The sequence below is a fragment of the Paraburkholderia heleia NBRC 101817 genome (assembly GCF_000739775.1).
Classification (GTDB): Bacteria; Pseudomonadota; Gammaproteobacteria; order Burkholderiales; family Burkholderiaceae; genus Paraburkholderia; species Paraburkholderia heleia.
In genome coordinates this window covers 114,988-230,330 of sequence record NZ_BBJH01000007.1, presented here as the reverse complement: position 1 = coordinate 230,330, position 115,343 = coordinate 114,988, and the positions used below count along the sequence as shown (strand labels likewise).

Below are 115,343 nucleotides of genomic sequence, written 5' to 3'. Positions count from 1 at the left end.
TTCGGGAAGATGTCGAGCGCGATATAGAGCTGCCCCGTGATCAGGTTGCCGGTACGCAGCTGGCCGCGCAGGCCGCGCGCGACGAGCCGCCTGAGCAGCTCCTGGCTTTGCGGCGTATGCGGCGCGGGCGCTTCACCGCGGATGCGGCGCGACAGGCGCAACGGGTAGAGATCGATCGTCACGGGCATCGTGAAGTTGTGCTGTTTCGGGTCGTACTCGATGCCGATGTCCGTCACCTGGCCGAGCGCGATGCCGCGGAAATCGACCGTCGCTCCCACCGAAAGGCCGCGCAACGACTGGTTGAAGTACATGACCACGCGTTGCGGCGCGCCGTCCGGCTCGCGCATTGCCTCGCTCTCGTCGGAGGCGAGGGAGAACGTGGCGCTGTCGGGCGCCTGCGGGCCCATCGACTGCCCGGGCGGCGCCTGGAACGCGAGGCCGCCCACCACGATCGTGGCGAGCGATTGCGTGTTGACCTTGATGCCGCTCGAATCGAGCTGCACGTTCACGCCGCTCGCATGCCACCAGCGCGTGTTGGTGCCCACGTACTGGTCGAAGGGCGCGCTCACGAACACCTGCACCGTCACGCCGGTGCCGTCCTTGTCGAGCGAATAGCCCGTGACCTGCCCTACCTGGATGCGCCGGTAGAAGATCGGCGTGCCGATGTCGAGCGAGCCTAGCGTCGAACTGTGCAGGGTATAGCGATGCCCCTTCTCGTCGATGGTCACGGCGGGCGGCGCTTCCAGTCCGACGAAGTCGCTTTGCGACTCCTGCGAGCGGCCGGCGTCCGCGCCGATATACGAGCCCGAGAGCAGCGTGGTGAGGCCCGAGACGCCGCTTGCGCCCACGCGCGGGCGCACGACCCAGAAGCGGCTGTCCTTCACGGCGAAGCGCTCGGCGTCCTTGGTGAGCTCGACCGTGACGATCACATGCGAAAGGTTGGGCGAGAGCTTGATCGCGCGCACCGAGCCAATGTCCACGTCCTTGTACTTGACCTTGGTCTTGCCGGGCTCGAGCCCTTCGGCGCTCACGAAGCTGATCGTGATGGTCGGGCCGCGCGTGGCGACCGACTTGACGACGAGCGCCACGCCGATCAGCGCCGCGACGATCGGCACGATCCAGACGAGCGAGGGCAGCCAGCGCCGCGGCTTGACGATCTCCGGTTCCGGCAGATTGGGCGGGGTCGGTCCTTTCGGACTATTCATGGGGTTGATCCTGAGAGCGTTGCGCGGGTTTGTGTTTGTCTTCGTCCACCGGATCCCAGATCAGGCGCGGATCGAACTGCATCGAGGCGATCATCGTCAGGATCACGACCGAGCCGAACGCGATCGCACCGGGGCCCGCCGTGATGACCGCAAGCGACTGGAAGCGTACCAGCGCCACGGTCAGCGTGACGACAAACACATCGAGCATCGACCAGCGCCCGATGAATTCGACGAGCCGGTAGAGCTTGGTGCGTTCCACGGGCCGCCACGTCGAGCCCCGCTGCGCGGTGAACGCGAGCAGCGCGAGCACCGACAGCTTGAGCATGGGCACGAGAATACTGGCGATGAAGACAATCACGGCGAGCGGCCAGTCGCCGGAGGTCCAGAAGTAGACCACGCCGCTCATGATGGTGTCGTCCTCGTTGCCGACGAGCGAGGCTGTATGCATCACAGGCAGCAGGTTCGCGGGGATGTAGAGGAGCGCCGCGGCGATGAGGAGCGCCCACGTGCGCATGATGCTGTCCGGGCTGCGCTCGTGCACGGGCGAGCCGCAGCGCGCGCAGCGCGCGTGGCCGTGCGTGCGCACGTGCGGCTGCACGTGCCCGCAGGCGTGGCAGGAGATGTAGCCGGCGTCGGCGGCGGTCTGGTATTTCATCGGGGCCCCTCGGGGAGCGGGCCGCCGCGCGGCGCCGCCGGGTCCTGCGCGCGTGTGCCGGGCTCGCGGATCTCGGGCCCGGAGACCGGATGGGCCGATGCCGGTGACGGCGAGGCGGGCGAGCTCGGTCCGGGCGGTCCGGCCGGGCCGGCGTCACCCGCGAGGCCGCCCGGTCCCGCGCCGCCCTCGCGCGCCGCACGTGCGGCGTCGCGCAGGCCGTCGGCGATGTCCCACAGCGTGCGCGCATCGAACGTGACGACCACGGTGAACATCAGCGTGAGCGCGCCAAAGGCGAAGAGCGCGGTTTCGGGAATCACGCGCGCGAGGCTCACCATTTTCACGATGGTGATGAGCACGCCCAGCATGAAGACTTCGAGCATGCCCCAGGGCCGCACGAACTGGATGGCGCGCAGCACGAGGTCGAAGCCCGGTGGAATGAAGCCGCGCCGCACCGGCAGCAGGACGTAGAGCAGCGCCACCATCTCCGTGAGCGGAAAGAGGGTGGTCGCGCAGAAGACGATCACCGCGATGATCTCCATGTCCTCGTGCCACAGCACCACGAGGGCGCCGAACAGGCTCGACGCCGTCGTGATACCGTTCGCATCGAGCTCGATGATCGGGAACGACTGGGCAATGATGAACGTGACGAGCGCCGCAACCGTGATGGCGCAGATGCGGTCGAGCTGGGACGCGGCGCTGCTGTAAAGCGTGGCGCCGCAGCGCGAGCAGCGCGCCGACTGGCGGCCGGGCAGCCGCGGTTTGCGGTAGAGCGCGTCACAATCGGGACACGCGATCAGTTTGTCCTGGGCCATGCGGGCAGGTGACGCAAAACGACGTGAACGAGGGACGCGCGGCGGCGGTACACAGGCCGGAAGGTGCCGACAGCGCCTCGCGCCATGTTACCAAACGCGCCCGCCGGCGTGCCGAAGCGAGCCGCGGGCCCCCGGCGAGGCGGCCGCAGGGGCTGCCGCGCGGTCAGCCGCGGGTTTGCTGCGGGTTTGCCGTTGCCGCGGGTTTGCAGGTCACGCAGCGCTCGTGGCCGGCGAACGGGCTGCGCAGTGTGCCACGTTTGCGCCGTCAGCGTGTGCGAGCGCGGCGGGACCCGGCCCTTATCTCCAGATGTTTGCTGTCACCCGATCTGGATTATCTTTCGGGCATGGAGCATGCATGGCGGCGCAAGATGGCCATGCCGTCCACGAAGCCAATGACTACGCAATCAAAGCGAGACGATCATGGAAGCCTTGTCGAGATGGATTCGTTCTTATCGGTGGCGCCCGGCGGTCGGGGCGGCGGCAGTGTGGACCGGCGCCGCCGCGGCGCTGCTCGCGGGCGGGGCTGCCCACGCGCAGCTCGACGCGGCGAAGAGCACGATCGTCGTCGTCTCGCGCCAGATGAACGTGCCGGTTCAGGGCAGCTTCACGAAGTTCGACGCGCAGATCGACTTCGATCCGGCGAGACCCGCGAGCGGTAGCGCGAAGATCACGGTCGACACGGCAAGCTATGATCTGGGAGACCAGACCTACAACGATTCCGTGCACGGGCGCGAATGGTTCGACGCGAAGACGTTCCCGCAGGCAACGTTCGTCTCGACCGCCATCGCGCCGACCGGAACGAACCAGTACAGCGTGAGCGGCAAGCTGACGATCAAGGGGCACACGCAGAACGTGGCCGTGCCCGTCGTGCTCACGCAGCAGGGCGGCACGCAGACCTTCGACGGCACGCTGCCGATTCACCGGCTCGCCTTCGAGATCGGCACCGGCGAGTGGAAGGACACCTCGATCGTCGCCGACGAAGTGCTGATCAAGTTTCATATCGTCTTCGCCCGCAAATAGATCGAACGACTCCGAGGAGGCGCTTTTGAACAAGCTCGTATGGATGGCCGCAGGCAGCGCCGTGTCGCTCGCCGCCCTGCTGACGCAGGCCGCGCACGCCGCCGATACTTACCAGCTCGATCCGAACCACACGTTTCCGAGCTTCGAGGCCGACCACTTCGGCGGTCTTTCCATCTGGCGCGGCAAGTTCACGAAGACCACGGGCACGGTCACGCTGGACCGCGCGGCGAGAACGGGCACCGTGGACGTGACGATCGATCCGGCGTCGATCCAGACCGGCAACCCGCAGCTCGACCAGCATCTGGTGGGCGACGACTTTCTCGATGTCGCGAAGTACCCCACGGCCACCTACAAGGGCACGCGCATCGTCTTCCATGGAGACACGCCCAGGGAGGTGATCGGCGACTTCACGCTGCACGGCGTGACGCGGCCGCTCAAGCTCGAGATCGAGTCGTTCAGGTGCATTCAGCACCCCGTGCTCAAACGCGAGGTGTGCGGCGTGGAGGCCGAGGCCGCATTCAACCGCGACGACTTCGGCATGGACTCGGGCAAGAAGTACGGCTTCAGGATGAAGACCACGCTGCATATCCAGGCCGAAGGCATCAAGCAGTAGGAAAGAGCGGCGGTGCGGCGATGGCCGTTGCGCAGGCACGAAAAAAAAGCCGGTTCGCGAGAACCGGCTTTTTTGCTGGTGCGCAGCTCAAACCTGCGCGCCCGCGTTCGGATCGTTCGGATCGTACTTTTCCTTCTTGTCCTTGATGAGGTCTTCGCGCTTGACGCCGAGCCACATCGCGAGCGCCGCCGCGACGAACACCGACGAGTAGATGCCGAAGAGAATACCCACCGTGAGCGCCAGCGCGAAGTAGTGCAGCGTCGGACCGCCGAAGAAGAACATCGAGAGCACCATCATCTGCGTACAGCCGTGGGTGATGATGGTTCGCGACATCGTGCTGGTGATGGCGTGGTTGATGACTTCGGTCACGCTCATCTTGCGCTCGCGCCGGAAGGTCTCGCGAATCCGGTCGAAGATAACGACCGATTCGTTCACCGAGTAGCCGAGCACCGCGAGCACGGCCGCGAGCACCGAGAGCGAGAACTCCCACTGGAAGAAGGCGAAGAAGCCCAGGATGATCACGACGTCGTGCAGGTTCGCGATCACGCCGGCCACGGCGTACTTCCATTCGAAGCGGAACGACAGGTAGATGACGATGCCCGCCACCACGCACGCGAGCGCAAGCAGGCCGTCTGTCGCGAGTTCCTTGCCCACCTGCGGGCCGACGAACTCCACGCGCTGCAACTGCACCTGCGGGTCGGCCGCCTTGAGCGTGGACATCACCTGGTCGCTCTGCTGCGCGGAGGAGAGGCCCTGCTTGAGCGGCAGGCGGATCAGCACGTCGCGCGAGGTGCCGAAGTTCTGCACCTGGGCGTCGCCGTAGCCGATCTTCGTGAGCGAGTCGCGCAGCGGCTCGAGCGGCACCGCCTGCGGATACTGCACTTCGATGACCGTGCCGCCCGTGAATTCGATCGACAGATGCAGGCCGCGGTGGACGAGGAAGAACACCGCCGCGATGAAGGTCAGAAGCGAGATCGCGTTGAAGACCAACGCGTGCTTCATGAACGGGATGTCTTTGCGGATGCGGAAAAATTCCATGGTCTTGACTCCGTATCAGCGGGACGAGCCGGTGTTGTTGCCGGAGCCGCCCGTGCCGCCCTGGGCATCGCGGCGGCGCACGACCGGCTTGGCGCGCGCGGCGCCTTTCGCGCCGGCCCTGGCCGGCTCACGCTTCGTGGCAGTTGCCGCGACGGCGCGGCCCGTGTCGGTGCCGGCATCGGCGCCGGCGAGCGCGGGCGTGCCTTCATCGGACGCCGGACGCCACACCTGACCCACCGCGAGCGACTTGAGCTTCTTCTTGCCGCCGTACCAGAGGTTCACGAGACCGCGCGAGAAGAACACGGCCGAGAACATCGACGTGAGAATGCCGATACAGTGCACGATCGCAAAGCCGCGCACCGGGCCCGAGCCGAACGCGAGCAGCGCGAGACCGGCGATGAGCGTGGTCACGTTCGAGTCGAGAATCGTCGCCCAGGCGTGTGCGTAGCCGTTCTGGATGGCGAGTTGCGGCGGCGCGCCGTTGCGCAGTTCTTCACGCACGCGCTCGTTGATCAGCACGTTCGCGTCGATCGCCATACCGAGCGCCAGCGCAATGGCCGCGATGCCCGGCAGCGTGAGCGTGGCCTGCAGCATGGAGAGCACGGCCACGAGCAGCAGCAGGTTCACCGAGAGGCCGATCATCGAGATCGCGCCGAACAGCATGTAGTACGCGATCATGAACACGGCGATGGCGGCGAAGCCGTAGATCACCGAATCGAAGCCCTTGCGGATGTTGTCCGCGCCAAGGCTCGGGCCAACCGTGCGTTCCTCGATGATGTCCATCGGCGCGGCGAGCGAGCCGGCGCGCAGCAGCAGCGCGAGGTCGGCGGCGGCCTGCGGCGTGGGCTGGCCCGTGATCTGGAAGCGGTCGCCCAGTTCCGACTGGATGGTCGCCACCGTCAGCACTTCGCCCTTGCCCTTTTCGAACAGCACCATCGCCATCGGCTTGCCGATGTTGTCGCGCGAGACGGCGCGCACCGCGCGGCCGCCCGCCGAGTCGAGGCGGATGTTGACCGACGGACGCTGATGCTCGTCGAAGCCTGCCGAGGCGTCGATGATGCGGTCGCCCGTGAAGATCACCTGCTTGCGCAGCAGCACCGGCGCGGCGTTGCCTTGCGTGAAGAGCTCGTCGCCCGGCGGCACCGGGGCATTCACGTCCGGATGCAGGCCCATCGGGTCGGCGAGGCGCGCTTCGAGCGTCGCCGTGCGGCCGATGATGTCCTTCGCCTTGGCGGTGTCCTGCACGCCCGGCAGTTCGACCACGATGCGGTCGTCGCCTTGCTGCTGGATCACGGGCTCGGCCACGCCGAGCTCGTTCACGCGGTTGTGCAGCGTCTGGATGTTCTGCTTGAGCGCGGCTTGCTGAACCGCCGTCTTCACGGCCGGCGTGAACGTGCCGACGAGTTGCACGCCGCCTTCGGGGTTGTTCTGCGACGCCCACTGCAGTTCGGTGATGCCGCCCGAGCCCGCGAGGAGCTTGCGCGCCTGCTCGGCGGTATCGGCGTCGGCGAAATTGACGACCACCGACTGGTTGACGCGGTTCACGCCGCCGTCGCGAATGTTCTTGTCGCGCAGGAGCGTGCGCACGTCCGAAGCGTCGGAGTCGAGCTTCTTGTTGAGCGCGCCGTTCATGTCGACCTGGAGCAGGAAGTGCACGCCGCCGCGCAGGTCGAGGCCGAGATACATCGGCAGCGCGTGCAGCGACGTGAGCCAGCGCGGCGAGGCGCTCTGCAGGTTCAGGGCGACGATGTACTGCGGGTCGTTCGGGTCGGCGTTCAGCGCTTTGTTGAGCGCGTCTTTCAGGCGCAGCTGCGTGTCCGTGTCGGCGACGCGCACGCGGATGTTCGCGTTCAACGACGAGTTGTCGAACGTCACGTCGGTCGCGCGGATATTATTCGCGGCGACCGCGGCCTCGACCTGGGCGAGCGTGCCCGAGTCGAGCTTGACGGTGGCTTTACCGCTCGACACCTGGACCGCGGGCGCTTCGCCGAAGAAATTGGGCAATGTGTACACGAAGCCGATGACGAGCGCCACCAGCATCACGACATATTTCCAGAGGGGATAACGGTTCATTGGCTGACCCAACGGGGAGGGGAATGGCCTTAAGCACTGCGCGCGCGTCCGGCGTTGCCTTCGGTGCGGACCTGCATTGACGTCTTCTGGTCAGTGGCTGCGAGGGCGGGGCCGGGCGCGCGAGGCCGTTCTTTCGGAGGCAACGGCCTCGGGGACTCCGTGAAGCTTTACAGCGACTTGATCGTGCCCTTCGGCAGGATGGTCGAGACCGACGACTTCTGCACGGTGATTTCCGTGCCGTCAGCGATTTCGACGCCCACGTAGGCTTCGCTGACCTTGGTCACCTTGCCGACGATGCCGCCGCTCGTAATCACTTCGTCGCCCTTGGCCATGGCCGCGAGCATGTTGCGATGTTCCTTCTGACGCTTCATCTGCGGACGGATCATGATGAAGTACAGCACGGCGAACATCAGAATGAGCGGCAGGAAGCTCATGAGGCTCGATTCGGCACCACCTGCTGCACTGCCTTGCGCGAAGGCATTGGAAATGAACGACACGTTGGTCTCTCCGTTTTTTACGATCAAAAAGCGAGCCGGTTATTCTACCACCGGCATTCATCGCGACGATGACGCAAAATAGGCTTTGCGATCAAGTGCTTATCCCGGATCCCGCCCCGCTGCGACATGCGTGCGCGTGAAAACCGGGGCGGCTCGGGCGGACCGCATGCCATGCCCGCGTCATTGTTGCGAAAGGCAATTGTAATGTTTTGCGGCCGGCACGTGACACGCCCTCGTGAGACGTCCTCTCAGTCCACGCCGCGTGCGCGCTGCGCGGCGAAGCGCTGGCGGAACGCCGCGAACGCCTTCGTCTCGATCGCCGCGCGCATCTCGCTCATCAGCTCCAGGTAGTAGTGCAGATTGTGGATCGTGTTGAGCTGCGCGCCGAGGATCTCGCCCACGCGGTGCAGGTGGTGCAGGTAGCCGCGCGTGAAGTTGCGGCAGGTGTAGCAGCCGCATTGCTCGTCGAGCGGGCGCAGCGAATTGCGGTGCACGGCGTTGCGGATCTTGATGTCGCCAAAGCGCGTGAAGATCCAGCCGTTGCGCGCATTGCGCGTGGGCATCACGCAGTCGAACATGTCGACGCCCGAGGCCACGCCCGCCACGAGGTCTTCCGGCGTGCCGACGCCCATCAGGTAGTGCGGCTTGTCGGCCGGCAGCTTCGGTGCGACGTGTTCCAGCACGCGCATCATGTCTTCCTTCGGTTCGCCCACCGAAAGACCGCCGATCGCGTAGCCGTGGAACGGCATCTGCGAGAGGCCGGCGAGCGATTCGTCGCGCAGGTCCTCGAACATGCCGCCTTGCACGATGCCGAAGAGCGCATTCGGATTGCCGAGACGGTTGAATTCGTCGATCGAGCGCTGCGCCCAGCGCATCGACATGCGCATCGAATCCGCGGCTTCCTTGTGCGTGGTGGGCACGCCGTTGGTCGCGTAGGGCGTGCACTCGTCGAACTGCATGACGATGTCCGAATTCAGCACCTTCTGGATCTGCATCGACACTTCGGGCGAGAGGAACAGCTTGTCGCCGTTCACGGGCGAGGCGAAACGCACGCCGTCTTCCGAGATCTTGCGCAGCTCGCCGAGCGAGAACACCTGGAAGCCGCCCGAATCGGTGAGGATCGGCCGGTTCCAGCCCATGAAGCGATGCAGGCCGCCGTGCGCCTCGATCGTCTCGAGGCCCGGGCGCAGCCAGAGGTGGAAGGTGTTGCCGAGGATGATCTGCGCCTTCATCTCTTCGAGCTCGCGCGGCTGCGTGGCCTTCACGGTGCCGTAGGTGCCCACGGGCATGAAGATCGGCGTTTCGACCACGCCGTGATTGAGCGTGACGCGGCCGCGGCGGGCGAGGCCGTCGGTGCCGAGCAGTTCGAATTTGAGGCCGTTTTGCGGGCGTTCGCCGAGATAGGCGCCGTGTTCGGCGCGTGCGTTGCTTTGCTGACCGTCGGTCATGCGGTTGACTCCTGTGCCACCGGAAAGTGCTTTGCATGGGACCGGAGCATGCGCTAAAGCGCCAACTCCGGATCGCAGGTCCGGCGCAGATGATGAAACGCCGCCGCGCGTTTTTCTGGGCGCGCGACGGCTTGGGAATTTTGCGTTCTACTTGTTCAGCGCGTCGTCGGCGCGTGTCAAAAGCATCGCATCGCCGTAACTGAAGAAGCGATAGCGTTCGGCAATCGCGTGACGATACGCGGCGCGTATCGTCTCGATGCCCGCGAACGCCGAAACGAGCATCAGGAGCGTGGACTTCGGCAGGTGGAAGTTCGTCACGAGCCGATCGACCACGCGCAACGGGTAGCCGGGCGTGATGAAGATATCGGTTTCGGCCTGCGTTGCCGCAAGCGCGCGGCCTGCGCGGTCGGCGTCGCGCGCAGCGGCTTCGAGCGCGCGCATCGAGGTCGTGCCCACCGCGATCACACGGCCGCCGCGCGCGCGCGCGGCCGCGATCTTGTCGACGAGCGATTGCGGCAGTTCGTACCACTCGCTATGCATCTTGTGCTCGGCGATGTTTTCCACGCGCACCGGCTGGAACGTGCCCGCGCCGACGTGCAGCGTGAGCGTGGCGCGCTCCACGCCCCGCGCGTCGAGCTGCGCGAGCAGGGCGTCGTCGAAGTGCAGGCCGGCCGTGGGCGCGGCCACCGCGCCCGGATTCTGCGCGAACACCGTCTGGTAGCGCGTTTCGTCGCTCGCATCGGCGTCGTGCGTGATATAGGGCGGCAGCGGCAGACGGCCGTGCTGCTCGATCAGCGTGAGGCAGTCGTCGGGAAAGTGCAGTGTGTAGAACGGATCGACGCGCTCGCCTACCGTCACGTCGAACGCATCGGCGAGGCGCAGCACCGTGCCGGGGCCCGGACTCTTGCTCGCGCGGATCTGCGCGAGCGCCGTGCGCGCGCCCGTCAGGCGCTCCACGAGCACCTCGATCTTGCCGCCGCTCGCCTTCTGGCCGAAGAAACGCGCCTTCAGCACCCTGGTATCGTTGAAGACGAGCAGGTCGCCCGGCGCGATGCGCGACGGCAGGTCGGAAAAGCGGCGGTCGGTCAGACGCGCGGGTTGTGTCGTGTTATCGACCTCGAGCAGACGGCTCGCGCTGCGCTCGGGCAGGGCGGTCTGCGCGATCAGTTCCTCGGGGAGGTCGAAATCGAAATCGGAAAGCTTGAACATGCGGCCTGAAGTAACGGAAATGCGCCGGAGGCCCGGCGCGCGGCGGCTCTGCGAAAGCCGAACCGTCGAGCGGTTGCGCCCCGGGAAGCGGCCGCAATGGCCGCCCGCGCGCGGCGAGCGGCTATGATTGCGGGACATGCGCGATGTGCCCGATGGCCAGGGCCGTTGCGCTGCGCCATGCCGGAAAGCCGATATTGTACTTGCGAAGCTGCCCATGCCCCCATCCGTTAGCCGATTGATGTCCGAACCCGACTCCGCGAGCGAGGCGCCCGACGACGCGCGCACGCCCGGGGACGGCGCGCGCGGGCGGCAAGCGGATGCGGCGCAAGGGGCCGCACCGCCCGCGCGCAAGCGCGCCGCCAGGAAGTCCGCGGACCCGGCCGCAGAGCAAGCCGTGGAAAAAGCCGCGGCCAAAGACAAGCCCAAGCTCACCAAGACCGCCGACCGCCTCGCCAAACTCGGTCTGCGCAGCGACATCGATCTCGTGTTGCATCTGCCGATGCGCTACGAGGACGAAACCACGCTCACGCCCATCGGCGAACTGCTGCCGGGCGGCATCGCGCAAACCGAAGGCGTGGTGTTCGACAACGAGATCGCCTACCGCCCGCGCCGCCAGCTCGTCGTGAAGCTGCGGGATCACAACGGCGACGAGCTTCATTTGCGCTTCCTGAACTTCTACGGCTCGCAGGTCACGCAGATGGCGATCGGCAAGCGTTTGCGCGTGCGCGGCGACGTGCGCGGCGGCTTCTTCGGCATGGAGATGGTGCATCCGGCGGTGAAGGTCGTGGAAGGCGACGCGCCCCTGCCGCAGGCGCTCACGCCGGTGTATCCGTCCACGGCGGGCGTGAGCCAGGCGTATCTGCGCAAGGCGATCGACAACGCGCTTTCGCGTGCGCATCTGCCCGAACTGCTGCCGGACGCGGTGGCGCGCGAGTTCATGGAGCCGCTGAATCTGCCGCCCTTGATGGACGCCGTGAAGACGCTGCACCACCCGAGCGTGAATGCCGACGAGCATGAGCTGATCGACGGCACGCATCCCGCGTGGACGCGCATCAAGTTCGAGGAACTGCTCGCGCAGCAACTATCGCTCAAGCGCGCGCACGAAGAGCGCCGCACGCGCGCCGCGCCCGCGATGGCTCGCCACGTCGCGGGGCGCAAGCGCGACGGGACGCTGCTGGCGCGTCTGCGCGGCGCGCTGCCATTCACGCTCACCGGCGCGCAGGAGCGCGTGGTGGCGGAAATCGCGCACGATCTCGAACAGCCGCACCCGATGCAACGCCTGCTGCAAGGCGACGTGGGCAGCGGCAAGACCGTGGTCGCGGCGCTCGCGGCGGCGCAGGCCATCGACGCGGGCTACCAGGCCGTGCTCATGGCGCCCACCGAAATCCTCGCGGAACAACACGCGCGCAAGCTGCGCGGCTGGCTCGAGCCGCTCGGCGTGCAGGTGGCGTGGCTCGCGGGCAGCCTCAAGGCGAAGGAAAAGCGCGCGGCGCTCGAAGCCGCGGCGCTCGGCACCGCGCAGCTCGTGATCGGCACGCACGCGATCATTCAGGAGGCCGTGGAATTCGCGCGGCTTGGCCTCGTGATCGTCGACGAGCAGCATCGCTTCGGCGTCGAGCAGCGGCTCGCGCTGCGCGCCAAGGCGCAGAACGCGAAGGCGCCTGGCGAGACGCGTCGCGAGTTCCAGCCGCATCAGCTGATGATGTCGGCCACGCCGATCCCGCGCACGCTCGCCATGACCTACTACGCGGACCTCGACGTCTCCACCATCGACGAGCTGCCGCCCGGCCGCACGCCGATCCTCACGAAGCTCATTTCCGACGCGCGCCGCGAGGAAGTGATCGCGCGCGTACGCGCGGCGGCGCTCACGGGCCGACAGGTGTACTGGGTCTGTCCGCTGATCGAGGAAAGCGAGACGTTGCAGCTGCAAACGGCCGTCGAGACTTACGAAACACTCGTGGCCGCGCTGCCGGAACTCACCGTGGGCCTCGTGCACGGCCGCCTCGCTTCCGCCGACAAGGCCGCCGTCATGGATGCGTTTTCACGCAACGAAGTGCAGCTGCTCGTGGCGACGACCGTCATCGAAGTGGGCGTGGACGTGCCCAACGCCTCGCTGATGGTGATCGAGCATGCCGAGCGCTTCGGCCTCGCGCAACTGCATCAGTTGCGCGGGCGCGTGGGGCGCGGCAGCGCCGCTTCGGTGTGCGTGCTGCTCTATACCGGGCCGCTGTCGCTCACCGGCCGCGCACGCCTGCAAACCATGCGTGAGACCACCGACGGCTTCGAGATCGCGCGCAAGGACCTCGAAATCCGCGGCCCCGGCGAATTCCTCGGCGCGCGTCAATCTGGCGCGGCGATGCTGCGCTTCGCGAACCTCGAGAACGACGCGTGGCTCATCGAGCCCGCGCGGGGAGCCGCCGATCGCCTGCTACACGAGTTTCCGCTCGTCGTCACGCAGCATTTGAACCGCTGGCTCGGCGCCCGCGAGCAGTACCTCAAAGCGTAAATACGCCATTGCGCGGAACCTGCGCGCGCCGGCGCCGTCTGACCCTTTTGCGATGATCACGCCCCGCATAGGGTGTTGATTATTGGCGAATCACCGCCATAGGTGTATAACTACAAACTATTGATTCACCTTTCTTGATTGGTCCCCGAATGACGCTCACTGAACTGAAATACATTGTCGCGGTAGCTCGAGAGCGCCACTTCGGACGGGCCGCGGAAGCCTGCTTCGTGAGCCAGCCGACCCTTTCGGTCGCCATCAAGAAGCTCGAAGACGAACTGAACGTACAGATCTTCGAGCGCGGCACGAGCGAGGTGAGCGTGACGCCCATCGGCGAGCAGATCGTCACGCAGGCGCAGCGCGTGCTCGAACAGACGCTCGCGATCAAGGAAATCGCCAAGCAGGGCAAGGATCCGCTCGTCGGGCCGCTGCGCCTGGGCGTGATCTATACGATCGGGCCCTACCTGCTGCCCACGCTCGTCAAGCAGATGATCAAGCGCGTGCCGCAAATGCCGCTCATGCTGCAGGAGAACTACACGCTCAAGCTCATCGAGCTGCTCAAGCAGGGCGAGATCGACGTGGCCATCATGGCGCTGCCGTTCCCCGAAACCGGCCTCACGCTGCGGCCGCTCTACGACGAACCGTTCGTCGTGGCGCTGCCTTCGGGCCATGCGTGGGAACAGCGTCCGAAGATCGATCCGGACGACCTCAAGCAGGAAACCATGCTGCTGCTCGGCAGCGGTCATTGCTTCCGCGACCACGTGCTGGGCGTGTGCCCGGAACTGATGCGCTTCTCGCAGAACGCCGACGGCATCCAGAAGACTTTCGAAGGCTCGTCGCTGGAGACCATTCGCCATATGGTCGCGAGCGGCGTGGGCATTACCGTGCTGCCGCGCATGTCGGTGACCGAGGTGAAGCCGCACGCGGGCGGCGTGGATTCCGGGCTGCTTTCCTACGTGCCGTTCGACGAACCCGTGCCGGACCGCCGTGTCGTGATCGCGTGGCGCAAGAGCTTCACGCGCATGCCGGCGATCGAGGCGATCGTCGACGCCATTCACGCCTGCGAGCTGCCCGGTGTGAAGAAGATCGAGGCGCCTGCCGAGGCGGCCTGACGTACACCGCGCCGTGCGCTGCCGGGCGGCGCGGCGCGTTTTCTTCTGCCTTCCGCCACGCGGCATTCGCGCCCGCGTCCCCACTCTCCCGACCTGCATTTCTTGCGACCCCAATAACCTGCGCCTATTCGATAGATTAAATAAATCAAATTATCGATATGGATAGTCGCTGGTAAAGTTTCCTCCAACCGATCCCAACCGGAAACCCTGGAGGAAGCGATGCAAACCCCCAACCCGAACACTGCCAGCACCCCGGCACACGCCCATTCCGGCCTTCGCACCGTGTGGTTCTCGCTGCTGGTCGACCGTGCGCTGTCGGCCTGACGGCTTCGCGCCATCCTTCGCAGATTTCACCGAATTCCAGAACCCACCCGCAAGCAAGAAAGGAATCCAGCATGACCGACCGTACTCTCACCTCGGCAGCCGGCGCACCCGTCGTCGACAACCAGAACTCGCTCACCGCCGGTCCGCGCGGCCCGGTGATGCTGCAGGACGTGTGGCTCCTCGAAAAGCTTGCGCACTTCGACCGCGAGGTGATTCCCGAGCGCCGCGTGCACGCGAAGGGTTCGGGCGCGTTCGGCACGCTCAAGGTCACGCACGACATCTCGCGCTACACGAAGGCGAAAGTGTTCGGCGAAGTCGGCAAGGAAACGCCGCTCTTCATGCGCTTCTCGACCGTGGCGGGCGAGCGCGGCGCGGCGGACGCCGAGCGCGACGTGCGCGGATTCTCGATCAAGTTCTACACGGAAGAAGGCAACTGGGACATCGTCGGCAACAACACGCCGGTGTTCTTCATTCGCGATCCGCTCAAGTTCCCGGACTTCATCCACACGCAAAAGCGCGATCCGCGTACCAACATGCGCAGTAATGTGGCGGCGTGGGACTTCTGGTCGCGCCATCCGGAGTCGCTGCATCAGGTGACGATCCTCATGAGCGATCGCGGCATTCCGAAGAACTATCGCCAGCAGCACGGTTTCGGCTCGCACACGTTCTCGTTCATCAACGCGAACAACGAGCGCTTCTATGTGAAGTTCCACTTCAAATCGGCGCAGGGCGTGGAGAACTACAGCGATGCCGAAGCCGCACAGGTGATTGCCCAGGACCGCGAATCGGCGCAGCGCGATCTCTTCGACGAGATCGAGAAGGGCAATTTCCCGAAGTGGCATTTCCGCATTCAGGTGATGCCCGAGGCCGATGCCGCGAAGGTCCCGTATCACCCGTTCGACATCACGAAGGTGTGGCCGCACAAGGACTATCCGCTGATCGACGTCGGCACGATCGAGCTGAACCGCAATCCGCAGAACTATTTCGCCGATGTCGAGCAGGCCGCCTTCACGCCGGCGAACGTGGTGCCGGGCATCGGCTTCTCGCCGGATCGCCTGTTGCAGGGTCGTTTGTTCTCGTATGGCGACACGCAGCGTTACCGCCTCGGCGTGAACCATCACCAGATTCCGGTGAACGCGCCGCGCTGCCCGTTCCACTCGTTCCATCGCGACGGCGCAATGCGCACCGACGGCAACCTGGACGGCAACGTGAACTACGAGCCGAGCCGTTTCGGCGACTTCGCGCAGCGTGCGCAAGCGGGCGAGCCGCCGCTCGCGGCCGGTCCCGTCGATCATTACGATCACCGCGAAGACGACGACTACTACAGCCAGCCGGGCGCGCTGTTCCGGTTGTTCGACGCGGGCCAGCGCGAGCGGCTTTTCGCGAACATCGCACGCCATATCAGCGGCGTGCCGACGGAGATCGTGGAGCGTCAGATCGAGCACTTCCGCCGCGCCGATGCGGCGTACGCGCAAGGCGTGATCGACGCGATCGCGAAGCTGGCAAAGTAAGGACGCGGGGCGCGGTTTGTTGTCACAACGCCGGGACAGCGAGCCGCGCCTGAAACGGGACTGCGAGGAAACACCACAGGAGCACGATCATGACCCGAACGATGACGATGACCCTCATGACGATGGGACGAGGCGAGGCCGCCGCGATGGCGCGCACGCGCGCGCAAGGCACACAGACCGTGCGACGGGTGGTGGGCTTTGCGATTGTTGCGAGCGGCTTGGTGGCGATCGCGATGCAGGGGCTCGCATACCTGGCAGGACACTGAACGAGCCGGTACGTCGCCGGGCAGTAGGGTCGGATGAGCGGGCTTCCTGATATTTCCAGGCTACACTGACGACCGATCGAGCGCCCGCGCGCCCCTGCCGGAATGCGCGCGCGTCGCAACCGGTTCGTCAAGCACGCATCGTCTCACTGCTACAGAAAGGAGTCGTCATGGCCAAAAAAGCAACCGTACAGCACGTGAATATCGGCATCAGCGACAAGGATCGCAAGAAGATCGCGGAAGGTCTCTCGCGTCTGCTCGCGGACACCTACACGCTGTATCTGAAGACGCACAACTTCCACTGGAACGTCACGGGGCCGATGTTCAACACGCTCCACCTGATGTTCGAAGGGCAGTACAACGAACTCGCACTGGCCGTGGACGCCATCGCCGAGCGTATTCGTGCGCTGGGCGTGCATGCGCCGGGCAGCTACAAGGAATTCGCGAAGCTCTCGTCGATTCCCGAGGCGGACGGCGTGCCGGCCGCGGAAGACATGATCCGCCAGCTGGTGGAAGGCCAGGAAGCCGTGGTGCGCACCGCGCGCGCGATCTTCCCGTCGACGGAAGCAGCCAACGACGAGCCGACCGCCGACCTGCTCACGCAACGCATGCAGACGCACGAAAAGACCGCGTGGATGCTGCGCTCGCTGCTGGCCTGATGCCGATGCGGCGCCATGGCGCTGCCCCGGAAGCACGACCAGCACGATGACAGGCCCGCCGGATGTCCGGCGGGCCTTTATTTTGTGCGGGAGCGGCTCGCGGCGACGGCGCGCCGCCCTGGCCTACAATAGCGCCATCGTTTTTCCCGCCCCGAACATGTTCGCCCGACTCCCGCTCTATTTGCGGCTCGTCCGTATGGACAAGCCGATTGGCAGCCTGCTGCTGCTGTGGCCGACGCTCAACGCGCTGTGGATCGCCTCGGACGGCCATCCGCCCCTCCCGCTGCTGATCATCTTCACGGTCGGCACCGTGCTGATGCGCTCGGCGGGCTGCGCGATCAACGACTATGCCGACCGCGACTTCGACCGCCACGTGAAGCGCACGGCCGAACGCCCCATCACGTCGGGCCGCATTCGCGCCTGGGAAGCGGTGGCGATTGCCGCGGGCCTCGCGCTCGTGTCGTTCCTGTTGATCCTGCCGCTCAATGCGCTTACCAGGCAGCTTTCGGTCGTGGCGCTGTTCGTGGCGGCGTCGTATCCGTTCACCAAGCGCTTTTTCGCGATTCCGCAGGCGTACCTGGGCATCGCGTTCGGCTTCGGCATTCCCATGGCATTCGCCGCGGTACAGGATCACGTGCCGGCGCTCGCGTGGATCATGCTCGTGGCAAACGTGTTCTGGTCCGTGGCCTACGACACCGAATACGCGATGGTCGATCGCGACGACGACATCAAGATCGGCATTCGTACCTCGGCGCTCACGTTCGGCCGCTTCGACGTGCTCGCGATCATGCTCTGCTATGCGGCCACGCTCGGCATTTACGTGTGGGTGGGCGTGGCGCTGGGTTTCGGCTGGCTCTACTGGCTCGGCTGGGCGGCCGCCGCGGGTTGCGCCGCTTACCACTACACGCTCATCAAGAACCGCGAACGCATGCCGTGCTTCGCCGCGTTCCGCCACAACAACTGGCTGGGCGGCGTGCTGTTCGCAGGCATTGCGGCCCATTACGCCGTCGCGGGACTCTGAGGGCAGATCGACGAAAAAAGCGCCGGGTGCACGACACACCCGGCGCTTTTTTATCTGGACGCGGCGGCAGGTTTACTGCTTGCCGAATTCTTCGCCCATTTCCTTCGCGCGTGCGTCGGCCGCGAGTGCGCCCTTGACGATGGCGGCCTTCACGCCAGAAGCATCGAACGATGCCAGCGCGGCGGCGGTCGTGCCGCCTTTGGAGGTCACGCGCTCGCGCAGCACGGCGGGCGGCTCGTCCGATTGCAGCGCGAGTTGCGCCGCGCCCGCGAACGTGGCGATGGCGAGCGCGCGGCCTTGCTGCTCGTCCATGCCGAGCTGGCGCGCCGCTTCTTCGAGCGCTTCGATGAAGTAGAACACGTAGGCCGGGCCGCTGCCCGAGATGCCCGTGACCGCGTCGATCTTCGCTTCGTCGTCGAACCAGACCGTTTGGCCGACGGCGCCGAGCACATCCGAGGCGAGCTGGCGGCCCGCGTTGTCCACGCTCCTGCTCGCGACGAGGCCGGTGGCGCCCATGCCGATCAGCGCGGGCGTGTTCGGCATCGTGCGCACGACGCGCGCGTGGCCGTTCAGCCAGCGCGAGAGGTCGTCGATGCGAATACCGGCCATGATGCTGATGACGACCTGATTGGCGCCCAGGTGCGGGGCGATGCCTTCGGCCACAGCCTTGGCGATTTGCGGCTTCACTGCGATCAGAACCGCGTCGTACGAAGCGAGCGCGTCGTCCGCGGCGGCGCCGGTGCGCACGCCGAACTGCTCCGCGCTGCGCTTGCGGGCGTCCTCGTTCGGATCGATCGCGTAGAGGTTGCTGGCCGGAACGCCCTTGCGGATCAGGCCACCGATGAGTGCGGAGGCCATGTTGCCGCCGCCGATGAAGGCAATTTTCATGATGATATGGAATCGTTCAGTGAATCAATGAGCGTAGTTGCGCGCGCCGAAAATGGCGGTGCCGACGCGCACGATCGTCGCGCCTTCGAGCACCGCGGCTTCGAGGTCGGCCGACATGCCCATGGAGAGCGTGTCGAGCGCGAGGCCATCTGCGCGTAGTGCTTCGAACAGCTCGCGCAGCTGGCGGTGCGGCGCGCGTTGCGCCTCGAGCGAAGTTTCCGGCTCGGGAATCGACATGAGCCCGCGCAGGCGCAGGTTGGGCAGGGCGGCGATCTGGCGCGCGACCTGCTGCGCTTCTTGTGGAGCGACGCCGCTCTTGCTGGCTTCGCCGCTCACGTTGACCTGCAGGCAGACATTGAGCGGCGCCATGCCGGCGGGACGTTGCGCCGAAAGGCGTTCGGCAATCTTCAGACGATCGACCGAATGGACCCAGTCGAAACGCTCGGCTACGGGGCGTGTCTTGTTCGATTGGAGCGGCCCGATGAAATGCCATTCGATGCTCGCGCGCAAGTCGGCGAGCGCTTCGATCTTGTCGACGGATTCCTGCACGTAGTTTTCGCCGAACGCGCGCTGGCCGGCAGCGTGAGCGGCGCGCACGTCCTGCGCGGGAAACGTTTTCGAAACCGCGAGCAGCTCCACGCTCCGCGGGTCGCGGCCGGCGTTGCGGGCAGCGGCCGCGATGCGCTCGCGGACAGCTTCGAGATTGCGGGAAAGATCGGTCATCGGGCATGAAGGCCGGCACGTGAAAGGACGCGCCGCCTTTTGGGATCCAGAACGAACAGAACGACGGCCATTATACGGACTGCGCACGGCGCGAAATACTGGCCAGAAAGGCTATACCGATTGGCTGAATGTTGGCGCGTCGCGCATCCGGTTACGCTGGTCCCGTTCCCAATGGGCTCAATTCGTTGCCAGCATATGTTCGACCAGCTCGATCCAGTGCGTGACCGGAATCGCCGTGCCGCTTTGCAGGTGCGTGATGCAGCCTATGTTGGCGGAGACGATCAATTGCGGCTCCAGCGCCTGCAGCCGGTCCACTTTCTGGTTGCGCAGCGTGTAGGAAAGGCGCGGCTGCGTGATCGAATACGTGCCTGCGGAGCCGCAGCAAAGATGGCTGTCGGCGGGCAGCCGCACGTCGAGTCCGAGCGCGGTGAGGAGCCTTTCCACACCGCCGCGCAACTGCTGGCCATGCTGCAGCGTGCAGGGCGGATGCCAGGCCACCGTCTTGATGCTGCGGCGCCTCGTCGTGGCCACGAGCTGTTCCTCGAATGCGGGCAGCAGCTCCGAAAGATCGCGTGTGAGCTCGACCACGCGGCGCGCTTTTTCCACATAGGCCGGATCGTCGCGCAGCAGGTGCGCGTATTCCTTTACCGTCGCGCCGCAGCCCGAGGCGTTCATCACGATCGCTTCCACGCCTTGCTCTATGTAGGGCCACCAGGCGTCGATGTTCGCGCGTGCGTCGTCGAGCGCGTCGTCGGCGTAGCCCATATGCAGGCGGATCGCGCCGCAGCAGCCCGCTTGCGGCGCGACGATCGTTTCGATGCCGAGCGCGTCCAGCACGCGCGCGGTCGCGATGTTGATGTTGGGCATCATCGAGGGCTGCACGCAGCCTTGCAGCATCAGCATCTTGCGCGCGTGCCTGGCCGCGGGCCACGCGAGCAGGCGCTGGCGCACAGGCACCTTGTCGCGCAGGCGCCTCGGCAGAAGCGGCCGCACCTGCTGGCCGAGGCGCATGGCCGGTGTGAAGAGGGCGCGGCGCGGCAGCAGGCCCGCGAGCAGGCGGCGCATGACGCGCTGGCGCAGCGGACGCTTCACCATTTGTTCGGCATGCTTGCGGCCCACTTCCACGAGGCGCCCGTACTGCACGCCGGAAGGGCAGGTGGTCTCGCAACTGCGGCACGTGAGGCAGCGGTCGAGGTGCGTGAGCGTGCTCTTCGTGACCGGCGCGCCTTCCACCATCTGCTTCATCAGATAGATGCGCCCGCGCGGGCCGTCCAGCTCGTCGCCGAGCAACTGATAGGTCGGGCAGGTCGCGGTGCAGAAGCCGCAATGCACGCACTTGCGCAGGATCGCGTCGGCTTCGTCGCCGTCGGGGGTGTTGCGTATGAATTCCGCGAGGTTCGTCTGCATCGCCGCGTGTGGGTGTCGTCAGAAGTCGGAATACAGCCGGCCGCGATTGAAGATGCGGGCCGGGTCGAAGGCGGCCTTCAGGCCGCGATGGATCTTCATGAGCGGCGCCGGCAAAGGCGTGAACACGCCCGCGCTGCGGTCGTAGTCGCGCCCCGTGCGGAACATCGTCGCGTGACCGCCGGCCTGTTTCGCGCTGATGCGCACCGTCTGCGCGTCGGTTTCCGTGATCCACCAGCGCTGCGCGCCGCCCCACTCCATGAGTTGCGCGCCCGGCAGTTGCAGGGGCTCCGCGATCGAGGGCAGCGCGAGCCGCCACAGCGCCGCGTTGGGCGCAATGGACGCGAAGAACGGATCGGTCTGCTCGCGCAGGCCCGCCCAGAAGCGTTCGGCCTCTACCGCATCCACCACTTCGCCGCCCAGGCTCGCGCGGGCTGTCTTCACCGCGGCTTCCGCGCCCGCGAGGCGTACCGCGAGCGTGCCGTTGCGCCAGGCGCTCGCCGTTATCGGCAGCGGGCGGCCGCCCCATTCGTTGAGCTTGCGCACGGCGTCGGTGCCGTTCATGTCGAATTTGAGCGTGGTTTCCGCTTGCGGCGCCGGCAGCACCTTCACCGAAAGCTCCAGCAGCAGGCCGAGCGTGCCGAGCGAGCCCGCCATGAGCCGCGAGACGTCGTAGCCCGCCACGTTTTTCACGACCTGGCCGCCGAAATGCAGCACCTCGCCGTGGCCGTTCATGAGCACCGCGCCCAGCACGAAGTCGCGCGGTGCGCCCGCGCTCGCCCGCCGCGGCCCGGCAATGCCTGCGGCGATGCAGCCGCCCAGGGTGGCCTGCGCGCCGAAGTGCGGCGGCTCGAAGGCGAGCATCTGGCCGTGGGCCGCGAGCGCCGTTTCGATCTCCGCAAGCGGTGTGCCGGCGCGCGCCGTGATCACCAGTTCCGCCGGGTCGTAAGCGATGATGCCGCGGTGCGCGCGCGTGTCGAGAATCTCGCCTTCGAGCGCCTGGCCATACCAGTCCTTGGTGCCCCCGCCGCGAATGCGCAGCGCCCGCCCATCGGCGCTCGCCGCCCGGATGCGTTCGGACCAGTCCGAGACGATGTCGTCCTCTTCCATGTCGTGATGGTCGCGCTTGTTCGTTATATGGTTCGTTCGATTGTACTGGGCGAACCTCGCCTGACAACCCGGAGCGGACCCTCATTCGGGTCACGTGATATGTATAGACGGCGCGGGGCCCGGTGCGTGTTTGCGCGTCCGTCAGAAGCGCGGCAACTCGGGGTGCGGCAGCAGATTCCCGCGCACGTGCATGCGCCCGTACTCCGCGCAGCGCGCCCGCGTGGGGATACCCTTGTCGGGGTTGAGGAGCCTCGCCGGATCGAACGCGTGTTTCACCGCATGAAACGCGTCGCGCTCCTGCGGCGAGAACTGCACGCACATCGAATTGATCTTCTCGATGCCCACGCCGTGCTCGCCCGTCACGGTGCCACCCAGTTCCACGCAGGTTTCGAGAATGTCCGAGCCAAAGGCTTCTGCGCGGTGCCATTCGTCGAGGTCGTTGCCGTTGAAGAGAATGAGCGGGTGCATGTTGCCGTCGCCGGCATGGAAGACGTTGATACAGCGCAGTCCATACTGCTTTTCCATTTCGTGGATGCGCGCGAGCAGCGGCCCGATCGCGCGGCGCGGCACAGTGCCGTCCATGCAATAGTAATCGGGCGAGATGCGGCCCGCCGCCGGAAACGCATTCTTGCGGCCCGACCAGAAGCGCAGGCGTTCTTCCTCGGTGCGCGAGATCTGGATGCGCGTGGCGCCGTGCTCGCGCAGCACCGTGGTCGTGCGCGCGATCTCGTCGGCGACTTCCTCGGGCGTGCCGTCCGCTTCGCACAGCAGGATCGCGGCGGCGTCAAGGTCGTAGCCCGCGTTGACGAACTCCTCTACGGCGCGCGTGGCCGGCTTGTCCATCATTTCCAGGCCCGCCGGAATGATGCCCGAGGCGATGATGCCCGCCACGGCGTCGCCCCCTTTCACGACGTCGTCGAAGCTCGCCATGATGACCTGCGCGGTTTGCGGGCGCGGAATCAGCTTGACGGTCACTTCGGTCACGATGGCGAACATGCCTTCGCTGCCGATCATCACCGCGAGCAGGTCGAGGCCCGGCGCATCGGGCGCGAGCGAGCCGAATTCGACGATCTCGCCGTCCATCGTCACGGCGCGCACGCGCAGCACGTTGTGCACCGTGAGGCCGTACTTGAGGCAATGGACGCCGCCCGAGTTCTCCGAAACGTTGCCGCCTATCGTGCAGGCGATCTGCGACGAAGGGTCCGGCGCGTAGTAAAGGCCAAAGGGCGCCGCCGCTTCGGAAACGGCCAGATTGCGCACGCCGGGCTGCACGGTGGCCGTGCGCGCGTAGGGATCGACTTCGAGAATGCGCCTGAAGCGCGCGAGCGAAAGCACAATGCCGTGCCGGATCGGCATGGCGCCGCCCGAGAGCCCGGTGCCCGCGCCGCGCGGCACGACCGGCACGTCGAGGCGCCGGCAGATCTGCACGATGCGTTGCACCTGCGACTCGGTCTCCGGCAGCGCCACGGCGAGCGGCAGCCGCCGGTAGGCGGCAAGGCCGTCGCACTCGTAAGCGACCGTGTCCTCCTCTCGATGCAGCAGGCAATGCGCCGGCAGCACGGCCATCAACGCCTGGACTACCTCGCGCTGGCGCTGCGCGAGCGCTTCCGGGCTCAGCTCGGGCAAGTTCGCCTCGGGTGCGTTCATGTCTCCTCCCGTCTGTTGCGCGTGTCGGTTACGCCGCCCAGCTGAAGATCTTGCCCGGATTCATCAGGTTGTGCGGATCGAGTGCGTGCTTGACCGCGCGCATTGTGTCGATGGTGTCCGCGCCGTGCTCTTCGACGAGGAAATCCATCTTGTGCAGGCCGACGCCGTGCTCGCCCGTGCAGGTGCCGTCCATCGCGATCGCGCGTTGCACGATGCGGCGATTCAGGCGCTCGGCCTCGTCGATTTCCTCGGGCTTGTCCGGGTCGATCAGGATCGCCACGTGGAAGTTGCCGTCGCCCACGTGGCCGACGATCGGGCAGGGCAGCGGCGAGGCCTTGAGATCGGTTTCCGTCTCGATTACGCATTCGGCGAGGCGCGAGATCGGCACGCACACGTCGGTCGTCACGGCACGGCAGCCGGGCTTGAGCTGCAGCATCGCGAAATAGGCGTTGTGGCGTGCGTTCCACAGGCGGCTGCGGTCCTCGGGGCGCGTGGCCCACTCGAAGCCTTCGCCACCGTGCTGCGCAGCCAGCTCCTGCACGAGCTGCGCCTGCTCCGCGACGCCCGCCTCAGTGCCGTGAAATTCGAAGAAGAGCGTGTGCTTTTCGCGCAGCGTGAGGTTCGAATGCTTGTTGATCGCGCGCACCGCAAGCGAGTCGATGAATTCCACGCGCGCAATCGGCACGCCGATCTGGATCGTCTCGATCACCGTGCGCACGGCCTCCGCCATCGAAGGGAATGCGCACACCGCCGCCGAAACTGCCTCGGGCTGCGGGTAGAGCCGCACTGTGATTTCGGTGATCACGCCGAGCGTGCCTTCCGAGCCGACGAAAAGGCGCGTGAGATCGTAGCCCGCCGACGACTTGCGCGCGCGCGTGCCGGTTTTGACGACGCGACCGTCGGCGAGCACGGCGCTCAGGCCGAGCACGTTCTCGCGCATCGTGCCGTAGCGCACGGCGTTGGTGCCTGAAGCGCGCGTGGCCGTCATGCCGCCGATGCTCGCATCGGCGCCCGGGTCGATCGGGAAGAACAGACCCGTATCGCGCAGCGCTTCGTTGAGCTGCTTGCGCGAGATGCCAGGCTCGACGGTCACGGTGAGATCCTCGGCGTTGATCGAGAGCACGCGGTTCATCTGCGAAAGGTCGATCGACACGCCGCCCTGCACGGCCAGCAAGTGACCTTCGAGCGACGAACCATTGCCGTAGGGAATGATCGGCACGCCATGACGGGCGCACAGCTTGACGATGGTCTGGATATCCCCGGTGCTCTGCGCGAACACCACGGCGTCGGGCAGTTGCGGGTCGAAGGGCGATTCGTCACGGCCGTGATGGGCGCGTACGGCTTCGGAGGTGGAGACGCGTTCGCCGAACGCGCTGCGCAGCTGATCGATGAGTTCGGTGGGGAACGGGCGGCGTCCGAGGGCCGGCGGCGCAGGATGATTCACGCGGTGTCTCCTTCGTATGGGTACGACTTCTGGTGCGGACCATTTTACGCTGAACGTCTGCGCCGCAGAGCCGCGCCCCTTATGCTGCAGTGCACGAAACCTATAATGGCCGGTGGCCTTGGGCACCCTGGACCGCGCCGGGCGCGCGTGATGCGCGACCTGTGCAAATTTTCATCTGCGGAGAGCACAACATGGGCAATCGCCTGAGCAGGATTGCAACGCGCACCGGCGACGACGGTTCGACCGGACTCGGCGACGGTAGCCGCGTGCGCAAGGACGACGCGCGCATCGCCGCGATCGGCGATGTCGACGAGCTGAACTCGCAGATCGGCGTGTTGCTGTGCGAAACGCTCCCCGGCGACGTGCGCGAGGCGCTCGTCGCCATCCAGCACGACCTGTTCGATCTGGGCGGCGAGCTGTGCATACCTGGCCACACGCTCGTGACCGACGAGCACCTCGCGCGGCTCGACGGCTGGCTCGCGCATTACAACGCCACCCTGCCGCCGCTCAGGGAATTCATTCTCCCGGGCGGCTCGCGGGCGGCGGCGCTCGCGCACGTGTGCCGCACCGTATGCCGGCGCGCCGAACGCGCGGTGGTCACGCTGGGCGCCTCGGCGAACTCAGGCCCCCCGCTCGCGGATACGCCGCGCCGCTACGTCAACCGGCTCTCCGACCTGCTATTCGTGCTCGCGCGCGTGCTCAACCGGGCCGCGGGCGGCAGCGACGTGCTCTGGCGGCACGACCGGGGCGCGGGCAAGGGGGCGGGCGAAGGGGAGAGCGCGTAAGGGGAAAAGGGCGCGAACGAACGCCGCGCCGGCCCGCCAATGGGCGCTCCACCGTAGCGTCCGGTTGCGCTGCAATCGTCTGCACAAGACTGTTTACCGCATCGCAAAAGCGCCGCCGGGGCGCGCTCCATGGCCGTCAGCTGCGCGTTCACGGCCGGCACCATCAGGAAATTGCTGGGGTGCGACAAAATGTCTGAGTCGGGCTGTCACATTAAAGATGTATCTTTTGTGCATCTTTACCACGGAGAAGCCGTAAATGACTGCGCTCACCGCCGACCAGATGGCCCGCGTGAAGGCCACTGCGCCCGTTTTCGCCGAGCACGGCGCCACGATCACCAAGCATTTCTACAAGCGGATGTTCGCCGCGCACCCCGAGCTCAAGAACATCTTTAACCAGACGCATCAGCAAAGCGGCAGCCAGCCCGAAACGCTCGCCCGCGCGGTGTACGCCTATGCGGCGAACATCGACAATCTGGGCGCGCTCGGCGGCGCGGTCACACATATCGCGCACAAGCACGCGAGCCTGAACATCCGACCGGAGCACTATCCGATCGTCGGCAGGCATCTGCTCGGCGCAGTCGTGGACGTGCTCGGCGACGCTGTGGACCAGCCCACGCTCGACGCCTGGGCCGTGGCCTACGAGCAGCTCGCGAACATCATGATCGGCACCGAGGCGAAGCTGTACGAGGGCGCTTCGTGGAGCGGTTTCCGTCCGTTCAGGGTGATGCGCAAGCAAGTGGAAAGCGACGAGATCACCTCGTTCTATCTCGCGCCGGCCGACGGTGCATCCGCAGGCGGCTTCGAGCCGGGCCAGTACGTGAGCGTGACGCGCTTCGTCGACAAGCTCGGTGTGGACCAGCCGCGTCAGTACAGCCTCTCCGACGCGCCCCACGGCAAGTGGCTGCGCATTTCGGTGAAGCGGGAGGCCGGCCGCGGCGACGCGCAGCCGGGCCACGTGTCGAACATCATGCACGACGGCGTGGAAGAGGGCGCGGTGGTGCACGTGAGCGCGCCGATGGGCGAGTTCACGCTCGATCGCAAGAAGACATCACCGGTCGTGCTGATGAGCGGCGGCGTGGGCATCACGCCGATGAAGTCGATGCTCTCCACGCTGATCGCCGCGCGCAGCGAGCGCAAGGTGACCTTCGTGCATGCGTGCCGCAACGCGAAGGTGCACGCATTCCGCGACTTTCTGCGTCACGCGGTCTCCGAGTACCCGAACGTGAAGCGCGCGGTGTTCTACGATGAGGTCGGCGCCAGCGACCGTCAGGGCGTGGACTACGACTTCGAAGGGCGCATCGATATCGGCCGCATTGAAGCCGATGTGCTGCTGCCCGACGCCGACTACTACCTGTGCGGCCCCGTGGCGTTCATGCGCGAACAGCGCGAGGCGCTCGCTGCTCGCGGCGTCGATGCTTCGCGCATCCACACGGAGATCTTCGGCTCCGGCATGCTGTAACGCTGCACGCATGGCGTGCCGGCATGACTCGCTGAGCATACCGAACGAAAAAGACGCCGCGCGAAAGCGCAGCGTCTTTTTCGTATGCAGCAGTAAAACATGTATCGAATTGCGACCGGCATCACTCGCTCGAAGCCCGCCGGTTCACCGCGCGATATCCCGATGGCGATATCGAAAGCCTGCGCCGGAAGATCCGCGCAAGACGCTCGCCGCGCGGCACGCCGCAACGTTGCGCGATTTCGTCGATGGGAAGATTGGTCTGCGCGAGCAGGAGGCAACTGGCATCGAGCCGGGTGCGCAGCAAATACTCGGACGGCGTGAGGCCCGTTTGCGTCTTGAAGTGGCGCAGGAAGTTTCGCATGCTCATCTGGGCGACGCGCGCCGCATCGGCCACCGAGATCGGCTGATGATAGTTCTCGCGCAGCCAGTGCGCGGCCGAGCTGATCTTGCCGTTCGCGCTATCCGCCTCGCCATCGTCGAGCATGGGGCCGAGCCGCTCCCACGAGCCCGGCATCGAGTCCTCGGAAACCCGCTGCGCAAGCGCCACGCCATGATTGCGCTTGACCACCTTGAGCGCGGCGACGAGCGCCTCGGAAGGCGTCACGACCGAAGCGCCGGCGTTGCGCGCTTCCAGTGCCCGGCGCAGCCGCTGTGCCGAGCTTGCCGTATTGCCGCCCGTGCGCAGGAAGGGGACATCGGCGGCCGCGAGTACGGTGCGTCCCTCGCCGAGTGCGCGAATGATGCGCACTTTCGGTGCGAGCATCTGCAAGCGCGTGATGAGGCGCGCGTTGTCGCGCGCCTGAATCGCACCGGGGCCGCCGGCGATGAACAGGGTGTCGAAGCCGCTGCGCAGCGGGCCATGCAGGCTCTCGGACCACACCCGCAGGCCGCAGCCGCTGGCCACGTTGCCGCCAGGCTCGGAAAGCATGACGATCGAATAAGCAGGAAGCGTGTCGGCGCAGGCATCGTTCGCGAGACGGAACACATCGGCGAGCAAGGTCACATCCCCGAGCGGGAAGCCCTCGAAAACCAGGATGCCTATGCGTTTGGCCACGTGTCCGAACTTCAAGTGAGCGCCGCGAGGCTGGAAAGCGGCTTGCCGGCAGACCACCCTGTCGATGTGCATGGCCGGTTCCTCGCGCAGAAAGGATTCGCAGGAGTACGTTGCGTTTTTGCGCCGCGTGCCCTCGCCCGGCTGCGTTGGGCTGTTACATGCGGTCACATCACGCTCTCGGGATTCATGATAGGCCGGTGGGCCGCCCGCGCACGGCGCAGTCTGAAAATGCCGAGAAGTTGGCAGAATGGCTCGGTATGCACTGGCAGGCCGGCTCTGCCTCGACCAAGCGTTGCACCCTCGGGTTTCGTGCGGCGCGCGCACGCGCTCGACGAAGGCCGCGCGAGCAATCCACGATGCCCGAGTGTCTGTCGCCGGGGCATTTTCAGCAGAAATATTGTTTCGAATTCTTGTGCACGTCTTCGCGCATGAGCAGTTCCTCGGGCCACAGCCACGCATACTGGCTGTGCTGATCGAAGCGTCCGACAGGCACCGTGCTGTCCAGCATGAACGCATACGCAAGCACAACGTAATGTGTGCCGATGCCGTTTTCCGCCGCGAAGTTGTCCGGATAGTGATGCTCGTAGACGCCGACGAAGCGTGCAGCCGAGCGCTGCATGCCCGCAATGCCGAGCTCTGTTTCGACGATGCGCGTGAAGGCGGCGTCGAGCCATTCGTCCTTGTGGATGCGCCCGCCGGGCACGAACCATTTGCCGCGCGCCGGGCGATTGCGTCGCTCGCCCACAAGCACGCGGCCGTCGGCGTCGGCGACGATCAGGTCGATCCCGACAAGCGGTGCGAGCCGCACCACCTCGAGGAATTCGGTAGGCGACAGCATGGACGAGCGGATCCGTGGGGTGTCGGTCGTGTCGATATGATTGTCTCGAGCGCAGACGTTGCGCGCGCGGCGCATGACAATCAAGCGTCGCATTCATCAGCAGTCTAGGCGGGTCAATATCGCGTTGCACTGTCCAGAGCCGCCTAAGTCTCGCCATCGTGGGCCAAGATGCGGGTCGCGTCGCCCGTGCGATCAGGGCTTCGGCGCGACGTAGCCCGCGGGCGTGACGGCATTCGATCTGGCGACCTCGGCGTTGTCCGACACCACATAGACGGGCGACTCGGTCAGGCGCAGCGGAAGCATGCCGTCGTTGTAAGTCATGATGGTCGGGTTGCCCATCATGTCGAACACACTAACCTGACCCGCGCGCCCACGTGCGTCCACCTGAAGCGTGTAGTTCGCTGCGCGCGTGGCGTCGAACCCCGCCTTCGCGCTCCAGCGCGCGTTGTCGTGGCTCCACAACGCCGTGATCACCTTGCCGCCGCCCGGACGCGCGAACGCGTAAGCGTAGACACCCGCGGGCGTGCCGCGCAGCGGCCCGAGTGTATACGTACCGTCGATCAGCCGGGTCATGGTCGCGACCGCAAGCGCGGCCGGTTTCGGACTGATGTTCGAAGCGCCGTACATGCCCTTCGGATGCTCGAGTTCGAAGAACACGCCGTAGCCTGGCGTCGTCTCCGGCATGTCCGCGCCATAGAAGATGAACGTCGTGTCCGCGCCTTCGCCGAGCAGGATCAGATGCGCACGCGCGACGACCGCGCCCTGCGCGTAGAGCGTTTGCGCATCAGGATAGTCGGGCGCGTAGTTCGTACCGATGTCGTAACTAATACCCGTTTCGGTCACGAAGAGCGGGGCGCCCGGCTTGAGCACGTCGCGCATCGTCGCGCGCAGCCCGCGCATGGCTTCGGGCAGCGAAAGCGTGCCTTTTTCGGGCGCGCCGTACAGCCGCTCCGGCGGATGCGAAGGGCTCGTGCCGAAATCGTAGTAGCCGTGGATCGTCACGCCATCGAGATATTTAGCAATGCCAAGCGGGGCGAACTTCTTGAGCCACTCCGTGTTTTCCTGCACGCCTGCATAGGTCGGGCCCATCACGATCGCCGAGGGGTCGGTCGAATGTATGCCCTCGTGGACGGTCTTGTAGAGATCGACGAAATGCGCGTCCGTGTCTTTCCACGGCAACCCGCCGTCTTTGTCGGGCTCCCACGTGACCTGATAGTAGTTGTGCGCCTGGCGCGGGAAGACGCGAGCCCGGATGCGCGCAGACTCCGTGCCTACGCGCGACATGTAATCGCGCAACTGGGCCAGTGACGAAGGCACGTAGCTGTGGGTTTCCTGGCCGTTCGGGCTCGCCCACCCGGGAAAGCCGTCGAGCGTGATCAGCCGCATGATGTCGCCGGGCTTGAACTGGAGTTCGAGCTGGGAGCCGGCGGCGTCGAACGTATTCGGACCTTTGGGCTCCATGACGTACCAGCCCCGCTTGTCGTTGGCCCAGGCCAGACCGAGGTCGGTATAGAGCGGACGCAGGCCGTCGCCGCCGCAGCAGTGCTGTCCGGGCGCGATATATGCTGAGCCTTGTCCACCGAAGCGGTGCAGGTCCTGGCGCGCGAAGGTGGGTGCGGGAAGTGCTGCGCTGACGTCGGGCAGCACGCCGAACGTGGTGATCCCGGCCGGCCGGGTGCCACGCTGAGGCAAACCCGTTGAGGGCTGCGAAGCCAGCGACGCCGAAAACGCGAAGTAGCCCGCCAGCGGGAGCGTGCAGGTGAGCGACGTGACGCGCGGGCCGGCCGCCACCGTGAAGTTGCCGCTTGCCTGAGGGCGGCTCCAGGTATCCGTGATCTGCCACTGCACCTTGTCGTCGCGCGTCGCGCGCGTGGTCACGTCGATACGTACGCTCTTGCCGCGGGCAAAGAGACGTGTTCCGTCACTGCCGGGGGTATCGGCGGAGATGGGATCGTCGCCTGCGTCTGTCGCCGCGCGGCCGGCGGCGCTCCTGCAAACGGGCGCGTCGGCGGCGCGGCAACTCATCACCGGGAGCAGCACGCCGGCAACGCCGAGCAGGAGCGCTGCGGCCGGCAACCATGAAAAAGCGCGCGAACCCCGCGCGGCAGGAGTCATAAGTGCGGAGGCAAGGGCTGGGCGCAATCTCATTGGCAGGTTCCTCACGGCATGAAAGGGTAAGCCTAGTTGTTCGGGCAAGTCGTCTGACGCCAGCCTCCAGGCTTTTCGCGCAATTTCTCCCGGGAGCGCCGCGCGAGAGTTGTGCAGTGCTCGCGGAGCCCGATCATATAAAGCGGCTTTTTGTGAATTTTTTTATTGTGCAGCGCAAACAGGATTTAAGGGGTTTAAAATGCGCATCGGATGCTCGAATTCGGAACCCAAAGGCTTCTTAAACATCATTTAATCAGACGAATCGACCTGGAGTCTTTTATTGCCGATTCGCTTCCATCCCATGCATCTGCATTGATCGGAAGGCATCGAATGATTTTGTCGTAACAAAGGCGTATATACCTGCCTGTGCCGATTATCAGGCACTTTTGGCCAATTCGATGTAATCGAACCAATTGCCTTTCACGCAGTTTGCTTTTTGTCATTTGACGTGGCGCCCACCTTCTAATCGGTCCTCGACCGGACTAAATGCGCCAATGTCTCGCCAGTTTCGGTCAGTCATCGTTGCGGGAATTTTTCTCTGCCTATGATGCACTGCACATGGAATGCTATCGAAATGCTATTACCGGGACTTTTCGCTTGGTACGGGGGATTGTTTAGGGGAAAAGCATGGCGTACGCAAGTCTGGATTTGCCGTTGTTCAGTCGCCCGCATCTCGTGACCGCGGGCATCAGTCGAGAGGTGCGTCACATCGCAATTCTGCTGTTCGACGGTTGTTCGCTCCTCGGCGCCGGTATCGTGGCGGAAGTGTTTCATGTAGCGAACGAACTCTCGACAGACACCGCTCGCAGCTCACCTTACGACGTAAGCATTCTTTCGGCCGATGGCGGCAACGTGACGTGCTCGTCGTCCGTACGGGTCTGGACGGATGGACTCGATGCACGCCACTACGTCGGTTTCGACGCGCTGTTCGTGGCGGGTGGAAAGGGCGCCTTCGCGGCCGCCAACGACGAGCGTCTCGTCGCGTGGCTGCGTCGCGTGCATGCGAATACCGGCACGATTCGTCCGATTGGTGAAGGCCGTTCATTGCTCGAAGCCGCGAGTCTGTGCGGCCAGCGCACGCAACACGAGTTCGGCTCGTATGCGATGCAAACGGGACGCGAGGAAGCGGGCGGCGACGCCGGCGACCGGCTCGAATCGATGAAAAGCGCGCTCACGCTCGTCAAGCGCGACCTGGGCGTGGATGTTGCGCGCGCCGTGACTGAGCGGCTCATGCCCGATTCGGGCGGCAACCTGTTGCCGTTTCTAGGCGATGCGCTCGGCAGCGCACCGGCTGACAAAGTGCGTGCAGCCGCGCGTTGGCTGCAGGAAAACTGTCAGCGGGCCATTTCGATAGCGGACGCAGCGCAGGTCGCCGCGATGAGCGAGCGTAATTTTCTGCGCCGCTTCAAGCTGGAAATGGGCATTACGCCATCCGATTACTTACTGCATGCGCGCCTCGCGATCACCTGCAGCCTGCTCACCGATTCGGAATTGCCGGTCGACAAGATCGCGCGCCGCACCGGCATGGGCAACGGCGACCGCCTCGCCAAGATCTTTCGCAAGCGCATGATGATTTCGCCCACCGAATATCGTGAGCAAAGCCGCCGCGAGGCCGGCGTCGCTGTCACGTAACGCCGCGGTAACAACGGTCGCACTTCGTTACAAACGGGGGTCGCTCTTCACGAGCCGGGGTGATCCTGCCCGATATGAAGGAGTCCGAAGATGAATGAAAGGTCATCGATTCAAGAGGGACAAAGTCAGACCCGTGCAGAAAGCGGGCAAGGTCCAGCGCGTGAAGACATAACACCTTGCACGCGCATCGTGCCCGTGGTGCTGGCAGGCGGTTCCGGTACGCGGTTGTGGCCGATGTCGCGCGAGCATTTCCCCAAGCAGCTAATTGGTGTGGTGGGCCGCGATACGCTTTTGCAGGCAACCGTTCATCGGCTCGACGGCTTTTCGTCAGAATGGCAGGTCGCGAACTCGCCGATTGTTGTATGTGGTGAAGAACACCGCTTCGTGATCGTCGATCAGTTGCGTGCGTGCGGCATGGACGCGCGGCTCGTGGTCGAGCCGGCGCGGCGCGACACGGCTCCAGCGCTCACACTCGGCGCGGCGCTCGCGTGCGCGAACGGCGACGACGCCATTCTCATCGTGATGCCTTCGGACCATGCGATCACCGACCTGGACGCCTTGCAACGCGCGCTCGAATGCGCAGCGCGCCATGCGCAGCGTGGCGCGATCGTCACACTGGGCGTGCCGCCGCGTTCGCCCGAAACGGGGTTTGGTTACATCCGCGTCGGCGAGGCGATTGCCGACGGCGCGCACCGGATCGACGGCTTCGTCGAAAAACCCGCGCCGGAACTCGCAACGCAGTATGTCGCGCAGGGCGGCTACTGGTGGAACAGCGGCATATTCGTGATGCGTGCAAGCGTCTGGCTCGATTCGCTGCGCGCGCTGCAGCCCGACATGCATGCAGCGTGCCTTGCCGCATTCGTCGATGGCCAGCAAGACGGCCCGGTGTTCCGGCCGGCCGCCGATGCCTTCAGGGGCGCCCCGTCCGACTCGATCGATTACGCGGTCATGGAGCGGCTGTCGGCCAGCAACGGGTGGACGCCCGAAGGCGTGGTAGTCGCACTCGATGCGGGCTGGTCCGACCTCGGCTCGTGGGACGCCGTGTGGGCCGCGATGGAAAAAGACGAAGACGGCAACGTCGGACGCGGGCGCGTGGTATTCGAAGGCGCGGTCGCGACTTACGCGCACTCCGACGGCAGGCTCGTGGCTTGCGTAGGTACGTCGAACCTCGTGGTGGTCGAAACCGCCGATGCGGTACTCGTCGCCGACCGCTCGAAAGTGCAGGACGTCAAGGGGCTGGTTGCACGCATCAAGGCGGAGCACGCGCCGGAGGCGGCTTCGCATCGCAAGGTGCAGCGTCCGTGGGGCTTCTACGATTCGATCGATTCGGGCGAGCGCTTTCAGGTCAAGCGCATCGTCGTCACGCCGGGCGCGCGGCTCTCGCTGCAATTGCACCACCATCGCGCCGAGCACTGGACGGTCGTGCGCGGGACTGCGCTTGTCACCCGCGGTGAGGAATCCTTTCTTATGACGGAAAACGAGTCCACTTACATTCCGCTCGGTGTGCGTCACCGGCTGGAAAATCCCGGCAAGGTGCCGCTCGAAATCATCGAGGTGCAGTCGGGAGCGTATCTGGGGGAAGACGACATCGTCCGCCTCGACGATACGTACGGCCGCTGCGGTTGAGGGCAGCGGCACGGCCTGCAGGGAGAGAAAAAAGGGAGAAAGCATGCGCGAGCTACAAAACCTGATGGCGAGAGTGCTCGACGTATCTGCCGTGATGATCGGTGCGAGCGTGGCTTCGGAGATCCGCTTCGAAGATATCGTGCCGCGTGGCGTGAACGAAGCCTTCGTGTTGCTCTCCGCGGCCTTTGCGCTCGTGATCTTTCCGGCGTTCGAGCTTTACCAGTCGTGGCGCGGCCGCTCCAAAGCGTTGCTTGCGGGCCAGGTGTCGCTTGCCTGGCTCGTGGTGCAGGGTTGCGCACTGATCTCGATGTACTCGACGATGCACCATGTCGACGTCGTTTCGCGTCTGTGGTTCGCTTACTGGACTGCACTTGCAGGCGGCCTGCTCATTACGTGGCGATTCCTCGCGCACGGCGTGCTTTCGCACATGCGGCGCGCGGGCATGAATCTTCACCAGGTTGCCATTGCGGGTTCCGCTTCGCAGTGCGACGAGATCTTGCGGCGCATCGATGCGGAGCCGGGCTCCGGTTTTCGCGCGAGCGCGCTCTACAACACGATGCCGCAAACCGCGCGACCCGCGAGCGAGAAAGACGCGCTGGTGTGCGAGACGTTCGAGGCGTTTGCGCAGTACATCCGCGAGCATGACGTGCATGAGTTGTGGCTCGCCCTTTCGCTTGCGGAGGAGCGCATGGTGGTGCGGCTCGTCAGCGAGTTTCGCAACGACCTCGTGAACATCCGCTTCATTCCGGACGTGCGCTCGCTGGCGCTGTTCGACACCAGTACGGTGATCGAGCTGCTCGGCGTGCCGGCGATCAACCTCGTTGCCTCGCCGCTGCCCGCGAGCGCGCAGTTCAAGAAGGCGTTGTTCGATCGTGTGTTCGCAGCGCTTGCGCTCGTGGGCCTCATGCCGCTTCTCTTTGGCATTGCGATTGCGGTGAAGATAACCTCGCCGGGCCCGGTGCTGTTCAGGCAGCGCCGCAAGGGCGCCGATGGCCGCGTGTTCACGATCTACAAGTTCCGCACGATGCGCGAGCATAAGGAGGCGCCCGGCACGGTGAGCCAGGCGACGCGCGACGACCCGCGCGTGACGCGCCTCGGCGCGTTCCTGCGCCGCACGAGCCTCGATGAATTGCCGCAGTTCTACAACGTGCTGCGCGGCGACATGTCGGTGGTCGGCCCGCGTCCGCATGCGCTCGAGCACGACGATCTTTATCAGAGCGTGGTGAAGGGCTACATCCACCGCTATCGCATCAAGCCCGGCATTACGGGCTGGGCGCAGGTCAATGGATTTCGCGGCGAAACCGATCGCCTCGAAAAGATGGAAATGCGCGTCGCGCACGACCTGTATTACCTCGGCCATTGGTCGTTCTGGCTCGACATGCGCATCATCGCGGCCACGATCGTTCACGGGCTGGTCGGCCGCAACGCGTACTGAGCGCCGCGGCGCATTCGGGCAGGCATCACCAGCAAGCAACACCAGGTTTCGGGAGAAGCAAGATGGCGATGAATTATGACGGCGCTTACTACGGCGCAGCAGGCGCCGACGAGCGATACCTAGGCGATTACCTGCAAACGATGGTGGCGAACTGGCGCGCCATCGCGGTCGTGACGCTCGCCGTCACGCTGCTGGGTGCGGCCTATGCATTTCTCGCTACGCCGACCTATCGTGCCGACGTGCTGTTCCACCTCGTCGACAAGGGCGACGCCAGCAAGAAGGACAGCAGCCTGCCGCCGCTCACGGGCATGTTCGACGAGAAGTCGACCGCGAACGGCGTGATCGAAATGCTGAAATCACGCAACGTGACCGAGGAAACGGTACGCAAGCTGCACCTCGATATTTCGGCGCGGCCGCGCGAAATGCCCCTGATCGGCGGCATGCTCTCGGGCATCATGACCGCGCCCTGGGCGCAGCGCCTGCCCGGGTTCCTGCGGCCGTCCGGCTACGCATGGGGCGGCGGCGACATCAAGGTGTCGCGCTTCGACACGCCCGAGGCGATGTATGAGCGCGACTTCACGATCGTTGCCGGCGAAGAGCCCGGCACCTTCACGCTGCGCGACCCCGACGGCATTCCGCTTCTGCAGGGCCGCGTGGGCGAGGACGTGAGCGCCAACACGTCGGTCGGGCCGATCGCGCTGCACGTCGACAGTCTGAGCGGGCCGCCCGGAACGCCTTTCCTGCTCACGCGCGCCTCGACGCTCACCACCGTCGACCGGCTGGAGAATTCGCTGCAGATCCAGGAGGTCGGGCTGCAGTCCGGCGTGATCCGCGCGAGTCTCGAAGGCCACAACAGCAAGATGACGGCCGCGATCCTCAACAACGTGGCACACGAGTTCATCAAGCAGGACATCGCCAGCCGTTCGGCGGAAGCGGAGCACATGCTCGCGTTCCTCGACGACCAGTTGCCGCAATTGCGCTCGCAGGTCGATGCGGCCGAGCAGAAGTACAACAAGTTCCGTAACGAGCACGGTACCGTCGATCTCGGCGAAGAAAGCCGGCTGCTGCTCCAGCAGGTGAGCGACAACAAGATCCGTCTCGAAGATCTGCGGCAGCAACGCGCGGAACTCGCGCAGCGTTTCACGGAGCATCACCCGGCCGTGCAGGCGCTCGACGCGCAGATCGGCACGCTGCAGGCCGCGCAGTCGCAACTCACGCGTAATGTGGCGCAGCTGCCCGATACGGAGCAGTCCGCCGTGCGCCTCTTGCGCGACGTGCATGTGAGCACGCAGCTTTACACGAGCCTCCTGAACAGTGCACAGCAACTGCGTGTGGCGCGCGCGGGCCAGGTGGGCGACGTGCGCGTGGTCGATTTCGCCGAAGCGCCCGATGATCCGGTGCGTCCGAAGAAGCTGCTCGTCATCGCGCTCGCGATCGGCGCCGGGCTCGTGCTGGGCGTGCTTGTCGCGTTCGTGCGCAAGTCGCTGTACGGCGGCGTGGAGCGCCCGGACGAACTCGAAGCCGCGCTTGGCGTGCCGGTCTTCGCCGTGGTGCCGCGCAGCCCGCAGCAACTGCGGCTGCAGCATCACGTGTCGTCGCGCCGGCGCGGGCTGCACGTGCTCGCGCAGCAGAATCCGCAGGACGTCGCGGTGGAAGGCGTGCGCAGCCTGCGCACCTCGCTGCAGCTCACGCTCAACGACGCGCGCAACAACATCGTGATGCTCACGGGCTCGCGGCCCGACATCGGCAAATCGTTCCTCTCGGTCAATCTCGCCGCGCTGGTCGCCTCGGTGAACAAGCGTGTGCTGATCGTCGACGGCGACATGCGGCGCGGCGACGTGCACTCGCACTTCGGCATCGCGCACCAGCCGGGTCTCTCCGACGTGCTGCTCGGCGCCGATCTGAATCAGGCCATCCAGCACGAGGTGCTCCCCGGACTCGATGTGCTCGCCAAGGGCTCGCTGCATTCGCATCCTTCCGAGCTGCTGATGAGTCCGCGCTTCGAGTCGCTGCTCGAAGAACTGGGGGCGCGCTACGACCTCGTGATCGTCGACACGCCGCCGGTGCTCGCGGTGACCGACTCGACGGTGATCGGACGCTATGCGGGCACGACGCTACTCGCGATCCGCCACGGCCGCCACCCGATTTCGGAGCTCGAGGAAACGGTCAAGCGCCTGCGCATCGGCGGCGTGAACCTGCGTGGGGTGCTGCTCACCGACGTGCCGAAGACCGGCGCGTTCATCGGCGGCGGGTATCGCGGCGGGTATTACGGTTACGAAAGCGTTTCAGGGTAGCAGCAGGTTGACAGCAGATCTGCGGCTGGCCCGGGGGGCCGCTGCGGTTAGTGGAACCACCGAATCCCATTTCGCTCACGCGAGGAGAGAACGATGGCGAAGGCTCGCAAGGTTGCGTTGATCACCGGTATCACCGGCCAGGACGGTTCGTATCTGGCAGAACTGCTATTGAACAAAGGCTACGAAGTGCACGGCATCAAGCGGCGCTCGTCGCTCTTCAACACGGACCGCATCGATCACCTGTATCGCGACGTGCACGACCCGGAACCCGGCATCCACCTGCATCACGGCGAGCTGACCGATTCCACGGCCCTGTTGCGCGTGATCCAGCGCGTTGCACCCGATGAAATCTACAACCTCGCCGCGCAAAGTCACGTCGCGGTGTCGTTCGAGGAACCCGAGTACACCGCGAACGCCGATGGCCTTGGCACGCTGCGCATTCTGGAGGCGATCCGCATTCTCGGCCTCACGCAGAAAACGCGCTTTTATCAGGCCTCGACCTCCGAACTGTACGGCCTCGTGCAGGAAGTGCCGCAGCGTGAAACCACGCCGTTCTACCCGCGCAGTCCCTATGCCGTGGCGAAGCTGTTCGCGTACTGGACGACGGTCAATTACCGCGAGGCGCATGGCATCTACGCGTGCAACGGCATCCTGTTCAATCACGAGTCGCCGCAGCGCGGCGAGACGTTCGTTACGCGCAAGATCACGCGCGCCATCGCACGCATCGCGGTTGGCCTGCAGAAGATGCTGTATCTCGGCAATCTCTCTGCCATGCGCGACTGGGGCCACGCGCGCGATTACGTCGACATGCAATGGCGCATGCTCCAGCAAGACGAGCCCGAAGACTTCGTGATCGCAACCGGGGTGCAGTACAGCGTGCGCGACTTCGTGCGTGCGGCGGCCGAGGAACTGGGCATCACCGTGCGTTTCGAGGGCAGCGGTGTGGACGAAGTCGGCGTTGTCGAGCATGTGGCCTCGCGCGACATGCGGATCGAACCGGGCGACGTGATCGTGCGCGTGGATCCGCGATACTTCCGCCCGACCGAGGTCGAGACGCTGCTCGGCGACGCCTCGAAGGCCCAGGAGAAGCTGGGCTGGAAGCCGGTTACCACGTTTCAGGCACTCGTCAAGGAAATGGTGCGCGCCGACTATCAGGCTGCCCGGTGCGATGCGCTCGTCAAACTGGCCGGATTCAAAGCTCTCGAACACCACGAGTGAACGCATGGACAAGAACTCCCGAATCTTCGTGGCCGGCCACCGGGGCATGGTGGGCTCGGCGCTCGTGCGCGCGTTGCAGGCGAACGGCTACTGGAACCTTGTCGTGCGCACCCATGCCGAACTGGACCTCACCGACCAGGCCGCGGTCAACCGCTTTTTCGAAGGCGAGCACATCGACGCGGTGCTGCTCGCGGCCGCGCGCGTGGGCGGCATCCTCGCGAATTCGACGCAGCCCGCACAGTTCGCCTGGGATAACCTGGCAATCGAGACCAACGTGATCCGGGCCTCGTACAACGCGGGCGTGCAGCGTCTCGTGTTTTTCGGCTCGTCGTGCATTTATCCGCGCGAATGCCCGCAGCCGATCCGCGAAACCTATCTGCTCACCTCGCCGCTCGAGCCGACCAACGAGGCCTACGCGATCGCGAAGATCGCGGGCCTGAAGCTCTGCGAAGCATACAACCGCCAGTACGGCACGCATTTCGTCTCGCTCATGCCGACCAACCTGTACGGCCCCAACGACAACTACGACCTCGGCAGCAGCCATGTGCTGCCCGCGCTGATCCGCAAGGCGCACGAGGCGCGCAGCAACGGCCGGCACACGCTGACCGTCTGGGGGTCGGGCAGGCCGCGCCGCGAGTTCCTGCACGTCGACGATCTCGCCGATGCAACGATCTTCGTGCTCGAGCACGAGACCGGCGACGGCGTGTACAACGTCGGCGTCGGCGAGGATCTCTCGATCCGCGACCTCGCGCAGCGCGTGTGCGACGTCGTGGGCTTCGAAGGCGAACTGGTGTTCGACTCGACCAAGCCCGACGGCACGCCGCGCAAGCTGCTCGACGTGTCGCGCCTGGGCGATCTGGGCTGGCACGCGCACATCGGCCTCCAGGAGGGGCTCGCCCGCACCTACGACGATTTTCTTCAAACCCATGCCGCGCCGGCGTACGAGGCGGGCATGCGGGCTTGACGGGGTTTGACGGGACCGATTGCCTGCAAACGATCGGCTCAAAAGGACGAAAGGCAAACGTCGTCTGGTTGGTGGTGGGCGTCGTGCGCGGACCGGATGCACGACGCCCGCTTTTTTTTCTCCCGGCGCGCGAGATGACTAAAAGCGTCACACAGCAGTTCAGGGACGGAAGCCACGCAATGAGAATCCTGATCTACGGACTGAATTACGCGCCCGAAGTCACAGGCGTGGGCAAATACACAGCCGAAATGGCAGAACTGCTCGCGGCGCACGGCCACGAGGTGCGCGTGATCTGCGCGCCGCCTTATTACCCGCAATGGCGCGTGCATGAAGGCTATCGCGCGGGACGCTACCAACGAGAAACGTTGCGCGGCGTGGGCGTCTGGCGTGCGCCGCTGTGGGTGCCTGCACAGCAGGGCGGCTTCAAGCGCATCGTGCATCTGGCGAGCTTCGCGCTCTCGTCGCTGCCGCTTCTCGCACGGCTCGCGGCGTGGCGGCCCCAAGCCGTCATGCTGATCGTGCCGACGCTCTTGTGCGCGCCCGGTGCGCTCATGCTCGCGCGCGCCGTCGGCGCGCGCAGCTGGCTGCATATTCAGGACTTCGAAGTCGATGCAGCGTTCGATCTGGGGCTTCTGCGCGGTGGCCAGGGGTCGCGTCTCGGGCGCGTGGCCCTCGCGGGAGAACGCTGGCTGCTGCGGCGCTTCGACGTCGTCTCGTCGATCTCGGCGCGCATGGTCGAGCGCGCCATCGACAAGGGTGTGGACGCCTCGCGCACCGTGTGCCTGCCGAACTGGGTCGATACCCGGGCGATCTTTCCGCTGCCGTATCCGGGCGCGTTCCGGCGGCGTCTCGGCATCCCGGAGGACAACACCGTCGTGCTCTATGCGGGGAACATGGGGGCGAAGCAGGGCATCGAAATTCTCGCGGACGTCGCAACAGCGCTCGCCGCGCGGCCCGATATCAGCTTCGTGTTCTGCGGCGACGGCGCGGCCAGGCGGGAGCTGATGGCGCGTTGCGAGCCGCTCTCGAACTGTCACGTGCTGCCGGTGCAGCCGTCTTCGATGCTCAACGAGCTGCTGAACGTGGCCGACATCCACGTGCTGCCGCAGCGCGCCGACGCCGCCGATCTCGTGATGCCCTCCAAGCTCACCGGCATGCTCGCGAGCGGCCGCGCGGTGCTTGCCATGGCGCGGCCCGGCACGAGTCTCTTCGACGTGGTCTCGGACCACGGGATCGTGGTACCGCCCGAAGACAGCGAAGCGCTCGCTGCAGCGATCGTCGAACTGGCTGGCGACCCCGCGCGCCGCGCCGAACTTGGCCGTGCCGCGCGGCGCTACGCGAAGCGCATGCTGTCACCGCAAGCGATCTTCGGCGTGCTCGAGGCGAGGCTTGCCGGGCTCGCGGGCGAGGCTGCCGAGCCGGCGGGCCAGATGCAAGCTGGGCCGCAGACTGCCGCAAGCGGCGCTGTTTCGGCGCAGCAATCCGTGCCGCGCGCGGGTAAGGGCGGATCGACGTTGCCGGAGGTCGAGCAGTCCGATGTGTGATCGACGGCGCTTAAGGCCGCTTATCGCCGCTTATGGCTTTGTGCGCCCTTCGGCCGCCGCTAGCAGAACTTACCAGGGCGATTTGTAGAGTTCGGCGTTGGACTGGTCCGGCGAGCCGTAGGGGCTGGCATACGGATTGCCATAGACCTGGGCGGTCGGGGACGTTGCGCTCGCGCCATAGTCGTACCCGGCGGCGGCCGACCGATGGGCCCCCGCAGGAGTACCTGCCGAATTCCTCGCTACCGCGTTGCCTGCGCGAGACCTGCCGTTCGAACCGATCCTGCCGCTCGTGCCGCTTCTTCCCGAAGCGCCGCTTCTGTCGTTCCCCCTGCCGCCGTTGGCGGCCGCCGCACTTGCTGCGTAATCCCCAGGCGTCACGACGTGCATATGCTTTTCGTTCGTGAGTGCGTCTTCCGCGTCGTCTGGAGAGGCGCCGTCGCTGTTGTATGGCGTCACGCTGTATGGGCTGCCCGACGACATGCGCGGGCCGCCTAGCAGGCGCTGTTCGTCGGATTGCTGGCGCTGCGCGGGGCTGGCGGGGGTATCGCCCTGGCTACTCTGGGCACTCGCGGCAGTGGGGGAGCTATCGGTGGCGGCGCCGTACGGGGCGTTCTGCGCAAACACTGCGCACGGCCACGCGGCCTGCAGCGCGGCGGCGATTCCATACGGCACAAGCTGACGACGATAAAAACTGGACATGGCATGGATCCCGCGTGCCGCGAACGATGCGGCGTCAAGCCTTCATGTTGCCCACCGCGCGTCGCGCCGCTGCGCCAAAACCCCTGCCGTGTCGGCCACGCGTGCGAGGCAAAGCGGTGGCGGCCCGATAATGAAATCGTGGCTTGATGCGTCCCGTGGTGCGTCCCGTGGTGCGGGCCGCCAGGCTTGCAACTCGCGGGCGGCCACCAGGGAACCGACCCGGATGGGCAAGGAGCGTTCATGACGGAAGCGGTCGAAGGGATAGGGACCCTCAAAGGGAGCGCCGGCGCGGCCGGGCGCGGGGAGGGGGCGGGTGAAGCGCCGCCCGCGGGCGGCGTGCCGCCACACGCCGCCCATGACGCACGAGCCGCGGAAATCCGCGTGATCGATTTGAGCCGTGCCGGCAAGGGCAACTACGTCGCGCGCCGCGGCAAGCTCGTGCAGGCCGCGTGGTATCTGGTCGAGGCCTGCGTGCTCGACAATCGTCTGCTGCCGCTCTCCGCGCTGCGCGTGGGCTTGCTGCGCCTGTTCGGCGCGAAAGTCGGCGAGGGTTGCCGCCTCGTGCACCCCATGCGCGTGAAGGCGCCGTGGAATCTGGAAATGGGCGACAACTGCTGGATCGGCGTCGACGTCTGGATCTACAACCAGGCGCCTATCCGCATCGGCTCGAACGTCTGCCTTTCGCAGGGCGCGTTTCTCAGCGCCGGCTCGCACGACATGCGCACGAACATGGACCTGCACGTCGCGCCGATCGTAATCGAGGACGGTGCGTGGGTCTCGTCGAAATGCGTGGTGCAGATGGGCGTGACGATCGGGCGCTCGGCAGTCGTCACGCCGCTCTCGGTCGTGCATCGCTCGCTGGAAGCCGGCGGCGTGTATGGCGGCAATCCGTGCCGCTTTATCCGCTGGCGCTTCGAGGAAAGCAAGCCGCCCAGGGCATAAGGCGGCGCCAGGCCCGCTCGTGTCGAGCAGGTTCGCTCAGCGCAGGAGCAGGTCCTCGGGCCTGCTCCTGTCCTGTTCAGGCGCAGGCCAGAAGGCCTGCTCCCGCCCGGACGAACGCCACCGGCTAGTATCCGCCGTAACCCACTGCGCGGCCCGCTGCGGCCGCCTGCGTGCTCGGCAGGATCAGGTTGATGACGCGGCTCCACTTCACGAGCGCCGACGCATCGACGAACACGACATCGTTCGGCTTCAGGTCGAACTCGTCCGCCGTGGCCATGGCTTCCGGGGAAGAGGCGTCGAGGTGGAAGACCGTGCGGTGGCCTTCCTTCTGCCCGCGCACCACGTACACCTGCGAAGCGTCGCCCGACCCCTGGCTGATGCCGCCGGCGTTGCCCAGCGCGTCGTTCAGCGAGAGGTGGCCGTTATCGAACGGCAAGGGCCCCGGATGCCCGACTTCGCCCAGCACGAACACGCGGCTTTCGTTGGCCGAATACACGCGCACGAGGTCGCCGTTCTGCAACAGGATCTTGTCCGGGTTCACTCCTTTTTTGATCATGTCGGGAATGTTCACCAGGATCGTCTTGTCGCCGCGCGTGACGCTGACCCGCGAGCGGTCGCCCGCCGCCGTGAAGCCGCCCGCCCGGTTGATCGCCTCGGGCAGCGACATCGTCATGTCGTTGAGCACCATGAGCCCGGGCGTGCGCACTTCGCCGTCTACGTACACGCGCCGGCTGCGGTACGACTCGATGCGCAGCGTCACCTGGGGTTTGTTCAGGTAGTAGGCGAGCTTGTTCGCCACGAGGTCGCGGGCCTGCATCTCGGTGAGCCCGGCCACGTGGATCGGACCCACGTAAGCCACCTGGATCGCACCCGACGAGTCGACGGTATAGCCCGACTGCACCTGGCTCGCGCTCTGGTCCTGTTGCCCGTTGCTGCCGCTGCTGCCGTTGGTCGGCAGATTCATCTCGGGGTGGTCCCACACGACGATGCTCAGCACGTCGCCGGGCCCGAGCGTGTACGGCTTGGGCGTGCCGAACAGCGTCTCGACATTGGCCGGGATGGTCGTCGATCTCGCCGCCGCTTCCTTCGCGACGAGCTCGTTGTTGATCTCGACGAGCGCGCCCGGTGGCGGTTGATCGCCCTTCGCGCCCGACGAGCGCGCGGCGTCGGTCGCGGCCTTCGCCTCGGTGACACTCGATGGCGCCTGCATGCCGGGCGAGAGCGCGCAGCCTGCAAGCAGGGCCGCGGCCGTCACCATGGTTGCCATCGCCGCCAGGGCCGCCCGTGCGCGGCCCGCCGATATTCTGCGCAAACTGCGCGCGCTCTGCAGCGCCGTTACGTCGGCGGTCTCGCCGCCGGAACAATCAGGTGTGCTGTTTAACATAGCCTTGCCCCCTTGCTAACAGGATTCGCACATCGCCACGAAAGTGCAACGCGGGCTCATCGTTCGACTCGTTATGACGCTTCAGCTGCGTTGCTTCGTCACCCCTGCCAATCCCCACCATTTCCGCTATCTGATGCCGCTTCTTTCGCTTATTCGGTTTGCTCCACGGGCTCGCCCTGCGCCACGGCGCTCATCGGGCGCCCTCGGCGAAATCGCGCGCCAGCGTGCAACGGATGTTCCTGCAACAAGCCCAGCAGCGATTGCACCATGCCGTCCATCGCGAAGCGCGCGTCGAACGTGCGCCGCGCCTGGGCGCGCATCGCGTCGCGCGCGCGCTCATCGAGTGCCCGCCATGAGGCGAAGTTGCGCTGCGTGCCGGCGACCGTGTCGGGCGCAACGAGCCCAGCGCCGTCCTCATCGATTTCGCGCCAGACGCCCACCTTGTCCGAGACCAGAGCGGGCAGCCCGCAAGCCAGCGCCTCCGCCACGGAAACGCCGAAGTTCTCCTGGTGCGACGGCAGCACGAACACGTCGCTGGCAAAAAACGCGCCCCACTTCAGGTTGCCCTGCAGCATGCCCGGCCAGCTGATACGGTGCGTAATGCCGTGCGACTGCGCCATCGCCTGCAGCGCGGGTTGCCAGTTGCTCTGGTCGGGGCCTGCCATCACCAGGTGTGCATCCGGCGTTTCGCGCGCATGTTCGGCGAACGCATGAACCAGCACGTCGCAGCCCTTTTTCGGATGCAGACGCCCGAGAAACAGCACGATGCGCTTGTTGCGCAAATGCGGCGACTCCTGCAGGAAGGCTTCGCGCAAGGTGTCCGGGTCCTCGCGAGGCGCATTGGTGCCGAATGGCACGACGTGCTCGTTGGCGCGGTACAGCCAGAACGATTCGCGCGCGAGCAGGCGTTCTTCGTCGGTCGTGAAGATCACGGCGGCCGCGTCGCGCAGCACGCGGAAATCGGCCCACGGCCAGTACGCCCATTTCTTCAGATGCTTGACCGGATAGGTGGCCTTGAACCACGGGTCGAGCATGCCGTGCGTGTACACGTAGTACGGCACCTGGGCGCGGCGCAGCGCGCGCCACGCGCCGAAGCCGTGGTATTGCCAGAGCCCGTGCACGAGCGCCGCGTCGAAGCGCCTCGCGTTCGCGCGCAGCCACGGCACGTAGCCGGGGCTGTATCCGTAGTGTCCGCGGCCCGGGCCCAGGGCGTGAAGCGGCAGCGGGAATTCGCGCACATAAGGCGCGTCGATCGGGTCGAGCGACGCCACTTCGATCTGGTGATCGAGCGCCGTCATCGCGAGACCGCTCTGACGAACGCCCTCAATCGGGCCGCCCGAGCGCGGGTCGACCGTGGACACGAGGTGCAGGATTTTCATCGGGGCTCCGGAGTCGCATACGTGTTGAGCGGCACCGGCGCCGCCGTGGGCGCCGTGGGTCGGAAGGCGGGCTCGCGCCCGTAGGTCGGGTGCAGGCGCTGGCGCTTGCGTTGCAGGTCGATGCGGTAATGAAGCTGCGAATACAACGCGACGATCAGGCCGAGCGCGATGCCGTACACGAGGCCCGAGAAACGCGTGCCGAGCGGATTGCCGCCGATCGAGGCACCCGGCAACGCCGCGAGCACGAGCAGCGCCATGCTGAGCGGCATGAGCATCGGGTGACGCGGCGCAATGCGGCGCCAGCGTCTGAATGCGCGGCCCGCGACGATGAGCGCGACGATCACCGCGAGCGGCATGCAGCCCCCGAACACGATGCCTTCGGCGTAGAGCTGGTACACCCAGAAGTTGTGGCCCGCCACCCAGTCGCTGGTATTGAAGTAGTCGTCCTTGCTGAACGTCTGGTTCACGTACTGGTAATAGATGGGCGAATAGCGGTAGAGGTGGCCATAACCCTTGCCGAACAGGACCGATTCCACCGATTCGGTGACCTGGTCGTACTGGTCGCGCATCTCTGCGATACGCGTGACCGTGGTCGGGTCGCGGTCGGACTCCGCGTTCTGCGCGGCCGTCACGCGCTGTGTCCAGTGTTCCGTGATCGACGGGAAGAGCCACGCCGTTCCCACGCCCAGCGCGACAACGAAGGAAAGCGCGATACCCGTGCGGAAAAACGATTTGATCAGATGACTGAGCGAGGGCGAAGCGAGCCACGCCGCAAACATGGCGAGCAGGATGGTCGCGATCAGCAGGCTGCGCGTGACGCTCAGCAATTCGACGACGAGCGTGGCGAGGAACACGAGTACCATCGTCGTGTTGAAGCGCCGGGCGACGATGAACTGGTGCAGCAGCATGGCCTGCAGCGCGAGCATGGTCGGCGAGACGATGCGAAAACGGATGTCGGCGAGCGGCCCGCCGACTGCCAGCAAGCCGAAGAAGAACGTGAACACGAGGCCCAGCACGTTCGCATAATAGAGCGCGCGCTGCAGCTGCACGACGCGAATGATGTGCCACGGGCGGCACGTGGCCCAGTAGCCGAGCGCGAACAGCAGGAACGGCAGGATGACGCGCAGGTATTGGCCAAGCGGGTTGTGCTGCAGCATCTGCGCAATGAGACTGCCGACGAGGCTTGCCACGATCGCGCCCGTCACGAACGAGCGCAGCCGCGTCGGACGCGCGAAGCGCGGGCCGATCATCGCGAGAATAAGCGCGCCTGTCAGGGCCGGAATGACGGCCAGCCATTGCGCGCTGTGGCCGAACTGGGAGTCCGGTGCCTTGTAGTCGAAAGCGAGAGGCACGAGGCACACCCATAGCCATAGTGCAGCATGTTTGTTTCGCATCGGCGTTTCTCCCGGTGCGGTGCGTAGGGTCGCGTACGTTGCGCAAGATACATGCGCGCCGCACGCGTTGGCTCGACTCAATATAAAACGCCGCAAGCGGCTTGCGCATGCGCGTGGCGGGAAGCGGCAGGGTTGTGGCGGCAGGAAAAAAATTCTGGTCTGGCGTGTGGTTTCGCCCACACACCTGGCCGAGAACGGCGGAAACTTGGCGCACGCTGCACGGCGCCTGCGTTCATGATGAGGCCGGCAGGAGTAAATTTTTCATCGTCTGCCTTGCGCAAGAATCCGGCATGGACGCAAGCGAGGAAAGGTCATGAAGTTACTACACGGAGTGAGACTGTCGACGAAAGGGCGCTCCGTCGAGCTCGACTTCGTGCGTGGCATCGCGATCTTTGTCGTGATGGGCTATCACTTCCACACGGTGCGCACGGGCCATCCCTGGGTCAGCGTGCTCGAGTACCCGCTGAAAAGCTTCGGCCACGAAGGCGTGAATCTTTTCTTCACACTAAGCGGTTTTCTGGTGGGCGGGCTGCTGCTGCGCCAATATTCGCAAACGGGCCGCATCGGTGCACGCCGCTTCATCGTGCGGCGGATCTTCAAGATCTGGCCCGCGTACTACGCGCTGATTTTTTTTCACCTGCTTGCCGGCCGCCATCGGCCCGATACGTTCCTCTGGCAGAATCTCACGCACATGCAGAATTACTTCGGCACCTCCATTGCGCAAACGTGGAGCCTCGCTGTCGAAGAGCACTTCTATCTGTTCCTGCCCGCGCTCCTGATCGTGCTCGCACATTTCCGGCTGCGCGCGAATGCGCTGATCGCCGTCATGGCCGGCCTCTGCGTGGTCGTCCTGAGCGCGCGGTGCATCGCGGTATCGCACGGCGACCTCGTCGGGGCGTTCAACTACACGCAGTACCGCATGGACAGCCTGCTCATCGGCGTCATCCTCGCGACCGTCTACTGGATGAAGCCCGATCTCTGGCGCACCCTCGTCGCCAGGAAGCGCTGGCTGTTCGGCGTCGTGGGGCTGCTTCTCGCCTGGCTCATCTTCGCGACGCCCGACGTGGCGCTGGACGAAAGCATCGGCTACACGATCCAGGCCGTCGGCTTTTGCGCGCTCATCATGCTCGTGCTCGAACATTCGGGCAGATTTCGCACGACGTGGGTCTATCGCGGGCTCGCGTGGCTCGGCGTGTACTCGTACGGCATCTACCTCTGGCATTCGCTCGCGCTCGCGCCCGGCGACTATCTGATCCACAAGGCGAGCGCGTTCGGGGTGCCGCCCCTCGCCGCCTGGCCCGTCGTGATCGTCGCGCAGTTCTTCATCGCCTCGGTGCTGGGCTATCTCACCACGCGTGCCGTCGAGTTCCCGTTCCTGCGCCTGCGCGACGCGATGTTCCCCGACATGCGCGCAGCCGTCCCTGCCGAGCGGCCCAACACGGGCGCGGCGGACAACAAGGTCGAAGGCGTTGCGTGATCCGCTGTGACAGGATCGGACTGATTCGGCTTGCTTGATATTGAATGACGTTTTTTTCGGGCGCTCATGCCAACGCGGCCTGCAGCGTGCGCTTGAACTGTTCGAGCGTGTTGCACGAAAGGAGGTGTTCGCCGATGGGCTGCGCGGAACCTGGGCCCGCGCCCCAATGCTGCGCGAGTGCATCGAGCGCGTGCGCGATCGTGGCGGGCTCGAGGTCGTCGAGCAAGGGGCCGAGCGCGCCGTCGCGGCAATACCAGCCGATCAGGCCGTCGGCGCTGGCCACCACGGGCTTGCGGAAGCGGTACGCCTGCACGAGCACGCCGCTCATGCCGTAGTGCTGCTTGTAACCGAGCCATACGGCGTCGCAGGCGGAAAAAAGTTCGCGCTCCATCTCATCGGAGATGAACTGGTTGAAGATCACCGGTGCGCTCGCGAGTCGCGGCGCGTGGGCGTCGATGAACGCGCGCGTTTCGTCGTCCTGCTGGCCCGCGATGACGAGGCACGGCGCGTCGGGCTTGTGCTCGAGCGCGAGCATCAGTTCGCGAATGCCCTTGCGTTCGCCGATCGCGCCGTACACGAGCAGATAGCGCGTATGTGCATCGAGCTTCAGTTGCTCGCGCGCGAACGCGGGGTCCATGCCTTCGATTTCGGGAAACGGGTCGGCCAGGTAGCTGAGCGGCGCGGCGCGCTGGGGTTTCGTCGTCGCGAACCAGTCGGGCAGCGTCGGGTCGATCGTGAAGAGTTCGCGCAGCCCGCGCGAGCGCATGGCGCGCCGAAACAGCGCCGACTTGGCCATGTCGACGAAGCGCCGGCGCGGCGTGCGCAAGCCGATGCGCGCATGATGAAACGTCATGCCCATGACGATGGCGATCCACGGCGTCTCGCCGAATGGCGAGTCGAACCCCGCGAGCGTGTAGAAGAAGTAGTCGGCATAGGGTGCGATGACGAGCCCCACGTGCATCGTTTTGCTCACCTGACGGAATGCCCGCGCATAGAAGTTGCGAAAGCGCATATACACGCTCGCCGCGAAATGCGGGCCGGGCGGAACGGTGTGCAGGTCGAGCAGCATGAGGCGCAGATCGGGCCGCGCTTCGCGCACGATGCGCTGCGTGAGCGGATGATCGGCATACCCGGTATCGGTGACGACGAGGCAGCGGTGTCCGGCTTCCACGCACGCCTGCGCGATCCACTCGACGTAGCGCCAGCGGTGGCCCGTGAAGTTCGGCTCGATGATGGCGATCCAGTCGCCGCCAACCGATGCGCGCGTGCCGGGAGGTTCGGACATGACGAGCGTGTCGGCCCCGGCGTCGGCGCGTGCGGCGGCGTCCGGGGTGTCAGGGGCGGCATTGCGATATCTGGCGATCGACGCGTTTTCCATGCGGGAGGCCCGACGAGCATTATTACGAACAAAATAGCAGGGGTGCGCAAGCGGCATGCGCCAGATTGCGGGGGCAGCATGGCCGAAAAAGCCTGGGGATATGCCGATCGCTTGAAGATTCACAAATCGCCGGCTCGCGATGGGTCGGTTCATGCATGGCCGCCCCGCGGATGGTCGCGCCGCGGATGGTCGCGCCGCGGATGGCCGCCCCACGGATGGCCGTCCCGTCCGATTCCACCTGGTAGATGGCGCGTCGTGGACGCTGCCGCGGGGTAAGGTCCAGAACGGGTCACGAAAACGCGTTCCCAAACATGCTTGAGGGGAACCGGGAAAAGGGGCTAAAGCTCCGACCCAGAGATCGACAACAGGAGAGGCATTTTGCGCGCAATGCGGCTGCCAGCCATACCGATCAAGGCCGGCTTCGGACCCGGCGCGGCGACCTGGGTGTTGCTGCAGCAGGTCGTCGTGCGCGGCCTCGTGGCCGTCAAGTTCCTCGTGATCGGGCGCATTCTCGGGCCCTCCGCAATCGGTCTCGCGAGCGTCGCGCTGCTCGCGGTCGCGATTGCCGAAGCGCTCTCCGATACCGGGCTCGCGCAAGCCGTCATACAAGGCCCGTCGCCGCCAACGCGCGCGGAGGCCGGCGCCGTCTGGACGACGCTCGCGACGCGCGGCCTGCTGATCGGTCTGCTGCTCGTCGCGAGTGCGCCGCTCATGGACGCACAGTTCCACCTCGGCGGCGCGATCGGCCTCGTGCAGCTCGCCGCGCTGCTCCCGCTCTTGCGCGGGCTCGCCTCGCCCGCGTATTTCATCACGCAGCGCGAGCGTCATTTCCAGCATATTGCGGCGATCGAAATCTCGTCCTCGTGTCTCGACTGCGGCTTCGGCATTGCGCTCGCACTCGCAGGCGCGGGCCCGTACTCGCTGCTCTTCGGCATGATGATCGGCGAGGCCTTCAAGAGCGTCGTCACGTGGATCGCCCTCTCGCCGCGTCCGCCGATCCGGCTGCGCTGGTCGGGCATCGGCCATTACGTAGGGTTCAGCCGCTGGATCTGGGCGAGCAGCGTGATCATTCTCATCACCAACCAGTTCGACAAGGTAGTGGTGGGCAAGCTGCTCGGGCCGACGCAGCTCGGCGCCTGGCAGATGTCCTCGAAGCTCGCGCAAATGCTGCTCGCCGACGCCGCGCTCGCGCTGTCGCAGTATCTCTTCCCGACCTTCGCCGCGCATCATCGTGGCGGGCCGCAATCGGCCGCGCGCCTGTTCCGGCTGTATCTCGCGGTGGCCGTGGCGGGGCTCGCGTGCGTGGTGATCGTGCTGCGCTTCGCCGCCGAGCCGCTCTTTTCGCTCGTGCTCGGCGCCGCGTGGCTGTCGGCCGTGCCGCTCTTTCGCATCTTCGTCATCAACATGGCGATCAGCGCGCTCAACTCGGTGCTCGCCTCGTATCTGCGCGCAGTCGGCGACGCGCGCGCCGTCACGGTCGCATCGCTGCTCCAGGTCGTGGCGCTCGTGGTGTCCGTGCCGCCTTCCTTGCATATGTTCGGTGTGACGGGCGTGGCATGGTCGATGACCTTCGGGCTGTCCGCGTGCGCGGCCTGGATGCTGTATCGCGTCTCGCGGCAGAAGTAGGCCGGCGTGCAAAGGGACCCAAACGGAACTCAAACGGGATTGAAGCGGGACTGAAGCGGCGATTCAGGCGCGCAGCGCCGCTTCGACGATCTCGGCGAGCTGGTGTCCCAGCGTAGGCGAGTTGAGCTGGCAGTACACCGCGTGTGCGGCGGCTGCGGCTGCGCGCATTGCGTCGGGCGGCATGGACCAGATGCGCCGTAGCGTGGCGCCAAGCGCTTGTGTGCCGCCGTCGCGCCCGAAGAAAAAGCCGGTGCGGCCGTCCTCGACATAGCCGGGCTCCGGGCCCATGTGCAGCGGCAGCCGGTCGTGCACGATGGGCGGCAGGCTTAACGCGAACATGTGCACGACGCTCAAGCCCGCCGAACCCGGATAGCAGCCTACGCGGCAGCGCCGGCTGATGGTCGCGATGGCGTCGTCGTCGAATACCGCGCCATACCAGACCACGTAGCGGCGATCGCTGTACTTGCGCTTCAGGCGCTCGCCGTGCTCGCCGTCGCCGATCACGTGCAGCGTGATGTCGTTGCCTTCGGCATGAAGCTGCCCGACCACGTCGATGAGCGGTTCGATCCCCGAGCCTTCGCGCAGCCTGCCGATGAAGAGCACGCCGCTCTCGGCGCCCGTCTTGGCGGCGGGCTCCACGCCGCACGAGACCGTGAGTGCGTTGTTCGCGACGACAAGCTTCGCGAGCGGGCAGCCGATAGCGATGAGCGAGCGCCGCGAAGCCTCGGTATAGCAGACGTAGCGCACGGCGAGCGCGACTGCGAGGCGGTAGCAGACCGTGCGCATGAGCCCCGCGCTCTCGTGCCGGTAGAGCCCCTGGCCGTGAATCAGCACGGGCACGCGCATCACGCGTGCGGCGAGGAGCGCAAGCCACAGCGACAGATAGCGAACGTCTGCAAAGATCAGGACGGCATCGGGACGTTCGAAAACGATGCGGCTCAGCACGCGGCTTTGCATGCGAATCCGCCGCGAGGGTAGACCCGCGAAACTCGCGATACGCGTTTCGACGAACTCGTCGCACTCGGGCTTCTCGCGCGAAAAGCCGTTGGCCTCCACGCCCTCGGAGCATGCGAACACCTTGACGCTGAAAAGACGGTTGAGCGACTCGATGACCTCGATGCGATAACGCGCGATCAACGGCTGCACGTAGAAGACCACCGGGCGTCTGAGCCGGGCGCCGGATCCGGTTTCGCAAACCGTTGTCCCGGAAGAGAGGATCTCGTCTTCCACTGGCTCGCTCCGACGTGTCGACGCAGTCATGTTGAGAGGATCTTTCCGGTGGGGCGGGTTAGTCGGTCATATTTGCGCGAATCCCTTTTAGCATTTGTAGGCGAGTCTTATCAAAAGAGGAATCCGAAAAATTCTATTGGATGGATTTACCGGACGGGGCTGCGCTATGGGCGATGCGTAATCGATAAAAGCGCAAAAACGGTGCAATAAATGCGGATTTGACTAACGGAAAAGACAGGCGGTAAAAGGTTCGCCACGGCGCGATGCGTGCTCGTTCGCAAACAGTTGGAATCAGTCGTTGAATAGATCGTTTCGGACAACTTGAATCCGGCCTGGCTGGCGGCGCCAGGGCCTCGTGCTAACCTCGATTCGAGTCGAAACGACCACCGGAATGCGGAGAACCCGATGACAACGCGCGCTACCGATGATCTCGCGTTTTCCATGGCCCCCAACAACGCAAAGGCGCGCATGCGCGTCGCGGTAGTGATCGCGACCAAGGGACGGCCAGCCGCTACCGCATGGGTCGTGCGTCTGCTTGCGCGGCAAACGGTGCGGCCGGATCAGATCGTGCTTTCAGGCAGCAGCGCAGACGACATCGGACCCTACGACGCAAACGGTTTGCGCGTGGACGAAATCATCGGCACGGCGGGTTCGAGCGTGCAGCGCAATCGCGCGCTCGACGCACTTGCGCCGGACATCGACGTGGTGATTTTCCTCGATGACGACTTCGCGCCCGAGTGTCACTGGATCGAGCTGTGCGTGGAGCTGTTCGAGCGCGACGCGAATCTCGTGGGGTTTTCCGGCCGCACGTTGCGCGACGGCGCGAACACGCAGCCGATCTCATGGGAAGAAGCCATTGCGCTCGTGGACAGTGCGCAAGCCGAAGTGATGCGGCGACCGCCGCTGCGGCCCTGCGTGGAACTGTATGGCTGCAACATGGCGTGCCGCGCGCAGGCTGTCGCCGATCTGCGCTTCGACGAGCGTCTCGTGCTGTACGGCTGGCTGGAGGACAAGGACTTCTCGCGGCGCCTCGCGCGCCGTGGCGCGGTCGTGTACTGCGACTATCTGCTGGGCGTGCACCTGGGGCTGCGAGGCGGGCGCGTATCGGGCCGGCGCTTCGGCTATTCGCAGGTGGTCAACGCGATGTACCTGTGCAACAAGGGCGTGATGTCGCGCAAGGAAGCGACCAGCAACATCCTGCGCGCGCTCAGCATGAACTGCGTGAAGTCGGTGCGCCCGGAGGCGCATCTCGACCGGCGCGGCAGGCTCATCGGCAACGTGATCGGGATCGCCGATCTGTGCATCGGCGCGGTGCGGCCCGAGCGCGCTGCGCGGCTGTGAGTTCACGCGCGGCGGCGCGGCGCCGGGTGAGCGCCGCGCGCTGCGCTCAGTTGCCCGAACCGCGCGCAATGCGACGCTGCTTCACCGCTTGCGCGAGGCCTTCGAGCACGCCCACGCTTTCGTCCCAGCCGATGCACGCGTCCGTGATGCTCTGGCCATAGGTCAGCTCGCAGCCTTCCTTCAGGTCCTGGCGGCCCGCGACGAGGTGCGACTCCACCATCACGCCGACGATGCGCTCGTCGCCCGCGGCTACCTGGCGGCCGATATCGGCGCACACCGGAATCTGGTTCTCGTGCTTCTTCGAGCTGTTCGCGTGGCTCGCGTCGATCATGAGGCGCGCGGCGAGACCCGCCTTGCCGATATCGCTGCATGCGGCGTTCACGCTATCCGCGTCGTAGTTCGGCGTCTTGCCGCCGCGCAGAATCACATGGCAGTCCTCGTTGCCCGCGGTCGAGACGATGGCCGAGTGGCCGCCCTTCGTCACCGAGAGGAAATGGTGCGGTTGCGAGGCGGCCTTGATCGCGTCGACGGCGATCTTCACGTTGCCGTCCGTGCCGTTCTTGAAGCCGACCGGGCACGACAATCCCGAAGCCAGCTCGCGGTGCACCTGCGATTCCGTTGTGCGCGCACCGATCGCGCCCCACGAGATGAGGTCGGCGATGTACTGCGGGCTGATCATGTCGAGGTATTCGGTGCCGGCGGGCAGGCCCAGTTCGTTGATCGAGACGAGCAGTTCGCGCGCGGTGCGCAGGCCGTCGTTGATCTTGAAGCTGTTGTCGAGGTACGGGTCGTTGATGAGGCCCTTCCAGCCCACCGTTGTGCGCGGCTTCTCGAAGTACACGCGCATCACGATCTCGAGCTCGTTCCTGAAGCGCTTGCGCTCTTCGACGAGGCGCTTCGCGTAGTCGAGCGCGGCCTTCGTGTCGTGAATCGAGCACGGCCCGATGATGACGATCAGGCGGTCGTCCATGCCGTGCAGGATGCGGTGCATGGCGCGGCGCGATTCGAAGATCAGCGTGGAGGCGGCTTCCGAGCAGGGGAATTCGCGGATCAGGTGAGCGGGCGGCGTGAGTTCCTTGAGTTCGCGAATGCGGACATCGTCGGTGTTGTGCGGGGGCATGGTCGTTTTCTCCTGATCCTGGGTGCGTAGCGTGCGTCGTTCAGACGGTGCTTCAAATCCGGTTAGATGAAGGTGAGGCTCGAAAGTGAGAGCGAAAAATAAGGGCGAAAAAAAACCGCCAGGCTTGGCTGGCGGTTTCTCGTGTGTTCGGGGTCCTGCGCGTACTGTCAACCCTCTCGATCCGCCAGCGGTCTGAGATACCAAAAGAAGTAAAAGTAAAACTTCGTGGCGAACATGGCGGTCTGGGTCGGAACGTTCGTGACTTCGGTGCGTTACGTCGAAAAGGTTGATTGCCTTTATAACCCGGCCTTCTCACGGCTGGCAAGCGGGGCGCGGTAAAAAAGCGGATTATCTGCGCAAAAAATGACTCGTGTGCAGAAAATCCGCACGGCGATGCGGAATATCCGCATCGCCGTGCATGGAGTGCGCGCGGGTCAAGGTCTCAAACCGTGCCGCCCACCGTCATGCGGTCGATTCGCAGCGTCGGCTGGCCCACGCCCACCGGCACGCTCTGGCCCTCCTTGCCGCACACGCCCACGCCCGAGTCGAGGCGCATGTCGTTGCCGATCATGCTCACGTACTTGAGCGATTCCGGGCCGCTGCCGATGAGCGTTGCGCCCTTCACGGGGTAGGTGACCTTGCCGTTTTCGATCATGTAGGCTTCGGAGGCCGAGAACACGAACTTGCCGTTCGTGATGTCCACCTGGCCGCCGCCGAAGTTCACGGCATACAGACCGTTCTTCACCGAGCCGATGATTTCCTGCGGATCCTTGTCGCCGTTGAGCATGTACGTGTTGGTCATGCGCGGCATGGGCAGCGCGGCGTACGACTCGCGGCGCGCGTTGCCCGTCACGGGCATTTTCATGAGGCGCGCGTTCAGCGAGTCCTGAATGTAGCCCTTGAGGATGCCGTCCTCGATCAGCGTCGTGCACTGCGTCGGGTTGCCTTCGTCGTCGATATTGAGCGAGCCGCGGCGGTTGGGCAGCGTGCCGTCGTCGACCACTGTCACGCCCTTCGCGGCCACGCGCTCGCCAATGCGCCCCGCGAACGCCGACGAACCCTTGCGATTGAAGTCGCCTTCGAGGCCGTGGCCGATCGCCTCGTGCAGCAGCACGCCGGGCCAGCCCGGGCCGAGCACGACGGTCATCGCGCCGGCGGGCGCCGGGCGCGCTTCGAGGTTCACGAGCGCGGCGTGCACCGCATCGTCCACGTACTTCGACAGGATGTCGTCGGTGAAATAGCCGTAGTCGTAGCGGCCGCCGCCGCCGCCGTTGCCGATCTCGCGGCGGCCGTTCTGCTCGGCGATCACCGTGACCGACACGCGCACGAGCGGACGGATGTCGGCGGCGAGCGCGCCGTCGCTGCGTGCGACGAGCACCACGTCGTACTCGCCCGCGAGCGCGGCCATGACTTGCGTGATGCGCGGATCGCGCCCGCGCGCCATTTCCTCGATGCGCTCGAGCAGCTTCACCTTTTCGGTCGCGCCGAGCGAGCTCAACGGATCGGAGGGCAGGTACAGATCGCGGCCCGCAATGCCGGTGAGGGACTTCGCCACCTGGATTTTCTGCTTGCCGCCGCCGGCCCTGGCGATCGAGCGCGTGGCGATGGCGGCCTGGCGGATCGCTTCGGGCGAGAGGTCGTCGGAGTAGGCGAAAGCGGTGCGCTCGCCGGACACGGCGCGCACGCCGACCCCCTGGTCGATGCTGAAGCTGCCCGACTTGACGATGCCTTCCTCGAGGCTCCAGGCCTCGCTGCGCGTGGTCTGGAAGTAAAGGTCGGCGTAGTCGATGCGGTGCGTGAAGATCTCGCCGAGCGTGCGCGTGAGCACCGCCTCGTCGAGGCCGTAGGGCGTGAGGAGCAGGTCCTTCGCGGTCGCCAGATTGCGGATACCGGGTTCGATGATGTTCATGCGCTCTGTGGGATCAATCGATGAGTCTGTCAATGGAGATTCGGGCGCCGTGCTGCGAAATCAAGCGCCTTAAACGGAGAACTCGCGTGGAATTCGATGGTGTGCATTCGCGGGCCGGTCGTCGCGTGCGTTGCATGCATCACGCGTCATGCGCAGTCGAGCACGCGGTGCCGCCACGCCGGAAGGCTCGCGCGCACGCTGGCGATGCGTTCGAGGTCGATGTCGCCGGCCACCGCCCCTGCGCCTTCGTCGCGCACGTCGACGATCTCGCCCCACGGGTCGATCAGCATGCTGTGGCCCCATGTGCGCCGGCCGTTCTCGTGGGTGCCGCCTTGTGCCGCGGCGAGCACGTAGCACTGGTTCTCGATCGCGCGCGCGCGCAGCAGGAGTTGCCAGTGGGCGCGGCCGGTGGTGTAAGTGAACGCGGAAGGCACGACCATCAGTGCGCAGTCACCCATGCGCCGGTACAGCTCGGGAAAGCGCAGATCGTAGCAGACCGACAGGCCGACCCGGCCGAACGGCGCCTCGAACGTGCGCACCTCGGCGCCGGGCCGGATCGTGCGGGCTTCGTCGAATGATTCGGCGCCTTTTTCGAAGTTGAAGAGGTGGATCTTGTCGTAGCGCGCGCGCTCCTCGCCGCTCGGGTCGAACACGAGCGTGGTATTGAGCACACGCGTTTCTTCGGGCGCTTTCAGCGGCAAGGTGCCGCCGATCACCCACACGCCATGGCGCCTCGCCGCATCGGCGAGAAAGCGCTGAATGGGCCCGTCGCCGTGCGGCTCGCGGATCGCGAGCTTGTCGCTATCCTTGTGACCCATGAAGCAGAAATATTCGGGCAGCAACACGAGGCGCGCGCCAGCGGCGGCGGCCTCGGCGATCAACTGGTCCGCTGCGGCGAGATTGCGCTCGCGATCGGGCGTGCTGACCATCTGCAGCGCGGCGACGCGAAACGGGTCGGGAGAGGGAGCGCTCATCGGCAGATCTTGAATGGGTTCGGGGTGCATGGCGCGCATGCCGCGTGCCCGCGGCGCACTGTTAATGGCAACCGAGTGGCAACTGAGCGGCGCGTAAATCAGTGCGCTGCGGCCGGCGCCTGCGCGTCCATCTTACCCTGATCGCCATGCAGCCGCTCGACGTGCGGTTTGGCCCACGGGCCCGTGATCGCGAAGTCCATCGCGAACGCGTGCTCGAGCGTCTGCGAGAGCACCACGTCGCCGATCAGCGCGCCGAGCCCGAAGAGCGGATTGATGATGGTCGCCGCGACCACGCCCGCGCCCGCGCTGACCGTCGGCACCACGTGCACGCGCAGGTCCTGGGTTTCGTGTGCGAGGTCCACGCTGCCCGTCATCGTCGCGCGCCCGGGCGCGGTGACGAGCCTGAAGTCGTTGGTGCTGCCAATGCCGTTCTGGATCTGCGCGGTGGCCGTCGCGCTGGTGAACGGCAGGCCTTCGCCGATGATGTCGCGGAAGTCCATCGTTGCGAAGCGCGCGAGGCTCTGCAGGCTCAGCACGCCAAGCAGCCTTGCCACGCCCGGATCGACCTTGAGAATCTGGCCGTGACGCAGATCGAGCGCGAGGTTGCCGTTCAGCGACGGGAAGTCGATGCGCGTGGGGCCGCCTCGCCATTCCAGGTTGCCCGAGAGCGTGCCCGAGCCGCTCTTGAGCACGTGCGGCCTGCCCGCGCGTATGAGCAGCGCGCCGGCGTCCTTGACGTCGAGATGGAAGTCGAGCGCCGTGCGGCGTGGCGTGTGCATCCCGTCGGCCGCAGAGTCGTCGCCGGCTGCCGTGTCGCCTACCGCGCGCCAGTTTTCCGTGGCGGTGAGGTGCGCGTCCGGATTGCTGATGTCGAGCTGGTCGAGCTGCCAGACCGGCACGCCGTTGTCGTCGAAGTTGTGCGCGTTCACCTGGAGGCGGCCGAGATCGCGCTCGCGCACGATGAGCTGGTTCACGACGAGGTCGATCGACGGCATGTTCTGCGCGGGCTGCGACATCGCCTGACCGAGCAGGTCGTTTTCGGTGGCGGCGGGCACGGTGAGGCGCGCGAGCCGCGCTTCGAGCGTGCCGGGCGCGCCCGGCACGGCGCCCGGCTTCCACGAGACGTGGCCCGAGACCTGGTTGGAGGCGACGTTGGCCTGCCATTCGTTGCCGCGCTCGCCGGTGCGCGACGCGCCGAGCACGACGTTCTCCCAGTGCCGCTTGAGCAGCGTGAGCATGCCGACGTGGACCGCGAAGCGCGACGGCAGGAACTGGCCGACCGCGCCGTTGGGCGCGAGCGGCGACGAGGCGGCGGCGGGTGCGGCCGCTGCTGCCGTGGTGGCCGATGCCGGGCTTTGCGGCGCAGCGGCGGGGTTGACCGCCGCCGCTTCGGAGGCCGCTTCCGGGGCGGCGTTTTGAGCTTGCCGTTCTGCTGCCCTTTCTGCTGCGCTCCGCGGTGGGGAAACCGGCGCAGCCGCCGTGCGCGCAGGCGTCGAGCCTTGCGCCTGCGCGGCTGCCGTGCCGCGCATCTGCTGCACCACGGCGCGCCAGGCGTCGGCGTCGAAGGCGGGCAGGTCGACGGCGGCGGTCACGCCTTCCGAGGGAAGATCCGCGGGCCGGTTCATCCCGATCGCACCGCGCACCACTTCGGGCACGTGACCCGGATGGCGGCGCATCACGTAACGCGCGGCAAGCGGCCCGAGCGTGAGTTCCGCATGTTCGAAGGCGGTGTCGTCGGCCCTGGCATCGGCGCCGGTGGCGGATTCGGCGGGCGCGCCCGTGCCGGGCTGCAATTCGAAGTTCAGCGGCATGGGCGTGCCGGCCGCCTTGCCGAACGGGGCGGGCAGGTCGAGAGCCAGGCCCGTGAGATCGGCGTTGGCCTTCACGTCGGGCAGGCGTCCGCGCTGGCCGGCCATCGAAAGCGAATAGGGCGCCGCGCCCGACAGGCGCCCGATCGCCGCCGCGGCCATGCCGTGCAGGTTCAGGCCGCGCGCCGCATCGACCGCCACGTCGCCCGCCACGTTCAGCGCATAGTGCCCGTCGTCGCGCATGCCCCCGCTTGCGCGCAGGTCGCCGCCGAGGAAGTGCGCCGTGAGCCGGTCGACATTGGCGCTGTGGTTCGTGAAGCGCACGCGGCCGGTGAGGTTCGAAACGGGCGGCACGTTCTTCGCCGTGAGCGTGTTGTTCTCGAAGCCGATGGCGCCCGCGAGCAGCACCTTCGGCATCGGATGGCGCGGGATCGTGAGCTTGAGCGCAAGCGTGGACTGCCCCTGCGCGCGCACCTTCGCGGTGGCGTGCTTCGTCATGTAGCCGATCGAGCTGTTGTCCGCGTAGTCGAGCAGGTCCGCGAGCGGCCCGCGCCCGCTGCCCTCGATCACGATATCGGAGCCCTTGATGCCCAGCTCCTCGATGCGCCCGCTCACGTTGCGCAGCACGAAGTTGCGGTAGTGGCCGCGATCGACGTCGAAGCGCAGCTTGTTCTCGTGCAGCTTGAACACGCCGTCGATGCCGTCGAAAGCGGGCCAGACGTTCGGCGCGCCGTTGCGCATCGTGCGCGGCGGGAACGGCGACGGGTCGAAGCGCCCGCCCGTGAACGGGGCGACGATGCGGAACTGGCCCGCGTCGGGCGCGCGCGAGTAAGGGAATTGGGTGAGGTCGCCGTGAATCTCGATCGTCGCGCCCTTCGACAGGCCTGCCTGCAGACCGTGGCCGAGGTAGATGCGCGTCTTCTCGGTGATGGCGGTGGGCAGGTAGCGCGGGATGGCCTTCACCTTGGCCTCGTCGAAATGGGCGACGAGGTCGAGCGAGCCGCGTCCCTTGCCGGGGTTCGTGTAGTGCGCGGTCATGTTCGCGCGCGCGTCGGCGTTCTCGATGCCCAGTTTCGCGACATCGACCGTGAACGCCTTCAGCCGGTTGCCGGGCTCGCGCTCGGCGGCCACCGTCCATTTGGCCGCGCCGTAGAGCCGGTCGAACGTGAGGCGGGGGTTGTCGAACACGCCGGGCAGCGTGATGGCGACGTCGTGCGTGTCGAGGTCGACGGTGCCGTGCGACTCGTCGGCGTCGATGTGCCCCCAGAGGTTCTCGACCCCCGGCAGTCCCGCGCGCGGGTGGCCGCGCGGCGTGAGGCCCGGCCCCGGCTCCTGCGCGTTCACGCTGATGCCCTGCAGGTCGCCCTTGAAGCGATAGTGGGTGACCGGCTCGACACCCGTGGAGCGCTGCTCGACGGCCGCTTCGCCCGCCTCGGGCTTCGCGCGCTCGAGGGAGAGATCGTAGTTCGCCACCAGTCCACGCGGGTCGAAGCGCACGAGCGCGCCTTGCACGCGCCCGGGCAGCGGCAGCGCGCGCATGAACTCGGCGAGGATGCCGAGATCGATGCGGTCGCCGCGCACGCTCATCAACTGGCCGTGCTGGAGCGTTTGCTGGCGAAAACGCGCATCGAGCGTCCTGAGCGCGAGCGAGCGCGTGAGCGGCGTGCCGTCGTCGAGCGGCGGCTGGCCCAGTTCCGCGTGGAAGTCGTGCAGCCTGAGCACGTAGTCGCCGGGCTGGATGCCCAGGCTCCAGTGGAAGCTCGCGACCGGCATGTCGAGGAGGGGCTGCGTGGGCCGCGTGCGCAGCGAAACGTTCGCGCCTTCCAGCGCGCCGCTCGCCTCGAGAATGCGCCCGTTCGAGAAGTGCGCCCAGATCGAGTTGTCGATGCGCCCCGCGTAGGTGGCAATCGGAAAGTGGATGTAGCGCGCGAGCGTAGGCAGATCGACGGGGCCGGTCGAGAGGTAGGTGTCGCCCGTCCAGCTGATCGGCTTGCCGGCCTGCGCGTAGTGCGCGTGCCTGAAGTGCGCGCGGAAGTCGAGCGGGCCGTGCAGCACGGTGCCCTCGGCCGGCGCCTGGAGCGCGACGCGGTGATCGTAGCCGTCGTTGAGAATCGCGAGGCGAATATGCGAGAGCGCGAGGTCGGGCACGTCGCGCGTGGCGTCGTGCCAGCGCAGCGTGCCGCCGCGCAGCACGATGGCCTGCTGGCGCATGAGCCAGGTCGTGAAGGTGGCGTTGCCCGTGTGTGCCGTGGGCACCGGCACGCCTGCCACAGTGAGCGTGCCGTCGTCCTCGCGCGCGATGTGCACGTCGGGCTGCTCGACCACGATGCTCGAGAGCAGCGGTTCGAGCAGCACGACCGAGCGCCACGACACCGAGGCGGTGGCGTGCGGCACGTCGAGCGCGATGTTGCCGTGGCGGTCGCGGATCGTCAGATCGGTGATGTCGATGCCGGGCTGAAAGCCCGACCAGTGCGGCGCGAGCCTGCCGATGCGGAATTCGGCGTGAATCTTCGAGGAGACGAGCTGCTCGATGCGCGGACGGAAGTTGTCCACGTATGGCAGCACGACGTAGCGCAGCCCGAGCAGCAGGACCGAGACGATGAAATACAGGACGAGCGCGATGATCGCCAGCACGCGCAACGTGTGGCGCAGGACCGGGTGATGATGGTGCGGGCCCCCTGGCTCGGTAGCCTGGCTGGCATGTCCAGATTGGGGTAGGCCGGCGTGATCGTTTCGCTCGGACATGCTGCGGCGGGTGGGGTATGGTAGCGTTGCGTTCCAACGACGAAATGTATCACAGCGGGCCGTCAGAACGACCATCCGGGGAAGCCGGGATGGCCGCGCGGCGCGTGATACGCATGATTTTTTGCACTGCAGCGGCGGCTATGCCGGATGCATCGGCGAAGCGCACCATGAGACCCCGCGCGCGGTGCGTGCGGTGCGTGCGTGGTGCGGGGCGAACCCTCGCAGTCGAGCCATCGGTATCGGCATCGTCACATCGACAACGTCATCAACCCAGGCGCGCGCGGCGAAACAACAGCGAACAGCGGGCCCTCCCGGCAAGCAGCACTCCATGACCGACATCCCTCTTCTGAGTTCCAGCTATTCCCGCTATGCAGCACGCGCTTACGCCGCGCGTCCCGGCCTGGCGGCGCAGGTCGAGGCGCTGGCAGCCGCGCCGCTCTCGCGCGAACGCATCGTCGCGCGGCTCGACGCGTTGAGCGAACAACGGCTCGCTGAAGCAAACGCCGCACCTGGCGCGCCGCTCAACGACGAGCAGTTGAAGACGGTCCTGCGCCAGTTGCGCGTGGAAGTGATCTGCGCCGTGATGGAGCGGGACCTCGGCGGGGTGGCCGACGTCCCCGAAGTGACCGGCAGCATGACCGACCTCGCCGAAGTCACGATCCAGCGCGCGCTCGCCTGCGTGAGCGCCGACCTCGAGACGCTCTTCGGCGAGCCGCGCGGCCCGGGCGGCGAGCGCCTCACGCTCGGCGTGGTGGGCATGGGCAAGCTGGGCGGGCGCGAGCTGAACGTTTCGTCCGACATCGACCTGATCTTCGTCTACGAAGACGACGGCGAAACCACGGGTGGCCAGCGCTCGCCCATCGCCACGCAGGACTTCTTCACGCGCGTGGGCAAGCGCCTGATCGGCGCCTTGAGCGACGTGACGGCCGACGGCTTCGTGTTTCGCGTGGACATGCGCCTGCGCCCGAACGGCGACTCCGGGCCGCTCGTGTGCAGCCTCGGCATGCTCGAAGAGTACTTCTACGTGCAGGGCCGCGAGTGGGAACGCTATGCATGGATCAAGGGGCGGCTCGTTTCGGCAGACGAGGGCGACAGCGCGCTGCGTCTGGCACGCCAGCTCGATTCGCTCGTGAAGCCGTTTGTCTACCGGCGCTATCTGGACTTCGGCGTGATCAGCGCGATCCGCTCGCTGCACCTGCAGATTCGCCAGGAAGCGCAGCGGCGCGCCATGATGCGCCCCGACAAGGCCGACGACATCAAGCTCGGGCGCGGCGGGATTCGCGAGATCGAGTTTAGCGCCCAGGTGTTCCAGCTCATTCGTGGCGGCCAGGATGCGGGCTTTCGCGTGCGCCCGACGCTCGCGGTGCTCGGCTACGCCGCCGCGCGCGGGCTGATCGCGCCGCAGGTGTGCGGCGAGCTCACGCGCGCCTACAACTTTCTGCGCGACCTCGAGCATCGCCTGCAGTACCGCGACGACGCGCAAACGCATGCCATGCCTGTCGACGCCGGGGAGCGCGCGGCGCTCGCGAAGTCGATGGGCTTTGCCGACTACGCCGCGCTGATGACGGCACTCGACGGCCACCGCGGCAACGTCGAGCGTCAGTTCGTGCAGATCTTTTCCGACAAGGTGGGCGGCGAGGGCGGCTGCGGCGCGTCCGAAGACGGCGCGGCGGCATGGGTCTGGAGCGGCGCGCTCATGGAAGAGGGCGCCGACGAGTCGTTGCTCGAGCGTCTCGCGGAACTGGGCATCGACGACCCTGCGCCGCTGCTCGCGCGCCTGCGCGGACTCTGGCAGTCGTCGCGTTACGTGGGCTTGCCCGAAAAGAGCCGCGAGCGCTTCGACAGCGTCGCGCAGCGCGCGCTCGAAGCCGCGCGCACGCTCGAGCCGCGTGAGCGCCGCGGCGACACGCTCGCGCGCATGTTCGACCTGCTCGAAGCCGTGATCAGGCGCGGAGCGTATCTCGCGCTGCTCTGCGAATATCCGGACGCGCTCAACCGCGTGCTCAAGGTACTGGGCGGCTCGCGCTGGGCGGCGGGCTATTTGATCCGCCATCCGCAACTGCTCGACGAACTGCTCGACGACGAGGCGGTTGCGTCGCCCTTCGACTGGCCCGAGTTCTCGCGCCTGTTGCGCGCGCGCCTCGCGGCGGCAACCGACGTCGAACAGCAGATGGACCTGCTGCGCCACGCGCATCAGGCCGAGGTGTTCCGCATCCTGCTCAACGACCTGGCGGGGCGACTCTCCGTGGAGCACGTGAGCGACCGGCTCTCCGAGCTTGCCGACGCCGTGCTCGACGTCACCATCGAGACCGTCTGGAAGCAGTTCGCGAGGCGCCATCGCGAGGTGCCGCGCTTCGCGGCGATCGCGTACGGCAAGCTCGGCGGCAAGGAGCTGGGCTACGCGTCGGACCTCGACATCATCTTCCTGTACGACGACGAGGACGAGCGCGCCTCGGAGATCTACGCGACCTTCGCGCGCCGCCTCATCACCTGGCTCACCACCGCCACCGGCGCCGGCACGCTGTTCGACGTCGATCTGCGCCTGCGGCCGAACGGCGAGTCGGGCCTGCTCGTGACCGACCTCGACGCGTTCCGCCGCTACCAGCTGCGCGAAGGCGACGCGGCGAACACGGCGTGGGTCTGGGAGCACCAGGCGCTTACGCGTGCGCGCTTCTCGGCCGGCGACGCGGCGATCGGCAGCGCCTTCGAGGCGATCCGCGTGCAGGTGCTGACCACGCCTCGCGACGCCGCGCCGCTCGCGAGCGAGATCGTGCAGATGCGCCAGCGCGTGGAAGACGGCCACCCGAACCGCACCGAACTCTTCGACCTGAAGCACGACCGCGGCGGCATGGTGGACATCGAGTTTCTCGTCCAGTACTGGGTGCTGCTGCACGCGGCGCAGGACCCCGAGCTGATCCGCAACACGGGCAATATCGCGCTGCTGCGCGAGGTGTCGCGCTTCGGGCTCATGAGCGAGGAGGAGGCCGAGACGATAGGCTCGGCGTACCGGCTTTATCGCAAGCTGCAGCACCAGCTGCGGCTCGACGGCATGGAGAAGGCGCGCGTCGATCCGGCGCGTGTGGAGCGCGAGCGCGGGGCCGTGCTGGCGCTGTGGAAGCGCGTGTTCGGGGAGCGGGGGGAGGCTTAGCGCGCGTGCGCGAGGCGTCGACGGCCGGCGCGCTTGATGTGCCCGATACGCCCGATACGCGAGGCGCAGTCTCGCTCAGGCCGCCAGCATCTCCTTCGCGTGGCGCCGCGTCGTCGCGGTAATCTCCAGCCCGCCCAGCATGCGCGCGACTTCTTCCACGCGGCCGCCCCTGTCGAGCGGCGTGACGGCCGAGACCGTGCCGCCGTTGCCGTCGCCGGACTTCGCCACCTGGAAGTGATGGTCGCCGCGCGCCGCGACCTGCGGCAAGTGCGTGACGCACAGCACCTGGCGCGCACGCCCGAGCTGATGCAGCAAACGTCCGACCACTTCGGCGACGCCCCCGCCAATGCCCGTATCGACTTCGTCGAAGATCAGGGTGGGCGTGGGACTCGCCGCGCTCGCGATCACGGCGAGCGCGAGGCTGATGCGAGCGAGTTCGCCGCCCGAGGCGATCTTCGCGAGCGGGCGCAGCGGCACGCCGGCATGGCCCGCCACGCGGAATTCGATCTGCTCCAGGCCATGCGTGCCGCCGATCGGCTCACCAGTCGAGCTGCTGCCGAGCGCCACGAGCGCGACCTCGAAGCTGCCGCCCGCCATCGACAGTTCCTGCATGCCTTGCGTGACCGCCGCGCCGAGCGCCTTCGCCGCCTTGGCGCGCGCCTTCGAGAGCTGGCGCGCCTGCACGAGATAGGCGTCCTGCGCCTTTTGCTCCGCGGCGCGCAGGCCGTCGAGATCGGACGCGGCGTCGAGCGCCGCGAGCTGCTGGCGGCGTGCCGCGTGTTCCTCGGGAAGCGTCTCGGCCGCGAGGCGGAACTTGCGCGCCGTCGAATGCAGCGCGTCGAGCCGCCGTTCCACCTGCGCGAGATGTTGCGGATCGAGATCGAGACGTTGCGCGTAATGCGAGAGCGAGTATGCGGCTTCCTGAATCTGGATCGCGGCCGGCTCGAGCGCGGCGAGCGCGTCGTTGAGCTCGGCATCGACCTCGGCGAGAGAGCGCAGCTTCGAGACGATCGCGTTCAGCTGCGAGAGCATCGCTTCATCGGATTCGGACAGCGCCGCGAGCGCGCCTTGCACGCCTTCGATGAGGTTGGCCGAGTTCGCAAGCCGCACGTGCTCCGCGTTCATTTCTTCCCATTCGCCCGGCTGCGGCGCGAGCTTGTCGAGCTCGGCGAGCTGCCACGCAAGGCGCTCGCGCTCGAGCTGCAGTTCGCGGTCGCGCGACATGGCGCTTTGCAGTGCAAGACGCGCGTCGCGCGCCGCGCGCCACGCGCGCGCGACGGTGGCGGCGAGATCCGTGAGGCCGGCGTGCGTATCGAACAGTTCGCGCTGCGCATCGGAGCGCATGAGCAGCTGGTGCGCATGCTGGCCGTGGATGTCCACGAGCATTTCGCCCAGTTCGCGCAGCTGCGCGAGCGTGGCGGGCGTGCCGTTGATGAAGGCACGCGAGCGCCCGCCGTTGTCCACCACGCGACGCATCATGACCGTGTGCTCGCCGTCGCCGTTCGCGAGCGCCTGCTCGTCGAGCCACAGCGCGGCATGCGCGGGCACATCGAACTCGGCGGTGATGTCGGCGCGGCTCTCGCCTGTGCGCACGACGCTCGCGTCGGCGCGCGCGCCGAGCGTGAGGGCGAGGGCGTCGATCAGGATCGACTTGCCCGCGCCGGTTTCGCCGGAAAACACCGTGAAGCCGCTGTCGAATTCGAGGTCGAGCGCGGCGACGATCACGAAGTCGCGAATCGAGAGATGGCGAAGCATGGCGTCTGGTTCTGCTTTTTTGGGGTTGGCTTTGATTACCGTGGGACCGCCGGCCGCGTGGCAACTGAGTGGCAAATGCGTGGCAACGGACGCGCGCGTCACGCGAAGACCCTAGTCCTCCGGATCGCCCTGCAGCAAGGGGTGCTCGTTCCAGTGCAGCTTCTTGCGCAGCGTGCGGTAATAACTGTAGCCGACCGGGTGCAGGAAGGGCACGGTATGGCGCGAGCGGCGCACCTCGATCACGTCGTTCAGCTCCAGCGCGGTGAACGACTGCATGTCGAAGTTCACGTTGACGTCGCGCCCCGCCACGATCTGGATGCTCACCTTGCAGTCGTCGGGCAGCACGATCGGGCGGTTCGAGAGCGCGTGCGGCGCGATCGGCACGAGCACGATGCCTTGCAACTGCGGATGCAGGATCGGCCCCTGCGACGACAGCGCGTAGGCGGTCGAGCCCGTGGGCGTCGCGACGATCAAACCGTCGGAGCGCTGGTTGTACATGAAGCGGCCATCCACGTTCACGCGCAGTTCGGCCATGCCCGAAAAGCCGCTACGGTTGACGACCACGTCGTTGAAGGCGAGCGCGTGGTAGATCGGGTCGCCGTCACGCGTGATGCGCGACTCCAGCAGCGAGCGCTCTTCGCGCTCGAACGAACCCGCGAGCAGTTGCGGCACGACCTCCTGCATCTCGGAGAACGCGATGTCGGTGATGAAGCCGAGCCGCCCGTGGTTGATGCCGATGAGCGGCGTGCGGTAGGGCGCGAGCTGGCGGCCGATGCCGAGCATCGTGCCGTCGCCGCCGAGCACGACGGCCACGTCCGCGCGCGCGCCGATTTCGGCAGGCTGCAGCGCGGGATAGCCTTGCGCGCCGATTTCCTCTGCGGTTTGCGCTTCGAACACGACCTCGAAGCCGCGCTTCGAAATGGTCTGGGCGAGCGCCGTCAGCGGCTCGGCGATGCCTGGCGTGTTGCTGCGCCCAACGAGCGCAACCGTCTTGAACTGGCTCTGGATCTTCTGGATCTGCATGCCGGCATTACACCATAGTCAGGTCGCGAAAAGAACCTGGCGCAGGCCGGGCGCGGCCCGCCCAGCCTTGCGCGCCGCGCCCTTCGGCCCGAAGCCGGTGACACGGCGATGACAACGCGCGATGTGACGGGCGAAGTGACGTGCCGCAGTGCCTTGGCGCAGTGACGCCGTAGTGCCGTGCGGCAGTACCCTCCAATACGCCCGGCGACGGCGGCCGATACAGGCCCGCCCAAGCCCGCCCGCGCTGCGGCGCGTCTGCCCGCCGGGCCCGGCCTGGCGGGACACTCGCGGCCAAAGCGCCATTAGGCTAAAATTTTGAGTCATGCTAGACCCCCGCGCACAAACCCTCCTCAAGACGCTGATCGAGCGCTACATCGCCGAAGGTCAGCCGGTCGGCTCGCGCACGCTGTCGCGCTATTCCGGCCTGGAGCTGAGCCCGGCGACGATCCGCAACGTCATGTCGGACCTCGAGGAGCTGGGTCTCGTGTCCAGCCCGCATACCTCGGCCGGGCGCGTGCCCACGCCGCGCGGCTACCGGCTGTTCGTCGATACCATGCTCACTGTCGAGCCCAGTACCGACGACGACGCGCTCACGCGCGCGGTGAAGACCACGCTGCGCCCCGGCGAGCCGCAGAAAGTCGTGGCGGCGGCGGCCAGCGTCCTCTCGAACCTCTCGCAGTTCGCGGGCGTGGTGCTGACGCCCCGGCGCAGCCACGTATTCAAGCAGATCGAGTTCATGCGCCTGTCCGACAAGCGCATCCTGCTCATCATCGTGACGCCCGAAGGCGACGTGCAGAACCGCATCATGGCGACGCAGCGCGACTTCACGCCTTCCGAGCTCATCGAAGCCTCGAATTACATCAATGCGCACTTCGCGGGCCTGTCTTTCGACGAGGTACGCCGCCGCCTGCGCGAGGAAATCGACGCGCTGCGCGGCGACATGACCACGCTCATGCACGCGGCCGTGACCGCCAGCACCGAAGAGCCCGAGAGCGGCGACACCGTGCTCATTTCCGGCGAGCGCAACCTGCTCGAAGTGGCCGACCTTTCCTCGGACATGGCGCGCCTGCGCAAGCTATTCGACGTGTTCGACCAGAAAACCAGCCTCCTGCAGCTGCTTGACGTCTCGAGTCACGCGCAGGGCGTGCAGATTTTCATTGGCGGCGAGTCGCAGCTCGTGCCGATCGAGGAAATGAGCGTGGTGACCGCCCCCTACGAGGTAAACGGCAAGATCGTCGGCACGCTCGGCGTGATCGGGCCGACGCGCATGGCGTACAACCGCGTGATCCCGATCGTCGACATCACCGCGCGCCTGCTCTCGCTCACGCTCAGCCAGAACTGAGCCCCGCGTCGCCCGGCGCCCCCCGCCTTGGCATCGATCATCCCCGAAAGACGTGCCGCGCGCCATCGGCCGAATGGCCAACGCGCGATGAGTGCGCGATGGGCCGCCGCGTTGCGGAGGCCGGTTTGGCCCGCCAGGCCCGCCCGCTATAATGCTTGTTTCGTGCAACCGTTGCTGCGCATGCGCGCGGCGCCACTGATCGCCTATGCGTTTCGACCTGGAGCGGCCTTCGCAGTCCGCCGCGGCGCATCGCGTCGCCGTGCTGCTCATCAACCTGGGCACGCCGGACGCACCCACGCCGCGCGCCGTGCGCCGCTATCTCGCGCAGTTTCTCTCCGATCCGCGCGTGGTCGAGATTCCGGCGCCGGTCTGGCAAGTAATCCTGCGCGCGCTGATTCTGCCGTTTCGCGGCCGTTCGTCGGCGAGGAAGTACGCGGCGGTCTGGACGCCCGAGGGTTCGCCGCTGCGCGTGCACACGCAAAAGCAGACCGACGGCTTGCGCCATCTGCTGCAGATCAACGATTACACGGTCCTCGTCGATTACGCGATGCGCTACGGCACGCCCGACATCCCGGCGATGCTGAACCAGCTCAAGCTGGCGGGCGCGGAACGCATCCTGCTCATGCCGATGTATCCGCAGTACTCGGCGTCGACCACGGCCACCGCGTTCGACGCGGCCTTCGCCGCGCTGCGCCGCATGCGCAACCAGCCGGAAATCCGCACGGTGCGCGGCTATCATGACCACCCGGCGTATATCGCGGCGCTCGCGGCCCAGGTGCACCAGTACTGGCACGCGCACGGCAAACCCGATTTCGCGGCGGGCGACCGGCTCGTGCTGAGTTTTCACGGCGTGCCGAGCCGTACACTCGATCTGGGCGACCCGTACCACGACCAATGCCAGCAAACGGCCGCGCTCCTCATGCATGCGCTGGAGCTGACACCGGTCGAATGCCGGGTGACCTTCCAGTCGCGCTTTGGGCGGGCGCAGTGGCTCCAGCCGTACACCGCGCCCACGCTGCGGGAGCTGGGCGCGGGCGGCGTGCGCCGTGCGGACGTGTTCTGCCCCGGTTTCACGGCGGACTGCCTCGAGACCATCGAGGAAATCGGCATGGAAGTGCGCGACGAATTCCTCCACGGCGGCGGCAAGGAGTTTCACCGCATTCCGTGCCTGAATGCCTCGCCAGCGTGGATCGCGGCGCTAGGCGAGATCGTTGCGCAGCACCTGCAGGGCTGGCCCGTGCAGGCCCCGGCGCCGGCTGGCGCAGTGGCCTGACCCGGCGAACTGGGCGATCCGGAAAGCTTCTGATGAACTACAAGATTTCGACTGAACCTGGCGCGCGGCTGCGCATCGACAAATGGTTATGGGCCGCGCGCTTCTTCAAGACGCGCTCGCTAGCCTCCGACGCCGTGGGCAAGGGGCGCGTGCGCATTGGCGGCGACGCCGTGAAGGCGTCGAAGGACGTGCGCGTGGGCGACCTCGTCGAAATCGAGATCGATCACGTGGTGTGGGAAGTGCAGGTGCTGGGCATTTGCGAGGTGCGCGGACCCGCCAGCATCGCGCAGACGCTCTATGCGGAAACCGAAGCCGGGCGCGAGAGGCGCACGGCGGAGCAGGACCGGCGCCGGCTCTTTCGCGAACCCGCTGCCGTGTTGCAGGGCAGGCCGACCAAGCGCGACCGCCGCACTATCGACAAATTTTCGCGTGAGGGTTGAAGAGCGCTTCCATCGTGGCGTGCACGCCCCCGTATTCCGTCGTGTTTTCGTTCACGGCGCCCGACATGCAGATGGTCGTAGTTCCGGCGATGAGTACCAGCGCGACCACCGATATGGCAAAGGTCAGTTTCACGGTACTCCCCTTGGGATCGCAGCAAAACGGCCAGTTTCGGGGCCTGGTTAGCGTTTTTATGTGCGGCGATGCCGCTAAAAAATATGCTGACCGCAGGCCCGTTCGGTGCGGTGCCTGGCTCAGGGTAAACGCGCCGTGAGCAGCACCTGTTCCTGAGTGTAGGTCAGGGATGTCCCTTACTCAATTTCATTTTTGCGGCGCTGCAGTAATGGTTGTAACGGGCGATTTCGCGGCCTGGATGCCTGCATAAAAAAGCCGCGAGAGGCCCTTGAAACAAGCGATCCGGCACCCATGTGCTGTCGCAATGCACGAAGCCTCTGTCGCGTTGGCGCAACGATCGCCGGCGTTGCAGAGCGGGGCGCGCAAGGGCGTCCGAAGCTTTGTTCCCTTTTTTACTATTCAACGACGTTCAGCGACATGGAAAACACGCAAGAGAACCCGACGAGCCAGAACCCCACGCCCGCGGACGAGGCGTCGCAGGCAGCCCAGCCCCAGCCGGCCGGGGCGGCCGGGCAGGCAGCCCAAGGCGGCGTGGACCAGAACGCTGCGGCGCTTGCCGAGGCCGCACAGGCCGAAGCCCAGCTTGCCGAAGCCCGGGCGAAGGTCGCCGAATTGCAGGACGCCTTCGTCCGCGCCAAGGCCGAGACCGAGAACGTTCGCCGCCGCGCGCAGGAAGACGTCGCCAAGGCGCACAAGTTCGCGATCGAAAACTTCGCCGAGCATCTGCTGCCGGTGATGGACAGCCTCGAAGCCGCGCTCGCCCATAACTCCGACGACCTCGCCAAGGTCAACGAAGGCGTCGAGCTCACGCTGCGGCAACTGACCGGCGCGCTCGAGAAGGGCAAGGTCCTCGCCATCAACCCCGTGGGGGAGAAGTTCGACCCGCACCGTCACCAGGCCATCTCGATGGTGCCGTCCGAGCAGGAAGCGAACACGGTGGTGAGCGTGCTGCAAAAGGGCTATGTGATCGCCGACCGCGTGCTGCGGCCGGCGCTCGTGACCGTTTCGGCGCCGAAGTAAGAAAGATGTAAGTAGCGTCGCGGCCTGCAGGCACCCTAAGGCCCCGCGATTGAAAAAAATGATGGAACGCATAGCCTGAACCCCTTGAAATCGCCGTAACGGCACTTATTTGGGCAGCAGTTCCGTATTGAAGTGGACGCCAGCCGCGCAAAAGGGAAAACGCGGCTCGAGCATGCAGTTACCTGCGCAGCGCGAAAGCGGCGTCCGCACAGCGACCAAATTCTGGAGATTTGACAAAAATGGGCAAAATCATCGGTATCGACCTCGGCACCACCAACTCGTGCGTGGCGCTGATGGAAGGCAATCAGGTCAAGGTGATCGAGAACTCGGAAGGCGCCCGCACGACGCCGTCGATCATCGCCTACATGGACGACAACGAAGTGCTGGTCGGCGCACCGGCCAAGCGCCAGTCGGTCACCAACCCGAAGAACACGCTGTATGCAGTCAAGCGCCTGATCGGCCGCCGCTTCGAAGAGAAGGAAGTGCAAAAGGACATCGGCCTGATGCCCTACAAGATCGTCAAGCACGACAACGGCGACGCATGGGTCGAAGCGCATGGCACGAAGCTCGCGCCTTCGCAGGTTTCGGCCGAAGTGCTGCGCAAGATGAAGAAGACCGCTGAAGACTACCTCGGCGAGCCGGTCACCGAAGCCGTGATCACGGTTCCCGCGTACTTCAACGACAGCCAGCGTCAGGCCACCAAGGACGCAGGCCGCATCGCCGGTCTGGAAGTCAAGCGCATCATCAACGAGCCGACGGCAGCCGCACTCGCGTTCGGTCTGGACAAGGCGGAAAAGGGTGACCGCAAGATCGCCGTGTTCGACCTCGGCGGCGGCACGTTCGACATCTCGATCATCGAAATCGCGGACGTGGACGGCGAAATGCAGTTCGAAGTGCTCTCGACCAACGGCGACACGTTCCTCGGCGGCGAAGACTTCGACCAGCGCATCATCGATTACATCATCGGCGAGTTCAAGAAGGAGCAGGGCGTCGATCTCTCGAAGGACGTGCTCGCGCTGCAACGCCTGAAGGAAGCCGCTGAAAAGGCCAAGATCGAGCTGTCGTCGGGCCAGCAGACCGAAATCAACCTGCCGTACATCACGGCGGACGCATCGGGTCCGAAGCACCTGAACCTGAAGATCACGCGCGCCAAGCTGGAAGCACTGGTCGAAGACCTGATCGAGCGCACCATCGAGCCGTGCCGCGTGGCGATCAAGGACGCAGGCGTGAAGGTCGGCGACATCGACGACGTGATTCTCGTCGGCGGCCAGACGCGTATGCCGAAGGTGCAGGAGAAGGTGAAGGAGTTCTTCGGCAAGGACCCGCGCCGTGACGTGAACCCTGACGAAGCCGTGGCCGTTGGCGCCGCGATCCAGGGCCAGGTGCTGTCGGGCGACCGCAAGGACGTGCTGCTGCTCGACGTGACGCCGCTCTCGCTCGGTATCGAGACGCTCGGCGGCGTGATGACGAAGATGATCAACAAGAACACCACGATCCCGACCAAGCACGCACAGGTCTACTCGACGGCGGACGACAGCCAGTCGGCCGTGACGATCAAGGTGTTCCAGGGCGAACGCGAAATGGCAGCGGGCAACAAGCTGCTGGGCGAGTTCAACCTCGAAGGCATTCCGCCCGCACCGCGCGGCGTGCCGCAGATCGAAGTGACCTTCGACATCGACGCGAACGGCATCCTGCACGTGGGCGCGAAGGACAAGGCCACCGGCAAGGAAAACAAGATCACCATCAAGGCGAACTCGGGTCTGTCGGAAGCCGAAATCGAGAAGATGGTGAAGGACGCCGAAGCGAACGCGGAAGAAGATCACCGTCTGCGTGAGATCGCCGACGCGCGCAACCAGGGCGACGCACTGGTTCACAGCACGAAGAAGGCCGTGGCCGAGTACGGCGACAAGATCGACGCTTCCGAAAAGGAAAAGATCGAAGCCGCGCTGAAGGACCTCGAAGACACGCTGAAGAGCTCGTCGGCCGACAAGTCGACGATCGAGGCGAAGGTCGAGGCGCTGTCGGCGGCGTCGCAGAAGCTCGGCGAAAAGATGTACGCCGACATGCAGGCCCAGCAGGCAGGCGCGGCGGGTGCAGCCGGCGCGGGTGCCGCAGGTGCTGCCGAGCAGGGCGCGCAGGACAACGCGGACGACGTGGTCGACGCCGAGTTCAAGGAAGTCAAGAAGGACTAAGCCGGTTCGTGGCGGTCATGACCGTTCTGCCTGATCAGCGAACGGTCGTGATCCGGTCAAAGCGGCTACGAAAGCGGCCGCATCGGTTACGATGCGTGTCGGCATTGCAGCGCCTGGCGAGCCATCCGGCTCTCCGGGCACATTTGTTTTATGGAGGCCGTTCTCTTTCAGGGGCCGCCGCGGCGTGAGAAACGCCTGTGCGGATGTTCGGGGGAACGGCAAACGGGTCACGAGATCCAGCATTCAAGAGGAGCCGGCGCGCGCCGTGAAGCGCGAGGCCGGCGTTGAACCGATATGGCGAAACGGGATTACTACGAGGTTCTGGGCGTCGCGAAGAACGCGAGCGACGACGAAATCAAGAAGGCGTATCGCAAGCTCGCGATGAAGTATCACCCCGACCGCAATCCGGACAACAAGGATGCGGAAGAGCATTTCAAGGAGGCCAAAGAGGCCTATGAAATGCTGTCGGACTCGCAAAAGCGCGCCGCTTACGACCAGTACGGCCACGCCGGTGTCGATCCCAACATGGGCGGCGCGGGCGCACAGGGCTTCGGCGGTTTCGCGGACGCTTTCGGCGACATCTTCGGCGACATCTTCGGCCAGGCCGCGGGCGGCGCGCGCGGCGGCCAACGCGGCGGCCCGCAGGTGTATCGCGGCGCGGACCTGCGCTACAGCATGGAAATCACGCTGGAGCAGGCGGCGCACGGTTACGAGACGCAAATCCGCGTGCCGGGCTGGAGCGGCTGTGAAGTCTGTCACGGCTCGGGCGCGAAGCCCGGCACGAAGGCCGAAACCTGCCCGACCTGCCATGGTTCGGGTTCGGTGCGCATGTCGCAAGGCTTCTTCAGCATCCAGCAAACCTGCCCGAAGTGCCACGGCACGGGCTCGTACATTCCCGAACCCTGCACGAACTGCCACGGCGCAGGCAAGGTGAAGGAGACCAAGACGCTCGAAGTGAAGATTCCGGCGGGCATCGACGACGGCATGCGCATTCGCTCGGCCGGCAACGGCGAGCCGGGCATCAACGGCGGGCCGTCCGGCGATCTGTACGTCGAGATCCACATCAAGCAGCACGCGGTGTTCGAGCGCGACGGCGACGACCTGCACTGCCAGATGCCGATTCCGTTCACCACGGCGGCGCTGGGCGGCGAGATCGAAGTGCCGACGCTGGCGGGTCGCGCGAGTTTCACGGTGCCCGAAGGCACGCAGTCGGGCAAGACGTTCCGTCTGCGCGGCAAGGGCATCAAGGGCCTGCGTTCGAGCATCGCCGGCGATCTGTACGTGCACGTCCAGGTGGAAACGCCGGTCAAGCTCACCGAACACCAGCGCGAGATGCTCCAGCAGTTCGAAAAGTCGCTCGTGGAAGGCGGTTCGCGCCACAGCCCGCAAAGCAAGAGCTGGTTCGACCGCGTGAAGAGCTTCTTCGACTGATGCGCGTTTCCGGCGTCATCATGCAGCAGGCAAGCAGCAGGTAGTGATCGCAATGGCAGTCTATTCTGGCGCCGCAGCGGGTGATGCGGCTTTCGCGCTGCTCGACGACGGCGACTCGACGGCGGTTAGCCGCTCGAGCCGCCTCTATACGGGGTTCGTGCGCGAGCTTGCATGCCGGCGCGCGGCGGATCTCGACGCGGTGTGCGCGCAGGTGGACGCCGAACTGGGCAACGGACTTCACGCCCTCGTGACCGGCGACTACGAGTTCGGGCGCACGCTCGAATTCGCAAAGCGCAACGCGTCCTCCATCGAAACGCAGCACGGCCACGCCGCGCTGCGTTTTTTATTGTTCGAGCGCTGCGAAAAGCTCTCGCGCGCAGAGGCCGATGCATGGCTCGCGGCGCAGGAGGGCAATGAAGCGCCTGCGCCAGCGGGCGTGGCGGGCGTGACGGCCGGTGTCGACCGCGAGCGCTTCGAGCAGGACATCGCCGCCGTGCAGGACGCCTTGCGCGCGGGCGACTCCTATCAGATCAACTACACCTACCGGCTCGGCTTCGAGGCGTACGGTTCGCCGCTCGCGCTTTACAGGCGCTTGCGCGAGCGTCAGCGCGTGCGTTACGGCGCGCTGATCGCGTTGCCGGGCGATCGCTGGGTGCTCTCGTGCTCGCCGGAGCTGTTCGTGGAGAAGCGCGGCAAGACGTTGCGCGCGAAACCCATGAAGGGCACGGCCGCGCGTGGCGCCGATGGGGAGCAGGACGCCGCCGCCGCGCGTTTTCTCGCGAACGATCCGAAGAACCGCGCCGAAAACGTGATGATCGTTGACTTGCTGCGCAACGACCTCTCGCGCGTCGCGCAGGCAGGCTCGGTTCGCGTACCGGCACTCTTCAGCGTGGAGCCCTACGCGTCGGTCTGGCAGATGACCTCGACCGTCGAAGCGACGCTGCGCGAAGGCACGACATTCGCCTCCGCCCTGCGCGCGCTCTTTCCGTGCGGCTCGATCACGGGTGCGCCCAAGCACCGGACGATGGAACTGATCGAAGCGCTCGAGCATGCGCCGCGCGGGCTTTACACGGGCACGATAGGTTGGCTCGATGCGCCCTCGACGGGCGAGGCTTGCGGCGACTTTTGCCTCTCGGTCGTGATCCGCACGTTGACGCTCGATGCGCCCGCGAGGGGCACCGGCGGCACGCGGCGCGGCGAGATGGGCGTCGGGGCGGGCATCGTGCTCGACAGCGTGGCCGCCGACGAATACGAGGAGTGCCGCCTGAAAGCGCGCTTTCTGACCGATGCCGACCCCGGCATCGAATGCTTCGAAACGATGTACGCGACGCGCGCCGGCGGCGTGCGCCACGTGGAGCGTCACCTCGCGCGGCTCGCCGCGAGTGCGGCGTGGCTCGGCTTCCCGTGCGACGTCCAGGCGTTGCGAGCGCGCATCGACGCAACCTGCGCCGCGTTTGCGGACGCGACTAAAGACGCGACTGGAGACGCGATTCCAGACGATCACGCGCCACACCGTGTGCGCCTCGCGCTCGGCAAGAGCGGGGCGGCTACGCTCGCGAGCGCGCCGCTCGCCGCGCTCGCGCACGACACCGTGGGCGTGCTGCTCGCGCCGGATCACGGCTTCGCGCCGGTCGAATCCGCCGACGCGCTGTTGGTGCGCAAGACCACGCGCCGCGCCGAATTCGATCGCGCGTGGCACGAGGCCGAAGCACGAGGCGCCTTCGACATGCTGTTCTTCAACGAGCGCGGCGAGTTGACCGAAGGCGGCCGCTCGAACGTGTTCGTGAAGCTCGACGGCAGGTGGTACACGCCGCCGCTCGCCTCGGGCGTGCTGCCGGGCGTGATGCGCGGCGTGCTGCTCGACGACGAAGCATTCGGCGCCCAGGAGCGCGTGCTCACGCGCGACGACGTGCTGAACGCCGAAGCCCTCCTGCTGACGAATGCGCTGCGCGGCGCGGTGCCGGCACGCCTGATCCGATGAGATCACGGGCGTAGCGCCTCACCAAAAACAAAGCGCGCTCCATCTGGAGCGCGCTTTTCATTGTGCGAAGCCAGATCGACGGCTCAGAACACGTGCTCGGGTCCCGGGAACGTGCCTTCCTTCACGGCCTGTACATACGCGCGCACGGCCGATTCGATATCGGGCTGGCCCGCCATGAAGTCTTTCACGAAGCGCGGCCGCTTGCCGGGGAAAATGCCGAGCATGTCGTGCAGCACGAGCACCTGGCCCGAGCAGTCCACGCCCGCGCCAATGCCGATGGTCGGAATGCGCAGTTGCTTCGTGACTTCCGCGCCGAGTGCCGCGGGCACGGCCTCGATCACCACGAGCTGCGCGCCCGCGTCCTGCAGCGCCAGCGCGTCGCGAATCATCTGCGTGGCGGCCGCATCGCTCTTGCCCTGCACCTTGAAGCCGCCGAATGCATGCACCGACTGCGGCGTGAGGCCGATGTGCGCACACACGGGCACGGCGCGCTCCACCAGCATCTTCACCGTGGGCGCGAGCCATTCGCCGCCCTCGATCTTCACCATCTGCGCGCCGGCGCGCATGAGCTTCACCGAGTTCGCAAACGCGTCTTCGGGCGTGCCGAAAGTGCCGAACGGCAGATCGGCGATGATCAGCGCCTTCGTTTGCACACGCGCCACGCACGCCGTGTGATACGCGATGTCGTCGATGGTGACGGGCAGCGTCGTCGTGTGGCCCTGGAGCACGTTGCCGAGCGAGTCGCCGATCAGCACCGTATCGACGCCCGCGCGATCGCACAGCGCAGAGAAGCTCGCGTCGTAGCATGTCAGCATGGCGATGCGCTCGCCTGCGTCGCGCATGGCCTGGAGCTTGGGCACGGTGACCGCGCTGCGGCTCGTTTCCTGCAGGTAAGTCATGGGGAAATCCGTTGGGAAAGGGAAAAACGGGGTGGGGCCGCGCCGCTCGATCGCGCCGATGAAGGGGGTTATAGCGACGTGCCCTTGACGAAGGATTCCTTGCGGCCGCGCATCGTCTCGATACGCTCGGCGACGAGCGCGAGGTCCGCATCGGAACCTGGCAGATCCAGATGCTCCGCGCCGACGGTGAGCACCGGCGCATGATCGTAATGATAGAAAAAATCGTTGTAGCTGTCGCACAGCGCACGCAGGAATGCACTCGAAACAGGCAGCTCGCGCGGCAAGGCCCGCTTCTGGATGCGCGCGTACAGCGCCTCGGGGCTCGCCTGCAGATAGACGACGAGGTCGGGCAGGGGCGCCGATGACGTCAGACGCGAGGCGAGCGCGCGGTAGAGCGGCAGTTCGTCTTCGGCGAGTGTGAGGCGCGCGAACAGATCGTTGCGTTCGGCGAGGAAATTCGTCACGAGCGGCACGCCCGCTTCGCGGCGCGCGGCCACGTCGCGCGAAAGCTGCTCGCGCTGCAAGGCGATATGCAACTGCGCGGCGAGCGCGTGCGACGAGGGCGCCGTGTCGCGATAGACGCGCTCCAGAAACGGATTGTCGGCGTTCGATTCGAAGAGCGTCTGCATCGACCAGCGCTCGGCGAGCCGCTTGGCGAACGCGGTCTTGCCCGCGCCGATCGGCCCTTCGATCACGATGTACTGGAGCGCGGCTGGCCGCGTGGCGCGCGCGCTGGCCGCGGTGAGCGCGGTGACAATGGGCGGGGGTGTCGTGCTCATCGGCAGTTGCCCGAGGGCGGCGTGTCCGGTGCGGGCGCCGCGCCCATGCACTGGCACAGCGGCTTGACCTTCTCGATGCGCTGGTCGGCCACGGCGGCGAGAAACGCGCTGGCGGGCCCCAGGCCCGGAATCACGAGTTCGGGATCGATCTCGACGAGCGGCACGAGCGCGAACGCGCGGCCCGTCATGCGCGGATGCGGCACGATCAGGTCGGTTTCGTCGATGGTGGCGTCGCCGTAAAGCAGGATGTCGATGTCGAGCGTGCGGGGCGCGTTGCGAAAGGGACGCTCCCGGCCGAAGTGATGCTCCACGCGCTGGCACAGGCCGAGCAGCGCGCGAACGTCGAGACCCGTCTCGATTTTCACGACGCAGTTGAAATAGTCGTCGCCGCCCGCGTCGATGGGCGCGGTGCGGTACAGACTCGATTTGGCGACGACGGTGAGGGTGTGCTGTTGTGCGAGGCACACCACCGCGTCTTTGAGGGTCTGGCGCGCATCCCCCAGATTCGCGCCAATTCCCAGCCAGGCAACCGTCATGGCTTCACTTCCTGCGACTGTTGTTGCGGTTCGACGCGTGTGCGCCACGGCAAGCCGCGACGCCGCACGGCGTCAGTCCTCGTGCGGACCGGCGTGGCCGTCATAGTCCGCACTGCTGGCTTCATGCACGTCGCCGGCTGCGCCGGCTTCCGTTACAGCACCTTCGCCCGTTCTGCGGCTCTTCGCGCCGCCGCGGCGGCGGCGTTTGCGCGGCGAGCGTTCCTTGCCGCCCTGCGCGAGAAGCGCTTCGCGCGCGGCGGTGTCGCCGGAAATGAAGTCCGTCCACCATTGGCCGACTTCGGCGTCCAGCTCGCCCGATTCGCAGCGCAGCAGGAGGAAATCATACCCCGCTCTAAATCTTTGGTGTTCCAGCAGCTTCAGCGCCCCGCGGCCGCGTTTTTCGAGGCGCAGCTGCAGGCCCCAGATTTCGCGCATGTCCGACGAGTAGCGGCGATGGATCGCGAGCTTCTCGGTTTGCGCGTCGATCACGTCGTCCATGGCGCGATGCAGCGCCGGCACCGGGATTTCGCCCGCGGCCGTGTACTGCTGCCAGCGCTGCTGCACGTCGTGCCAAAGCAGCGTGGCGAAGAGGAAGCCCGGCGACACCGGCTTGCCCGCGCGCACCCGCGCGTCGGTGTTCGACAGCGCGAGCGTGATGAACCGCTCGCCCTGGGGCTGCTCGAGAATCACGTCGAGGAGCGGCAGGAGGCCGTGATGCAGCCCCTCCTTGCGCAGCCACCTGAGGCACTCGAGCGCGTGGCCCGAGAGCAGCAGCTTGAGCATTTCGTCGAACAGACGCGCCGCCGGCACGTTGTTGATGAGGTCCGCGAGCTTCGTGATCGGCTCGCGCGTGTGCTCTTCGATCTCGAAGCCGAGCTTCGCCGCGAAACGCACCACGCGCATCATGCGCACCGGATCCTCGCGGTAACGCGTGGCCGGGTCGCCGATCATGCGCAACAGGCGCGCGCGCATGTCGGCCATCCCGTTGTGATAGTCGAGCACCGTCTGCGTGGCCGGGTCGTAGTACATCGCGTTGATCGTGAAGTCGCGGCGCGTGGCGTCTTCGTGCTGCTCGCCCCAGACGTTGTCGCGCAGCACGCGACCACTCGCATCCACGGCGTGGGTCTTGCGGTCGAGCTCGTCACGGCGCATGCGTTTGGCGGGCGCCGGAGCGGGCGCGGCATCGGTGGGCGGAGCGTCCACCAGCGCGCGGAAGGTCGAGACCTCGATGATTTCCTGGCCGAACTGCACGTGCACGATCTGAAAGCGCCGGCCGATGATGCGCGCGCGGCGGAACAGCTTCTGCACCTGGTCGGGCGTGGCGTCGGTGGCGACGTCGAAGTCCTTGGGCGCGACGCCGAGCAGCAGGTCTCGCACCGCGCCGCCCACGATGAACGCGCGGAAGCCCGCCTGCTGCAGACCTTCGGTCACGCGCACGGCGTTGCGCGAGATGAGCGCGGGATCGATGCCGTGGACGTCGGCGGAAAGGATGATGGGCGTGGCCGGGTCGGGCGCGCCCATGCCGGCGCGCGGCTTCGGGGTCTTCTGCGCGCTGGCCGGCTTGCGGCGCGCGCGGGTGCTGCCGGCGGCGGCGCTTTCATGTGAGGCCGTATGCGGATCGGCGGCGGGGGCTTCGGCGTCTTGCGCCGCTTCGGCGTCGTCCTGGCCGAACAGCTTGCGGATGAGTTTCTTGATCACTGGGCTTGGAACAAATCGAGAATGCGCCAGCCCGCTTGTTGCGCGTGAGCGCGCAGGGTGTCGTCGGGGTTGGTGGCGATCGGGTCGGTGACTTTTTCGAGCAGCGGAATGTCGTTGTGCGAGTCGCTGTAGAAGTAGCTGTGCTCGAAGTCCGAAAAGCGCTTGCCGAGCGAGGCGAGCCATTGCTCGACCCGCACGATCTTGCCTTCGCGGTAGCTCGGCGTGCCCGTCGGGCGGCCGGTGAAGGCCGATGCCGGATGGCCGTCCACGGTTTCGACTTCGCACGCGATCAGCTTGTCCACGCCGAACACCTCGGCGATGGGCGCCGTGATGAATTCGTTGGTCGCCGTGACCACGCAGCAGAGGTCGCCCGCTTCCTTGTGCTTTTTCACGAGCTCGACCGCGCTCGGCAGGATGGTCGGCTTGATCACCTCGTGCATGTACTGGTCGTGCCACGCCTTGAGCTGTGCGCGCGAGTATTTCGCGAGCGGCGTGAGCATGGCGACCAGGTACGCGTGGATGTCGAGCTTGCCGGCCTTGTAGTCGGCGTAGAAGCGGTCGTTTTGCTGAGCAAAGCGCTCGCCGTCGACAATGCCGAGCTTCACCATGAAGCGGCCCCATTCGTGGTCGCTGTCGGTGGGGATCAGGGTGTGATCGAGATCAAAAAGTGCAAGGTTAGCCATGGGCGCTCATTTTACTTGAAGCGGGAGACGCCGTTGCCGCTGCCGGCGGGCGGCGTCGGCGCGGCGGGGTCCGCGGGGGATTCGGGGCCTGCAGGCGCGTCGTTCCGGGCAGGCGCTTCGCTGTCCTGCGATGGCGGCGTTTCCGACGTATCCGACGTATCCGGCGTTTCCGGCGTATCGGGCGTCGACGGTGTCTGTCCCGGCGGCCCGCTGGTCTGCGCCTCGGGTGCGGCGGTACCGGCCGGCGGATCGAGATCGCCGCGCAGCTCGCCGCTCATCTCGTTGCTCACGTCGGCTTCGACTTCGCCCTTGAGTTCGGTGCCCAGTTCCTTGTGGACGACGTGACGATATTTGGCCCCCAATTCGCCTTCGACGTTGTCGGTCGGCTTGTCGAAGGGGACCGGCGCCGGTGAGCGCGCCTGCAAGGCCGGCGCCCTCGGCGCCGCGTAGGGCTGGGCGTCGTCGGGCCCGGCGGCGGGGGCTTCCGGCTCGCCGCAGAAGAGCGTCGGCGGTGCGGGCGGCTCGTCGCCATCGGCGGGTGGCGTTTGCGCCGCCGCGTCGCCGCCGGCTTCGTCTTCGTGCGCGTCGCTCGTCTCTTCGGCGTCTGCCTGCTCCGCGGCGCAAAGCGCTTCGTCCGTCGGCAACGCGCTCGCGACGCTCACCAGATCGCCCACGCCCTTCGCCAGCATCGCGCGCAACAGCGGCAGCGTCACCGCGCGCTTCTGTTCGAGCGAGAAGCGGTCGAGCGCGTCGAGCAAGCCCATCAGGCTCGGCATGTCGCGCCGGAAATGCGTGAGCAGGTAGGCGGGCACGTCGTCGGCGAGCGCAATGCCGCGTTCGCGCGCCGCGAGCTTGAGGATGGCCGCCTTGCCTTCGTCGGAAAGCGGCGCGAGATGGAACACGAGGCCCCAGCCGAGGCGCGTGCGCAGGTCTTCGCGCACGGCGAGACCCATGGGCGGCGCGTTGCCCGTCGCGACGAGCGCGCAGGCGGGGTACGAGCGCACCTCGTTGAAGAGATTGAAGAGCGCGATTTGCTGCGCGCCCGAGAGCGCATCGCAGTCGTCCACCGCGTAGATCGTCACGCGCGGATCGAACGTGAACGCCGCCAGCGCGCTTTGCGGGCCCAGATAGCGCACGTGGCCCGGCGGCGCTTCGTCGGCGAGTGCGTGCAGCAGATGGCTGCGCCCGTTGCCGGGCTCGCCCCAGACATAGAACGTGCGATCGGCGATCGGGCCCGCCGTGAGCGCCGCGTCCAGACCGCGCAGGCGCGCGACCAGCTCGGCGTTGGCGCCGATATGGAAGTTGTCGAAGGTCGATGGCGGCGGGGTGCCGAGATCGAGCGTTAACTGTCGCTGCACGGTGTGTCTGGACGGAATCGGTTCTAGTAAAGCGTGCTCTCGTGAGAACCGGGTAGACCGCTGGACCGCGGCCGCCGCACGTTGCCGAGGGCGAGCGCGACCCCGGTCCAGATAACGGCCCGACGCTGGTGCGGTGCGAAATACGGTGTGTTCTGCGGCAAAACTCGGTTTCCGGTTGGGGGGCGCGAGGCGAGGCGCGTTCCAAAACTCGCTCCACCCGCGGCGGCGGGGCGCCGTCAATCGGTTAAAATCGCATTTTACCGACCTTCTGGCGCTTCCCCATGAATCAACCGAAATCCGGCCCCGCTAATCAGGACCTATCGCAGGCACAGTCGCAGGCACAGTCGCAGGGCCAAGGCCTCTCCTACCGCGACGCGGGCGTGGACATCGACGCGGGTGACGCGCTCGTCGACCGCATCAAGCCCTTTGCGAAGAAGACCCTGCGCGACGGCGTGATGGGCGGCATCGGCGGATTCGGCGCGCTTTTCGAAGTGCCGAAGAAGTACAAGGAGCCCGTGCTCGTTTCGGGCACCGACGGCGTGGGCACCAAGCTGCGCCTCGCGTTTCATCTGAACAAACACGACACGGTCGGCCAGGATCTCGTCGCGATGAGCGTAAACGACATCCTCGTGCAGGGCGCCGAGCCGCTGTTCTTCCTCGACTACTTCGCCTGCGGCAAGCTCGATGTCGATACGGCGGCCACGGTCGTGAAGGGCATCGCGCAAGGCTGCGAACTGTCGGGCTGCGCGCTGATCGGCGGTGAAACGGCCGAAATGCCGGGCATGTACCCCGACGGCGAATACGATCTTGCCGGCTTCGCGGTGGGCGCGGTCGAAAAGAGCAAGATCATCGACGGCAGCACGATCGCCCCGGGCGACGTGGTGCTGGGTCTCGCCTCGAGCGGCATCCACTCGAACGGCTTCTCGCTTGTGCGCAAGATCATCGAGCGCGCGCAGCCGGACCTCGCCGCCGACTTCGACGGCCGCCCGCTCGCCGACGCGCTGATGGCGCCCACGCGCATCTACGTGAAGCCGCTGCTCAAGCTGATGGAAACCGTCACCGTGAAGGGCATGGCGCACATCACGGGCGGCGGCCTCGTCGAGAACATTCCGCGCGTGCTGCGCGAAGGCCTCACGGCTGAACTGAACCACGCGGCATGGCCGCTGCCGCCGCTCTTCACGTGGCTGCAAAAGCACGGCGGCGTGGCCGATGCGGAAATGCACCGTGTGTTCAACTGCGGCATCGGCATGGCCGTGGTCGTGGCGGCGGATCAGGCCGATGCCGCCGCCGCGCTGCTCGCAGCCGCCGGCGAGCAGGTCTGGAAGATCGGCTTCGTGCGCGCAAGCCAGGCAGGCGAAGCGCAGACCGTGGTGGTCTAAGCCTCACGCGTTCCCACGCAAAAAATGCCCGCCATCGCCTGGCGGGCATTTTCTTTTGAGCGGGGCGAATCGCGTTACAGCACCGTGCGCACGTGCCACAGCTCGGGAAAGAGCACGACATCGAGCATCTTGCGCAGATACGGCGCGCCATTCGTACCGCCCGTGCCCTGCTTGAAGCCGATGATGCGCTCGACCGTCGTCACGTGGCGAAAGCGCCATTGACGGAACGCGTCTTCGAGATCGACGAGTTCCTCGGCCATCTCGTACAAATCCCAGTACTCCGAAGGATTGCGGTACACCTCGAGCCACGCTGCCTCGACGCTGGCGTCGTGTTCGGTCGGCAGGGTCCAGTCGCGGTTCAGGCGCCCGGGCGCGATCGCAAAGCCGCGCCGCGCGAGCAGGCGGATCACTTCGTCATAGAACGAGGGGGCTTCGAGGGTTGCTTTCACCTGCTCGAAAATCTCGGCCCGATGCTCGTGCGGCTTGAGCATCTGCGCGTTCTTGTTGCCGAGCAGGAACTCGATCTGCCGGTATTGATACGACTGGAAGCCCGACGACGCGCCCAGATACGGCCGCATGGCCGTGTACTCGGAAGGCGTGAGCGTCGAGAGGACGCTCCACGCCTGCACGAGCTGCTCCATGATGCGCGAGACGCGCGCGAGCTGCTTGAACGCGGGCGGCAGCGCGTCGCGGTGCACGTTGGCGAGCGCCGCGCGCAATTCGTAGAGCGCGAGCTTCATCCACAGCTCGCTCGTTTGATGCTGCACGATGAACAGCATCTCGTTGTGGTCGGGCGAGAGCGGATGCTGTGCGTTAAGCACCGCGTCGAGCGCGAGGTAGTCGCCATAGCTCATCGACTTCGAGAAGTCGAGTTGCGCGTCGTGCCAGCCTTCGCCTTGCGCCTCAGGCGCTTGCGCAGCGGGCGCGGCGGCGCCGTGTCCGAACGGGCAGCCGCCACGTGCGGCGCCGTGGGTGTCACGCGCGATTTCACCCGCGTCGGGCATGCCCGGGATTTGCATGTGATCGTTCATCTGCCGCTCCTCAGGTGACCGCGCCGCGCTCGGCGAATTCGGGTTTGCGCCAGGACCCGGTCGCGAGCACGTCGCGCAGCGTTTCCACGGCATCCCACACATCGACGTAACGCAGATACAGCGGCGTGAAGCCGAAGCGCAGCACGCGCGGCTCGCGATAGTCGCCGATCACGCCGCGCGCGATCAGCGCCTGCATCACCTCATAGCCGTGGGGATGCTCGAAGCTCACGTGCGAGCCGCGCTGGGCGTGTTCGCGCGGCGTGACGAGCGTGAGGCCGTATTCCTTGCAGCGCGTCTCGACCAGTTCGATGAAGAGATCGGTGAGCGCGAGCGACTTGCGGCGAACGGCCTGCATGTCGGTCTGCAGGAACACGTCGAGACCGCATTCGACGAGCGCCATCGACACGATCGGCTGGGTGCCGCACAGATAGCGGCCGATGCCGTTGTCCGGGCGATAGACAGGGTCCATCTCGAACGGCGACTTGTGGCCCCACCAGCCCGAGAGCGGCTGCGAAAACGCCTCCTGATGGCGCTTCGGCACCCACACGAAACCGGGCGAGCCGGGGCCGCCGTTCAGATATTTGTACGTGCAGCCCACGGCGTAGTCGGGGTTCGCGCCGTTCAGGTCGACCGGCACGGCGCCCGCCGAATGCGCGAGATCCCACAGCGCGAGCGCGCCCTGCGCGTGAATGTGCCCGGTGAGCGCGTGCATGTCGTGCATCTCGCCCGTGCGGTAGTTCACGTGCGTGATCATCGCCACCGCCACGTCTTCGCGGATCGCGGCGCGCAGTTCGGCAGGATCGTCGACGAGGCGCAGCTCGTAGCCGCGGTCGAGCTGCTCGATGAGTCCCTGCGCGATGTACAGGTCGCTCGGAAAGTTCGAGCGCTCCGAGACGATCACGCGGCGCTTCGGGTCGCGCGCGTTCTGCACGCGCAACGCAGCGGAAAGCGCCTTGAAGAGGTTGATCGAGATGGTGTCGGTGACGACGACTTCGTCGCCGGCCGCGCCGATCAGCTTCGCGAGCTTGTTGCCCAGACGCCTGGGCATGGCGAACCAGCCCGCCGTGTTCCAGCTGCGGATGAGGCCTTCGCCCCATTCGCCGCCGATCACGGCCTGCGCGCGCGCGGCAGAGGCCGAGGGCGGCACGCCGAGCGAGTTGCCGTCGAGATAGAGGGTCCCGGCCGCGAGCGTGAATTGCTCGCGCAGGGCGGCGAGCGGATCGGCGCGATCGGCTGCCAGGGCTTCGTTGCGGTCGTTCATGTCTGTGTTTCGTTCTGTGTCGGATTGAGCGGGGATTCAGCTGGCGGCGGCTTGCGGCAACGCGCGCAGCACGGCGCGCACGGGGCTGGCGTCGAGCGTCGAGAACTTCAGCGGCAGGGCGATCAGTTCGTAGTCGCCGGGCGCGACGGCGTCGAGCACGACGCCTTCGAGGATCGCCATGCCATGGGCGCGAATGCGGTGATGCGCGGCCATCGTCTTCGACTCCTGCGGGTCGAGCGAGGGCGTGTCGATGCCGATGAGACGCACGCCGTGCGCAGCGAGCAGATCGATCGTTTCCGGCGCCACGGCGCAGAACTGGCTGTCCCAGCGGTCCTGCGGCGCGTGCGCGTAGGTACGCAGCAGCACGCGCGGCGGGACGTCCGGAAGCGCGCCTTTCACGTGTTCGGGCAGCACGAGCGGCGCGGCGCCCACGCAATGAATTACGCGGCATGCGCCGATATACGTGTCGAGCGGCACCGCACCGATCGGCGCGCCTTCGGCGTCGTAATGCAGCGGGGCGTCGGTGTGCGCGCCGGTGTGCGGCGAGAGCGTCACACGCGCGACGTTGACCGGCGAGCCGGCCTCCATGCGCCATACGCGCTCGACGCCAACGGGCGTATCGCCGGGCCAGACGGGCGTTTCGGGGTGAATCGGGGGGGAAATGTCTTTGATCTGTGTCATGTCAAAGCCGGCTTGCGTCTGCATCGTCTCCATGTCGGCCGCACCTGGCGCTTAAGCGCTGAGGGCGGTCCCATGCAAAGCTATGCTTCGAATGATAGGCAACCCCGCGCGAAATGTGCTTGCGAAAAAAGCGCCGCAAACTTCGATTGTTGGCACATAATTTGTCTCAAGACGGGAATGGAGACCAAATATGAACGCAATCTCGCTGGACGCTACCGATTGCCGTATTCTCGCCGTGCTGCAAAACGAGGGGCGGATCAGTAATCTCGATCTGGCGGAGCGCATTTCGCTTTCGCCATCGGCGTGCCTGCGCCGTTTGCGGCTGCTCGAGGAGCAGGGGGTGGTGGAGCGCTACCGCGCGAGTCTGAACCGGGAGATTCTCGGCTTCGAGATGGAGGCGTTCGTGCAGGTATCGATGCGCAACGACCAGGAGAGCTGGCACGAGCGCTTCGTCACGGCGCTGCGCGACTGGCCGGAGGTGGTGGGGGCGTATGTGGTGACGGGCGAGACGCACTACCTGCTGCGCGTGCTCGCGCACAACCTCAAGCACTACTCGGACTTCGTGCTCAACAAGCTATACAAGGCGCCGGGCGTGATGGACATCCGCTCGAACATCGTCCTTACGACGCTCAAGGTGGAAGTGGGCGTGCCCGTGGACCTGATCGCGCAGCGCGAGCCGAAGAGCGCGCCGGCATAACCGGGAGCGACGGGGTGCGCGCCCCGCCCCGTCAATTATCCGCGAGGGACTGGAGCTGGTGGAACGCGCCGCCGTAGAACACGAGCGGCGAAGCCTCCGTGCCGTCCTCGCGTACGCCGCAGCGTTCCACTTCCCCGACGAAAATCACGTGGTCGCCTTCGTCGTAGCGGCTGCGGTTGTGGCACTCGAACCATGCGATCGCGCCGTCCAGCACGGGCATGCCGGTGTCGCCGGCCGCGTGCGAGACGCCCTCGAAACGGTCGCCCTTGACGGTCGCAAAGCGCTTGCACAGGTCGAGCTGCGACGCGGCGAGCACATTGATCACATAATGGCTGTTCGAGCGGAACACAGGCATGGACGCCGAGCGCGTGGCGAGGCTCCACAGCACGAGCGGCGGATTGAGCGAGACCGAATTGAACGAGCTGGCCGTGATGCCGATGAGCGTGCCATCGGGCGCGCGCGTCGTGATCACGGTCACGCCGGTGGCGAACTGGCCAAGCGCGCGGCGGAATGCGCCGTCGTCGAAATTGGGCGGGCTGGCGCGTCGGATCATCGGTGCAGGCCTTCACGGACCGCGCGCACGGCGGCGGGAGCAGAAATCGGGATCAACGTCATGTGGAAAATCGGCAAATTGTCACAATTTTAGCGGAAGCGGCGGATGGCGGGTCGCGCGGGGCGCCGCGCAGCGGTGTTCCCGGTGCGGTCCGCGATGGCGTCCGCAGTTACGTCCGCGGTTACGTCCGCAGTTACGTCCGCAGTTACGTCCGGATTCACGATCAAAGGAGCGAACAGCATGAGTCAGACAGTCGAAACGGCCACCCTGGGCGGCGGATGCTTCTGGTGCCTGGAGGCGGTGTATCTGCGCGTGGAGGGCGTGAGTGCGGTGGAGTCGGGCTACGCGGGCGGCCACGTGGCGAACCCGGGTTACGAGCAGGTCTGCGACGGTGAGACCGGCCACGCCGAGGTCGTGAAGGTGGACTTCGATCCCGCCAGGATCACGTATCGCGAGATTCTCGACATCTTCTTCGCGATTCACGATCCCACGCAACTGAACCGCCAGGGCAACGATGTGGGTACGCAGTACCGCTCGGTGATCTTCACGCACTCCGAGGCCCAGCGCGAGACCGCCGAGCAGGCGATTCGCGAACTGGCCGCAGAAGGCGTGTACGACGGCAAGATCGTCACCCAGGTGCTGCCGCTCGACGGCAACTATTTCCCCGCCGAGGCGTATCACCAGAACTACTTCGCGCAGCACCCGAACCAGGGCTATTGCTCGTTCGTGGTGGCGCCGAAGGTCGCGAAGTTCCGCCAGAAGTTCGCGCACCGGCTCAAGGCGGAATGAGCGTCAGCAGGCGGGATCGGTACCCGGGTTTCGATCCCGCTTCGCGCGTCGGTCTTCGTTTTGTTCGTCTTCTTGCGTGCCGGGCGGCGTTTCGTCCGGCGTCGCGTCGCGCGCGGCGTCCGGCGCCATTTCCCCGCGCAAGCGTTCCATCTCGTCCGCAATCGCCCGCGCGAGCTTCGCGCACGTGAGCGGCGCCGATCCCTCCGCCTTGTTATTGGTCGTGATCAGCACGGGCTGGCCCGCCATCGCGTAGCGCGCGGCCAGTTCCGCGAGCGTGACGCGCGTATGCGGGTCTTCGTCCACCAGCTTGTCGAACGGCTCGTAGCGCGCCTTCGCCTGCTCGTACCTGAAGCCGCTATGCAGGCTCCAGCGCACGATCAGCGGGCCGGCCGGGGTTTCGCCGTCCATCAGCGCGAGCGCGGCGGCCTGGCGCAGCGGGTCCGGCATGCGGGCGTGCAGGCCGACGCAGTAGCGCACGCCCGCGGCGCGCAGCGTGCGAACGAAGCGCGGCGTGAGCAGGATCGCGTCGCGGATCTCGACGGCGTAGCAGGGGCCGTCGCCGGGTGCGGTCGGCCCGGTCGATTGGGGCAGTGGCGGCAGCGCGGCGAGGAAGGCGGCTAGCCGCTCGACGAACGCCGCCGGGTCGGCTAGCAGCTGATCGGGCAGCGGCGGAAACTGGAACACGAGCGCGCCGGCCTTGCCGCCGAGCCCCGCGAGGCACGGCTCGACGAATTCGCGCGCGGCCAGCTCCGCGTTGAGAAAGCAGGGGTTTGCGGACACGGGCTCGCCACGCTCGCCGCGCACACTGGCGTCGGTGACGAGCGCCGGCGCTTTCACGATGAAGCGGAAGTGGTCCGGCACCTGCTGCGCGTAGCGCAGGTAATCGGTGACGGTAAGCGGCGCATAGAACGAGCGGTCGATGCTCACCGAGCGCAGCAGCGGATGCGCCCCGTAGGCCGAGAGGCCATCGCGGGCAAGCCTGGACTGGCTGTAGTCCTCGCCGTAGACGATGCCGCGCCAGCCCGGAAACGACCACGACGAGGTGCCGAGGCGCACGCTCGCGGGCAGCGCGGCGGCGGCGTCGAGCGTGTCTTGCGTCGCCACGGCGGGCAGCACGCCGCGGCCGCGGCGTTTGGGGGCGCCGGTGCCGGATGCGGGCTGCTTCGGCGGTTTGGGGCGCAGCTCGCCTTTTTCGTGCGCATCCACATCGGCGGCGTTCTCGCGAGTGGGGCGAGCCGGGCGCTGCGCCGCGGACTGAGCGGCGGGCTTCGCCGCAGGCGTTGGCACAGGCGCCGCGAGGCCGAACAGGTCGGGCTGCGGCTCGGCGCGGGCTTCGGCTTTCGGCGCGTTGCGGCGCGCAGCCGGGCGCGCGGCTGGGCCGACGGCGTTGCGGCGGGAATCGTTGCCCGGCCCAGGCGTCATGTCGCCAAACAGGTCGTGGCCGTCGTCGCGTTCGTTCATGCAGTGGCGTCGCGCGGTGGTGTGGTGATGGCGGTCGCGGGGCGAAGCCGCCCGGACCGGGCGCAACTGCGCGAACAGTCGATACGCCGGCGGCGCGGCGAACCGCGCCGCCGCCTGCGTCAGAGCGGCTTCTCGTACATATACCGGCGCGACCACGGCAGCGTCTTCGCGCTGCGGCCGGCCTTGCGGCAGACGATCTGGAAGATCGACACGTCGTCGTGCTCGAACGCGTACGCGCAACCCGCCAGATACACGCGCCAGATGCGGAACTTCTCGTCGTCGACGAGCTGTTTCGCTTCCTCGGCGCGCGCCTCGAAATTCTCCGCCCACAAATCGAGCGTGTGCGCATAGTGACGGCGCAGGCTTTCCACGTCAACCGCTTCGAGGCCGCCGCGCTGCGCCGCTTCGAGCGCGAGGCCGATGTGCGGCAGCTCGCCGTCGGGGAACACGTAGCGGTCGATGAACTCGCCGCCGCCGAGCGCCGTTTCGCCCGAGTCGGCGTCCGACGAGGTGATGCCGTGATTCATGGCGACGCCGTCGTCGGCGAGCAGGTCGTGGACCTTGCGGAAATAGCCCGGCAGATGCTTGCGCCCGACGTGCTCGAACATGCCCACGCTCGTGATGCGGTCGAACTGGCCCTGGACGTCGCGATAGTCCTGCAGGCGGATCTCGATGCGGTCTTCGAGGCCCGCCGCCCTCACGCGGGCGGTGGCGAGATCGAACTGGTTCTGCGAGAGCGTCACGCCCACGCAGCGCGCGCCGAACTTCTGCGCCGCCCGCAGCACGAGCGCGCCCCAGCCGCAGCCGATGTCGAGCAGCGTCTGACCTTCCTTCACCTGGATCTTCGTGAGGATGTGGTCGATCTTCTTGAGCTGGGCGGTGGCGAGGTCTTCGTCGCCGTTCTCGAAGTAGGCGCACGAATAGACCATGTTCTCGTCGAGCCAGAGCTTGTAGAACGCGTTCGAGACGTCGTAGTGGTACTGGATGGCCCGCTTGTCCGTGGACTTCGAATGCGTGAAATAGCGGCGCACGCGTGCGAGCTTGCCGGCGCTCGTGACGGTGTTGCGCGCGAGCGAATAGCTGATGTTGATGATGTCGGCGAGCTTGCCTTCGATGTCGATCTTGCCCTTCACGTAGGCCTCGCCGAGATTGTCGAGGCTCGGCGTTAGCAGAAGCGGCAGCGCCGACGCGCTATTGACCTTGAGCGTGACGGCAGGTGCGGCGAAGTGGCCGAAGTCGTATTGCTGCCCGCTCCAGAGCACGAGGCGGGCGGGCAAGTCGGCCTTGTTGCGCACTTCTTCGACCCACTGTGCGAGTTTCTTCTCCCAGAACATGCGTTTCTCTCCGTGTCAGATGAACGATCGGTGCCCAACGACAAAAGCGAATTGCGATGCAGGTTTTTTGGCAACAGCGTAATGGCAACAGCGAGCTACTGAACGACGTGCAACGAAAGCGGTGAGACGAAAACCTGGTGTGCGCGGCGCAAGTACGGCAAGCGTGTTACGCCGCGCGCATGCGCTCAGGGCGCGAGACGCTCGATGCGCCAGGCCGCGCCCGCGCTCTCACGCGTGTAGCGGATGCGGTCGTGCAGGCGCGACGGGCGGCCTTGCCAGAACTCGATGGCCTGCGGCACGAGGCGGTAGCCGCCCCAGTGCGGCGGGCGCGGCGGCGTCTCGCCATACTGCGCGGCGATCTCGCGCTCGCGGGCCTCGAGCGTCTTGCGGTTCGCGATCACCGTGCTTTGCTCGGAGACCCACGCGCCAATGCGCGAGCCGAGCGGGCGCGAGTTGAAGTAGGCGTCGCTTTCCTCGGCGCTCGTGAGTTCGACCTTGCCCTCGATGCGAACCTGACGCTCCAGTTCGATCCAGTAAAAGAGCAGCGCCGCATGCGGATTCGCGCCCAGCTCGCGGCCCTTGCGGCTTTCGTAGTTCGTGAAGAACACGAAGCCGCGCTCGTCCACGCCCTTGATGAGCAGGATGCGCGCGGCGGGGCGGCCTTGTGCGTCGACCGTGGCGACGGTCATGGCGTTGGGCTCGGGCAGCTTCGCGTCGAGCGCCTGGGCGAACCAGGTCTGGAACTGGCGGATCGGATCGGGATCGACGTCGGCGGCGTCGAGCGAGCCAAGCGAGTAGGTCTTGCGGAGATCGGCGAGGGAGGTCATCTTTTAGGCAGACGCTTCAATGCGGACAAGTATATCGAACAGGCGAATGTCGAACAGGCGAGGAAGGCGCCCGGCGAGGGGCGCCCGGCCTCGTTCGGCGCGATCAGGCAAAATACGGGTCTTGCGAGGACCGTGACAGCAGCGTGTGAGCGGTCCGAGGTCCGCTTACGATTGCCTACCGTCATGTCCAGTACCCCGATTTCCCCTGCCGCCGGCTCCGTCGATCTTACCGCGAGCCCCGCCGACGATGTTGCCGACCGTGCCCGCCGGTTCGGCGGAATCGCGCGGCTTTATGGCGCACCCGCGCTCGACGCGTTCGAGCGCGCCCACGTTGCCGTGATCGGCATTGGCGGCGTGGGCTCGTGGGCCGCCGAGGCGCTCGCGCGCAGCGCGATCGGCAAGCTCACGCTGATCGACCTCGACAACGTGGCCGAGAGCAACACCAACCGCCAGATCCACGCGCTCGACGGCAACTACGGCAAGCCCAAGGTGGAGGCCATGGCCGAGCGCATCAAGCTCATCGACCCGGCCTGCGACGTGCGTCTTGTCGAGGATTTCGTCGAGCCGTCGAACTTTGATGCATTGCTGGGCGGCGGCTTCGACTACGTGATCGACGCCATCGACAGCGTGCGCACCAAGACCGCACTGATCGCCTGGTGCGTGGAGCATCGCGTGCCGCTCATCACCGTGGGCGGCGCGGGCGGGCAGCTCGATCCCACGCGGATTCGCATCGACGACCTCGCGCTCACGATCCAGGACCCGCTGCTCTCCAAGGTGCGCGGCCAGTTGCGCAAGCAGCACGGCTTTCCGCGCGGGCCGAAAGCCCGGTTCAAGGTGAGCGCGGTGTATTCGGACGAGCCGCTCATCTATCCCGAGGCGGCCGTGTGCGATATCGACGCCGAGGCCGAGCACGTCACCACGTCGCCGGGTCATCACGGTCCGGTCGGGCTGAACTGCGCGGGCTTTGGTTCGAGCGTGTGCGTGACGGCGAGCTTTGGCTTCGCGGCGGCTTCGTACGTGCTGCGCGCATTGGCGCATCAGTCCAGCGGGCGTTAAAGCGGGGCGCAGGCGCGCAAGAAAGCGTGCCTGATAAGGCACGCCTTCGTATCGCGCTGGAAAGCGAACGTACCGCGCGCGCCGGCCGCCTTATTCGACCGCTTCCGCTTCGTGCAGGCGCGGCAGCAGGCGATCGAACTCGCGGCGCACGAGACCGTAGCACTCGCATGCGCGCGCTTCGAGGCGCTTGCGGTCGAGTACGCGGATCTTGCCGCGGCTGTGGTGGATCAGACCTTCGTCATGCAGCTTGCCGGCGGCTTCCGTGACGCCTTCGCGGCGCACGCCGAGCATGTCGGCGATCAGTTGCTGCGTCACGCTCAGATCGTTGGAGTCCACGCGGTCCACTTCGATCAGCAGCCACCGGCACAGCTGCCTGCTCAGCGAGTGGTGGCGGTTGCAGGCGGCCGTCTGCGCGATCTGCGTGAGCAGGGCATGCATGTACAGCAGCGTAATGCGGCGCAGGAGGTCCGAGCGCGCAAACTGCTGCTTGAGCGCCTGTGCGCTGATGCGGTACGCGAAGCCCGAACTTTGCACCTGCACGCGGTTCGGCATCGTTTCGCCACCGGTCAGCACGGGCACGCCGGTCATGCCTTCCCGGCCCACCGCCGCAATTTCGACGGAACTGCCGTCCTCCATGGTCGTGAGCATCGAGATGACGGCGGTCGTCGGAAAGTACACGTGATGAATGCGCTGGCCGCAATCGCAGAGCAGCTGTTCAGTGCGCAGTTGAACGAGTTCGAGATGCGGCGCCAACGCCTGCCATTCGTTTGACGGAAGTGCGCCCAGCAGATGATTGCCGTGCAGATCGGATTGAAGGGTCAACATGATCGGTCCTCGCGTAAAGCGGCGTTTGCCGCCTCCTGTTTTTCTGCTTCCGGCTACCGAATGGTTTGTTATCGCCGTTACCCGTACGGCTATTCGTTCGTTGCGCCGGCCCCATAAGCCACGTTGGCGTTTTGCGATCTTGCTTGTCGGCATCTACGCCTGTGTGGCGAACTCTACTTAGCAGGGGTTGTGCCAGCATCCGCGAAAGTGAAGGCGCTTGCGGTTCTGCGCGGCGCAAGCGATTTCCGAGGGGACACAAAGCCGCATTATTGTTTCAGTTTTGTACAACGCCAGCGCGGCCCCGTTTGCGAAGTCGCTAGAATTTGATGCCGCCAACGCCTTGATTTATATGGCGACTTTCGCTGCTCACCCGGATGCGCGAAAAATGAGTCCTTGCTGAAACATCGTTGGACCGTCGCCTTGAGCGCGTTGTGCGCCTGCCTTTGCAGCGACGCGGTTTTGATTCGCTTCTGTTGGGGCGCCGCCGACACTGTCGCAAAAACGTTCGGATGTGAAACATCACCTTGCGCGGCCGTCTTCGCGCTTCGTGCGTTGCCGCACATAACGATGACTGCGCGATGACTGCTCAATGACCGCGCGATGACCGCGGCCCCGTCCCAAGGAGAAATTTGCCTGCGTGCCGTGCGATCAATGTGGCTGCGCGTACAGAGCCGCGCGCTGCGTATTGTTCAAATGTCACCCGTACGCCAACCAATAACGAGACTCGGTGCATGACTTCGGGGGAGGGACTCGAATGAACAACGATGTGACATCTGCCGGCCTGATAGCCGCGACCAGCGAAGGCGACGCCGAACTCGTCGTTCAGCCCGTTGTGCTGGCGGGCGGTTCCGGCACGCGGCTATGGCCGCTTTCGCGCGAACACTGCCCCAAGCAACTGATCGATCTGCTCGACGGCGAGTCGCTGCTCGAGGCGACTGTACGGCGCCTCGACGGCGTGTTCCCGCATGCGGCCACCTCGCTGCCGGAATCGCACACGGCGGTTCGCAAGGCTGCGCCATTCGTCGTGAGCAGCGAGGACTTGCGCCATCTGACCGCTGACCGTCTTGGCCGCAGCGGCATGGCTGCCCGCTTCGTGCTCGAACCGCTCGCGCGCAACACGGCGCCCGCGCTGACGGCGGTGGCGCTTGCCGCCAGCGGCGACGCCGATCCCGTGCTCGTTGCCATGCCCGCCGACCATCTGATCGCCGATGGCGCCGCGTTTGCGGCCGCAGTCGAAGAGGCCGTGACGCACGCGGCGCGCGGCGCCATCGTCACGCTTGGCGTGCCGCCGCAGCGTGCCGAAACGGGCTACGGCTACATCGGCGCGGGTTTGCCGCTTGGCAGCAGCGGCGCGCGCAGCATCGAGCATTTTGTGGAGAAGCCCGACGCCGGGCGCGCGGCCAGCTATGTTGCTTCGGGCAACTATCTTTGGAACAGCGGGATTTTCGTTGTGCGCGCATCGGTCTGGCTCGCGGCGATCGCGCACAGCCGGCCGCTCATCGCGGCGCAGTGCGCGGCGGCCTTCGCTAATGCCTGTGTCGACGCTGACGGCACCGTCCACTTGAACCGCGACGCGCTCGCCGCCTGTCCGTCCGATTCGATCGACTACGCAGTGATGGAGTCGGTTGGCGTGAATGCGCGGCTCGCCGGCGTGGTGGTGCCGCTTCGTTCGGGCTGGTCGGACGTCGGGGCGTGGGACGCCCTGTGGCAGGTCTCGGAGAAGGACGGGAACGGCAACGTCGCGCGCGGGCGCGTGCTGTTCGAGGATGCGGCGGATACCTTCGTGCATTCGGACGGCCGCCTCGTTGCCTGCGTGGGCGTGCGGGGCATGGTGGTGGTCGAGACCGCGGACGCCGTGCTCGTTGTCGCGAAGGACCGCGTTCAGGACGTCAAGGCAGTGGTCACGAGGCTCAAGGCGCAGCACAGCGAGGTGGCGCGGCAGCACCGGCGCGTGGAGCGCCCATGGGGCTGGTACGACTCGGTCGATCAGGGCGAGCGCTTTCAGGTCAAGCGCATCGTGGTCAAGCCGGGCGGCCGGCTTTCGTTGCAGATGCATCACCACCGCGCGGAGCACTGGACCGTGGTGCGCGGCACGGCGCGCGTGACGCGCGGCGACGAGGTGCTCCTGCTTTCCGAAAACGAATCGACCTATATCCCGCTAGGCATGACGCACCGGCTCGAGAATCCAGGCAAGACGGCGCTCGAGATCATCGAGGTGCAGTCGGGCTGTTATCTCGGCGAGGACGATATCGTGCGTTTCGACGACCAGTACGGGCGGGTTCAGCAGGCGTAGCCGGCTGAACGCAAGGCGAGCGTGTCACGCGAGGACGCACGCCGCGTCCTCGCGTGCGAGTTCAGTTCAGCGTCGCGCTCAGCTTGCGCCGCCACTCGCTCACGAGCTGCGGCTGATGTGCCGCGAGATCGAACACCGAAAGCATGGTCTTGCGGCCCACGTCGTCGCGGAAGGCGCGGTCGCGCTTCACGATCTCCAGCAGATGCTCGAGCGCGCCCGCGTACTTGCGCCGCGCGATCAGCGCGTTCGCCAGATCGAAGCGCGCTTCGAGATCGCCGGGGTGGGCGGCGACCTGGGCTTCGAGCGCATCGGTGGGCGGCAGGTCGGCGGCGGCGTCGAGCGCGTCGAGGCGCGTCTTGAGCGCATTGAAGCGCGCGTCGATGCCCTGCGTGGTCTTCGGCGAGAGCAGCTCGACTTCCTTTTGCGCGTCGTCGGCGCGGTTGTCGGCGAGCAGCATCTCGATCAGGTCCATGCGCACCTCGTCGTTGCCCGGATCGAACGCGAGCGCGGCCTGCAGCGCTTCATAGGCCTCGTCGCGGCGGCCTTCGGCCAGCGCTTCCTGCGCGGCGCGGCGCGCGGCCTCGACGCCGTCGGGGATCAGGCCGTCGAGGAACTGGCGCAGCTGGCCTTCGGGCAGCACGCCCACGAACTGATCGACCGCCTGGCGGTCCGCGAACGCCACGACGTGCGGGATGCTGCGCACACCGAAGTGCGCGGCGAGTTCCTGGTTCTCGTCGACGTTCACCTTCACGAGCTTCCATTTGCCCGCGTATTCGGCCTCGAGCTTTTCGAGCATCGGGCCGAGACTCTTGCAAGGGCCGCACCAGGGCGCCCAGAAGTCGACCAGCACCGGCGCGAGCGCCGACGCTTCGATCACGTCTTTTTCAAAAGTGGCGAGAGTGGTGTCCATTGCGTCCTCGTTGGGAAATCCGTCGTATCGCTAGTTGGGGACGAAACGCCCGGGTTTCAATCATCCGCCGAAAGCGGCGAGCCTTTAGCGCGGCTTCTTCTCCGGCAGCGGAATCCATTCCGTTTCGCCGGGAACATGCCCCATTTCCTGGCGTGTCCAGGCCTCCTTCGCGGCTTCGATCTTCTCGCGCGAGCTTGCCACGAAGTTCCATTCGATGAAGCGCTCGCCTTCGAGCTTTTCCCCGCCGAGCAGCATCACGCGTGCCCCCTTCGCGCTCGAGAGCGTGACGGTTTCGCCCGGCACCAGCACGGCCATCGTGTATGGCTCGAGCGGCGTGCCGTCGAGCGCGAGATCGCCTTCCACGAGATACACGCCGCGCTCTTCGTGCTCCGCGTCGAGCGCGAATGCGCTGCCCGGCGCGAAATCTGCGGCGACGTAGAGCGTGCCGGAAAAGGTCTCGACCGGCGAGGTCGCGCCGAACGCCGTGCCTGCGATCACACGCATCGTGACGCCGTTGCGCGCGATTTCGGGCAGCGTGGCGGCGGCGTGATGGAAGAACGACGGCTCGGTGTCTTCGCGATCGAGCGGCAGCGCCACCCAGGTCTGGATGCCGTGCATGGTGAGGCCGGTGGCGCGGTCTTCATCGGGCGTGCGCTCGGAGTGGACGATGCCGCGTCCGGCCGTCATCCAGTTCACGTCGCCGGGGACGATCTTCTGGCTGGAACCGATGCTGTCGCGATGCATGAGCGCGCCATCGAAGAGATAGGTGACCGTGGCGAGCCCGATATGCGGATGCGGGCGCACGTCCACGCCTGAGCCGGGCGCGAGCGTGGCAGGGCCCATGTGGTCGAAGAAGATGAACGGACCGACGAGGCGTGCGGCGAGCGCGGGCAGCACGCGGCGCACATAGAGATTGCCGATGTCGCGTTGATGAGGCTTGAGAACCGCTTTGATCGATGAGGACATGAGGCTTCCTGGATGAGTCGGACGGCGCAGGTTATCGTCGAAATCGGCGCGGGCAGGCCGCGCGCGAGGCTGGCGCCCATTCTAACGCTGGCTTTCCCGGCGTGCGGCCAACCCAGGGGCCCGGCGCCGGCGGCACGGCGCTGGACGTCACGAAGTGGCGCGAGGCGGTAAGATCGCCGCTTCGAAGAAGAGGGATGACGCAAAAAGGAGGGAGGGGGATGTCGCCGAAGGACCTGTTGTTCGCGCTGGTGGTGGTGCTCGCGTGGGGCGTGAATTTCGTCGTGATCAAGGTGGGGCTGCACGGCGTGCCGCCGCTCCTGCTCGGCGCGCTGCGCTTCATGCTGGCGGCGTTCCCCGCGGTGCTGTTCGTGAAGCGCCCGCGAATGCCGCTGCGCTGGCTGCTCGCCTATGGCGCGACCATCTCGCTCGGCCAGTTCGCGTTTCTCTTCACTGCCATGTACGTGGGCATGCCCGCGGGCCTCGCTTCGGTCGTGCTGCAGGCGCAGGCGTTCTTCACGCTCGGTTTTGCGGCGGTGTTTCTGCGCGAGCGCTTTCACGCGCAGAACGTCATCGGCTTGTTGATCGCCGCCGGCGGTCTCGCGCTGATCGGCGCGCAGTCGATGGGCGGCGGTGCGCAAGGCATGACCGTCGCCGGTTTCGTGCTCACGCTGTGCGCGGCCTGCATGTGGGCGCTCGGCAATATCGTCACGAAGAAGGTGGGCAAGGTGGATCTCGTCGGCCTCGTGGTATGGGCGAGCCTCGTGCCGCCGCTGCCGTTTCTCGTGCTCTCGTACTGGATGGAAGGGTCGCAGCGCATCGTGGCTGCGCTTTCGGGCATCGGCGTGGCGTCGGTGGGCGCGATCGTCTATCTCGCGTTCGTGGCGACGCTCATCGGCTATAGCCTCTGGAGCCGCCTGCTTTCGAAGTATCCCGCCAGCCAGGTGGCGCCGTTCTCGCTGCTCGTGCCGATCGTCGGGCTCGCCTCGGCGTCGCTGCTGCTCGGCGAGCAGTTGAGCGCGGCCGAGATCGGCGGCGCCGTGCTCGTGATGGGCGGTCTCGCCGTCAACGTGTTCGGGGGCTGGGTCAAGCAGCGTCTCGGGGCCGTGCGCTCGTAACGCCCGCGCGCCGGATGAAAACGCCGCGCCAGCCCGAAGGCTCGCGCGGCGCTTCCGAAGCCGCCGGATGCCTCGCGCGGCTCAGGTCATGCGGCTCTTCGCAAGCGGCGGATTGGCCGCGAAATAGCGCTTGATGCCCTTGAGAATCGCGTTCGCCATCTTGTCGCGATAGGCATCGTCGTTGAGCTTGCTCTCTTCTTCGGGATTGCTGATGAAGGCCGTCTCCACGAGGATCGACGGAATGTCGGGCGCCTTGAGCACGGCAAAGCCTGCCTGCTCGACCGAGCCCTTGTGCAGCTTGTTGATTTCGCCCACCTCGTTGAGCACGAAGCCGCCGTAACGCAGCGAGTCGCGGATCTGCGCCGTCGTCGACATGTCGAAGAGCGCGCGGTTCACGGCGGCGTCGGCCGTCTGCACGCTGATGCCGCCGATCTGGTCCGACGCGTTCTCCTTGTTCGCCATCCAGCGCGCCGCGGCGCTCGATGCCCCGTGCTCGGAAAGCGCGAATACCGACGAGCCGCGCGCCTCGGGCGTGGTGAACGCGTCGGCGTGAATCGAGACGAACAGGTCCGCGCCCACGCGGCGCGCCTTCTGCACGCGCACGTTCAGCGGCACGAAGAAGTCGGCGTCGCGCGTCATCATCGCGCGCATGTTGGGCTGGGCGTCGATTTTCGCGCGCAGCTTCTTCGCGATGTCGAGCGCGACGTGCTTCTCGTAGGTGCCCGCGCTGCCGATCGCGCCCGGATCCTCGCCGCCGTGGCCCGGATCGATCGCGACCGTCAGCAGGCGCGTGGTGCCGCCCCGGCTGGACTTCGGCGCGGTGAAGCCGTAGTTGTCGCCGCTCGCGCTGTCGTCGTCATTGTCGTTGTTGCGCTGGGCGACGACGGGCGGCTTCGGCGCGGCAGGCTTGCCCGGACGCGGCGCGAGCACCGCCGGGGGCACTGGCGGCGCGGCACGCGGCGCGCCGGGCGGGGCGCCCGCGTCGTTTTGCGCGTAGCGCTCGAAAAACGCGTCGCTGTTGTCGTGCGCGGGCGGCGTGTTCGGGCCCGCGAGCGTGGACGGCGTGGACGGCGGGGCGCTGTCCTTCATCGCCTGGTGAGCGTCGAGCTGCTGCTGCTTGCGCTCGGTTTGCGCCAGCAGGTCCATGAGCGGGTCGGGCGCGACCGCCGGGTAGAGGTCGAACACGAGCCGGTACCTGTACGAGCCGATCGGGGCGAGCGTGAACACCTGGGGCTTCACGCCGCCCTTGAGGTCGAACACCATGCGCACCACGTGCGGCTGATACTGGCCCACGCGCACGGCCTGGATCTGCGGATCGTTCGGCGTGATCTTGGAGACGAGGTTCTTGAGCGCGTCGTCGAGATCGAGCCCGGTGAGATCGACGACGAGGCGATCGGGGCCCTGCAGCAGTTGCTGCGTGTTCTGCAGCGGCTGGTCCGATTCGATGGTGACGCGGGTGTAGTCGCGCGCGGGCCACACGCGCACGCCGATGACCGAAGTGGCCCACGCGAGGCGCGGCACGGCAAGACCGAGCACGAGCGTGGAGGCGCCCGCCTTCAGAATCTGCCGGCGACGCCAGTTGTGCGTGGCGGTGGCGGCCGATTCGATCGAGCGGAACGGTTTGATTAACATCTTTCTAGACATGCCTTTCCTGATGCGCTGTATGCGTAGGCGGTGAGCACGCGGCCTGCGCCGCTTGCGTCCGGCTCCAGCGAGAACACGAGGTCGGGTACGCCAAGCAGGCCGCCCGCGCGTTGCGGCCATTCGACGAGGCATACCGCATCTTGCGCGAAATATTCGCGAAAGCCCGAGTCGGCCCATTCGGCCGGATCGCTGAAACGGTACAGATCGAAGTGATAAAGCTGGAGTTCCCCATGCGGCTTGCCTGGCGTTGCGACCGTGTACGGTTCGACGAGCGTGTAGGTGGGGCTGCGCACGCGGCCCGTGTGGCCGAGCGCGCGCAATGTGGCGCGCACGAGCGAGGTCTTGCCCGCGCCGAGGTCGCCGTGCAACTGCACGTGCAGGCCGTGAAAGGGCGGCGCGCCGTGGTTTTCCACCGGATTCGCGCGCAGCGAATCGAGCGCGTGCGCAAAGCGTGCGCCGAAGGCGTCGGTGGCGTCGGCATCGGCGAGATCGAAACGGCGCTCGAGGAGAACCTCGGCGGAGGGATCAAGCGAAAGCGGCGCGTGGTCGTGACCGGGCGTGTCGGGCATTCTCGTAAAATGACGTCATGAACCCCACGCATTCCCCTCCCAACTCCGCGCAGGATGCGCGCGCGTCTTCGGAGGCGCTCGACCCGACGTCCGCTCAGGCGCATGTTCAGGCACGTGCGCCGCGAGATTCGTCTGCGCCTGCTGCCGGGCAGGCCATGCCGCTCGATGAGGCGGCGCTCGCCGCGCTCGCGGCGCGCATCCGGACGTGGGGGCGCGAGCTGGGGTTCGGTGCGATCGGTATCAGTGACACCGACCTTTCCCATGCCGAGGCGGGCCTCGCCGCGTGGCTCGAAGCGGGCTGCCACGGCGAGATGGATTATATGGCCAAACATGGGATGAAACGCGCGCGGCCAGCCGAGCTTGTGGCCGGCACGCGACGCGTGATCACCGCACGCATGGCCTATATGCCCATCGATACGCTCGCGCCGAATGCAGCGGGAAAGACGCACGAAAGTGCTTCGCAAGGTGGGCCTGATCACCGCGAGAGCGCTGGCGCCGAAATTGGCACAAACGTTGCCCATCAAAGCATTCACGCCGACTGGCGTCTGCGCGAGCACGCGCGTCTCGCCGATCCGCATGCCGCCGTCGTGTCGGTCTATGCGCGCGGCCGCGACTACCACAAGGTGTTGCGCGCGCGGCTGCAGCAACTTGCCGGGCGTATCGAGGCCGAGATCGGCCATTTCGGTTTTCGCGTGTTCACCGACTCCGCGCCGGTGCTCGAAGTCGAGCTTGCGCAGAAGGCGGGCGTGGGCTGGCGCGGCAAGCACACGCTGCTCCTGCAGCGCGACGCGGGCTCGCTGTTCTTTCTCGGCGAGATCTACGTGGACGTGCCGCTGCCCACCGACGCCGACGCACCCGAACACGGCGCAGCCGGCGCTGCGCCCGAAACGCCGGGCGCGCATTGCGGCAGTTGCACGCGCTGCATCGACGCGTGCCCGACGGGCGCGATCACCGGGCCGTATCGCGTGGATGCGCGCCGCTGCATCTCCTATCTCACGATCGAGCTGAAGGGCAGTATTCCCCTGGAACTGCGCGAGCTGATCGGCAATCGTGTGTATGGCTGCGACGACTGCCAGCTCGTGTGTCCATGGAACAAGTTCGCGAAGGCCGCGCCCGTGGCGGATTTCGACGTGCGTCATGGGCTCGATCGCGCCAGTCTCGTCGACCTGTTCGGCTGGAGCGCGGCGCAGTTCGACGAGCGCATGCAGGGCAGCGCGATACGGCGCATCGGCTATGAAAGCTGGTCGCGCAATATCGCGGTGGCGATGGGCAATGCGCTGCGCGCAACGCGCGAAGGCGCGGACATCGGGCGCGACGCCGCGCGCGCCGCGATCGTGAAGGCGCTGCGCGAGCGCGCGCACGACGAGTCGGCCGTCGTGCGCGAGCACGTGCTTTGGGCGCTCGAAGCGGCGTGATGCGGATGAAGACGGCGGAGGCGGGCATGGACCCGAAACGGGACGACGGCGCGCTGGCAATCGCGCGCACAACGCGGCACCATGGCGTGCAACGTCCGCGCACGGCTTTGCATGGGATCGGAGTGAGCGCTGAAGCGCTGACTCCGAATCGACGGGAGACGACGATGTTCAACGCAGTGATCGACGCGCCGTTCGGCAAGGTCGGCATCCGCACGCTCGGGCAAGCGCTGCGCGAGATCGTCTATCTGCCGGGACAGACGGCGAGCGTCGAGCCCGATTGCGAACTCGCCGCGCGCGCGGCCGCGCAGATCGGCCGCTATTTCGAGAACGCCGACGCCGCTTTCGACCTGCCGCTCGCACCGCTTGGCACCGGATTCCAGCGGCGCGTGTGGGACGGCATCTGCGCAATCGAAGCGGGCGAAGTCCTCACCTACGGCGAACTCGCGCAGCGCATTGGCGGGCACAGCCCGCGCGCCGTGGGCCAGGCATGCGGCGACAATCCCTTTCCGCTCGTGATCCCGTGTCATCGCGTGGTGTCGGCGAGCGGCCTCGGCGGCTTCGCGCATCACGGCGGCGAAGGCTTCTTTCGCGACGTGAAGCGCTGGCTGCTCGCCCACGAATGCACGTCGAACCGGTTTGAGCTGCGATAACAGAATGACGATGACGACGAACCCGCCGCCGCTTGCCGCAAGCGATGCCGCCGACGAAACGGAAGCACTCGACCCCGCCGCGGCCGAAGCGCTGGTATCGAGCCTGAGCGCCATCGACACGTTCTGCGACGCCATGTGGCTCGAGCACGGTCTCTCGCGCAACACGCTCGACGCCTACCGGCGCGATTTGCGCCTGTTCGCGCAGTGGCTCGCGCGCGAGCGCTCCAACGCGCTCGACACGACCCACGAAGACGATTTGCTCGCCTACAGCGCGCGCCGCAAGGACGATAAATCCACTTCGGCGAACCGGCGCCTTTCGGTGTTTCGGCGCTACTACGGCTGGGCGCTGCGCGAGCAGCGCGTGCATTCGGACCCGACCGTGCGCATCCGCTCGGCGAAGCAGGCGCCACGCTTTCCGTCGACCTTGAGCGAGGCGCAGGTCGAGGCGCTGCTGGGCGCGCCCGACGTCGAGACGCCGCTCGGCCTGCGCGATCGCACGATGCTGGAACTGATGTACGCGAGCGGCCTGCGCGTGACCGAGCTCGTCACGCTCAAGACGGTCGAGGTGGGCATGAACGAAGGCGTCGTGCGCGTGCTCGGCAAGGGCTCGAAGGAGCGGCTCATTCCGTTCGGCGAGGAGGCGCACGCGTGGATCGAGCGCTACCTGCGCGAGGCGCGGCCGGCGCTGCTCGGCGCGCGCACGGCCGACGCGCTCTTCGTGACCGCGCGCGCCGAAGGCATGACGCGCCAGCAGTTCTGGCACATCATCAAGCGCCACGCAGCGGCGGCGGGCGTCCATGCGCCGCTCTCGCCGCACACGATGCGCCACGCCTTTGCCACGCACCTGCTCAATCACGGCGCGGACCTGCGGGTCGTGCAGCTGTTGCTCGGCCACAGCGACATCTCCACGACGCAGATCTATACGCACGTCGCGCGCGAGCGGCTGCGTCTGCTGCACGAGAAGCATCATCCGCGCGGCTGACCGTGGCATACGCGTTTGGCGCAGTCGTTGCAGGCCGTGCGATTACAATGCGCCGATGAGCAAAACGAAACACGTGTCCGAAACGCCCGCCACGCAGATGCTGCGCCGCGCGGGCGTCGCATTCGGCGAGCATCCCTACGAGTATGTCGAGCATGGCGGCACGGAAGAATCCGCGCGCCAGCTCGGCGTGGACGAGCATCGCGTCGTCAAGACGCTCGTGATGGAGGACGAGCACGCGAAGCCGCTCATCGTCCTCATGCACGGCGACCGCAAGGTGTCGACGAAGAATCTCGCGCGGCAGATCGGCGCGAAGCGCATCGAGCCTTGCAAGCCCGAAGTCGCGAACCGCCATTCGGGCTATCTGGTGGGCGGCACGTCGCCGTTCGGCACGAAGAAAGCCATGCCCGTGTATGTCGAGTCGACCATCCTCGAACTCGACGAGATCTGGCTCAACGGCGGCCGCCGCGGCTATCTCGTGAGCCTCGCGCCCGCGGTGCTCACTTCGCTGCTGAACGCGAAGCCGGTGCAGTGCGCGAGTGTCGAGTAACCGTCAAACGAGGCGCGACGCCCGCTGGGCGCATTCCCCGCCCGTTCCCGTTGCTTCCCTGATTTACCCTGGGTTGTGCGTGCTTGTGCCGTCTGCGCGGGCAGGGCACGCCCGCGCTTCGGTAGAATGGGCGCCGTCGCGCGTGGCCGGGCGGCGGCGACCTTCGCTGGCGCCCGGCGCGCATCGTTCCACTTCATCCGGGTTTCGTGCATGTACAACCTGTTCGTCGCCGTTCTCGCCTATCTGATCGGCTCGGTTTCGTTCGCCGTGATCGTGAGCGCCTTCATGGGCCTCGACGATCCGCGCTCCTACGGCTCCGGCAATCCCGGCGCGACCAACGTGCTGCGCAGCGGCAACAGGAAGGCCGCGATCCTCACGCTGATCGGCGACGCGTTCAAGGGCTGGCTGGCCGTCTGGCTCGTCGTGCGCTTCGGGCCGCGTTACGGTCTGGGCGACGCCGCCGTCGCGCTCGCGGCGATCGCCGTGTTCCTCGGCCACCTGTATCCGGTGTTTTTCCGTTTCAAGGGCGGCAAGGGTGTCGCCACCGCGGCCGGCGTCCTGCTCGCCGTGAATCCGGTGCTCGGTGCCGCCACGCTCGCCACCTGGCTCATCGTCGCGTTCTTTACGCGCTACTCGTCGCTCGCGGCGCTGGCGGCCGCCGTGTTCGCGCCGCTCTACTACGTGTTCATGTTCGGCCCGCGCATCGTCGCGCTCGCCATCCTCGCCATGAGCGTGCTGCTGTTCTGGCGGCATCGCGCGAACATCGCCAAGCTCATCGCGGGCAAGGAAAGCCGCATCGGCGAGAAAAAGGCGGCGGGCGCAGGCAAGTAGGCCGGCATGACAGGGCAGGGCGTTGCACTCTATTTGTCTGATAATTTCGCCTGTCGTCTGTCATCCTGCTGCCAAGTACGCCATCCATGCGTGCATCTGCTGCGGGTGCACCCTCAAGAACACCGTGTGGCCTGCCGTAAACCCTGATAGTTCCAGATCAGCTTTTTGCGGCTTCCTTCTTCTTCTCCCACACGGCACTCCCCCATGTTTTCCACCATCCGCGCGCGCATCGTCGCGCTCTGCGTTGTCATTGTCGTGAGCGCGCTTGCCGCGAATACGGCGCTCGATTATTTCGTCGCCGACTCGCACAACAAGGACTCGATCGACAGCACGCTCACGGCGCTCGAAGAGAGCCACGCCCAGGGCATTGCCGAGTGGGTCGCGACGCACGTGCGGATGATCGACTCGCTCCAGGACGCCGTGCTCGCGCCGGATCCCGTGCCGGCGCTCAAGCAGATTGCGGCAGCGGGCGGCTTCACGAACGTCTACGTGGGCTACGCCGACCGCACGGCGAAGTTCTCCGACGCCACCGGCATTCCGCCCGACTACGACCCGACCGGGCGCCCGTGGTACAAGCAGGCCGTCGCGGCGGGCAAGGCGGTCGTCACGCCGCCCTATGTGGATGTGGGCACCGGCAAGCTCGTGGTGGCGTTCGCGGAGCCGGTCATTCGCGACGGCGCCGTGAAGGGCGTCGTCTCCGGCGATGTGGCGATGGACAACGTGATCGCCAACGTCCGCTCGATTCATCCCACGCCGGCGAGCTTCGGCGTGCTCGTCGACGCGAACGGCGCGATCGTCGCGCACCCCGACTCGCAGCTCACGCTCAAGCCCGTCGCGGAGCTCGCGCCCGAACTCGCCGGCGATCGCCTGAACGCGCTGTTCTCGGCGAGCGAGCCATTGAAGGTGGACGTGAAGGGCGACATCAAGCTCATGCGCGCGCAAACGATTCCGGGCACCGACTGGCGCCTCGTCGTCGCTTTCGACCGCGCCGATGCGACGGCGGCCATGCGCTCGCTGCTCACGGCGTCGCTCATCGCGCTCGTGGTGATCGCGGTGGCGGCTGCGGCGATCGTGGCCGCCGCGACGGCCGTGTCGTTCCAGCGCCTTTCGCGCGTGCGCGACGCGATGGACGCGATCAGCGCCGGCGAGGGCGACCTGACAAAGCGCCTGCCCGCCGTGGGCAACGATGAAGTCGCGCAGATCGCGCGCTCGTTCAACGCGTTCATGGACAAGCTGCGCGACGTGATGCGCCACATCCGCGATGCGAGCGAGTCGGTGCGTACCGCGAGCGACGAGATCGCGGCGGGCAACGTCGACCTGTCGGGGCGCACGGAGTCTGCTGCGGCGAGCCTGGAGGAAACCGCTGCCTCGATGGAGGAGATCACGGCGACGGTCGCGCAGTCGGCGAACGCGGCGCAGCAGGCCGACGTGACGGCCGCCACGGCTTCCCAGGCGGCCTCGCGCGGCGGCTCGGTGATCGGCGACGTCGTGCACACGATGGGCGACATCGAAAAGGCCTCGGTGAAGATCGCGGACATCATCGGCGTGATCGACGGCATCGCGTTCCAGACCAACATTCTCGCGCTGAACGCGGCCGTGGAAGCGGCGCGCGCGGGGGAGCAGGGCCGCGGCTTCGCAGTGGTGGCGGGCGAGGTGCGCAGCCTGGCCCAGCGCAGCGCGCAGGCGGCGCGCGAAATCAAGGCGCTGATCGAATCGACCGTTTCGAGCGTGACTTCGGGCTCGCAGCTTGTGCGCCGCGCCGGCTCGACGATGGACGAGATCGTGGCGAACGTCTCGAACGTGACGACCATCATCTCCGAGGTCACCCATGCCGCCGGCGAGCAGACGCGCGGCATCCAGGAAGTGAACCGGGCGGTCAGCCAGCTCGACGAGATGGTTCAGCAGAACGCGGCGCTCGTCGAGCAGTCGACGGCTGCCGCAGCGGCGCTGCGCGGCCAGGCGGCCAATCTCGCGGATGCGGTGGGCCAGTTCAGGCTCGATTGAGGCAGGCGCACGACCGGATGACGCGGGAGAACGGCGCTGCGGCGCCGTTTTTTTCACCTTGACATGCAACCATATGGTTGCATAATCGATGCATGAACGACGACGCCGTATTCCGCGCGCTGGCGGACGCGAGCCGCCGTCAGCTGCTCGACCGCCTCCATGCGAAAAACGGCCAGACGCTGACCGATTTATGCGAGGGGCTGGCCATCTCGCGCCAGGCGGTCACGAAGCATCTCGCGGTGCTGGAAGAGGCGAATCTCGTCGCGACGCAGCGGCATGGGCGCGAGAAGCGGCATTTCATCAATCCGGTGCCCATCGGCGAGATCGCCGCGCGCTGGATCGGCAAGTTCGAGCACGAGCGCGTGGGCGCGCTCGTCGACCTCAAGCGATCACTCGAAGGAGACAGCCATGAGTAGCGACAAGCACACGCAAGGCAGCGCCGCCGGCGATTCGACGTTCGTCTACGTCACGTTCATCCGCACCACGCCGCAGGCGTTGTGGACAGCGCTCACGAGCCGCGCGTTCACCGAGCGCTACTGGTTCGGCATGCATCACGAATGCGACTGGCAAACGGGCTCGTCGTGGTCGCTGCGCTTTGCCGACGGCCGGATCGCCGACTCGGGCGCGGTGGTCGAAGCCGATCCTCCGCGCCGGCTCGTGCTGCGCTGGCGCAACATGTTCCTGGCCGAACTTCATGCCGAGGGCGATTCGCTCTGCACGATCGACATCGAGCCCGTCGAGCACGCGGTCAAGCTCACGATCACGCACAGCGTGGCGCGGCCGGGGTCGATCTTTATCGAGAAGGTATCGGGCGGCTGGCCTCGCATCCTCTCGAATCTCAAGACACTGCTGGAAACCGGCGAAGTGCTCATGCCGCTCGTGGCGACGGCGGACTGAGCGCGAGCAAAGCGGGGCGCGTGAAACGAAACGGGGCGGCCCGAGCCGCCCCGCGATGCGCCGGACCTGCCGCCTTAATCGCGGAAGTTGTTGAAGTCGAGCGGCGTATCGGTCACGTCCTTGCGCAGCATGGCGATCACGCTTTGCAGGTCGTCGCGCTTGGCCCCCGTCACGCGCACGGCGTCGCCCTGGATGCTCGCCTGGACCTTGATCTTGCTGTCCTTCACGAGCCTCACGATCTTCTTCGCGAGGTCGCCCGATACCCCCTTCTTCACGGTGATGACCTGCTTGACCTTGTCGCCGCCGATCTTCTCGATCTTGCCGTAGTCGAGGAAGCGCACGTCCACATTGCGTTTGGCCATTTTCGACACGAGCACGTCCTTCACCTGGCCGAGCTTGAAGTCGTCGTCGGCGAACGCGGTCAGCTCGCGCTCCTTTTGCTCGACGCGCGAATCCGAGCCCTTGAAGTCGAAGCGTGTGGAGATCTCCTTGTTGGATTGCTCCACGGCGTTCTTTACTTCGATCATGTTGGCTTCGCTGACGACGTCAAACGATGGCATTGCTCTCTCCAAAAAGTACGGGGTGCGCAAACGGCGGTGCCAAACCGACGCAAACCAGGCGACGCAAGCCAGGTGCCCGCGGTTCGCAGCCGTATTCCGCGGGCCGCTGACGCATTTCCAGGCGGCGGGGTTTGCGCACTCGTTATAATCACGGACCGACGCCATTCTACCGGCGCCGTTGCGTTTGCCCAAGGCGGCTCGCCCCCGCCCGCAGGCGAGTGGGCGGTGCACAGGTGCCCGCCGGCGGCTATTTCCGCCTTCGCGGCCATTTTTCGTCTGCTGTCTGTGTCCGGTTCTTCCTCGATGCCCGTCGTCCAAACGTCCGTCACTCCGTCCCCAGTGTGGTTCGCCGCCGGCTTTGCGCTGCGCGCGCACAACACATTTGGCTTCGACGTGCGTGCGCGCTATGCGTGCCGGGTCGAAAGCGAGGCCGATCTCGCCGCCGCCGTGCGCGACCCGCGTGCCCAGGGCTTGCGCACGCTCGTGCTGGGCGGCGGCAGCAACGTCGTGCTCACGCGCGACTTCGACGGTCTCGTGCTGCTCATGGCGCTGGCCGGCAAGCGCGTTGCCAGTGAAGACGGCCACGCCTGGTACGTGGAAGCCGCCGCCGGCGAGAACTGGCACGATTTTGTGTCCTGGACGCTCGAAGTGGGTATGCCGGGCCTCGAGAATCTGGCGCTGATTCCAGGCACGGTGGGCGCGGCGCCCATTCAGAACATCGGCGCCTACGGGCTCGAGATGGCCGAGCGCTGCGTGTCGGTGCGGGCCATCGAGATGGCGACGGGCAAAGCCGTCGAGTTCGACGCCCCCGCCTGCCGCTTTGGATATCGCGACAGCTTCTTCAAACGCGAAGGGCGCGACCGCTTCGTCATTACCTCGGTCACGTTCCGCCTGCCGAAGGTCTGGCAGCCCAACGCGGGCTATGCCGATCTCGCGCGCGAGCTGGCGCAGCACAACGCCGGCGAGGCGCCGCATGCGCGCGCCGTGTTCGAAGCCGTGGTCGCGGTGCGGCGCGCGAAGCTGCCCGACCCGCTCGAAGTCGGCAATGCGGGCAGTTTCTTCAAGAATCCCGTGATCGAAGCGCAGCAGTTCGAAACGCTCATCGAGCGCGAGCCGCAGATCGTTTCGTACCCGCAGGCCGACGGGCGCGTGAAGCTCGCGGCGGGCTGGATGATCGACCAGTGCGGCTGGAAGGGCCGTGCACTGCGTGCAGCGGCGGTGCATGAGCGTCAGGCGCTCGTGCTCGTCAATCGCGGCGGTGCGACCGGCGCGGACATTATTGAGCTCGCACAGGCGATCCAGCGCGACGTGCTCGCGCGCTTCGGCGTGGAGCTGGAGCAGGAACCCATCAGTCTCTAAGGCCAGTTACGAGGCCTCTCAGGCAGCCACCGGGCGCCGCCCCTCGCCATCAGCCCCCGCGCATCACCCTCAAACCACCTTGTCCTGGGCCGCGAACACCGGCCCCTGCACGAAGCGCACGTCGTATTGCTGCAACTGCTCGAACTGCGCCGCATCGGTCACGCGGTTGAAAATGAGCGGTATGCGCAGCCGCGCCGCATAACTCACGAGCGGCTTCACCATCGAATCGCGCAGCGCGGACGCCGCATCCATCTTCACGAAGTCGGGCCGAGGCGCCTCCGATACCGAAAGAATCTGCCCGGCATTGGGCAGATTGCCCGCCACCTTGAATCCGTACCGCTGATAGCTCTTTGTGAGATAGCCAAGGAACGTGCGGTGCGCGACCGCCGCCGCCGGCAGCTCGATCACGATGCGCCCGGGGTTCAGCCCGAACGACACCAGCACGTTCGAGAAATGCCGTCCATGGTCGTACTTCACGCTCTTCAGGAGCCGCTCGTGCACGCGCAGGAAGAGCAGCCCGTGCTGCTGGCCGCCCAGAAAATTGATCGCGTGCAGCGCGCGCACCATGCGGTCGACCGCGACGAGGTCGGGGTCGTCGAGGGTGTCGCTGAATGCGTCGCAGGGCGCGAGCTGGCCGTCCTGTTCGCGCAGCGTGACTGCCTGATAGCCGAGTTCGTCGCCAAAGCGCGAGGCCATTGCGAGATCGGCGGTGAGCGATTGCGCCCCGCTGTGCACGCTGATGTCGTAAATCGGCTCGTAGGCGCTCAATAGCTCCACGCCGCGCCGCCGTGCCACGGCTTCCTTGGCGTGCGCGCCAGTGCCCATCGCCAGATGCTCGCCGAGAAACGGATGGGCGGCGGCGCGGGCAACGAGCTCGGGAATGGTGGGAGCAATCATGGTGATCTGGCGGGAAGCGGGTGAAAAGCGCGAACCCCGCACGGGGTCGCATGACCCGATGGTAGCAGCCTGCAGCCGCCCCGGATGGACTGTTTGGTCATAACGTTATCGACCGTTCGCGCCTGTTCTGGAGGCTGCCGGTTGCTCGCCAGGGTATACGCCTAATTTCACTAATCGTAATTGGTTTTACTATCCGAAAATCGCGTGACGTCATGTCATGACCCGAGAACGTGGAGAGAGCAATGAACGCACCTTTGCGGCACCCGACTGATGTCCAGCACGGCTACATGAGCGGTTTCGCCAACGAATTCGCGACCGAGGCGCTGGCGGGCGCGCTGCCCGCAGGCCAGAACTCGCCGCAGCGCTGCGCCTATGGCCTGTACGCGGAGCAGCTTTCGGGCACCGCGTTCACCGCACCGCGCTCGCACAACCGCCGCACATGGTTCTACCGGATCCGTCCGGGCGCCGTACATCAGCCGTTTGCGCCGGTCACGTCGCGCCTCGACGTGAATGGCGCGCCGCGCCTCGTCGCCGATT

93 protein-coding genes and 1 pseudogene (2 of these 94 only partly in view) are annotated in these 115,343 nt (G+C 66.4%); 45 read left to right on the top strand and 49 right to left on the bottom strand.

Going from position 1 to position 115,343, the window contains the following annotated elements; genetic code table 11:
- The 3 genes in view from BHE01S_RS08255 to BHE01S_RS08245 are tightly spaced (each overlapping or abutting the next) and all read right to left on the bottom strand, a layout consistent with a single transcriptional unit that may run on beyond the window.
- Positions 1-1,205: the 5' portion of a PqiB family protein gene (locus tag BHE01S_RS08255; RefSeq protein WP_042262504.1), read on the bottom strand. Its footprint begins 409 nt before the window's first position; 1,205 of the gene's 1,614 nt are visible here — the first part of the coding sequence; its start codon is at positions 1,203-1,205; its stop codon lies off the left edge, out of view.
- Entirely contained in the window at positions 1,198-1,860 is a 663-nt protein-coding gene (locus BHE01S_RS08250) for a paraquat-inducible protein A (RefSeq protein ID WP_042262501.1), read from the bottom strand. The genes BHE01S_RS08255 and BHE01S_RS08250 overlap by 8 nt, the downstream gene beginning before the upstream one ends.
- Positions 1,857-2,672 carry a paraquat-inducible protein A gene (locus BHE01S_RS08245; protein ID WP_084068664.1) on the bottom strand — a complete coding sequence of 272 codons (816 nt, stop codon included), beginning with the start codon at positions 2,670-2,672 and terminating at the stop codon, positions 1,857-1,859. Before BHE01S_RS08245 ends, BHE01S_RS08250 begins: the two co-directional genes overlap by 4 nt.
- A gap of 420 nt (positions 2,673-3,092) precedes the next feature.
- Between BHE01S_RS08245 and BHE01S_RS08240 the strand changes: the two genes are divergently transcribed.
- On the top strand, positions 3,093-3,692 hold the full coding sequence (locus BHE01S_RS08240) for a YceI family protein (RefSeq protein WP_084068662.1): 600 nt from the start codon (positions 3,093-3,095) through the stop codon (positions 3,690-3,692).
- A 43-nt stretch (positions 3,693-3,735) separates the two neighbouring features.
- A complete protein-coding gene (locus BHE01S_RS08235) occupies positions 3,736-4,305 on the top strand; it encodes a YceI family protein (protein ID WP_042262496.1) in 570 nt (189 codons plus the stop codon).
- Between the two features lie 87 nt (positions 4,306-4,392).
- Here BHE01S_RS08235 and secF read toward each other — a convergent pair whose 3' ends face one another.
- From secF to queA, 5 genes are all read right to left on the bottom strand, one after another.
- The gene (secF, locus tag BHE01S_RS08230; protein WP_042262493.1) at positions 4,393-5,343 is read right to left on the bottom strand and encodes a protein translocase subunit SecF; all 951 of its coding nucleotides are present in this window, start codon (positions 5,341-5,343) and stop codon (positions 4,393-4,395) included.
- 15 nt (positions 5,344-5,358) lie between these two features.
- Positions 5,359-7,416, bottom strand: coding sequence for a protein translocase subunit SecD (gene secD, locus BHE01S_RS08225; protein WP_042262491.1), 2,058 nt, complete (start codon positions 7,414-7,416; stop codon positions 5,359-5,361).
- Positions 7,417-7,583: 167 nt separating this feature from the next.
- Positions 7,584-7,913, bottom strand: a complete 330-nt coding sequence (gene yajC / locus BHE01S_RS08220; RefSeq protein ID WP_042262488.1) for a preprotein translocase subunit YajC — start codon at positions 7,911-7,913, stop codon at positions 7,584-7,586.
- A 248-nt stretch (positions 7,914-8,161) separates the two neighbouring features.
- Entirely contained in the window at positions 8,162-9,361 is a 1,200-nt protein-coding gene (gene tgt / locus BHE01S_RS08215) for a tRNA guanosine(34) transglycosylase Tgt (RefSeq protein ID WP_042262486.1), read from the bottom strand.
- A 147-nt stretch (positions 9,362-9,508) separates the two neighbouring features.
- A complete protein-coding gene (queA, locus tag BHE01S_RS08210) occupies positions 9,509-10,570 on the bottom strand; it encodes a tRNA preQ1(34) S-adenosylmethionine ribosyltransferase-isomerase QueA (protein ID WP_042262770.1) in 1,062 nt (353 codons plus the stop codon).
- A gap of 238 nt (positions 10,571-10,808) precedes the next feature.
- Here queA and recG point away from each other — a divergent pair, with 238 nt between their 5' ends.
- From recG to ubiA, 6 genes are all read left to right on the top strand, one after another.
- The gene (recG, locus tag BHE01S_RS08205; protein WP_245639673.1) at positions 10,809-13,076 is read left to right on the top strand and encodes an ATP-dependent DNA helicase RecG; all 2,268 of its coding nucleotides are present in this window, start codon (positions 10,809-10,811) and stop codon (positions 13,074-13,076) included.
- Positions 13,077-13,225: 149 nt separating this feature from the next.
- Positions 13,226-14,185, top strand: a complete 960-nt coding sequence (locus tag BHE01S_RS08200) for a hydrogen peroxide-inducible genes activator (protein ID WP_042262481.1) — start codon at positions 13,226-13,228, stop codon at positions 14,183-14,185.
- 395 nt (positions 14,186-14,580) lie between these two features.
- Complete coding sequence (locus BHE01S_RS08195; RefSeq protein WP_042262477.1) at positions 14,581-16,020, top strand: catalase; 1,440 nt, start codon at positions 14,581-14,583, stop codon at positions 16,018-16,020.
- An 89-nt stretch (positions 16,021-16,109) separates the two neighbouring features.
- On the top strand, positions 16,110-16,286 hold the full coding sequence (locus BHE01S_RS37665; RefSeq protein ID WP_157025225.1) for a hypothetical protein: 177 nt from the start codon (positions 16,110-16,112) through the stop codon (positions 16,284-16,286).
- A 167-nt stretch (positions 16,287-16,453) separates the two neighbouring features.
- The gene (locus BHE01S_RS08190) at positions 16,454-16,942 is read left to right on the top strand and encodes a Dps family protein (protein ID WP_042262475.1); all 489 of its coding nucleotides are present in this window, start codon (positions 16,454-16,456) and stop codon (positions 16,940-16,942) included.
- 157 nt (positions 16,943-17,099) lie between these two features.
- Complete coding sequence (gene ubiA, locus BHE01S_RS08185; protein ID WP_042262472.1) at positions 17,100-17,963, top strand: 4-hydroxybenzoate octaprenyltransferase; 864 nt, start codon at positions 17,100-17,102, stop codon at positions 17,961-17,963.
- 72 nt (positions 17,964-18,035) lie between these two features.
- Here the strand turns inward: ubiA and proC are convergent, their stop codons facing one another.
- The 6 genes from proC to BHE01S_RS08155 all read right to left on the bottom strand — a co-directional run bounded on the left by proC (position 18,036) and on the right by BHE01S_RS08155 (position 25,179).
- On the bottom strand, positions 18,036-18,851 hold the full coding sequence (gene proC, locus BHE01S_RS08180; protein ID WP_042262471.1) for a pyrroline-5-carboxylate reductase: 816 nt from the start codon (positions 18,849-18,851) through the stop codon (positions 18,036-18,038).
- A 24-nt stretch (positions 18,852-18,875) separates the two neighbouring features.
- Positions 18,876-19,574 (bottom strand): YggS family pyridoxal phosphate-dependent enzyme, encoded by a 699-nt coding sequence (locus tag BHE01S_RS08175; RefSeq protein ID WP_042262469.1) that lies wholly within the window; start codon positions 19,572-19,574, stop codon positions 18,876-18,878.
- A gap of 177 nt (positions 19,575-19,751) precedes the next feature.
- Positions 19,752-20,981: a glycolate oxidase subunit GlcF gene (gene glcF, locus BHE01S_RS08170; protein WP_042262467.1), complete on the bottom strand. Its 1,230-nt coding sequence runs from the start codon at positions 20,979-20,981 to the stop codon at positions 19,752-19,754.
- Between the two features lie 18 nt (positions 20,982-20,999).
- A complete protein-coding gene (gene glcE / locus BHE01S_RS08165; protein WP_042262465.1) occupies positions 21,000-22,088 on the bottom strand; it encodes a glycolate oxidase subunit GlcE in 1,089 nt (362 codons plus the stop codon).
- Positions 22,089-22,229: 141 nt separating this feature from the next.
- On the bottom strand, positions 22,230-23,735 hold the full coding sequence (locus BHE01S_RS08160) for an FAD-linked oxidase C-terminal domain-containing protein (protein WP_042262462.1): 1,506 nt from the start codon (positions 23,733-23,735) through the stop codon (positions 22,230-22,232).
- Between the two features lie 28 nt (positions 23,736-23,763).
- The gene (locus BHE01S_RS08155) at positions 23,764-25,179 is read right to left on the bottom strand and encodes an FAD-binding oxidoreductase (RefSeq protein WP_042262459.1); all 1,416 of its coding nucleotides are present in this window, start codon (positions 25,177-25,179) and stop codon (positions 23,764-23,766) included.
- Between the two features lie 191 nt (positions 25,180-25,370).
- On the opposite strand from BHE01S_RS08155, the gene BHE01S_RS08150 reads away from it, so the two are divergent.
- Positions 25,371-25,964, top strand: a complete 594-nt coding sequence (locus tag BHE01S_RS08150; RefSeq protein ID WP_042262457.1) for a cob(I)yrinic acid a,c-diamide adenosyltransferase — start codon at positions 25,371-25,373, stop codon at positions 25,962-25,964.
- A gap of 256 nt (positions 25,965-26,220) precedes the next feature.
- Positions 26,221-27,423, top strand: coding sequence for an NO-inducible flavohemoprotein (gene hmpA / locus BHE01S_RS08145; RefSeq protein ID WP_042262454.1), 1,203 nt, complete (start codon positions 26,221-26,223; stop codon positions 27,421-27,423).
- Positions 27,424-27,544: 121 nt separating this feature from the next.
- Here the strand turns inward: hmpA and BHE01S_RS08140 are convergent, their stop codons facing one another.
- The 3 genes from BHE01S_RS08140 to BHE01S_RS08130 form a co-directional block, all read right to left on the bottom strand.
- The gene (locus BHE01S_RS08140) at positions 27,545-28,549 is read right to left on the bottom strand and encodes a GlxA family transcriptional regulator (protein WP_042262768.1); all 1,005 of its coding nucleotides are present in this window, start codon (positions 28,547-28,549) and stop codon (positions 27,545-27,547) included.
- Between the two features lie 313 nt (positions 28,550-28,862).
- Complete coding sequence (locus tag BHE01S_RS08135) at positions 28,863-29,315, bottom strand: GDP-mannose mannosyl hydrolase (protein WP_042262452.1); 453 nt, start codon at positions 29,313-29,315, stop codon at positions 28,863-28,865.
- A gap of 192 nt (positions 29,316-29,507) precedes the next feature.
- Entirely contained in the window at positions 29,508-31,463 is a 1,956-nt protein-coding gene (locus BHE01S_RS08130; protein WP_157025223.1) for a hypothetical protein, read from the bottom strand.
- A 627-nt stretch (positions 31,464-32,090) separates the two neighbouring features.
- Here BHE01S_RS08130 and BHE01S_RS08125 point away from each other — a divergent pair.
- The 7 genes from BHE01S_RS08125 to BHE01S_RS08095 all read left to right on the top strand — a co-directional run bounded on the left by BHE01S_RS08125 (position 32,091) and on the right by BHE01S_RS08095 (position 42,176).
- On the top strand, positions 32,091-33,095 hold the full coding sequence (locus tag BHE01S_RS08125; RefSeq protein WP_042262450.1) for a GlxA family transcriptional regulator: 1,005 nt from the start codon (positions 32,091-32,093) through the stop codon (positions 33,093-33,095).
- A gap of 90 nt (positions 33,096-33,185) precedes the next feature.
- Positions 33,186-34,721, top strand: coding sequence for a mannose-1-phosphate guanylyltransferase/mannose-6-phosphate isomerase (locus tag BHE01S_RS08120; protein ID WP_084068661.1), 1,536 nt, complete (start codon positions 33,186-33,188; stop codon positions 34,719-34,721).
- 43 nt (positions 34,722-34,764) lie between these two features.
- Positions 34,765-36,156: an undecaprenyl-phosphate glucose phosphotransferase gene (locus tag BHE01S_RS08115; RefSeq protein WP_042262448.1), complete on the top strand. Its 1,392-nt coding sequence runs from the start codon at positions 34,765-34,767 to the stop codon at positions 36,154-36,156.
- A gap of 62 nt (positions 36,157-36,218) precedes the next feature.
- Positions 36,219-38,450 (top strand): polysaccharide biosynthesis tyrosine autokinase, encoded by a 2,232-nt coding sequence (locus BHE01S_RS08110; protein WP_042262447.1) that lies wholly within the window; start codon positions 36,219-36,221, stop codon positions 38,448-38,450.
- A 93-nt stretch (positions 38,451-38,543) separates the two neighbouring features.
- Complete coding sequence (gmd, locus tag BHE01S_RS08105; RefSeq protein WP_042262445.1) at positions 38,544-39,668, top strand: GDP-mannose 4,6-dehydratase; 1,125 nt, start codon at positions 38,544-38,546, stop codon at positions 39,666-39,668.
- Positions 39,669-39,672: 4 nt separating this feature from the next.
- Positions 39,673-40,632, top strand: a complete 960-nt coding sequence (locus BHE01S_RS08100) for a GDP-L-fucose synthase family protein (protein WP_042262443.1) — start codon at positions 39,673-39,675, stop codon at positions 40,630-40,632.
- A 179-nt stretch (positions 40,633-40,811) separates the two neighbouring features.
- Positions 40,812-42,176, top strand: coding sequence for a glycosyltransferase WbuB (locus BHE01S_RS08095; protein ID WP_042262440.1), 1,365 nt, complete (start codon positions 40,812-40,814; stop codon positions 42,174-42,176).
- A 69-nt stretch (positions 42,177-42,245) separates the two neighbouring features.
- On the opposite strand, the gene BHE01S_RS08090 is transcribed toward BHE01S_RS08095, so the two are convergent.
- The gene (locus BHE01S_RS08090; protein WP_042262438.1) at positions 42,246-42,875 is read right to left on the bottom strand and encodes a hypothetical protein; all 630 of its coding nucleotides are present in this window, start codon (positions 42,873-42,875) and stop codon (positions 42,246-42,248) included.
- 240 nt (positions 42,876-43,115) lie between these two features.
- Here BHE01S_RS08090 and BHE01S_RS08085 point away from each other — a divergent pair, with 240 nt between their 5' ends.
- Positions 43,116-43,817 carry a DapH/DapD/GlmU-related protein gene (locus tag BHE01S_RS08085; RefSeq protein ID WP_245639672.1) on the top strand — a complete coding sequence of 234 codons (702 nt, stop codon included), beginning with the start codon at positions 43,116-43,118 and terminating at the stop codon, positions 43,815-43,817.
- Positions 43,818-43,941: 124 nt separating this feature from the next.
- On the opposite strand, the gene BHE01S_RS08080 is transcribed toward BHE01S_RS08085, so the two are convergent.
- The 3 genes from BHE01S_RS08080 to BHE01S_RS08070 all read right to left on the bottom strand — a co-directional run bounded on the left by BHE01S_RS08080 (position 43,942) and on the right by BHE01S_RS08070 (position 47,974).
- Entirely contained in the window at positions 43,942-45,084 is a 1,143-nt protein-coding gene (locus BHE01S_RS08080) for a polysaccharide biosynthesis/export family protein (RefSeq protein WP_157025221.1), read from the bottom strand.
- Between the two features lie 266 nt (positions 45,085-45,350).
- Positions 45,351-46,580, bottom strand: coding sequence for a glycosyltransferase (locus tag BHE01S_RS08075; protein ID WP_174479494.1), 1,230 nt, complete (start codon positions 46,578-46,580; stop codon positions 45,351-45,353).
- Positions 46,577-47,974 (bottom strand): sulfite exporter TauE/SafE family protein, encoded by a 1,398-nt coding sequence (locus tag BHE01S_RS08070; RefSeq protein ID WP_084068659.1) that lies wholly within the window; start codon positions 47,972-47,974, stop codon positions 46,577-46,579. Before BHE01S_RS08070 ends, BHE01S_RS08075 begins: the two co-directional genes overlap by 4 nt.
- Positions 47,975-48,287: 313 nt before the next feature.
- On the opposite strand from BHE01S_RS08070, the gene BHE01S_RS08065 reads away from it, so the two are divergent.
- The gene (locus BHE01S_RS08065; protein WP_042262436.1) at positions 48,288-49,451 is read left to right on the top strand and encodes an acyltransferase family protein; all 1,164 of its coding nucleotides are present in this window, start codon (positions 48,288-48,290) and stop codon (positions 49,449-49,451) included.
- A gap of 64 nt (positions 49,452-49,515) precedes the next feature.
- Here the strand turns inward: BHE01S_RS08065 and BHE01S_RS08060 are convergent, their stop codons facing one another.
- Positions 49,516-50,736 carry a glycosyltransferase gene (locus BHE01S_RS08060; RefSeq protein WP_042262752.1) on the bottom strand — a complete coding sequence of 407 codons (1,221 nt, stop codon included), beginning with the start codon at positions 50,734-50,736 and terminating at the stop codon, positions 49,516-49,518.
- Positions 50,737-51,207: 471 nt separating this feature from the next.
- Between BHE01S_RS08060 and BHE01S_RS08055 the strand changes: the two genes are divergently transcribed.
- Positions 51,208-52,455, top strand: a complete 1,248-nt coding sequence (locus BHE01S_RS08055; protein ID WP_042262434.1) for an oligosaccharide flippase family protein — start codon at positions 51,208-51,210, stop codon at positions 52,453-52,455.
- Between the two features lie 63 nt (positions 52,456-52,518).
- On the opposite strand, the gene BHE01S_RS08050 is transcribed toward BHE01S_RS08055, so the two are convergent.
- A complete protein-coding gene (locus BHE01S_RS08050; protein ID WP_042262432.1) occupies positions 52,519-53,685 on the bottom strand; it encodes a glycosyltransferase in 1,167 nt (388 codons plus the stop codon).
- A 405-nt stretch (positions 53,686-54,090) separates the two neighbouring features.
- Between BHE01S_RS08050 and BHE01S_RS08045 the strand changes: the two genes are divergently transcribed.
- Positions 54,091-55,026 (top strand): glycosyltransferase family 2 protein, encoded by a 936-nt coding sequence (locus tag BHE01S_RS08045; protein WP_245639671.1) that lies wholly within the window; start codon positions 54,091-54,093, stop codon positions 55,024-55,026.
- A gap of 46 nt (positions 55,027-55,072) precedes the next feature.
- Here the strand turns inward: BHE01S_RS08045 and aroG are convergent, their stop codons facing one another.
- The 4 genes from aroG to BHE01S_RS08025 form a co-directional block, all read right to left on the bottom strand.
- Positions 55,073-56,146 (bottom strand): 3-deoxy-7-phosphoheptulonate synthase AroG, encoded by a 1,074-nt coding sequence (gene aroG / locus BHE01S_RS08040; RefSeq protein ID WP_042262429.1) that lies wholly within the window; start codon positions 56,144-56,146, stop codon positions 55,073-55,075.
- A gap of 442 nt (positions 56,147-56,588) precedes the next feature.
- A complete protein-coding gene (gene tldD / locus BHE01S_RS08035) occupies positions 56,589-58,055 on the bottom strand; it encodes a metalloprotease TldD (RefSeq protein WP_042262427.1) in 1,467 nt (488 codons plus the stop codon).
- 146 nt (positions 58,056-58,201) lie between these two features.
- Positions 58,202-59,029, bottom strand: a complete 828-nt coding sequence (locus BHE01S_RS08030; protein WP_157025217.1) for a carbon-nitrogen hydrolase family protein — start codon at positions 59,027-59,029, stop codon at positions 58,202-58,204.
- 98 nt (positions 59,030-59,127) lie between these two features.
- The gene (locus BHE01S_RS08025; RefSeq protein WP_042262425.1) at positions 59,128-63,582 is read right to left on the bottom strand and encodes a YhdP family phospholipid transporter; all 4,455 of its coding nucleotides are present in this window, start codon (positions 63,580-63,582) and stop codon (positions 59,128-59,130) included.
- Here BHE01S_RS08025 and glnE point away from each other — a divergent pair.
- Positions 63,581-66,730 (top strand): bifunctional [glutamate--ammonia ligase]-adenylyl-L-tyrosine phosphorylase/[glutamate--ammonia-ligase] adenylyltransferase, encoded by a 3,150-nt coding sequence (gene glnE / locus BHE01S_RS08020; protein WP_281177746.1) that lies wholly within the window; start codon positions 63,581-63,583, stop codon positions 66,728-66,730. The genes BHE01S_RS08025 and glnE overlap by 2 nt on opposite strands.
- A 75-nt stretch (positions 66,731-66,805) precedes the next feature.
- On the opposite strand, the gene recN is transcribed toward glnE, so the two are convergent.
- Both recN and BHE01S_RS08010 read right to left on the bottom strand, forming a co-directional pair.
- On the bottom strand, positions 66,806-68,485 hold the full coding sequence (recN, locus tag BHE01S_RS08015) for a DNA repair protein RecN (RefSeq protein WP_042262421.1): 1,680 nt from the start codon (positions 68,483-68,485) through the stop codon (positions 66,806-66,808).
- 111 nt (positions 68,486-68,596) lie between these two features.
- Positions 68,597-69,508 carry an NAD kinase gene (locus BHE01S_RS08010; RefSeq protein ID WP_042262419.1) on the bottom strand — a complete coding sequence of 304 codons (912 nt, stop codon included), beginning with the start codon at positions 69,506-69,508 and terminating at the stop codon, positions 68,597-68,599.
- Between the two features lie 322 nt (positions 69,509-69,830).
- Between BHE01S_RS08010 and hrcA the strand changes: the two genes are divergently transcribed.
- From hrcA to pabB, 7 genes are all read left to right on the top strand, one after another.
- On the top strand, positions 69,831-70,850 hold the full coding sequence (gene hrcA, locus BHE01S_RS08005) for a heat-inducible transcriptional repressor HrcA (RefSeq protein ID WP_042262417.1): 1,020 nt from the start codon (positions 69,831-69,833) through the stop codon (positions 70,848-70,850).
- Positions 70,851-71,055: 205 nt separating this feature from the next.
- Entirely contained in the window at positions 71,056-72,123 is a 1,068-nt protein-coding gene (gene hemH, locus BHE01S_RS08000) for a ferrochelatase (RefSeq protein WP_042262414.1), read from the top strand.
- Positions 72,124-72,155: 32 nt separating this feature from the next.
- The gene (locus tag BHE01S_RS07995; RefSeq protein WP_042262412.1) at positions 72,156-72,563 is read left to right on the top strand and encodes an RNA-binding S4 domain-containing protein; all 408 of its coding nucleotides are present in this window, start codon (positions 72,156-72,158) and stop codon (positions 72,561-72,563) included.
- Between the two features lie 550 nt (positions 72,564-73,113).
- Positions 73,114-73,716, top strand: a complete 603-nt coding sequence (gene grpE, locus BHE01S_RS07985; RefSeq protein ID WP_042262409.1) for a nucleotide exchange factor GrpE — start codon at positions 73,114-73,116, stop codon at positions 73,714-73,716.
- A gap of 239 nt (positions 73,717-73,955) precedes the next feature.
- A complete protein-coding gene (dnaK, locus tag BHE01S_RS07980) occupies positions 73,956-75,908 on the top strand; it encodes a molecular chaperone DnaK (RefSeq protein WP_042262407.1) in 1,953 nt (650 codons plus the stop codon).
- Positions 75,909-76,202: 294 nt separating this feature from the next.
- Positions 76,203-77,339 carry a molecular chaperone DnaJ gene (gene dnaJ / locus BHE01S_RS07975; protein WP_042262403.1) on the top strand — a complete coding sequence of 379 codons (1,137 nt, stop codon included), beginning with the start codon at positions 76,203-76,205 and terminating at the stop codon, positions 77,337-77,339.
- A 52-nt stretch (positions 77,340-77,391) separates the two neighbouring features.
- Positions 77,392-79,320 (top strand): aminodeoxychorismate synthase component I, encoded by a 1,929-nt coding sequence (gene pabB / locus BHE01S_RS07970; RefSeq protein ID WP_042262401.1) that lies wholly within the window; start codon positions 77,392-77,394, stop codon positions 79,318-79,320.
- 83 nt (positions 79,321-79,403) lie between these two features.
- Here pabB and panB read toward each other — a convergent pair whose 3' ends face one another.
- The 6 genes and pseudogenes from panB to hda all read right to left on the bottom strand — a co-directional run.
- Entirely contained in the window at positions 79,404-80,219 is an 816-nt protein-coding gene (gene panB, locus BHE01S_RS07965; protein WP_042262398.1) for a 3-methyl-2-oxobutanoate hydroxymethyltransferase, read from the bottom strand.
- Positions 80,220-80,287: 68 nt separating this feature from the next.
- Positions 80,288-80,998 carry a deoxynucleoside kinase gene (locus BHE01S_RS07960; protein WP_042262746.1) on the bottom strand — a complete coding sequence of 237 codons (711 nt, stop codon included), beginning with the start codon at positions 80,996-80,998 and terminating at the stop codon, positions 80,288-80,290.
- Positions 80,995-81,534: a 2-amino-4-hydroxy-6-hydroxymethyldihydropteridine diphosphokinase gene (folK, locus tag BHE01S_RS07955; protein ID WP_042262396.1), complete on the bottom strand. Its 540-nt coding sequence runs from the start codon at positions 81,532-81,534 to the stop codon at positions 80,995-80,997. The genes BHE01S_RS07960 and folK overlap by 4 nt, the downstream gene beginning before the upstream one ends.
- Positions 81,535-81,606: 72 nt before the next feature.
- Positions 81,607-83,232: a polynucleotide adenylyltransferase PcnB gene (gene pcnB, locus BHE01S_RS07950; protein WP_042262394.1), complete on the bottom strand. Its 1,626-nt coding sequence runs from the start codon at positions 83,230-83,232 to the stop codon at positions 81,607-81,609.
- On the bottom strand, positions 83,229-83,915 hold the full coding sequence (locus tag BHE01S_RS07945) for a histidinol-phosphatase (protein ID WP_042262392.1): 687 nt from the start codon (positions 83,913-83,915) through the stop codon (positions 83,229-83,231). Before BHE01S_RS07945 ends, pcnB begins: the two co-directional genes overlap by 4 nt.
- Positions 83,916-84,571: 656 nt before the next feature.
- Positions 84,572-85,273: pseudogene (gene hda, locus BHE01S_RS07940) on the bottom strand (DnaA regulatory inactivator Hda); the annotation flags it as partial.
- 281 nt (positions 85,274-85,554) lie between these two features.
- On the opposite strand from hda, the gene purM reads away from it, so the two are divergent.
- Positions 85,555-86,652 (top strand): phosphoribosylformylglycinamidine cyclo-ligase, encoded by a 1,098-nt coding sequence (gene purM, locus BHE01S_RS07935; protein WP_084068655.1) that lies wholly within the window; start codon positions 85,555-85,557, stop codon positions 86,650-86,652.
- 74 nt (positions 86,653-86,726) lie between these two features.
- Here the strand turns inward: purM and kynA are convergent, their stop codons facing one another.
- From kynA to kynB, 3 genes are read right to left on the bottom strand one after another with little or no spacing between them, the layout of a single operon-like run.
- Positions 86,727-87,683, bottom strand: coding sequence for a tryptophan 2,3-dioxygenase (gene kynA / locus BHE01S_RS07930; protein ID WP_042262390.1), 957 nt, complete (start codon positions 87,681-87,683; stop codon positions 86,727-86,729).
- 10 nt (positions 87,684-87,693) lie between these two features.
- Positions 87,694-88,944 carry a kynureninase gene (gene kynU, locus BHE01S_RS07925; protein WP_042262387.1) on the bottom strand — a complete coding sequence of 417 codons (1,251 nt, stop codon included), beginning with the start codon at positions 88,942-88,944 and terminating at the stop codon, positions 87,694-87,696.
- 36 nt (positions 88,945-88,980) lie between these two features.
- Positions 88,981-89,625: an arylformamidase gene (kynB, locus tag BHE01S_RS07920; protein ID WP_042262737.1), complete on the bottom strand. Its 645-nt coding sequence runs from the start codon at positions 89,623-89,625 to the stop codon at positions 88,981-88,983.
- A 190-nt stretch (positions 89,626-89,815) separates the two neighbouring features.
- On the opposite strand from kynB, the gene BHE01S_RS07915 reads away from it, so the two are divergent.
- On the top strand, positions 89,816-90,322 hold the full coding sequence (locus BHE01S_RS07915; protein WP_028202039.1) for an Lrp/AsnC family transcriptional regulator: 507 nt from the start codon (positions 89,816-89,818) through the stop codon (positions 90,320-90,322).
- A 31-nt stretch (positions 90,323-90,353) separates the two neighbouring features.
- Here the strand turns inward: BHE01S_RS07915 and BHE01S_RS07910 are convergent, their stop codons facing one another.
- Positions 90,354-90,872: a flavin reductase family protein gene (locus BHE01S_RS07910; protein ID WP_042262733.1), complete on the bottom strand. Its 519-nt coding sequence runs from the start codon at positions 90,870-90,872 to the stop codon at positions 90,354-90,356.
- A 243-nt stretch (positions 90,873-91,115) separates the two neighbouring features.
- Here BHE01S_RS07910 and msrA point away from each other — a divergent pair, with 243 nt between their 5' ends.
- Entirely contained in the window at positions 91,116-91,664 is a 549-nt protein-coding gene (gene msrA, locus BHE01S_RS07905; RefSeq protein ID WP_042262385.1) for a peptide-methionine (S)-S-oxide reductase MsrA, read from the top strand.
- A 3-nt stretch (positions 91,665-91,667) separates the two neighbouring features.
- Here the strand turns inward: msrA and BHE01S_RS07895 are convergent, their stop codons facing one another.
- The 3 genes from BHE01S_RS07895 to pdxH form a co-directional block, all read right to left on the bottom strand.
- Positions 91,668-93,086 carry a DUF72 domain-containing protein gene (locus BHE01S_RS07895; RefSeq protein ID WP_407669483.1) on the bottom strand — a complete coding sequence of 473 codons (1,419 nt, stop codon included), beginning with the start codon at positions 93,084-93,086 and terminating at the stop codon, positions 91,668-91,670.
- A gap of 158 nt (positions 93,087-93,244) precedes the next feature.
- Entirely contained in the window at positions 93,245-94,459 is a 1,215-nt protein-coding gene (locus BHE01S_RS07890) for an SAM-dependent methyltransferase (protein ID WP_042262383.1), read from the bottom strand.
- A gap of 185 nt (positions 94,460-94,644) precedes the next feature.
- Positions 94,645-95,286, bottom strand: a complete 642-nt coding sequence (pdxH, locus tag BHE01S_RS07885) for a pyridoxamine 5'-phosphate oxidase (RefSeq protein WP_042262381.1) — start codon at positions 95,284-95,286, stop codon at positions 94,645-94,647.
- A 183-nt stretch (positions 95,287-95,469) separates the two neighbouring features.
- On the opposite strand from pdxH, the gene tcdA reads away from it, so the two are divergent.
- Positions 95,470-96,342, top strand: a complete 873-nt coding sequence (tcdA, locus tag BHE01S_RS07880) for a tRNA cyclic N6-threonylcarbamoyladenosine(37) synthase TcdA (RefSeq protein ID WP_042262378.1) — start codon at positions 95,470-95,472, stop codon at positions 96,340-96,342.
- A 90-nt stretch (positions 96,343-96,432) separates the two neighbouring features.
- Here the strand turns inward: tcdA and BHE01S_RS07875 are convergent, their stop codons facing one another.
- Complete coding sequence (locus BHE01S_RS07875; protein ID WP_042262374.1) at positions 96,433-97,167, bottom strand: Crp/Fnr family transcriptional regulator; 735 nt, start codon at positions 97,165-97,167, stop codon at positions 96,433-96,435.
- 754 nt (positions 97,168-97,921) lie between these two features.
- Between BHE01S_RS07875 and BHE01S_RS07870 the strand changes: the two genes are divergently transcribed.
- Positions 97,922-99,460, top strand: a complete 1,539-nt coding sequence (locus tag BHE01S_RS07870) for a mannose-1-phosphate guanylyltransferase/mannose-6-phosphate isomerase (protein ID WP_052405773.1) — start codon at positions 97,922-97,924, stop codon at positions 99,458-99,460.
- A gap of 61 nt (positions 99,461-99,521) precedes the next feature.
- Here the strand turns inward: BHE01S_RS07870 and trxA are convergent, their stop codons facing one another.
- The gene (gene trxA, locus BHE01S_RS07865; protein ID WP_042262371.1) at positions 99,522-100,370 is read right to left on the bottom strand and encodes a thioredoxin; all 849 of its coding nucleotides are present in this window, start codon (positions 100,368-100,370) and stop codon (positions 99,522-99,524) included.
- An 84-nt stretch (positions 100,371-100,454) separates the two neighbouring features.
- Positions 100,455-101,336, bottom strand: a complete 882-nt coding sequence (locus tag BHE01S_RS07860) for a pirin family protein (protein WP_042262369.1) — start codon at positions 101,334-101,336, stop codon at positions 100,455-100,457.
- Positions 101,337-101,554: 218 nt separating this feature from the next.
- On the opposite strand from BHE01S_RS07860, the gene BHE01S_RS07855 reads away from it, so the two are divergent.
- Positions 101,555-102,451: an EamA family transporter gene (locus BHE01S_RS07855; protein WP_042262366.1), complete on the top strand. Its 897-nt coding sequence runs from the start codon at positions 101,555-101,557 to the stop codon at positions 102,449-102,451.
- A gap of 81 nt (positions 102,452-102,532) precedes the next feature.
- Here BHE01S_RS07855 and BHE01S_RS07850 read toward each other — a convergent pair whose 3' ends face one another.
- Both BHE01S_RS07850 and tsaE read right to left on the bottom strand, forming a co-directional pair.
- A complete protein-coding gene (locus BHE01S_RS07850) occupies positions 102,533-104,095 on the bottom strand; it encodes an N-acetylmuramoyl-L-alanine amidase (RefSeq protein ID WP_042262725.1) in 1,563 nt (520 codons plus the stop codon).
- On the bottom strand, positions 104,077-104,664 hold the full coding sequence (gene tsaE / locus BHE01S_RS07845; protein ID WP_042262365.1) for a tRNA (adenosine(37)-N6)-threonylcarbamoyltransferase complex ATPase subunit type 1 TsaE: 588 nt from the start codon (positions 104,662-104,664) through the stop codon (positions 104,077-104,079). Before tsaE ends, BHE01S_RS07850 begins: the two co-directional genes overlap by 19 nt.
- Before the next feature lie 155 nt (positions 104,665-104,819).
- Between tsaE and queG the strand changes: the two genes are divergently transcribed.
- The 8 genes from queG to BHE01S_RS07805 all read left to right on the top strand — a co-directional run bounded on the left by queG (position 104,820) and on the right by BHE01S_RS07805 (position 111,990).
- Positions 104,820-106,079: a tRNA epoxyqueuosine(34) reductase QueG gene (gene queG / locus BHE01S_RS07840; RefSeq protein ID WP_042262363.1), complete on the top strand. Its 1,260-nt coding sequence runs from the start codon at positions 104,820-104,822 to the stop codon at positions 106,077-106,079.
- A gap of 164 nt (positions 106,080-106,243) precedes the next feature.
- On the top strand, positions 106,244-106,729 hold the full coding sequence (locus BHE01S_RS07835) for a methylated-DNA--[protein]-cysteine S-methyltransferase (protein ID WP_042262723.1): 486 nt from the start codon (positions 106,244-106,246) through the stop codon (positions 106,727-106,729).
- A 10-nt stretch (positions 106,730-106,739) separates the two neighbouring features.
- Positions 106,740-107,711 carry a site-specific tyrosine recombinase XerD gene (gene xerD / locus BHE01S_RS07830; protein ID WP_042262721.1) on the top strand — a complete coding sequence of 324 codons (972 nt, stop codon included), beginning with the start codon at positions 106,740-106,742 and terminating at the stop codon, positions 107,709-107,711.
- 55 nt (positions 107,712-107,766) lie between these two features.
- On the top strand, positions 107,767-108,258 hold the full coding sequence (gene ybaK / locus BHE01S_RS07825; RefSeq protein WP_042262361.1) for a Cys-tRNA(Pro) deacylase: 492 nt from the start codon (positions 107,767-107,769) through the stop codon (positions 108,256-108,258).
- Between the two features lie 210 nt (positions 108,259-108,468).
- Positions 108,469-109,089 (top strand): glycerol-3-phosphate 1-O-acyltransferase PlsY, encoded by a 621-nt coding sequence (gene plsY / locus BHE01S_RS07820; protein WP_042262719.1) that lies wholly within the window; start codon positions 108,469-108,471, stop codon positions 109,087-109,089.
- A gap of 204 nt (positions 109,090-109,293) precedes the next feature.
- Positions 109,294-111,093 carry a methyl-accepting chemotaxis protein gene (locus BHE01S_RS07815; protein ID WP_042262359.1) on the top strand — a complete coding sequence of 600 codons (1,800 nt, stop codon included), beginning with the start codon at positions 109,294-109,296 and terminating at the stop codon, positions 111,091-111,093.
- A 92-nt stretch (positions 111,094-111,185) separates the two neighbouring features.
- Positions 111,186-111,509 carry an ArsR/SmtB family transcription factor gene (locus BHE01S_RS07810; RefSeq protein WP_028202056.1) on the top strand — a complete coding sequence of 108 codons (324 nt, stop codon included), beginning with the start codon at positions 111,186-111,188 and terminating at the stop codon, positions 111,507-111,509.
- Positions 111,502-111,990 carry an SRPBCC family protein gene (locus BHE01S_RS07805; RefSeq protein WP_042262356.1) on the top strand — a complete coding sequence of 163 codons (489 nt, stop codon included), beginning with the start codon at positions 111,502-111,504 and terminating at the stop codon, positions 111,988-111,990. Before BHE01S_RS07810 ends, BHE01S_RS07805 begins: the two co-directional genes overlap by 8 nt.
- 74 nt (positions 111,991-112,064) lie before the next feature.
- On the opposite strand, the gene BHE01S_RS07800 is transcribed toward BHE01S_RS07805, so the two are convergent.
- A complete protein-coding gene (locus BHE01S_RS07800) occupies positions 112,065-112,550 on the bottom strand; it encodes a YajQ family cyclic di-GMP-binding protein (RefSeq protein ID WP_028209548.1) in 486 nt (161 codons plus the stop codon).
- 303 nt (positions 112,551-112,853) lie between these two features.
- Between BHE01S_RS07800 and murB the strand changes: the two genes are divergently transcribed.
- Entirely contained in the window at positions 112,854-113,909 is a 1,056-nt protein-coding gene (gene murB / locus BHE01S_RS07795; protein WP_042262354.1) for a UDP-N-acetylmuramate dehydrogenase, read from the top strand.
- A 69-nt stretch (positions 113,910-113,978) separates the two neighbouring features.
- Here the strand turns inward: murB and BHE01S_RS07790 are convergent, their stop codons facing one another.
- A complete protein-coding gene (locus BHE01S_RS07790) occupies positions 113,979-114,806 on the bottom strand; it encodes an EAL domain-containing protein (RefSeq protein WP_042262353.1) in 828 nt (275 codons plus the stop codon).
- 242 nt (positions 114,807-115,048) lie between these two features.
- Between BHE01S_RS07790 and hmgA the strand changes: the two genes are divergently transcribed.
- A protein-coding gene (gene hmgA / locus BHE01S_RS07785) for a homogentisate 1,2-dioxygenase (RefSeq protein ID WP_042262350.1) crosses the window boundary here: on the top strand, positions 115,049-115,343 show its beginning. The gene runs 1,058 nt beyond the window's last position; only the first 295 of its 1,353 coding nucleotides appear in the window; it begins with the start codon at positions 115,049-115,051; the stop codon falls past the right edge of the window.

Coding starts and splice junctions, on each gene's coding strand:
- BHE01S_RS08250 (WP_042262501.1), bottom strand. CDS start 1,860: ATGAAATACCAGACCGCCGCCGACGCCGGCTACATCTCCTGCCACGCC.
- BHE01S_RS08065 (WP_042262436.1), top strand. CDS start 48,288: ATGAAGTTACTACACGGAGTGAGACTGTCGACGAAAGGGCGCTCCGTC.
- BHE01S_RS37665 (WP_157025225.1), top strand. CDS start 16,110: ATGACCCGAACGATGACGATGACCCTCATGACGATGGGACGAGGCGAG.
- panB (WP_042262398.1), bottom strand. CDS start 80,219: ATGACTTACCTGCAGGAAACGAGCCGCAGCGCGGTCACCGTGCCCAAG.
- tldD (WP_042262427.1), bottom strand. CDS start 58,055: ATGAACATCATCGAACCCGGTATCCGCAATCTGGCGACCGCGAAGGAC.
- BHE01S_RS07850 (WP_042262725.1), bottom strand. CDS start 104,095: ATGTCTAGAAAGATGTTAATCAAACCGTTCCGCTCGATCGAATCGGCC.
- folK (WP_042262396.1), bottom strand. CDS start 81,534: ATGACGGTTGCCTGGCTGGGAATTGGCGCGAATCTGGGGGATGCGCGC.
- BHE01S_RS08100 (WP_042262443.1), top strand. CDS start 39,673: ATGGACAAGAACTCCCGAATCTTCGTGGCCGGCCACCGGGGCATGGTG.
- kynA (WP_042262390.1), bottom strand. CDS start 87,683: ATGAACGATCACATGCAAATCCCGGGCATGCCCGACGCGGGTGAAATC.
- BHE01S_RS08070 (WP_084068659.1), bottom strand. CDS start 47,974: ATGCGAAACAAACATGCTGCACTATGGCTATGGGTGTGCCTCGTGCCT.
- BHE01S_RS07860 (WP_042262369.1), bottom strand. CDS start 101,336: ATGTCCTCATCGATCAAAGCGGTTCTCAAGCCTCATCAACGCGACATC.
- BHE01S_RS07995 (WP_042262412.1), top strand. CDS start 72,156: ATGAACTACAAGATTTCGACTGAACCTGGCGCGCGGCTGCGCATCGAC.
- glcF (WP_042262467.1), bottom strand. CDS start 20,981: ATGCAGACGAACCTCGCGGAATTCATACGCAACACCCCCGACGGCGAC.
- glcE (WP_042262465.1), bottom strand. CDS start 22,088: ATGGAAGAGGACGACATCGTCTCGGACTGGTCCGAACGCATCCGGGCG.
- BHE01S_RS08090 (WP_042262438.1), bottom strand. CDS start 42,875: ATGTCCAGTTTTTATCGTCGTCAGCTTGTGCCGTATGGAATCGCCGCC.
- grpE (WP_042262409.1), top strand. CDS start 73,114: ATGGAAAACACGCAAGAGAACCCGACGAGCCAGAACCCCACGCCCGCG.
- BHE01S_RS07960 (WP_042262746.1), bottom strand. CDS start 80,998: ATGAGCACGACACCCCCGCCCATTGTCACCGCGCTCACCGCGGCCAGC.
- BHE01S_RS07875 (WP_042262374.1), bottom strand. CDS start 97,167: ATGTTGACCCTTCAATCCGATCTGCACGGCAATCATCTGCTGGGCGCA.
- BHE01S_RS08200 (WP_042262481.1), top strand. CDS start 13,226: ATGACGCTCACTGAACTGAAATACATTGTCGCGGTAGCTCGAGAGCGC.
- BHE01S_RS08160 (WP_042262462.1), bottom strand. CDS start 23,735: ATGAACGCACCCGAGGCGAACTTGCCCGAGCTGAGCCCGGAAGCGCTC.
- secF (WP_042262493.1), bottom strand. CDS start 5,343: ATGGAATTTTTCCGCATCCGCAAAGACATCCCGTTCATGAAGCACGCG.
- BHE01S_RS08140 (WP_042262768.1), bottom strand. CDS start 28,549: ATGCACATCGACAGGGTGGTCTGCCGGCAAGCCGCTTTCCAGCCTCGC.
- hmpA (WP_042262454.1), top strand. CDS start 26,221: ATGACTGCGCTCACCGCCGACCAGATGGCCCGCGTGAAGGCCACTGCG.
- BHE01S_RS08240 (WP_084068662.1), top strand. CDS start 3,093: ATGGAAGCCTTGTCGAGATGGATTCGTTCTTATCGGTGGCGCCCGGCG.
- plsY (WP_042262719.1), top strand. CDS start 108,469: ATGTACAACCTGTTCGTCGCCGTTCTCGCCTATCTGATCGGCTCGGTT.
- BHE01S_RS08120 (WP_084068661.1), top strand. CDS start 33,186: ATGAATGAAAGGTCATCGATTCAAGAGGGACAAAGTCAGACCCGTGCA.
- BHE01S_RS07855 (WP_042262366.1), top strand. CDS start 101,555: ATGTCGCCGAAGGACCTGTTGTTCGCGCTGGTGGTGGTGCTCGCGTGG.
- pdxH (WP_042262381.1), bottom strand. CDS start 95,286: ATGACCTCCCTCGCCGATCTCCGCAAGACCTACTCGCTTGGCTCGCTC.
- BHE01S_RS08025 (WP_042262425.1), bottom strand. CDS start 63,582: ATGTCCGAGCGAAACGATCACGCCGGCCTACCCCAATCTGGACATGCC.
- BHE01S_RS07870 (WP_052405773.1), top strand. CDS start 97,922: ATGAACAACGATGTGACATCTGCCGGCCTGATAGCCGCGACCAGCGAA.
- BHE01S_RS08010 (WP_042262419.1), bottom strand. CDS start 69,508: ATGCAGATCCAGAAGATCCAGAGCCAGTTCAAGACGGTTGCGCTCGTT.
- recN (WP_042262421.1), bottom strand. CDS start 68,485: ATGCTTCGCCATCTCTCGATTCGCGACTTCGTGATCGTCGCCGCGCTC.
- glnE (WP_281177746.1), top strand. CDS start 63,581: ATGCTGCGGCGGGTGGGGTATGGTAGCGTTGCGTTCCAACGACGAAAT.
- purM (WP_084068655.1), top strand. CDS start 85,555: ATGAATCAACCGAAATCCGGCCCCGCTAATCAGGACCTATCGCAGGCA.
- BHE01S_RS08115 (WP_042262448.1), top strand. CDS start 34,765: ATGCGCGAGCTACAAAACCTGATGGCGAGAGTGCTCGACGTATCTGCC.
- BHE01S_RS07945 (WP_042262392.1), bottom strand. CDS start 83,915: ATGGCTAACCTTGCACTTTTTGATCTCGATCACACCCTGATCCCCACC.
- pabB (WP_042262401.1), top strand. CDS start 77,392: ATGGCAGTCTATTCTGGCGCCGCAGCGGGTGATGCGGCTTTCGCGCTG.
- tgt (WP_042262486.1), bottom strand. CDS start 9,361: ATGACCGACGGTCAGCAAAGCAACGCACGCGCCGAACACGGCGCCTAT.
- dnaJ (WP_042262403.1), top strand. CDS start 76,203: ATGGCGAAACGGGATTACTACGAGGTTCTGGGCGTCGCGAAGAACGCG.
- queG (WP_042262363.1), top strand. CDS start 104,820: ATGCCGCTCGATGAGGCGGCGCTCGCCGCGCTCGCGGCGCGCATCCGG.
- BHE01S_RS08080 (WP_157025221.1), bottom strand. CDS start 45,084: ATGGCAACCATGGTGACGGCCGCGGCCCTGCTTGCAGGCTGCGCGCTC.
- xerD (WP_042262721.1), top strand. CDS start 106,740: ATGACGACGAACCCGCCGCCGCTTGCCGCAAGCGATGCCGCCGACGAA.
- queA (WP_042262770.1), bottom strand. CDS start 10,570: ATGTTCAAGCTTTCCGATTTCGATTTCGACCTCCCCGAGGAACTGATC.
- BHE01S_RS07815 (WP_042262359.1), top strand. CDS start 109,294: ATGTTTTCCACCATCCGCGCGCGCATCGTCGCGCTCTGCGTTGTCATT.
- BHE01S_RS08060 (WP_042262752.1), bottom strand. CDS start 50,736: ATGTCCGAACCTCCCGGCACGCGCGCATCGGTTGGCGGCGACTGGATC.
- tsaE (WP_042262365.1), bottom strand. CDS start 104,664: ATGCCCGACACGCCCGGTCACGACCACGCGCCGCTTTCGCTTGATCCC.
- recG (WP_245639673.1), top strand. CDS start 10,809: ATGTCCGAACCCGACTCCGCGAGCGAGGCGCCCGACGACGCGCGCACG.
- gmd (WP_042262445.1), top strand. CDS start 38,544: ATGGCGAAGGCTCGCAAGGTTGCGTTGATCACCGGTATCACCGGCCAG.
- trxA (WP_042262371.1), bottom strand. CDS start 100,370: ATGGACACCACTCTCGCCACTTTTGAAAAAGACGTGATCGAAGCGTCG.
- BHE01S_RS07835 (WP_042262723.1), top strand. CDS start 106,244: ATGTTCAACGCAGTGATCGACGCGCCGTTCGGCAAGGTCGGCATCCGC.
- BHE01S_RS08175 (WP_042262469.1), bottom strand. CDS start 19,574: ATGACCGATCTTTCCCGCAATCTCGAAGCTGTCCGCGAGCGCATCGCG.
- BHE01S_RS07895 (WP_407669483.1), bottom strand. CDS start 93,086: ATGACGCCTGGGCCGGGCAACGATTCCCGCCGCAACGCCGTCGGCCCA.
- BHE01S_RS07915 (WP_028202039.1), top strand. CDS start 89,816: ATGAACGCAATCTCGCTGGACGCTACCGATTGCCGTATTCTCGCCGTG.
- aroG (WP_042262429.1), bottom strand. CDS start 56,146: ATGCCCCCGCACAACACCGACGATGTCCGCATTCGCGAACTCAAGGAA.
- kynB (WP_042262737.1), bottom strand. CDS start 89,625: ATGACACAGATCAAAGACATTTCCCCCCCGATTCACCCCGAAACGCCC.
- BHE01S_RS08125 (WP_042262450.1), top strand. CDS start 32,091: ATGGCGTACGCAAGTCTGGATTTGCCGTTGTTCAGTCGCCCGCATCTC.
- BHE01S_RS08245 (WP_084068664.1), bottom strand. CDS start 2,672: ATGGCCCAGGACAAACTGATCGCGTGTCCCGATTGTGACGCGCTCTAC.
- ybaK (WP_042262361.1), top strand. CDS start 107,767: ATGAGCAAAACGAAACACGTGTCCGAAACGCCCGCCACGCAGATGCTG.
- BHE01S_RS08130 (WP_157025223.1), bottom strand. CDS start 31,463: ATGAGATTGCGCCCAGCCCTTGCCTCCGCACTTATGACTCCTGCCGCG.
- kynU (WP_042262387.1), bottom strand. CDS start 88,944: ATGAACGACCGCAACGAAGCCCTGGCAGCCGATCGCGCCGATCCGCTC.
- ubiA (WP_042262472.1), top strand. CDS start 17,100: ATGTTCGCCCGACTCCCGCTCTATTTGCGGCTCGTCCGTATGGACAAG.
- BHE01S_RS08075 (WP_174479494.1), bottom strand. CDS start 46,580: ATGAAAATCCTGCACCTCGTGTCCACGGTCGACCCGCGCTCGGGCGGC.
- BHE01S_RS07810 (WP_028202056.1), top strand. CDS start 111,186: ATGAACGACGACGCCGTATTCCGCGCGCTGGCGGACGCGAGCCGCCGT.
- BHE01S_RS08045 (WP_245639671.1), top strand. CDS start 54,091: ATGACAACGCGCGCTACCGATGATCTCGCGTTTTCCATGGCCCCCAAC.
- secD (WP_042262491.1), bottom strand. CDS start 7,416: ATGAACCGTTATCCCCTCTGGAAATATGTCGTGATGCTGGTGGCGCTC.
- BHE01S_RS07790 (WP_042262353.1), bottom strand. CDS start 114,806: ATGATTGCTCCCACCATTCCCGAGCTCGTTGCCCGCGCCGCCGCCCAT.
- tcdA (WP_042262378.1), top strand. CDS start 95,470: ATGTCCAGTACCCCGATTTCCCCTGCCGCCGGCTCCGTCGATCTTACC.
- BHE01S_RS08110 (WP_042262447.1), top strand. CDS start 36,219: ATGGCGATGAATTATGACGGCGCTTACTACGGCGCAGCAGGCGCCGAC.
- BHE01S_RS07800 (WP_028209548.1), bottom strand. CDS start 112,550: ATGCCATCGTTTGACGTCGTCAGCGAAGCCAACATGATCGAAGTAAAG.
- hemH (WP_042262414.1), top strand. CDS start 71,056: ATGCGTTTCGACCTGGAGCGGCCTTCGCAGTCCGCCGCGGCGCATCGC.
- BHE01S_RS08190 (WP_042262475.1), top strand. CDS start 16,454: ATGGCCAAAAAAGCAACCGTACAGCACGTGAATATCGGCATCAGCGAC.
- BHE01S_RS08235 (WP_042262496.1), top strand. CDS start 3,736: ATGGCCGCAGGCAGCGCCGTGTCGCTCGCCGCCCTGCTGACGCAGGCC.
- BHE01S_RS07805 (WP_042262356.1), top strand. CDS start 111,502: ATGAGTAGCGACAAGCACACGCAAGGCAGCGCCGCCGGCGATTCGACG.
- msrA (WP_042262385.1), top strand. CDS start 91,116: ATGAGTCAGACAGTCGAAACGGCCACCCTGGGCGGCGGATGCTTCTGG.
- BHE01S_RS07890 (WP_042262383.1), bottom strand. CDS start 94,459: ATGTTCTGGGAGAAGAAACTCGCACAGTGGGTCGAAGAAGTGCGCAAC.
- BHE01S_RS08150 (WP_042262457.1), top strand. CDS start 25,371: ATGGGCAATCGCCTGAGCAGGATTGCAACGCGCACCGGCGACGACGGT.
- BHE01S_RS08085 (WP_245639672.1), top strand. CDS start 43,116: ATGACGGAAGCGGTCGAAGGGATAGGGACCCTCAAAGGGAGCGCCGGC.
- hrcA (WP_042262417.1), top strand. CDS start 69,831: ATGCTAGACCCCCGCGCACAAACCCTCCTCAAGACGCTGATCGAGCGC.
- BHE01S_RS08135 (WP_042262452.1), bottom strand. CDS start 29,315: ATGCTGTCGCCTACCGAATTCCTCGAGGTGGTGCGGCTCGCACCGCTT.
- proC (WP_042262471.1), bottom strand. CDS start 18,851: ATGAAAATTGCCTTCATCGGCGGCGGCAACATGGCCTCCGCACTCATC.
- dnaK (WP_042262407.1), top strand. CDS start 73,956: ATGGGCAAAATCATCGGTATCGACCTCGGCACCACCAACTCGTGCGTG.
- BHE01S_RS08095 (WP_042262440.1), top strand. CDS start 40,812: ATGAGAATCCTGATCTACGGACTGAATTACGCGCCCGAAGTCACAGGC.
- BHE01S_RS08195 (WP_042262477.1), top strand. CDS start 14,581: ATGACCGACCGTACTCTCACCTCGGCAGCCGGCGCACCCGTCGTCGAC.
- murB (WP_042262354.1), top strand. CDS start 112,854: ATGCCCGTCGTCCAAACGTCCGTCACTCCGTCCCCAGTGTGGTTCGCC.
- BHE01S_RS08030 (WP_157025217.1), bottom strand. CDS start 59,029: ATGAGCGCTCCCTCTCCCGACCCGTTTCGCGTCGCCGCGCTGCAGATG.